This is a genomic window from Burkholderia sp. AU28863 (assembly GCF_002223195.1).
Classification (GTDB): domain Bacteria; phylum Pseudomonadota; class Gammaproteobacteria; order Burkholderiales; family Burkholderiaceae; genus Burkholderia; species Burkholderia sola.
In genome coordinates this window covers 857,829-973,171 of sequence record NZ_NKFE01000005.1, presented here as the reverse complement: position 1 = coordinate 973,171, position 115,343 = coordinate 857,829, and the positions used below count along the sequence as shown (strand labels likewise).

Below are 115,343 nucleotides of genomic sequence, written 5' to 3'. Positions count from 1 at the left end.
GACGACACGCGCACGGAGTGAGCGTGCGCCGGCCGCCATTCACCACGGCCAGAACATCGACGCGATCGACAACGCCAGCGCCGCGCACAGCGGCGAGTAATACAGCGTGTCCATCCGCGCGAAACGCGACCCGCGAATCCGCTTGAAGAAGCCGACGTAGCGGAAATCGCCGACGGCCCGCACCGCGAAGATCAATGCGAGCGCAACGACTGCGAACGCGACCGTGCATGGATGCGCATTGCGCCCGAGCCAGCCGGCACGCGCGGCGACCACGCATGCGCCGCCCAGCAGTGCCGCCGCGACAGCAAGCGTGCCGACGGCAGTCGGCCGCAACAGCGGTACGCCGTCCTGCTCCGGAATGGCCGCACGCTTGCCCAGCCGCCCGCCGAACGCCCAGTAGACGTGCACGAGCGCGATGGCGCAAAGCGCCGGCACGCTGAAATACGCACCTGTCATGTCGATCGATGTCCTCGTCTCGTTGTTTTGCCGAAAGGATCCGGCACGCGGCCCCGGCCCGCGTCACGCACGACGATACCGAAACCCGGCCACGCGCGCATTGCGACGTCCGGTCGCAACCGCTCGCCGCGCATGCTGCGTTGCAGTGCGGATGCGTCGTCGCGCAAGCCGGCTGCTTGACTTCCCTCCGCGCACCGCTACGCTGTTATTCCAGTACTGCGGTCGGCACGCCGCTGCACAACCGGCTGCCCGCACGACGACGATAACGAAGGCCATGGAGGCGACTCATGCTGATCGGTGTGCCGAAAGAGATCAAGAACCACGAATACCGCGTCGGCCTCACGCCGGCCGGCGCGCGCGAACTCACGCGGCACGGCCATCGCGTGCTCGTGCAGCGCGGCGCGGGCACGGCGATCGGCCTGCTCGACGACGACTACACGGCCGCGGGCGCGTCGCTCAGCGGCGGCGCGGATGAAATCTTCGCGCGCGCCGACATGATCATCAAGGTCAAGGAGCCGCAGCCGGCCGAATGCGCGATGCTACGGCGCGGCCAGATCCTCTACACGTATCTGCATCTCGCGCCCGATCCCGATCAGGCCGCCGCGCTCGTGAAATCCGGCGCGGTCTGCATCGCATACGAAACCGTGACGGGCCCCGGCGGCGGCCTGCCGTTGCTCGCACCGATGAGCGAAGTCGCCGGCCGCATGTCGATCCAGGTCGCGGCGACCCACCTCGAAAGCCCGCGCGGCGGCCGCGGCGTGCTGATGGCCGGCGTACCGGGCGTACCGGCCGCGCACGTCGTCGTGCTCGGCGCCGGCGTCGTGGGCACCGGCGCGCTGCAGATGGCGGTGGGCTTGGGCGCACGCGTCACCGTGCTCGACACCAACGTGAACCGGCTGCGCCAGCTCGATCTCGTGTTCGCCAACCGGATCGCGACCGTCTGCTCGAATGCGCATACGGTCGACGAAGCCGTGCGCGATGCCGACGTCGTGATCGGCGCCGTGCTCGTGCCGGGCGCATCGGCGCCGCGGCTCGTCACGCGCGACATGATCGCGACGATGCGCAAGGGGGCGGTCGTCGTCGACGTCGCGATCGACCAGGGCGGGTGCTTCGAGACCTCGCATGCGACCACGCACGCGGCGCCGACCTTCGTCGTCGACGGGGTGGTCCACTACTGTGTCGCGAACATGCCCGGGGCGGTCGCGCGCACGTCGACCTTTGCGCTGAACAACGCAACGCTCGGCCATGCGCTCGCGCTCGCCGACAAGGGCTGGAAACAGGCGATGCTCGACGATCCGCATCTGCGCGCGGGCCTGAACGTGTGCGACGGCCATATCACGTACGAAGCGGTCGCGCAGGCGCTCGGCCTGCCCTACGTCCCGGCGACCGGCGTACTCGGATGACCTTGCCGGCATGAGTCGAACGCGTCGCGGCCGGCCGCGACGCGTTCACGCACCCTTCGACCGGCTCCGCTTCGTGCCGCTGCCGCCCGTGCTGCCCGCACCGCCCGTCGTGCGCGCCAGCAGCGGCCGCGGTTGCGCGAGCGTGCGCGTGTTCAGCACGTCATGCCGCGTCAGCCGGCCGCGCCCGATCGACGGAATCTTCCCGGGATTGTCGCCGTTCGCGATCATCGTCGGGATGTCGCGGCCATAGACGGCGATCGTACGCACGCACGACGTCAGAGCGATGCGCGCGGGGTCGTCGCGTAGCGCCGCTCGTAGAGCGACTGGCAGTGCGTACAGCGTTCGGCGGTCGGGCGCGCCAGCAGGCGCGCGTAGCCGACCGAGCCGTCGCAGTCGATGCACTCGCCGTAACTGCCGTCGCGCATCCGCTGCTGCGCGCGGCCGACCGCGCGCAGTTCGGTCAGCTTCATGCCGATCAACGCATGGTCGACGTCGACGAAGAGGTCCGCGTTCGCCTCGTCGCCCTCGTCCGGCGCCGCGCCGGCAAGCTCCGCATAGGATTCCGACGCGCGCTGGTCTTCGCTCGCGCGGATCTCCGCACGCAGCGCCTGCTCGCTCTCGTTCAGCCGCTGCTTCAGCGTCTGCCGTTGTTGTGGGTCGAGCGACATGGCCGTCTCTCCTGTTCCGGGTTCCGCGCGAAACAAGAGCGGCGCGCGGTATCGCACCGGTGCGCGGCGCGCAGGCATGACCTGCGCCGTCGCATCCGGATGGGCGGCCGGACGCGCGAAACGCCGGACGCATTCGACGCAGGATAAACCCATTGAACACGCGTGTGTTGACCGGAATCAGCGTGCCGTTCACGCGGCGGCAGCGGTGCGGAAACTGGGGACGGACGCGCAATCCCGCCTTGCGGCGCGCGCGTCGAAGCGCGTTGGCACAACCGCAGCGCAGCAATTTCCCGCGCGGTCGCCTCGGTTCTTTCCGCGCCGGCGAACCGCCATCGCGCGGTCGATACGATCGCTCGCGCGGCGCCGCTTAAATCATTCGTAATCCTTAGAATGCGTTACGTCCGATGAAGCCGCGCACCACCGTCATCAGGATGATCTTGATGTCGAACCAGAAGCTCCAGTTCTGCATGTAGAACAGATCGAACTTCACGCGCGCCGCCATCGCCTCGACCTTGCGCGTTTCACCGCGATAGCCGTTCACCTGCGCCCATCCGGTGATGCCGGGCCGCACGCGGTAGCGATACATGTAGCAGTCGATCAGTTGCCGATACAAGTCGTCGTGTTCGATCGCGTGCGGACGCGGGCCGACCACCGACATCTGCCCGAACAGCACGTTGAAGAACTGCGGCAACTCGTCGAGCGACGTGCGCCGCAGGAACGCACCGACGCGCGTGATGCGCGAATCGTTGCGCGACGCCTGCCGCACGACGCCCGGCTGCGCGCGATGCACGCGCATCGTCCGGAACTTCAGGATATCGAATTCGCGGCCGTCGATGCCCTTGCGGCGCTGCCGGAACAATACGGGCCCCGGCGACGACAGCTTGACCGCGATCGCGAGCATCGTCAGCAGCGGCAGCAGTGGAATCAGCACGCCGAACGCGAACAGTCGGTCGAACGCGAACTTGGCCCACAGCTCCGGCGCGGAGCGCGGCGTGGTCGCGAGATTGATCGCCGGCATGCCGAGCACGTCGGTCGCGGAACGATCGACGACCGCCATCTGCCGCACGTCGGGCAACAGCCGCAACTCGACGAACTCGTCGCGCAACTCGCGCACGATGCGCTGGATCCGCCACTCGTGCGACATCGGCAGCGTGAGCCACACCTCGTCGATGTCGCCGCCGCGAATCCGGTCGCGCAACGCGTTCCAGTCGGCGATCACCGGTACGCCGCCGATACCGCCCGCGGCGGCCGGCGCATCGTCGTCGAATACGCATGCGGCCGCGAACGGGCCGTTCGGCGCGAGCTGCATCCGCTCGATCGCCACGCGCCCGTATGCCGTCGCGCCGACGATGGCAACGCGGCGCTGCCGCGCACGCGGGTCGCCGCGCGTCAGCGCGAGCGCCAGCAGCGCCGCGCGGCCGAGCAGCAGCGTCGCGTCGCCGGCCAGCACCGTGCGCGCGATCCAGCGGGTCGTCACCGTGCCGCCGCGATTCATGATCCACATCGTGCCCGCCACCGTCAGCACGCTCGCGCACACCACCGCCACCAGCGTGTGCGTCAGCACGTGCACGCCGCCCTGCACCACCACGCCGCCGCGCACGGTGCGCAGGTAGCGCGGCAGCAGCGCCACCGTCAGCACGCACAGCAGCGCGATCGCGCCGCGCTGCGCGTCGGACAGCGCATGCCAGCCGAGCCCCGATGCCGCCTGGGCGGCGAGCGCCCCGGCCAGCACGAGCACGACGTCGGCCGCCGCGATCGCGGCACGCCGGATCGCATTCGTTCCACCGGACATCGACTGCATCGTCACGCACCATGTGCGGGGAATCCGCGGTGCGTGTCCGGCATGCGCGGGCGAATCGTCGCCGGCCTCGCATGCTCGCGCGTGCCGAGCAACCGCCGATAGTCGGCGCGAATCAGGTTGTAGCATTCGCACGCGTGATGTTCGAGGCCGTCGCGGTCGAGCACCGTGATGCGGCCGCGGCGTTGCCGGATCAGCCCGGCTTCCTGCAGGTTCCCGGCCGCTTCCGTCACGCCCTCGCGCCGCACGCCGAGCATGTTCGCGATCGTCTGCTGGGTAACGGCCAGCTCGTCGCCGTCGATCCGGTCGTGCGCGAGCAGCAGCCAGCGGCTGAGCTGCTCGCTGACCGAGTGATGCCGGTTGCACAGCGCGCTGCGCGAGATCTGCGCCATCGTCGCCTGGCAGATATTGAGCAACAACCGATAGGTCTGCGCCGACCGCTCGAATTCGGCGCGCATCACGCAACTCGGCACGCGATAGGCCATTCCGCCGATGCGCACCTCGACCCGGCTCGACGCGGCGATACCGCCGACCAGCGTCCCCAGCCCGACCACGCCCTCGCGGCCGACCACCGCCACCTCGACCATCGCACCGTCCTCCATCAGGTGCTGCACCGACATCATCGCCGTCGTCGGAAAATGCAGATGACGCATCGGCTCGCCGACCCGGTCGAGCATCCCGGCCTTGATCCTGACCAGTTCGAGATGCGGGGCGATGGCGCGGATGCTGTCCTCCGGGAGGGCAGCAAGGATGGCGTTCGCCGAATAGCTCGAGTGAAGATGAAGCATGTCTGTATCCCTTTTATCGTCCGCGCCACCAGCGGCAGGCACGGAACTCGTTATCGCGATGCGCGCCCGGACATTGACAACGGTTGCGGCCCACAACCCTGAATCCGACTGATCATCGGCTTGTCAACGCCGAATTGAGTCGACTGCCCCGTTTCGACACGCCAGCCCGAATAAGCGATTTACGTGCCAATAGCCGCCCGTCCTTAATATATGAATCACATCCGATTTAGAGCCGCCGAATAACGGACCCAAAAACCAAAAAAACGTCTCATTTCCGGACACTCCCCCATGCGGCGGACACAGCACGCATTCGACTGATCAATTCCCGCGCGCTGGATCAGGACACGGCGTTACGGCCGCGATGCTTATCGTTCAAATACTTACAGCCGTTTTTCAATTGTTTCCGTGATGTGCGGCGCAGCATTTCCCGGCATCGCCGCACCGCACATGCCCGTTTCAAACTGTCTCAAATTTGAATCGGCACACTCATTCCAGGCTCTGTCCTCTACCGCACATATCGCCCGCAAGCCGTTGATATAAATGAAAAATATAGCGAGCCCCATTTATTTGTCAAATAATGTTCAATGTCTTCCCACTACTTCCGCGGTACGATTCGTCACGTTGTCCGATTGATTCCGGTCGACATAGAATGACAAGCAGGTTCACGATTCCATTTCCGGATAATTAATTCCACAGAAAGGAATCCTTAAATCGATATAACGTTTGCGCGCAGTCGGAATCGTCAAACTTTGTGAAATGGCAAAAGCCCGAATTGGCCGATTTCAATTGCGTGCTAGCCTTTTTCGCGAGTATCGTCATTCCGTTTTTTGATCAACAAAAGTCCGCACGGTCGTGCGATTTCCGTTCCGGGATTCGCTGCAACGACGCGCGACCGCCCACCTGCGAGGATGTGCCGTGACTCATCAGGCCACCGACGCCGTCGCTTATGCGAACGGCATGATCGAGCTTTCCCACAGCTTTGACGCCAACCGGTTTCTCGCGGCCATCGACCGCGACGAACTCGCCACCCTGACGCCCCACCTGCAACTCGTTCACCTGAAATCCGGGCAAGTGCTCTGCGAACCCGGCGAAATGCTCGCCGCGGTCTACCTGCCGGTCACGACCGCGATTTCGCTGCAGTACGTGTCGTCCGGCGGCATGACGCTGGAAGTCGCGGAGATCGGCAGCGAAAGCGTGGTCTGCGACGACGTGATCGGCGGCAGCGGCCGGATGCCCTGCCGCGCGGTCGCGTGCCGCGACGGCTTCGTCTACCGGCTCGACCGGCGCGTCTTCGCGACCGCGTTCGAGGCGTCGCCGGTGATCCGCCATCTCGTGTTCGTCTGTGTGCGGCTGCTGATGGCGCAAGTCGCACAGATCACGTTCTGCAGCCGTCATCACGTGCTCAAACATCAGTTATGCAGATGGTTCCTGCTCGCGTTCGACCGCACGCGCAGCATCGAGATCCAGGTGACGCACAGCATGCTCGCGCAAATGCTCGGCGTGCGACGCGAAACGGTCACGGACGCCGCAGGCGAAATCCAGAAACTCGGGTTGATCCGGCAATACCGCAGCTCGATCGAGCTCGCGGACCTCGACGGCCTCGAAAAAATGTCGTGCGGCTGCCGAGCGATCGTGCGCGACGAGATGAAGCGCATCCTGTCGGCCGACTCCGGCGTGCCGGCCGCGTCGCGCACGTGATCGGCTCACCGGACCGGGGCGGCGCTTCGGCGCCGCCCGCGTGCCGGGTCAGCCGTTTGTAGGGTGGCGAACAGAACGCCGTGTCTGCCGATGGTCTACTGATGCCGGACTGCCGGGGGATGTCAGCGCTTGTCGCGCGTCTGCCCGAGCGGACGACACCACGCACGCCGGAGCAGCACGTGAAAAACGAAATCAGAACCATCCTGAAGCACGTCGCCCACCTCGAAGCCGCGATCGACTCGATCGGCGACGGGGACGACCTCTACGAAGCGGGCCTCTCCTCGCTCGATACGATCCAGCTGATGCTCGCGATCGAAAAGCAGTTCAACATCGAGATTCCCGACGAGATGCTGAACCGCAACCTGTTCCGCAGCATCGACGCGCTCGCGGACACGATCGCCACGCTGCAACGCACCGAGCACTCCGCATGAGCGCGCTGCTTCCCGAACTCGCGTCCGACAGCGATTCGCATCGGCTCGACGAGGCCGCGCATGCCGTCGCGCAGATCGCCGCCCAGCATGCCGATGCGGTCGATCGCGACGCGCGCTGCCCCGTCGAGGCAATCGAGGCGATGCGCGCGCGCCGGCTGCTCGGCGCGATGGTGCCGGCCCATCTCGGCGGCGCTGGCGCGTCGCTGGAAGACATCGCGTCGGCCTGCTCGATCCTCGGCCAGGCGTGCGCATCGTCGGCGATGGTGTTCGCGATGCACCAGATCCAGGTGGCGTGCATCGTCGACCATGCCGCCGACCAGGGCTGGCACAAGCTGTTCCTGCAGCAGCTCGTGCGTCACCAGTGGCTGCTCGCGTCGGCCACGTCGGAAGACGGCGTCGGCGGCAACCTGCGCGCGAGCCAGTGCGCACTCGAAATCGACGGCGGCGGGTTCCGGCTGCACAAATCCGCACCGACGATCTCGTACGGCGACTACGCGGACGGCATTCTCGCCACCGCGCGACGCGATGCGGACGCGCCGGCTTCCGAGCAGGTGCTCGTCACGCTGCTGCGCGACGGCTATACGCTCACGCGCCGCGGCGAATGGGACACGCTCGGCATGCGCGGCACGTGCAGCAACGGCTTCGTGCTCGACGCACAGGGCGCCGCCGTGCAATGCCTGCCGGTGCCGTTCGCGAAAATCGCCGAGGAAACGATGGTGCCGGTCTCGCACATCCTGTGGGCCGCGGTGTGGATCGGCGTGGCCGGCGACGCGTTCCATCGCGCGCACCAGTTCTTCCGCGCGCAGGCGCGCCAGACCGACGGCGCACCGTCGCCCGCCGCGCGGCGCATCGCCGAATCGCTCGCGCTGCTGCAGGCGATGCAGGCGCGCGTCGACAACGTGCTGCGCCTCCACGCGAACGCGTCGGCTCGCTCGTGGTCGGCCGGCATGGCGTGGGCCGCCGAGATCAATACGCTGAAGACCTACGTGTCGGCGACCGCGCTCGAGGTCGCGCACCAGGCGATGATGATCTGCGGGATGGCCGGCTACAAGCAAGGCACGCCGTTCAGCATCGGCCGCCACATTCGCGACCTGCACGCGGCGCCGCTGATGATCAGCAACGACCGCATTGCCGCCAACACTGCGAGCCTGTTGCTCGCGCTGCGTCCCGCGACGCTGGAGAAACATACGTGAACGATCGCCTCGCCGTGCCCTCTGCCGCTCCCGCCCCCTCCGCTCCCGCCGACGCACCGCTCGACCGCGCGGGCGTCAATCCGCTGCGCGACGCGCTGATCGACGCGGGCCTGCTGGTCTCGACCGGCATCCAGGGCCTGTTCGGCCGCAGCGAACGATTCGAGCGCGTGGTCGAAGCGCTCGACGCGTTCGTCACGCGCCTCGGCGCCGACCAGCAGGCCGAAGTGCTGCGCTTCCCGCCGGCGATGAGCCGCACCGAGTTCGAGCGCAGCGAATACATGAAGAGCTTCCCGCAACTGGCGGGCAGCGTACATGCGTTCTGCGGCGACGAACGCCAGCATCAGCGCGTGCTGCAATGCCTCGATCGCGGCGACGACTGGACCGAAAACCAGAAGCCGACCTACGTCGTGATGACGCCGGCCGCGTGTTATCCCGTGTATCCCGTCGTCGCGCGCGCGGGCGCGCTGCCCGCGGACGGCCGGATCGTCGACGTGTTCTCGTACTGCTTTCGTCACGAACCGTCGCTCGACCCGACCCGCATGCAGTTGTTCCGGATGCGCGAGTACGTGCGGATCGGCACGCCCGAGCAGATCGTCTCGTTCCGCGAGACCTGGATCGAACGCGGCACGCGGATGATCGATGCGCTGCGCCTGCCGAATGCGATCGATCTCGCGAACGACCCGTTCTTCGGGCGCGGCGGCAAGATCGTCGCGAACAGCCAGCGCGAGCAGAACCTGAAGTTCGAGCTGCTGATTCCGATCGAGCACGACGACCGACAGACCGCGTGCCTGAGCTTCAACTACCACATGGACCACTTCGGGCTGCTGTGGGACATCCGCACCGCGACCGACGACGTCGCGCACACGGGCTGCGTCGGCTTCGGTCTCGAGCGGCTCACGCTCGCGCTGTTCCGCCACCACGGCTTCGACATCGACGCATGGCCGAGCGAGGTGCGCGACGTGCTGTGGGGCGCGCGATGAGGTTCGTTTCCCGCGACGGCGAAGACGCGTCGTTCGAAGGCGTGCGCCACCGCGCGCGTCACTACCGGCCGCACCCGCTGCACAGTCAGGAGATGGTCTGGAAGCAGACCAACTGCTACGTCGACATGTGGCTCGAGGTGCTCAGGTGGTGGGGGCTTAATCCGTATGCGGCGCTGCCGTTTACGATCGCGCTCGATTTCGAGGGCGACCAGTTCACGTTCTTCAAGTTTCCGCACGACGAACTGGAGCGGCTCTACGGAATCGTCGTGCAGGAGCATTCGATCTACGAGCCGCTCGACCAGCACATCGAGACGCAGGTCGCGCGTGGCCATCTGATGATCGTCGAGGTCGACGCGTGGTTCCTGCCCGATACGCGCGGCACCAGCTACCGCACGCAGCACACGAAGACGACGATCGGCATCGACGCGATCGACCGCGAGAAGCGCCAGATCGGCTACTTCCACAACAGCGGCTATTACGTCGCCGAGGATTTCGACTACAACGGGCTCATCGGCGGCAGCTCGCCGATGACGTTGCCGCCGTATGTCGAATGCGCGAAGCGACGCTTCGCGCCGCTCGACGAGCGCGCGTTGTGCGAAGCCTCGCTCGCCGCGTTGCAGCGCCACCTGCGGCGCCTGCCGGTCGTCGATCCGATCGCGGCGTTCCGCCGGCAGTTGCAGACCGACGCGCGGATCCTCGCGGAAGCACCGCTCGAACGCTTCCATGCGTATTCGTTCAATTCGGTGCGGCAGCTCGGCGCGAATTTCGAACTGTTCGGCCACTATGCGCGCTGGCTGCAGGCGAGCGGCTGCACCGGGCCGTTCGCCGAGATCCGCGCCGCGTGCGATCGCATCGCGTCCGAAGCGATGGTGCTCGAATTTCGGCTCGCGCGCGCGTGCGCGCGCGGCAAGGAAGAACGCGGCGATTCGACGCTCGAAGCGATCGAGGCCGCGTACGCCGACCTCGTCGCGTGCGCGCGGCAGATCGGCGCGCCGCTGCGGCACGTGACGCCCGTGCGCGCCGACACGGCGCTCGTGCCGGCCATGCGGTGACGCGCGCGCGCCCCCAGCCCGCGTGGTCGATGCTGGCGACGGCCGCGGGCGCCGCGCGGGCGCCGCGCGACCTTCCGGCCGACCATGACGGCTGGATCACGGCGCCGGTGCCCGGCACGGTCGCGCAGGCGCTCGCGCTGGCTGGCCGGCTCGACGAAGCCGCGTCGCTCGACGAGCGCGACCACTGGTACCGACTCGAGCTGCGCGGGCGCGGGCCGCGCATCTTGCGCTTTCACGGCCTCGCGACGCTCGCGCAGGCCTGGCTCGACGACACGCCGATCCTCCGCTCCGACAGCATGTTCGTCGCGCACGACGTGCCCGTGGCGCTCGACGGCACGCACCGGCTGACCGTCTGTTTCCGCGCGCTCGCGCCGCACCTGCGCGACGCGCGCGCGCCGCGCCGCGCGCGCTGGCGTACGCGGCTCGCCGAACCGGCCACGCTGCGCACGATCCGCACGTCGCTGTTCGGGCATATGCCCGGTTGGTTTCCGCCGTATGTGCCCACCGGCCCGTGGCGGCCCGTCGACGTGCTCGATCCGGCCGACGGGCCCGTTCTCACCGATTGCAAACTGCATGCGCGCGTCGAAGGCGACACGGGCTGGCTCGATGCGGAACTGACGTTCGCCGCGCCGCTGCCGGACATGTTCGCGGCGCGGCTGTCGTGCGGCGAACATCACGCGACGCTCGAACGGGCCGGCGCCGACCGACTGCGCACGAGCGTCGCGATACCGAACGTGCGCCGCTGGTGGCCCCATACGCACGGCGAACCGGCGCTCTACGAGATCGCGCTGCATATCGGCGATGCACGCCGGTCGCTGGGCTCGACGGGGTTTCGCACGATCGACGTCGACTCCTGCGCCGACGGCAAGGGTTTCGGACTGCGCATCAACGGCGTGCCTGTATTCGCGCGCGGCGCCTGCTGGAGCAGCGCCGCGCCGCTCGCGCTGCACGCGGACGACGCGACCTACGGCCGCCTGCTGGGGCTCGCGCGCGACGCCGGCTTCAACATGATCCGAGTCGGCGGCACGATGACCTACGAGGCCGACGCGTTCCACGCATGGTGCGACCGGCTCGGGCTGCTGGTCTGGCAGGACTTCGGTTTCGCGAACTTCGATTACGCGCTCGACGATCCCGCGTTCGCGGCCAACGTCGATCGCGAAGCGAGCCAGTTCCTCTCGCGTCACGGCGCTTCGCCGTCGCTTGCGGTGCTGTGCGGCGGCAGCGAGATCGCGCAGCAGGCCGCGATGTCGGGACTCGGGCCGAAGCAGCGCTTCCTCGAGCTGACGGCCGACCGGCTGGCCGGCCACGCGGCCGCGCACCGCCCCGATGTCCCGTACGTGCCCGACTCGCCCGACGGCGGCGTGCTGCCGTTCGTGCCGCGCGAACGCGTGTCGCACTACTACGGCGTCGGCGCGTACCTGCGCCCGCTCGACGACGCGCGCCGCGCGGACGTGCGCTTTGCGAGCGAATGCCTCGCGTTCGCGAACGTGCCGTGCGATGCGACGCTCGCGGAACTCGGCTGGCCGGGCGTGCACGAACCGCGCTGGAAGGCGGCCGTGCCACGCGACCCCGGCACGTCGTGGGACTTCGACGATATCCGCGACCATTACCTGCAGACGCTGTACGACGTCGCGCCCGACCGGCTGCGGCGCGAGGACCCGGCACGCTATGTCGAGCTGTCGCGTGCGGTGATCGCGGACGTGATGCGCGAAACGTTTTCCGAATGGCGGCGCACCGGTTCGCGTTGCGCGGGCGCGCTCGTGTGGCAGTTCCAGGACGTGATGCCGGGCGCCGGATGGGGCGTGATCGACGCCGTGCACCGGCCGAAATCGGCGTGGTATGCGCTGCGTCAGGTGCTGCAGCCGATCCAGGTGCTGCTCGTCGACGAAGGCTTGAACGGGCTCGACGTGCATGTGGTCAACGAGCGCCCGGCTCCGCTGTCGGCCGCGATCGAGCTGGTCGCGCTGCGCGACGGCCGCACGCCGGTCGCACGGGCCGGCTCCCCGGTGCGGATCGCCGCGCACGACACGGTACGGCTCGGCTCGGCCGAACTGCTCGGCCGCTTCTTCGACTGGACCTACGCGTACCGCTTCGGCCCCTGCGAACACGATACGGTCGTCGCGACGCTGCGCGCCGACGACGGCACGCTGCTGTCGCAGGCGTTCCATTTTCCGTCCCGCACGCATCCGGCCGTGCTGGCGCGTCGCGAGCCCGGAATCGAGGCATGCGTGTCGCGCACCGGCGCGACGTGGCACGTCGACATCGACACGCGACACGTCGTTCGCCACGTGCAGATCGACGCGCCGGGTTTCATGCCGAGCGACGACTGGTTCCATCTCGCGCCCGGCACGCCGGCGCGCATCGCGCTCATTCCATTGCGAACCGACGGGAAGCCCGCGGTGGAGGACGACAACGTGCCGCCCACGGTCGCAATCCGGGCCGTCAACGCCGCGCGCGCGGTGCGCGCCACGCAGGCCGGCTGACACGACGCTCGCGACCGGCGCGAGCGTCATGCTGCCGCGTATCAGTCGGACGAGCCCGTTCCGCGCGGTCGCTCGATGCCGTACGCCTCCATCCAGCGATACAGCGTCGCGCGCGACACGCCGAGCTCGCGCGCCGACGCGGCGACGCGCCCGCGCGTCCGCAATAACGCGGTTTCGATCGCCTCGCGTTCGATCGACTTGCGGATGTCGGCGACCGACGGCGACGCCGCATCGAGACAGTATTCGAGCTCGAGATCCTGCGCGGTGATCAGGCGCCCCTCCGTCATCACGACCGCACGGCGCACCCGATTGATCAGCTCGCGGACATTGCCCGGCCAGTCGTGCTTGTAGAGCGCCGTGATCGCATCCGTCGAAAACCCGCGCACGCGATGGCGCGCATCGCCGCGGAAGCGTTCGAGCATGTGGTGCGCGAGCAGTTCGATATCCTTGCCACGCGCGCGCAGCGGCGGCTGGTCGATGCGCATCACGCACAGCCGGTGGAACAGGTCGGCGCGGAAACGCCCTTCCTCCATCGCATCGCGCAGGTCGACGTGCGTCGCCGACACGATCCGGACATCGACCGGCACCGGATCGCTGCCGCCAAGACGATGGATCGAACGTTCCTGCAGAAACCGCAGCAGGCTCGCCTGGCTTTCATGCGGCAGGTCGCCGATTTCGTCGAGCAGCAGCGTGCCGCCGTTCGCGGCCTCGACGTAGCCGATCTTGCGCGCGTTCGCGCCGGTAAACGCGCCGCGCTCATAGCCGAACAGTTCGGATTGCAACAGATGCGGCGGAATCGCGCCGCAGTTGACCGCGACGAACGGGCCGTTGCGTCGCTCCGAATGACGGTGAATCGCGACGGCCGTGAGCTCCTTGCCGGTTCCCGTTTCGCCGAACACGAACACCGGTGCGTCGGTGCGCGCGAAACGCCGCACCGTATCGAACAGCCGCAACATCGCGCTGCAGGTGCCGACGATGCCCTTTTCCTCCGATTCGAGCTGTTCGCGATCACGCGCGAAGAGGCACTCCATGCCGTAGGCATGGCCGACCGTATCGGCGATCCGCTGGTGCGACGCCGGCAGCGTGACGTAGTCGAAGCAGTAGTCGCGCAGCAGCGCGCGCACGTTCGGCGAGGCCGTCTGGCCGACGTCCACGAGCGCTACCCAGACGACGTCGCGCATCGACGCGCAGGTCGACGCGATGCTGCCGATCGCATCGGCATGGCCGCCGCTCAGGTCGAGAATGCCGCAGGTAATTTCGCCCGATGTGTCGCGCAGTTCGTTCGCATGCGCGACGACCGTCACTTTCCAGTCGCGACGCGACAATTCCTTTCGCAGCATCACGGACGGCGACTGCGTCCAGTAAATCAGCGGACGCTGCCCGTTACCGCTCCCCGCGCCGGCGCTCTTATCGCGCGTTATTGGCATATTCATAACGAACCGTCACTCTCTGCACTCCGCGAACCGTTCGCGTGCGCTGCGGCCGGCGGCGCATGGCCGCCTTTCCGCGCTGCGTTTCCGCAGCTTTGGCGAAGATCGAAACTGCACACGGCGAAAACCCCCGGAGGTCGAGCCGGATGTCATCCGGCCTCGTTGTCATCAAACTCGAACGGAATGCGCGGCTGCGGGAGCCATGACATTCCGGCTTTGAAGCGATCCGCCGTCAGGCGGGGCACGCCGGCAAACGGAAATTCCTTCCGCATGTGCGTCGCGTCGTACACGACACTCGCGCCCGATGCTGAACCGGAGGGCCGCCAAACCGCGCCCGGATCGACCGCCCCATTTCATCCGCACCTGAATCTACACCCCGTTTCGAGATGACCTTGTTACCAAAAGATAATCCTGAATCAGTCGGTTACGCTGCCCGTGGTCCCGCGCTGCGCGCTTTTGACCACTGAGATTTGATTATCTCCGACCATTCCCGTCAATCAGTGGCAAATACTACTTTTCCGCAACATTGATACTAACGATTACCTGCGATTTTCACCGAAATCTCCCCAAAGTGCGTGGGACCGCGCGCGCGGCCCACATAATCGCGCTGGCCGGACGGCCGCCGCATCGCATTGCGCCGGCGCGCGGGCCGCCCGGCCGTTACACGTCGTAATCTCCGGCATCGCGCCGCGCAGCACCTTTTCGCGAGTTCCGGCCGACGGGCTCGGCCGGGCCTCGGACGCCCGCCCGTGTGCCGTGCGGTGCAACATGACGGCCCTGCCGGCGCGATCGCCCACCGCGCACGCGTTGGCCGGAGCAGACGCACCGGCAGATCACCACGGCGGTGCAGGCGCGCGGTCGGCCGGTCGCGAACGACCGCAATCGTCGGTCCCGCGTCCGGGTGACTTGTTTGCGCGCGATATCGGCCGGCCACGCTTCATTGCAGGCCGCCACGACGAAGCAATTATGAAAAGGCACCGGCCCCGACGGTGTGTGCTACCGCACATTGCGACGCTCCCGTAACGCGCACGTCGCGTCGTATCCCGCGCCGTGCATGCGAATCCGGAGCGTGAGTACGCTTTCGAACAGACTGCCGCACCATGCATCCGGATGATGAAGATCGCCGCGCCGCACGGAACGATCTCGTCCGTGCGGCGCGGCGTGCCGAAGGCATCACGCGAGGACAGCATCATGGAATGGCATTGTTGTGAATTCGAACATCTGAGCGCCGTCGATCTCTATGCAATCCTGCGCGCGCGCAACGCCGTGCTGGTCGTCGAGGATGCGCACACGCATCTCGACATCGACGGCAAGGACGCGGGCGCGTTGCACGTCTACGCGAGCGTGCGCAACGGCGACACCACGGAAGTCGCCGCGTACGCGCGCATCCTGCCCGGCGACGACATCGATCCGGACGTCGTGATCGACAAGGTGCTGACGAGCGAAAGCTGCCGCGACGACGACACGCTCGAACGCTTGATCGGGCGCGCGCTCACCGCCGCGCAGGCCGCGTGGCCGGACACCGCGGTGCGCACGCACGTCCCCGCGCCGCGTCAGGCGTTCTACAAACAGTTCGGATTCCGCAAGGCGTACGGCCCGTATCTCGAACAGGGTGCGCCGTTCGTCGGCCTGGTACGGTCGGCCGACCGTGCAGCCGGCGCACTGCGTCACCTGCTGTCGCGGGCTGTCTCGGTCTCGCGCAACGACGACACGCGCGCCGACGGCCGCGCGCGCACCCGACTACCCGTCGACACCGGAGCGAACCGATGACCCCCACCCTTCGCCCCGTTCCCGAACCCGATCTGCCGAGCATCCTGCCGGTGATTCTGGCCGGCGGCTCCGGCACGCGGCTGTGGCCGCTGTCGCGCGAGCAGTATCCGAAGCAACTGATCGAGCTGGTCTCGAACGAGTCGCCGCTGTCGGCGACGGCGCGGCGCCTGAACGGCATCGCGAACGCGTCGCTCGGCGACACGCTGCTGCTCGTCTGCGGCGAACAGCATCGCTTCATGAGCGCCGAGCAGGTGCACGGCCGCTCGGCGCCCGCCCGCATCCTGCTGGAGCCGGCCGCGCGCAACACCGCGCCCGCGCTGACGCTGGCCGCGCTCGACGCCAGCGCGCTCGCGGACGACCCCGTGCTCGCCGTGATGCCGGCCGATCACGTGATCGTCGATGTCGGCGCGTTCCAGGACGCGATCGCACGCGCGGCGCGCTATGCGCAGGAAGGCGCGATCGTCACGCTCGGCGTGCTGCCGCGCCGCGCGGAGACGGGCTACGGCTACATCCAGGTCGGCGAGCCGCGTTCGGGCCGCCACGGCAGCCAGGGCGGCTACGCGATCGGGCGTTTCGTCGAAAAACCCGATGCGGCGCTCGCCGAACGCTATCTGCAATCGGGCGATTACTGGTGGAACAGCGGGATCTTCGTCACGCGCGCATCGGTCTGGCTGAAGGCGATCGGCGCGCTCGCGCCGGACATCCACGCCGCCTGCGAGAACGCATGGCGCGCGGGCGTCGCCGACGATCCGTTCTTCCGGATCGATGCGGCGGCCTTCGACGCGTGCCCGTCGGATTCGATCGACTATGCGGTGATGGAGCGCCTCGCGCAACACGGCGAACTCGGCATCGAAGGCATCGTGGTGCCGCTCGCGGCCGGCTGGTCGGACGTCGGCACGTGGGATGCGATCTGGGAAATCATGCCGAAGGACGATCAGGGCAACGTCGCGCGCGGGCCGATCGTGTTCGAGGATACGCAGGACAGCCTCGTGCGCTCGGAAGGCCGCCTCATCGCGTGCGTCGGGATGAAGGACGTCGTCGTGATCGAGACGGCCGATGCGGTGCTGGTCGCGAACAGGCACGACGTGCAGCGCGTGAAGAACATCGTCGCGCGCCTGAAGACCGACCAGCGCCCGCAGGCGAGCGAGCACCGCAAGGTGCAACGGCCGTGGGGCCATTACGATTCGATCGATTTCGGCGAGCGCTTCCAGGTGAAGCGGATCGTCGTCGAACCCGGCAGGCAGCTGTCGCTGCAGATGCATTATCACCGTGCCGAGCACTGGATCGTCGTGCGCGGCACCGCGAAGGTCACGCGCGGCGCCGAGACCTTCCTGCTGTGCGAGAACGAATCGACGTATATCGCCGTCGGCGAAGTGCATCGACTCGAGAATCCCGGTCGGATTCCGCTGGAAATCATCGAGGTGCAATCGGGCAACTATCTCGGCGAGGACGATATCGTGCGGTTCGACGATCAGTATGGGCGGGCAGTCGTCGGGACGGCTCAGTCATCGACAAGGGCGGCTTCCGCGCAGCCCACGCCGGTCGTACCGCTCTCGGCCGGCGAACCGGGCTAACCGGACGAGCGTCGGGAGGAAGCGGCGGAACGCGATGCCGTTCGACCGGTGCATGCGAATCGCGCCGGCGCGTTGGCCGCGCACCGCATGCACGATCAATCGATGCCGCGTTGGGACCAGCGCACCCGTCTGACGGATTCGCGCACGCGCGGCAGGAGCGACGTATCGGCGCCGAGGGCGTCGGGCGCGCCCGGCCGGGACAGGCGCGCGCGCGCGCACGGAGCGCTTCTTGCTCGATTGTTCGCGGACGCGCTCGCGGCCGCGCCGGCTGCGCAATCCGGTTCAGGCCCGACCCGCACCGGCATGCCGCCGATTCCCGACAGCTGATTGTCCGCCAGCCGTACGTCCGACACGTTGCCCCACAACCGAATGCCATCGAATCGTGCATTCGAAACGCGATTGCCGATCACGGTCACCCGCGATACCGAACCGGACCACGTGCTGACCTCGATCGCCCCTTGCTGCGTGAGCGGACGCAAATCGGTCCGGCCTGTCGCGGTCTGGATATCGGCAATCACATTGCGCTCGACCCGGACGTCAGACGAGCCGACAGTGCGGTTGCTGTCTTCCTGCGCGACGAGAATCCCGGCGCTGACCTGCACGTTGCGCACGATGTTGTTTGAAATCGTAACGTTCGCGCCGCCGACGACGGTGATGCCGCGGCCCCACGGGTTGCCCTCCAGCGAGTTGCCGGTAATCATCACGTTGCGGGTCAGCACGCCTTCCGCCTGGTAGCTCACGACGGCGATCATGTCGTCGCCGGTTCCACGCACGACGTTGCCCTGTACCAGCACGTTGTGCGAGCCGTGCGTCATGTGAATGCCGTCCGCCAGCGTCGACAGCACCTCGTTGCCGACGATCGCGACATCCGCGCCGCCGAACACGAAAATGCCGGCCCCTGCGCCACCGTCGACGATGTTGTCGAGCACCTGCACGTCGCGCCCCGTGACCTCGATCTTCGTCGACTCCGGCGTCGTGAGACGCGTGGTGCCGGTTCCCGTGAGCCGGAACCCGACGAGCGTCGTACCGTCGCCGCGCAACTCGATCGTCTGATCGTTCGGCGCTGTCGCGATCAGCGTCGCGCCGAATCCCGACAGCACCACACGTGCCTGTCGCACGACGAGCGACCGGCTGACGACATACCGCCCCGGTGCGAATACGAGCCGTTGCCCCGGCCGCAGCGCGTCAAGCTCACGTTGCAGCGCGTCGCCCTGATCGGCCCCGGCGGGATCCGGACGCACGTACGCGTCCGGTACGGGCGCATCAAGTGCGGCCGGTTGGGTCGTGGAGGTCGCGGGCGCGGCGAGTTCCGGCCACGATAGCGCGCCCGCCATGCACATGCCGGCGACCACAATGCGCAACAGGCGTTGCAACTCATGCATATCGTATCGTTTCCCTGGCAAGTCTTCGTGCGCGCCGAACCGCATGCATTGAAGGCCGACTGCATGGCCGGTCCGCCAAGCCGACGAAAGCGGCGACGCTCCAACGTTGATTAGATCACGGGCTCCGAACGGCGTCGGTGCGTCATCAGACCAAGCGCCCCGGCACCGCATCGACGACGCGACATTCCACGCGCGCGCGAATTCCCGAACGGTAGGCTCGCGAACTGTGCGCAGCCGCGCGATCCGTATCATGACCCCGATCGTCCGCGCGCCGCCCGTCCCACTTCAGCACATGACCGACCTGACCATCGCAATCTGCAACTACAACCACGGCAAGTACCTGCGCGACGCGATCGACTCGGCACTCGCGCAGACCGCGCACGGCGTCCGCGTCCTGATCGTCGATGACGGGTCCACCGACGATTCGCGCGACATCATTCGCTCGTATGGCGAGCGCATTGCCGCGGTGTTCCAGGAGAATCGCGGTCAAGTTGCCGCGTACAACCGGGCGCTGGAACATGTCACGTCACGCTACGTCATCCTGCTCGACGCGGACGACCTGCTCTATGCCGACGCCGCGGCACGCGTGCTCGCCGCGTTCGCATCCGGCGATTTCGTGAAGGTCCATTTCCGGCTCGACGTGATCGCGCACGACGGCGCGCGAACCGGCGCGAGCGTACCGCAGTCGGTAGTCGATACGGATTGCGGTCGCCTGTTGCGCGCGGGCTGGCTGTACCCATCGCCGCCTGCATCGGGCAATGCGTATCAGGTCGCTGCGCTCAAACGCATCTTTCCGGTGCCCGTCACTGCCGACAATCTGCATGGCGCCGATTTCTACGCGATCTACGGCATCGCGCTGCTCGGTGCCGTCCACATGATCGATGCGACGCTCGGCGGCTATCGCATGCACCAGCAGTCGAACGCAAGCGCGTCCGACGGCCCGGCCCTCGCGCTCGCCAACTCGGAAGACGCGGCAACCGGTGCACTGAAGGCCGAACGCCGCTGGTCGATCCTGCGCACGCTCGCCGGCACGCGGTTGCGGGAAGCGCTGCCGATGGCCCCACTCGACTTCGCCATCGAGAAGGCACGCTTTGCGAGCACGCTGTATCGCGCGCCGCTGGCGCGGCGCTGGCGCTGGTTCCTGTGCGAATCGGGGCGCTACTGGCACACCGTGCTGCGCAACCCGTTCTGGCGCCCGGCCAAGAAGGCGGCGGTCACCGTGTTGTCGCTCGCGTGTTTGCTGCCATCGTCAACGCTGAGCAATCGCGCGATCCGCTATCTGTCCAATCCGCTCGCTCGCGTTCGCAAGTCGCCCGCCCCACGCGCCGGCGTGCGATGAATACCATCCGAGCGCGACCACGGCTGCCGATTCGCTTGTTCGGTTAGCCATCGCACCGAGTGCGTGCGGCATGCGCTCCACAATGGTCCTCACCAGTTGATGCATGCGTGGCGGTAGATATCGCAGTCGCGTGGCGTGTTTGCGCGACCATGCACGATGGACGGGAAGCAATGGCGGCGATGATCACGCATCAATCAATCAGGAATGCGTAATGCATCGAACGTCCGGTTTGCATGACCCGCCGACGGATTGACGATACGCCGCCCCCATCGTCGCACTGGGTAACGAACAGCGCGACCGAATCGACAGACCGAGAGATGACCCAAGAAAAGATCGTTCATATTGCCGAAGCATTCGGCGGCGGCGTGCTGTCGATGCTCACCTATCTCGCCAACCATGCCGCCGCGGCCGGCGTCGACGTGACGGTGCTGCACTCGATCCGGCCGGAAACGCCGACCGATTTCTCGACGCTGTTCCGGCCCGACGTGAAGCTGGTCTACGTCGACATGGTGCGCGAGGTCAACGTCCGGCAGGATCTGCAGAGCGTGCATGCCCTCGTCCGCAACCTGCGCGACTGCAAGCCGACCGCGATTCATCTGCACTCGTCGAAGGCCGGTGTGCTGGGACGCATCGCTGCCCGGATCGCCACCCCGAATGCAACGGTCCTCTACTCGCCGCACGGCCTGTCATTCCTGCGCTGCGACGTGTCGCCCATCAAGCAGTTCGCTTATCTGAGCTTCGAGCGCATCGCGGCGCGCATCGGCGGCACCATTGTCGCGTGCTCGGGCAGCGAGCTCGGCGAGATCAACGGAAAAGTCAGGCCGAGATCGGCGGTCCTGGTGGAAAACGGCGTGAACGTCGCGGAGATTCCGGCCCGCCGTACGCGCGACGACCACAAGATCGTGATCGGGATGAGCGGCCGCGCGTCGTTCCAGAAGAATCATGAAGCATTCGTGCGACTCGCCGACACGTTGCATGGCGCCGGCGTCGAGTTTCTGTGGATCGGCGGCAACGCGGCCGAGATCCCGGATTCCGCCGCGCGCGAGGCCGTCGCATGCAGCGGCTGGGTGACCCGCGAGCGAGCGCTGGCGTTGACGTCGGAACTCGACATCTATGTCCAGACCTCGCGCTGGGAAGGCATGCCGGTCGCGCTGATCGAAGCGCAGGTTGCCGGAATCCCGGCCGTGGTGACGAACGTCGTCGGCAATCGCGACGTGGTGATTCACGGTGTGACGGGCTATGTCGCGTCAACCCCCGACGAGATGGTCGAGTACGTGACCGCCCTCCGAGACGATCGGCAACTTCGCGAGCAGATGGGCCAGGCTGCGCGAAATCGCGCCATTCAACGATTTTCGATGAGCGCGATCTTCCGGCAATGGCATGCGCTTTACGGACTCGGCACCGACGAGCCGCGCGTCGACACGCGCGACTTCAAGCCGGTTGCAGCGGATCACGTCAAAGCCTGATTTCGATATCCCCTTATGGACATGATCTCGTTCAAGAAACCGAAGCCACTCGTATACAACGGCCGATTCACCACGCAGAAGACAACCGGGGTGCAACGCGTCGCACGCGAGCTGATCGCCGCACTGGTCAAGTTTCAGCCGCAGGATCCGGTAACCGTGCTGGTGCCTCCGCAACCGGGCATCGAGGTAAGCGGAGCGAAGACGGTCAAAGTCGGCTTTTACAAGGGCGTGGTCTGGGAGCAACTGGTCCTCCCGTTGTTCGCGCGCCGCGGCCGCATCGTCAATCTCAGCAATTCGGCATCCATTTTCATCGGCAACCAGATCATCTACATGCATGACGCGGCCGTGTTCGACACCCCCGCGCATTTCTCGCGCCCGTTTCGCGTGTGGTACCGGATCATGTTCTGGATCCTGGCGCGCACCTCCGTCTGCGTGCTGACCAACTCCTATTTCTCGCGGGATCGCCTCGCGCATCACTGCGGGGTTGCCGCGGAGAAGATCAGCGTCGTACCGCTCGGTGCGGATCATCTCGACACCCTGGAACCGGACACTAGCGTGCTCGACCAGCATGCGCTGACACCGAACCGGTTCGTGCTCGCGGTCAGCAGCATGAATCCCACCAAGAACTTCGGCCGGCTGATCGCGGCGTTCAGGCAGATCAACGATCCGTCGGTCGATCTCGTCATCGTCGGGATGCAGAACACCACCGTGTTCGGCCAACAGGACCTCATGCCGGCGGCGGAACCGAACATCAAGTACGTCGGCTATATCAGCGACGAACAATTGAAGGCGCTGTATCAGAACGCCGCATGCTTCCTGTATCCGTCGATCTACGAAGGCTTCGGCATACCGCCTCTCGAGGCGATGCGCTACGGCTGCCCGGTGGTGGTCGGCAAATCGGCGGCCCTGCCGGAAGTCTGTGCCGATGCGGCGCTGTACTGCGATCCGTACTCGCAAGACGACATCGCGCGGAAATTGCGGAGCCTGCTCGATTCCGACGCACTCAGGGCCGAACTCAAACGCAAGGGAAGCCTGCACGCGGAGAAGTATCGCTGGAGCCGAAGCGCCGAGATGATGAAAGCCATATTCGAGGGGCTGTAGGCCATTCGTCGGGCTGCACGACGACCCACTGTCGCCCACCGCACTGTCCTGCGCACGGGCCCGCCATACAGTGAACGACTGTCCGATTTCTCGGCGGTGCGGAACCTGACGGGCCGGCCGCCCCTTCATCATGACTGCTCGCGAAACCAGCCTCGATGTCGCCCGCGGCGCGGGAATCATTCTTGTCGTATACGGGCACGTGCTGCGCGGTGCCGTTTCCGCCGACCTTGTGCCGGCAGGCGCGGCCGACACGGCATTCGCGTGGAACGACTACGTGATCTACACGTTCCACATGCCGTTGTTCTTCTTCCTGTCCGGCCTGCACGTCTGCAGCTCGCTGCGCCGCGCGCCGCACGGTTTCTTGTGGTCGAAGATCAGGACGATCGTGTATCCGTACCTGTTGTGGTCGATTGCGCAGGGCGCCGTGCAGATTGCAATGGCGTCGCACGGCACCAATCATCCGTTCACGCTGGACGACCTGCTGGCGATCGGCTGGCGACCGTTCGCACAGTTCTGGTTCCTGTACGCGCTGATGCTCTGCATGCTCGGCATCCGGGCTTTCGCGGCGGCCGTGCCGGATGCGACGCGTTCGCCCATGCCATCGCGGGCGCGCGGCTGGCTCGCCGGATGCGCGGTGCTCGGGCTGGTGCTCGGCGCGGCGACGCGGTGGGGCATCCTGTCGATCACGCTGATGAACGCACCGTTCTTCGTGGCGGGCGTCCTTGCGTCTCAGGCATTGCCCGGCTGGCTCGCGCGCAACAGCGGGCCAACCGCATGCGCCGCCACGGCAACGGCCTTCGTCGCTGCGGTCGTATTCGCTCACGGCTTCGGTAGCGCGACGAGCATCTGGGCGCTTCCCGCTGCGTTCTCGGGCATCGCGCTGGCGCTGCAACTCGCGCATCGGTATGCGTCACAGCCGGCACGCGCGGCATGGCTGGCGGCGATCGGTTGCGCATCGATGCCGATCTACCTGACCCACATCTTCGCGATGGCGGCCGTACGGATCGTGCTGATACGCGCCGGCGTCACCGATCTCGCGGCACACCTCGTACTCGGCACGCTGGCCGGTGTCGCGATCCCGATCGCCGTCTATCTGGTCGCATTGCGGACAGGGGTCGCGCACATTGCCGGTTTCCCGTCGTGGCCAGGACGCGACACGGCGGCACGAACGCGCACCGCTTGAGCTTCAGGGTCATCCTGAGGCCGGCCTCCCTGTGCGTTGCTAGGCCGTTGCACTGCCGTCGCGCCCGTTCGTTTCCGAGGTGCGCGTCCCGCGCCCGGATGCGGTACGCGTGGCGGAAGGCGCAACGCTCGCCGGCCGCTTCCCGAACCAATGGAACACGATGATCGGCAGCACGATCGGCAGGAAATTGCGTCCGCTGAACAGATTTGGCGTACGCATGATTTCCATCAATGACACGTAGAGCACCGCGTGCGCGCAACACCAGAACCCGTTGCCGCTGCGCCAGCCCGCATAGCTTCGGCCAACGATCCAGCCCAGCACGGCCGCGTCGAGCAGCCCGAACCAGCCCCATTCATAGAAGTGGACGAAGATCCCGGACGGATTGTTGAATTCCGGGTCTGCGTAGCTGTTCAGAAACAGGTTGAAGCTGTCGCTTGAATCGAACCACGGCTGAAACGTCGCGCCGATCACCGGAAAGCGCATCAGCCAGTCGAACGTGAACATCGGATGGCCCTGACCCCAGCCGAGCACGGCAAGCATCCCCGCCCCATTGTTCAGCGACGTCGAATAGTACAGGCCGAGCCGTTCAAGCGCGAAATCGAAGATGTTGTCGTAGACATTGACGTAATAGGCTTCCCACGACCGGTTGTACTCGTTCGCGATAAACAGCGCGAACAACAGCGGGATCGCCGCGTACGGCCCGAGCGTCAGCAGCCGCGCATACCGGCCGTGCAGCCGGAACCGCACGACCATCAGCGCGAGCGGCATCACCATCTCGATCAACGCGAGGCGCTCGGCGAAGAGGAAGCTGCGCAGCAGCGTCAGCACCGCGAGCACGGCCATGTAGATCTTGTAGCGGTTCAGGCCTTTCGCCGGCGTCCGGAACACGTAGAAATAGAGCGCGACGAACGGCGACGTCGCCTGCGTAAACGAGCTCAACCCGGTGATGCGACCGATCTGCTGGAGCATGTCGTACGCGGTAGCCTGTCCGTGCAGGAACTCGAACAGCAGCGCCGGACGCGCGATGATCCCGCTCATCATCACGAGATTGCCGAACAGCGCGAGTGCAAACAGGACATCGAGCACGCGCGGCGGCACCTCGACGGGCGTTTCCGGCGGCCCGCGCCGCGTCCGCGCTTCGGTCGTCGCGAGCCACGCCGTCGCCGTCACCACCATCAGGAACAGCGCGCCGGCGAACGCGTAGTAGCCGTCGAAATAGATTCGCGCAATCGACTTCTGGTCGCCCAGCAGGCTGAGCGACAGCAATCCGTACAACGGTAGGATGAACATCAGCACGAGCCGGGCCGGATCTTCCCACCAGTAGCCCGTGTAACCACCCGCCGCACCGCGCACGCGCGCCATCCTGCGCAGCGTCGCCGGGTCTTGCCGAGGCCCGGCGGACCCAACCCCGCCCGCTCGCCGGTTCATGACGGGCGTTCCGCCCGTTGCCGCGACGCCATCATCCCCGTCAACCCGGACGTGGCCTGATGCGTGTTCGCGTCGTTGTAGCCGTAGTCGTACCGTCCCGGCGCGCCCTTGTAGTCGTTCAGGATCACGCCGCGCACGCCGATATGCGCGTGCTCGAGCCGCCGCGCGCTTTCGTCGAGTTCCGTCAACGTCGTCACGCCGCTCCGCGCGACGAGAAACACGGTGCCCGCCAGGCGCCCGAGCACCAGCGCATCGGCAACCGGGAGCAACGGCGGGCCGTCGAGCACGACCATGTCGTAGCGCGACGCGACCCGCTCGATCAGTTCGGCGAGCGCGGGCTGCAACAGCAGTTCGCCCGGATCGGGAACGACGTTGCCCATCGCGATGAAATCCAGGCCCGGTGCGACGCCGCGCTTGATTGCGTCGTCGAGCGTGTGGGTGCCCGCCACCACGTCGGACAGCCCGGGCGCGCGGCTATAGCGGAAACGGTCGTGCAGCGAGCCCTTGCGCAAGTCGGCATCGATCAGCAGGACGCGCCGTTTCGCGGCGCCAACGAGCGACGCGATGTTGGCCGCGACGAACGACTTGCCGACGCCCGTCGTCGGGCCGGAAATCAGCACGACGGGATTCGATGCGGCCGGCATCGACAGTTGCAGCGACGCCCGGAAATTGCGCAGGCTTTCGAGCGCCGCGTCCTGAGCCTCGGCCTGCGTCGCCAGCATGCGCTGGCCGCGACGGCGCACCTTCGACCGCAGTTCCGCTTGTGCCGCGACGGCGCTGTGCGGGACCGTCGCGAACACCGGCAAACCCGTCGCCCATTCGATTTCCTCCGCGTCGCCGATCGTGCCGACGACACGCTGCCGGGCGACCACGATCGCCGCGCCCGCCAGCAGGCCGATCATCAGCAAGCCGGCCACCGCGACCCCGCGATGCGGACCGATCGGTTGCTCGGCGACCTTCGCCGTATCGACGATCCGCACGGTGCCCGTCTTGCTGGCGCGCGCGAGGACCATCTGCTGGCGCGTATTGAGCAGGTTCGTGTACAGCGCGGTATCGACGGCCACGTCGCGCTGCAGTTGCAGCACGCCCTGCTCGACGGTCGGCAGTTGCTGGATCTGCTTGCGGGTCGTGTCGAGCGAGTGCTGCGCATCGGCGAGCTGCGCATCGACGGCCACGATGGCCGGATGCTTCGGCATGAAGCGCGTCAGCAGTTCCTCGCGCCGCTGCTGCAGCGTCTGGACACGCGTCTCGATGTCGACCGACTGTTGACGCAATGCCAGTGCCTCATCGCTCGTATTGACCGTCCCGTGCGAGGCACGGAATGCGTTGAAGCGGCTCTCCGCCGCTTCCAGCTGCGCCTTCAGTTGCGGCAGCTGGCCGTCCATGTATCGGATCAGCTTGTCGGCAGCCTCGGACTTGCGCTGCGTGTTCTGCGCCAGATACGCCTCCCCGATCGCGTTCAGCACACGGCTGTCGTGCACGGGATCGATGCCGTCGAGCGTCACGCCGATCATGTTCGACTGCTTGCCGCGCTCCGAGATCAGCGCGTTCTTCTGCAGCCACGTCGTCGCCTCTTCGTCGCTGTAGCGCGTCAGGTCGAAGCGTGCGCCGGGCTGGCCGGCCACGTCGCGCACGAACACGTCGATCGGCCCCTGCGGCGTCTCGATGTGCAGCGGCTGGCCGATGCGGCCCTGCCATACCGGTCCTTTCCGGCCGAAAAGGCCCGTGCGCTGCAGCGTGTACGCGCCGTCGTCGCCGACGGTCAGCGCGAAACGCTTGCCGAGCAGGCGCTTGGGCACGTCGAAGGTCGGCACGTCGATGCGCTCGGTGCCATACACATATCCCCCCGGCAGCGGCGACGACAGCCCGTCGGCCGCGTTCACGAAGCGCCAGCCGATCAGCGGCAGGTAATGCGGCCGTGCGTCGAGAGCGAGGTTCGTGCTCTGGATCGCGCGGTCGAGCACCGCACGGGATTTGAGCACCTCGATCTCGGTCGATGCATCGGTCTTCAGATCGAACACCGACGACGGATCGCCGGGCGGCGACGTCTGCTTCGAATCGGCCTGGCTTTGCTCGACCTGGAACAGGATGTCGGAGCGGTAAACGGGGGCCGCGAACAGCGCATACAGGCCGCCCGCGAGCGCACCCGCAAGCGCCGTGCAGACGATCAGTCGCCGGCCGCCATACAGCATGCTCCAGTAGCGGCGCACCGGATAGGACGGCCGCAGAATGCGCCCGCTGTGCGGGTCAGGCAGGGTCGAAGTGTTCATGCAGCATCAGTCCCGTATGGCGCGACGTACGGTCGCGGTCACGAAATTCGCCTCGGGCATCACGGCGAAATGGCTTTCGCCGTCAGCGCACCTTGCGCGGACGACGGAATCAGCAGGTTCACGACGCGGCTCCAGCGCACCAGCGATGACGCATCGACGAACACGACGTCGCGCCGCTCGAGCGGAAACTGGTCGGCGAGCGCGAACGACGCGGGCGAGCTGCCGTCGAGGTGGTACACCCGCGGGCGGTTGTCGGGGCCGCGGCGCACGACGAACACCTGGCGCGCGTCCGACGTGTACTGACTCACGCCCCCCGTGTCGCCGAGCGCTTCGCCGAGGCTCATCCGCCCGTCGGTCAACGTCAGCGTCGCGGGCCGCGATACCTCGCCGAGCACGAATACCTTCGCGTCGCTCGCCGCGCGCACGCGCACGAGATCGCCGTCGCGCAACAGGATGTTCGACGGATTCACGCCCGCGGCGATCAGTGCCGGCAGGCTCACGTTCACGGTCGTGTCGCCGCGCGTCACCGAAACCTGCGAGCGATCCGCCGTCGGCGTAAAACCGCCCGCGCGGTCGATCGCCTCGGGCAGCGTCATCGGCATGTCGTTGACGATCTGCAGACCCGGCGTGCGCACTTCGCCGTCGAGATAGACCCGCTTGCTGCGGTAGCTCTGCACGCGCAGCGCGAGCTGCGGCTTGCGCACGTATTCTCCGAGCCGCTTCGTCAGCAGCGCGCGCGCCTGTGCCTCGGTCAATCCCGCCACGTGCACGAGGCCGGCGTACGCAAACTGGACGTTGCCGGTCGCATCGACCGTATAGCCCGTCGCGACCGAGCTCGCGCCGACCCCGTCGCCGCCGCCGACCGTCTGCGTCGTCGGCAGGTTCAATTCGGGGTGGTCCCATACGATGATGCTCAGCACGTCGCCGGGTCCGATCGTGTACGGCGTCGGCTTGCCGAACAGTTGGCGGATCTCCGCGTCGACGTTGGCCGGCCGTCCCGCATGGTGCTGCGCGACGAATGCCGGCGTGATCTCGATCAGATCCTCGCTCGACACGTTCTGCACGCCGTCGAGGCCGCCCGAACCCGATGCGTCGGCGCTCACGCGCGCATTCGCGTCGCGCTCCGCCGGCGCGCGGTAAGTCATGCCGGGCGACAGCGCACATGCGCTCAGCGCGCATGCGGCCGCCACGATCGCCATGCGCGACAGCCACGGCGCGCGACGGGCGCCAGGCCGCGGCGTGCCGCGCGTCGATTCCGGTTGCGTGGTGATTGACATGGTGCTCTTCCAAACTGTGCGGTAACCCGCCGAACGCGGCGAATTCCGGCATTACGCTTGCCCAGCGCGGCTTGCATTGCAGCTTGCATGCCGCACCGGCCTCTTCACCGCACGTCACTCCGTACGATCCGTCATGAACTTCTCTTCATCGCTTGCGCCCTTCGTCTGCATCGTGTCGACCGGCTTCGTCTGTGCCGCCGGCGCCCAAACGCTGCCCGGCAGTCCTGCCGACACACCGCCCTTCGCGTCGTCGACGCTCGTTGCGCCGGTGCCGCCACAACGCTCGGCGCAAGCCGTCGGCCCGAGTGCGGCCGCCGAACCCGTTGCGACAGCGTCCGCGGCTGCATCCGGGGCGACAGCACCCGCGATCGCCGGTTCAGCCGCGAGCGCCGCCGTCCAGCCCGACACGCGGGCCCGCGTCACGTTGCGCCGGCCGCTCGTGCCGGCGCGGCCACATCGCGCGCAGGTCGCCAATGCACCCGCCGACGACGTATGGCGCAGCGACACGTTGTACGCATCGCCCTACGCGAAATCACCCTATGCGGAGCCGGGCGATCGGGACTGACCCATCCCGGCCGGTCATGCCGCGGCATGACCGTGCATGCATCGATAAGCGATTGGACACTACGGCGAACGGCGCGTCTGTGAGCGACCCCACCGAACGTCGATCTTCATACGAAGCGGGGATCGCGCCCCAAAGCGCCGACGCATGCGGCACGGCGCGCATCACGGCCTGCCGACCGACACGTTCGCGTACGATCCCGCAGCCGCTTCGCGCGCGACAGGATCGGCAACGTGCACGGCCGGCCTCGTCAAATCGCGACCGAGCGCCTGCAAGCACCGCTCGATCACGATGTCCGTGCCGACCGCGCCGTACACCGCGTGATCGACCTGCGGCTCGAGGTGCAGCCGTACGTGTCGCGAGCACCTGAACGCATGCTCGATCGCGCCGAAGTGGCGCCGGACATCGTCGATGCCGGGATCGAGCGCGCCATATACGAGCGTCGTGCGGACATTGCGTTGCGCAAGCACATGCATCACGCCGCGTGGGGTGCCGGCGCGCGGCTTCCAGCCGACGCGCGCGGCCGCCTCCTTCACCGGCACACTGACTCGCGCGATCGCATTAGCGGCGACGGCGCGCACGATCGGCCGCAAATCGCGCCGTTCGCGCACGAGGCGTTTCCACTTCTGCCAGTCGCGCACCGACAGCCAGTAGCCGCGCACCGAGTTGTTCCGCTGCTTCTGCACCGCATCGAGCGAGAGCCCGGCCGGCCACACGAAGCGCGCCAGGTTTATCGCGATCACGCCGCCGAGCGACGGCGTCTTCACGGCCGCATGCAATGCCGCATAGGCGCCGGAACAGATGCCGGCCGCGACCACGTCAGGATGCCCAAGCGCACGCAGCCAGTCGGCGGCGGCCGCCACGTCGTCGCTCGACTGCGCCGAATACACGACGCGCGACTGGTCGTCGAGCGCGGCCGCCCCGCTGTCGCCGACGCCGTTCACGTCGATCCGCAGCGTCGTGACGCCGGCGCGTGCAAGCGTCCGCGCGAGGCGCACGCTGAAGCGCCCTTCGCCGCTTCGTGGATTCGTCGACGTGTTCGCGATCACGAGCGCCGGAGCGGCGGGATTCGCCGGCCCCGTCTCGGCGGGACGGCACAGTACGCCGACCAAACGGTCCGGCCCGACCGCGACGACCTGCTCGGTCATGTCGGTCATGTCGAGCGCGGCGGCCGATTCGCCGTTCCATGGTGGATCATGCCGCCACATCGGGTCGACGCCCGCGGCCGTGCGCGGCACACGTTCGCCGATCCAGCGCGCGAGCGTGTCGATGGCTGCGAGCGGCAGGCGCGAGCGCGTACCGTCCAGCATCGTCGTCGGCCATTCGCGAAACGGATCGGCCGCCACGTTCACGCCCCGCGCGAGCAGCGCATCGCGCAACGCAGGTCCGTCCTGATCGGGTTGAATCAGCAGCATCGCATCAGGCAGCCTCGGGGCATCGCGCACGACGTCGCACAGATCGACCGCCTTCAGCGCAGCGACGAAATCGTCCGGAAAGCGGTGCCCGAGCACGTTCATGCAGGGCTCGTCACGATGTGCGATGCGAATCGCGGGCGACGTGACGTCGAGCCACTGGCGATGCACGAACGACATCTCGCGAAGGTAAGCGCGTCCGCGCACGACCGGCGCGAGCGCCACCAATGCGTCGACGCGCGGCGACGGGTGCCGGCCGTCCCCCGCGGCGGCCAGCATCGCGAACAGCGCGCCCGCACGAATTCCGACGAGCGTCAGCGACCCGACACCGACCTGGTCGCGCAGCAGATCGATCGCATCGTGAATGCTGCCGATGGTCGCGGCGTGCCGATCGACGTCACGGTCGTCGCCCGCGGAATCGCCGGTGCACGGATAGTTGAATCGCAACACCGTGACGCCGTCGCGGGCAAGGCGCTCGGCGATCGCCCGCATGAGCTTGTGCGTCCACGATGCCTCGTGCCCCAACGATTCGCACAGGATCACACCTTGTGTCGTCTGTCCTTCGTGCAGCCACCCCACGCAGCTGCCGAACGTAATCGGCTTCAATCGGTACTCCTCGGATCGGTATTTTTATCGGACGCGGACACGCGTTCGGGCCGCGCTACCGGAACGAGCGATCCACGCTCGTGCGGCTCGTCGATGAACGCGCGGCAGCGGCCCCCGCCGCGCCCCTGCGCGGCCCGCCCGGTTCCATGCGCTGCCCTGCTCCCCACGCCCACGGGAGGTGATGTTGCGTGCCCGAGGCATCGTCAGGCGGTTTGCACCGTGAACCAAAACAGTGCGATCGATTAAAGCACTCGGTTCGGGCGCCCTTCGGTGCGGCAGCTTACAAATAGATTCATCGCCGTCGCGAGACGACAACGCACCACGACGCGCGCCGTGCCGCGCTTCACGCCGCGCGCACGAACGGAATCCGCGAACGGTAGGCTCGCGAACATAGTCGTCCCGCGCGGCCCGTATCATGGCCGCCATACGATGTGATGTGGCCGTGCCCGGCGACGCCGGACGCGCCACCAACCCATGCAACCCGGGTCAGCGCCGACCGGATGCACGCGCACCGCGGCCCCATGCCGCCGCACTGCGACACTCACGGCGCCGACCGAGCGAATGTCAAACCTCAAGAAGAATTTCCTGCTGCTGCTGACGTTGCAGATTTCGATGTACGCAGTGCCGCTCCTGATCGCACCGCTGCTGACGCACGCCCTCGGGCCCGAAGGCTACGGGCAGCTCGCGTTCTCGCTCGCCGTCATTGCGTATCTCACCAACTGCACGAGCTACAGTTTCGACCTGACCGCCACGCCACGCATCGCGCTCGCGCGCGACAACCGTGCCGAACGCTCGCGCATCTTCTGGGCGACGCTATACGCGCAGATCGGCATCGCGGTGATCTGCTTCATCGTGCTCGTTGCGCTGACCTTTGCGGTCGAGCGCTTCGGTGAAGACCGCGACCTGCTGCTGATCGGGTTCGGGATGGTCGCCGGCGTGGCGTTCACACCGGGCTGGTATTTCCAGGGAATGGAAAAGCTGCGCGCGCTCAGCATGATCCTGTTCATCGGGCGCATCCTGAGCCTGCCGGCCATGTTCGCGCTCGTGCACAGCCCGGCGGACATCGACCGCGCGATGATCGTCAACGCAGCGGTACCGACGCTGTCCGCGATCGCACTGGCTGCCTATCTGTACTTCAACCGTGAAATCGACTTCGTGCGCGTCGGCGCGACCGACATCGCCGAATCGCTGAAAGGCGGCTGGCAGGTGTTTCTCGCGTCCACGTCGATCGCGTTCTATGCGTCGACCAACACCGTGCTGCTCGGCTTCGTATCGGGCAACGTCGCGGCGGGCTACTTCGCCGCCGGCGACAAGCTGATCCGCGCGGCGCTCAGCATGCTGCAACCGCTGAAGGCGGCCACCTATCCGCGCATCAGCTACCTGATGCGGCACGCGCGCAACGATGCGTTCTCGTTCCTGCGCAAGCTGTTCGTCATCCAGGTCGCGATGGTGCTCGGCATCTCGCTCGTGATCTTCTTCGGCGCGCCGCTGGCCGTGCGCATCCTGTATGGCCCTTCGTACGAACCTACGGTCCAGGTGCTGCGCTGGATGGCCTTCATTCCGTTCATGGCCGGCATGACCGACCTGTTCGGTGTGCAGACGATGCTGCCGCTCGGGATGAAGTCGGCATTCACGCGAATCCTGATGTCATCGGGCATTCTGAACATCGTGCTGGTACCCGTGCTCGCCAAGTATTTCGCCGAGCAAGGCGCCGCGGTCGCCGTGCTGACGGCCGAGGCCGTGGTCGCCGCGGCACTCGCAACCGTCGTCTACCGCGCCGGGATTCCGATGCCCGGTAGTCCCGTCGCTCGACGCAGCTAGCGCACCGTCGGTGCCGCCCGAGTTTCCCCACGGGGCGACTTGCATCCGGCGATGTCCCGTTCGATGCGGACGCAACAAACCGTGCCGCACGCTCGCGCACCCAGGTACTTCTTACTCCGCCACGCATGCCCGATCGGCAACGATGACTGCCTTTCCGCCTCGCCACGCGCCCCTACGAAATAAAGATCACACGGATCGGTAGAAACACCGATGCTGTAGTCAAACTACATTCATACCATTGGTCGCAGCAGAGAATCGCTACACCCGATTCGACAGTGCCGGGCGGTCCGCGTCGCCGCCCGCATTGACCGATCGAGCCCAACCGGCCGTAACGATTCCCCGCCTGGCTGGCATGCCGACGCGCAACCACCCTGCATCGTCAGCCGAATGCGTCCGGTGCGAATCCACCGGATGTACGCAGCTCCAGACATCATTCGAACAACCGGCAATACGATCATGGAGAGCAACATGCGGGACACACTCTGGCCGGCCGTCGTGCTGGCAGCGACCCTCTGCACCACCGCCTACGCCGGCGACGCCGATTTCAACGCGCAGGCCGACGCCACCGACACGTTCGCGTCGGCCGCCGCGCAACGGCGCGCCGACCTGCTCGTGCGCAAGATGACGCTCGACGAAAAACTTCAATTCATTCATTCGCAATACGAAATGTCGAAGGTTCCGGGCGGCGGCGCCGGCTACATCCAGGGCGTGCCGCGGCTCGGCATTCCCGATCTCAACATGGTCGATTCGGCAACCGGCTCCGGCAGCACGTCGCAAGCCAGCACGACGTTTCCGGCCACGATCGCGGTCGCCGCGAGCTGGGATCGGCGGCTGTCGTACGACTTCGGCAAGCAAGTCGCGATCCAGTTGCGCGCGCAAGGATTCGGCATGGGCCTCGCCGGCGGCACCAACCTCGCGCGCGAGCCGCGCGGCGGCCGCCTGTTCGAGTATCTCGGCGAGGATCCGCTGCTCGCCGGCGACCTGCTCGCCGAACGCACGCTCGCCACGCAGCGGCAGAAAGTCATCGCCACGATCAAGCACTACGCGGGCAACGAGCAGGAACACGGCCGGATGGGCGGCAATACGCAGATCGACGAGCGTACGCTGCGCGAGCTGTACCTGTTGCCATTCGAGATCGCCGCGAAGCGAGGGCGGCCCGGCAGCGTGATGTGCAGCTACAACCGCCTGAACGGCACCTATGCGTGCGAGAACCCTCACCTGCTGAACGACGTGCTGAAGAACGAGTGGGGCTTCCAGGGCCAGGTGCAGTCCGACTGGGGCGCCACGCACAGCACCGCCGCCGCGATCAACGCCGGGCTCGACGAGGAAGAAGACGTCGGGCCGAGCGTGTACCTGACGCCGGCGGCCGTCAAGCAGGCGATCGCGAACGGCTCGGTGTCGACCGCGCGCCTCGACGACATGGTGCGCCGCAAGCTCGCGGTGATGATCCGTGTCGGCGTGATGGACGATCCGGCCCAGGGCGGCGGCACGATCGATTTCGCGGCCGGCAACCGGTTCGCGCAGGCGGCCGCCGAGCAGTCGATCGTGTTGCTGAAGAACGACGGCAACCAGTTGCCGCTGGTCGCGTCGGCGCTGTCGCGTATTGCCGTGATCGGCGGCCATGCGGATGCGGCCGTGCTGTCCGGCGGCGGCTCGGGCAACACGCGCGATCCCGTATCGGGTTCGTTCGCCGGCTGCGGCGGCCTGACGTTCGGATCGTCGACCGGGTGCAGCTGGTGGCGCAATCCGTGGCTCAAGGTCGACGTGCCGATCGTCGCGGCGATCCGCGCGCTGGCGCCGGCCGCACAGGTGACGTATGCAGGCAACAGCGACCAGCAGTCGCCGTTCCGCGCGTACACGCAGCAGGAAATCGATCAGGCCGCAGCGCTCGCGGGCCGCTCGGATGTCGCGATCGTCGTGGTCGCGCAGCCGGCCGGCGAGGATTTCGGCGATCTGCAGAGCCTGAGCCTCGCGAACCCGTCGAACCAGGATGCGCTCGTCGAAGCCGTCGCGCGCGCGAATCCGCATACGATCGTCGTCGTCCAGAGCGGCAACCCGGTGCTGATGCCGTGGAAGGACAACGTGTCGGCCATCGTCGAGGCGTGGTATCCGGGCGAAGCCGGCGGCAAGGCGATCGCGAACGTGCTGTTCGGTGCGGTCAATCCGTCGGGCAAGCTGCCCGTGACTTTCCCGGCGCGCGATCAGGACTCGCCGACGTGGGGGCAAAACGGCACGTTCGACACCGACCCGGTGTACGCGGAAAAGCTGAACATGGGTTACCGCTGGTATGACGCACGCAACATCAAGCCGATGTTCGAGTTCGGCTACGGCCTGTCGTATACGCACTTCGCGTATTCGGGTCTGTCGGTGTCGGAGCAATGGGACGGCTCGCTGAGCGTCGCGTTTACCGTGCGCAACGACGGGCGCGTGGCCGGCGCGGAAACACCTCAGGTCTATCTCGGCGTGCCGTACAAGGACGAGCCGCCGAAGCGGCTGGTCGGCTGGGAAAAGATCCGGCTGAATCCTGGCGAGGCACGGCGCGTGCGCGTGACCGTGTCGCCGCGGATGCAGAGCGTGTGGGATACGGCGCGCAACGGCTGGCGCGTCGTCCCGGGCGGGACCGTGTATGTCGGCGCGTCGTCGCGCGATATCCGCTTGCAGGGCCACTGAGCAAGCGACGATGAAGCGACCGGGGGCGCCGCGCATCGCATGCGCGGCGCCCCTTCTGAACCACCACTGCGCCGAAGCGCCTTATCTGAACAGCAGCGCCAGCATCGTCGCAAGCGCCGCAATCGCGGCGATGCCGGCCACCACACCCGCCAGATGCGCGGCCACCACCACGCCGGCCGGCAATCGCGACACGATGCCGGCCATCACGCACCGCCCGCTTCCAGCGTGTCGAGCAGCGGCCTCGCCAGATGCAGGACCTGGTACACCGTACCTGCGCCGCCGTCGTCCGGCTCATGTTCCGTCACGAGCGCACGCGTCAGCCGCCAGCGCAGCGGATCGAGGCTGACGGCTGCCGCGACCACACCCTGCCGTGTCGCCGCTTCGCGATTGCGTTCGATCTCCCGCGCCAGGGCCGCATCGAGATCGGCATCCGCCGGAATCTCGATCGTTTCCAGACGCGCGAAGCGTCCCGTCGACGCACTGCCCTTGCGCGCGTCGAGCGCAACCCGGGTGTCGATCGGCGCACGGCCGAAACTGTCCGTCACGACCCGATAGCGGCCGTCCGTCACGAACCGCGCGAACGCCTGTTCGTTGCGCCACAGGTAAAACGACGCGTAGCCGTTTTCCGTAGCGCCGTGGCGGCCTGCCTCGCGCAGCAGGAATCCCTTGAACAGCAGGTCCGGCGTGTCGTCCCATAGGCGGCCGCGCTCGCGCACGCGCCGGCGGATGATGCCGAGGTCGTAGTCCGCCGGCAGGCGGTGCACGTAGTACGCGGTCAGCATGATCGGCTCCTGGAGAAAGAAACGGACGGCATGAACGCAGCGTAGAAGACCTTGATCCATTTGAAAATACGATGCCAGAATATTTCAATGATTCGATTTTTATATGAATGAGGATGCGATGAAAACGCTCGACATCGAGGCCGTGCAGGCCTTCGTGCTGACCGCCGACCTCAAGAGCTTCACGCGAGCCGCGGAAGCGCTGGACACCACGCAGTCCGCGGTGAGCCTGAAGATCAAGCGGCTGGAAGACGGGCTCGGCCGCCGCCTGCTGGAACGCACGCCGCGGCAGGTTCGCCTGTCGGCCGACGGCACCGCGTTCCTGGAGCCGGCGCGCGAACTGGTGGCCGCTCACCATGGCGCAATCAGCGCGTTCGGCACGCGCCAGCGACGGCTGGTGATCGGCGTCAGCCACCATGTCGTCGGCGCCGATCTCCCGATGCTGCTGCGGCGGATGAGCGAAGCCGAGCCGGCGCTGGTGCTGGAAATCCGCGTCGCCGCGTCGCGCGACGTGCTCGATGCGTTCGATCGCGGCCAGCTCGATGCAGCCGTCGCGCTGCAGCACGACAGCCGGCGGCTCGACGGCGAAACCATTCTGTCGGAGTCGTTCGGCTGGATGGCGGCGGCCGATTTCGAATACCATCCGCCGCAACCGCTGCGGCTCGCCACGCAGGCCGAACCGTGCAGCGTGCGCCGCATGGCGGTCGATGCGCTGGACGAAGCCGGTGTCGCGTGGACGGAGGTTTTTGTCGGCGGCGGCGTGGCGACGATCGGCGCGGCGGTATCCGCGGGCCTGGCCGTCGCGGCGCTCGGGCATCGCGTCGCGCCCGCCGGCACCGTCGACGTGGGGATGCGCTACGGGCTGCCGCCGCTGCCGACGCGCGACGTGGTGCTTTACTCGAGCCTGACCGATGCGCGCGCCCGGCAGGCGCTGCGTACGCTGGGCGCCGCGCTACGGTCGTCGGTCGGTGTGCGTTGATGTCGCGCGCGGCATCGCAATGCTTCGACGCGCGCCACGGTAAAATTCCGTCTTCGACCCGCGCTTATGCAGACGATATCCAATCGTCCACGGGCCCACGTCAAACGCATCGACCAGCCATCATCGCCTTGATTTCCCTACACTTTCCGCGTCGCGACGCATGAGTTACTCGCTCGCCACCTCTTACATCCGCGAACTCGAAATCCGCAAGAGCCGTTTCATCGCGTACGCGGTTCCGGTCGAGGACCGCGATGCCGCGATGCAGGTCCTGCAACGCCTGCGCGACGAGCATCCGGCGGCCACCCACGTGTGCTGGGCATTGCTGGCGGGCGGCCAGTCGGGTATGTCGGATGACGGCGAGCCGTCGGGAACCGCGGGCCGGCCGATCCTCGAAGTGCTGCGCCATCACGATCTCGACGGCGTGCTCGGCGCGGTCGTGCGTTACTACGGCGGCGTGAAGCTCGGTGCGGGCGGGCTGGTGCGTGCGTACACGGATGCGATCGCATCGGCGCTGCTCGATGCCGAGCGCGTCGAGCGCATTCGGCACACGCGGCTCGCGGTCGAGATCGGCTATCCGGAAGAGGCGCGCGTGCGCCGCTGGATTGAACAGGCCGGCTATGAACTGGTGGACAGCGCGTACGGGATGACGGTGAAGCTCGTGATCAAGCTGCCCGAAACCGCCGAAGCCGCGGCAAGAGCCGAACTGTTCGATCTGACGCAGGGGCGCTCCGGCTTCCCCGCATTGTAGGACGGACAGATTCCGGTGAAAAATCGCGGCCGCGACCGCGCCGCGCGCCTGATCCACGAGTAACGCGCGCCGCGTTGCGCAGCGCGCCTCGCGGCCGGTCCGGCCGACCCGAACCGCTCAATAAACGTCCGGCACGATCATGTTGTCCGGCACCGGCCGGCGAATGTAATCCTCGTGATGCTCGCGCTGCGGCAAGTCGATCGTCGGGCGCGGCACCTCGTGATACGGCACCTGGCCCAGCAGATGGTGAATACAGTTCAGCCGCGCGCGCTTCTTGTCGACGGCCTGCACGACCCACCACGGCGCCTCGGGAATATGCGTGCGCTGCAGCATCTCTTCCTTCGCGGCCGTATAAGCCTCCCAGCGGCGGCGGCTTTCGAGGTCCATCGGGCTCAGCTTCCACTGCTTCAGCGGATCCGCGATCCGGCTCTGGAAGCGCAGCTCCTGCTCGTGGTCGGTGATCGAGAACCAGTACTTGACGATCTGGATTCCGCTGCGCACGAGCATCTTCTCGAACTCGGGCACCGATCGGAAAAATTCCTCGTACTCGTCGTCGGTACAGAAATTCATCACGCGCTCGACGCCCGCGCGGTTGTACCAGCTGCGGTCGAACAGCACGATCTCGCCGCCGGCCGGCAGATGCGCGACATAGCGCTGGAAGTACCATTGCGTGCGCTCGCGGTTGTTCGGCGCCGGCAGCGCGGCAACCCGGCACACGCGCGGGTTCAGGCGCTGCGTGATGCGCTTGATCGCACCGCCCTTGCCGGCCGCGTCGCGCCCCTCGAAAATGACGACGAGCCGGTGTCCGGTATGTACGACCCAGTCCTGCAACTTCACGAGCTCGCCCTGCAGCCGGAACAGCTCGCGGAAATATTCCTTGCGCGCCTCACGGCGCTCGGGCGAGAACAGCAGGTCCTCGCCATCGTGGAAGCGACGGTCGTCGAGCTCCATCTCGAGCTCTTCGTCGTAGGCGTCGACGAGATCCTCCTCGAAACGGCGCTGGCGCGCTTCCATCGAGCTCGTATCGGTGCGGTTGTCGGTCTCGGTGCGGGTATCGTTGTCGCCCATGGGGCCTCCTTCCATCATTGACGCAACCAAACTCGTCCATTATCCCAGCGTCGCGCGTCAAATTCATGAAAACGGGCGGCCAAGCCGGTCAGCAGCGAAACGCGCGGGCCCGCGTCGGGCATGGCGGCTTCGGGGACATCCCCGAAGCCATTGCCGCATGGATCGCGCACTGCATCCGAACGACCGGCTGAAAAAAATCGGCAGCCGGGTCGCAACACCGGCTGCCGAACGGCGCGCGCGGCCGCTGTCGCCGACGCGCGCATCGCTTCACGGTCAACGTCAACGAATAATCCGCGTCACCCCCCGCCCGCGCGGATCGGCCATCGCTTCCGGCGTCTTGCCGTCGATCTTGATGACCTGGATGTCGCCGCTGAAATCCTGCCCCTTCAGCGTATAGCCGCGCGCCTCGATCTGCTTCGCGAGTTCGCCTTCGATCGGGTGGTACGGCTCCCAGAAGATCGTGTTCGGCGGCAGCAACTGGTGATGGAAACGCATCGCGCCGACCGCTTCCTTCAGCGGCATCTTGAAGTCGTAGATGTTGTTGATCACCTGGAAGATCGACGTGAAGATGCGCGAGCCGCCCGGCGTGCCGATCACCAGCGACACCTTGCCGTCCTTCGTCATGATCGTCGGCGACATCGACGACAGCGGGCGCTTCTTCGGTTCGATCGCGTTCGCGTCGCTGCCGACCACGCCGAACATGTTCGCGACGCCCGGCTTCGCGGAGAAGTCGTCCATCTCGTCGTTCAGCACGATGCCCGTGCCGTCGGCGATCACGCCCGAGCCGAAATAGCCGTTGATCGTGTACGTGTTCGACACCGCGTTGCCCCACTTGTCGACCACCGAGAAGTGCGTCGTTTCGGCCTTCTCCGGCATCGTCGTGCCGAGACCCGGCTGCACGCTCTTCGTGTCCGACGGCTCCTTCGGGTTGACCTCGGCCGCGCGCTTCGCGATGTACGCGTCGTCGGTCAGCTGCGCGATCGGCACCTTGTAGAAGTCGGGATCGCCGAGATACTGCGCCCGATCGGCGAACACGCGCTTCTCGATTTCCGCGACGAGGTGGATGTACTGCGGCGAGTTGAGCTTCACGCCCTCGAAGTCCTGCTTGAGGTCGGCCTTCATCTTCAGCAACTGCACGAGGCCGATGCCGCCGGAGCTCGGCGGCGGCGCGGTGATCACGTCATAGCCGTTCCACTTCGCCTGCACCGGCTGGCGCCACACCGCGCGGTACTGCGCGAGATCTTCGGTCGTGATCAGCCCGTTGCCGTCGCCGGTCTTCATCGACGCCGCGATCAGCTCGGCCGTCTTGCCCTTGTAGAAGCCTTCCGCGCCGCCGTTCGCGATGCGCGTCAGCACGTCGGCGAGATCGGGCTGCTTGAAGTTCGCGCCGGCCTTCAGCCCGGAAAAATACTTGTCGAAGTTGGTCTTGCCGCCGAACTCCTTCGAGGCGTCGACGCCGCGCTGCGCGAGCTGTTCGTCGACGACGAAGCCGTCGCGCGCGTAGTGGATCGCCGGCGCGAGCACCTGCTTCCATTTCAGCTTGCCGAAGCGCTTCTGCGCTTCCCACATGCCCGCGACCGTGCCCGGCACGCCGACCGCGCGCGGGCCGTACAGGCTCATGCCCTTGACGACGTTGCCGTCCTTGTCGAGGTACATGTCCTTCGTCGCGGCGAGCGGCGCACGCTCGCGGTAATCGATGAAGTACGGCTTGCCGTCCTTGTAGATCGTCATGAAGCCGCCGCCGCCGATGTTGCCGGCTTCCGGGTACGTGACGGCCAGCGTGAACGCGATCGCGACGGCCGCGTCGATCGCGTTGCCGCCTTCCTTGAAGATCCGCTCCGCGGCATCCGCGCTGTACTTGTCGGCGACCGCCACCGCCGAGCTCGTCAGGACCGCGGGCTGCGGCCCTTTCGCGTAGGCGGGCGCGTTCGGCAGGAAACCGATGCCGGCCACCGTCGCCAGCACGGCGGCGGTTGATTTGAAGCGATTCAGCGTAGTCATTGCATGTCCCCCATGTGGATCTCCTTCAGGCACGACAAGCGCCTGATCCGTGGATGGCCGCTGGCGCGCCGACGGCCATATGCCGGCTTCGTAGTATAGGGGGACAAAAAGGGTCGAACAGGCGGCCCGCGACGAAAGCGTGCCGCTTGTGTGCGGCCGGTCACGTTGCGGCGCCGCGACGCGCACGTGGAGCGTTCGACGCCACCTGCGGCGCGCGCCGTCGCGCAGTGCACAAAACCGAAAGTTGCGAACCGCACAGCATGCTACGCACAGCTCGCAAAAAAATCTGCCAACGTCCCGCGCGCGGCACAGGCCGATCTGCGAAGATAGCGCCCCGCTTGCGCGTCGCATCGTCGTTTCGTGCACGCGCCGCTTCACGTTTCTTCGTCTCGCTCCCTATGGCATCACACAATGCGCATCACGCGTCCGGCTTCGCGGCCGGCGTCGCCGCCGCCGTCCTCGTCGCGCAAACCGGCGCAACCGGCCCGTGGCACTCGGGCATGCTCGCCGCGTTCGCGGCGGGCGTCGCGGGCGGCACCGCGCCCGACTGGCTCGAAGTCGCCTGGTGGAGCCGCAAGCGCCGCCTGTGGATCACGCATCGCACGCTTACGCACTGGGGTATCGGCTGGGTCGCGCTGCTCGCGCTCGGCTGGCACGGGCTCATTCATCATCCGCATCCGCTGTGGGCTGCGCCGCTGTTCGGTTTCGCCTGCGGCGGCGTGATGCACCTGCTCGCCGACTGGCCCAATCCGCTCGGCGTACCGTGGATCTGGCGGCGCCATTCGCTCAACCTGTGGAACAGCGGGCATTGCGACCTGATCGTGGTGGCCGCCGCCTGGGGCGGCACGCTGTGGCTCGCGCAGTCGCTGTGGTCGCGTGCGGCGCTGGTCGAACACTGGCTCGGCTGGCTGCATCGCGTCTAGCGGCTCGCCCCCAGTTGCAATTCGACACAATTCAGCGCGCGCTCGGCGTGCCGGCGGGCACGCAACTTTCCGTCCATTGAAAGCGCGGTGCGGGCCCCCATCTGCATGGAAATCGCCGGCACGCATGCCCGGCACGCGCATGCGACGTCTGGCACACTGACGATTCGATTCGCGTGCGACGCGTCCGCACGCTCGCACCCCGCTCGCACCCTATTTCAACGTTCCGATGGACGTCACAGCTACCCGCCCTGCCGCCCGTGCGCTCGACGTGTTCCACCCGGCCGTCGCCGCGTGGTTCCGGCGCACGTTCGCCGCGCCGACCGGCGCGCAGGCGCTCGCGTGGCCGCACATCAAGGCCGGCCGCTCCACGCTCGTCGCCGCGCCGACCGGCTCCGGCAAGACGCTCACCGCGTTCCTGTGCGCGCTCGACGATCTCGTGCGCGATGCGCTCGCGCACGACGGCACGCTGCCCGACGCGACGCTGGTCGTCTACGTGTCGCCGCTGAAGGCGCTGTCGAACGACATCCACGTGAACCTCGACGCGCCGCTCGCCGGCATCGCGGAATCGCTCGCGCAACTCGGCCTGCCGGTGCCCGCGATCCGCACCGCGGTACGCACCGGCGACACGACGCAGGCCGAACGCGCTGCGCTGCGCAAACGCGCGCCGCACATCCTCGTCACCACACCCGAATCGCTGTACGTGCTGCTGTCGTCCACGTCGGGGCGGCAGATGCTGTCGAACGTGCGCTCGGTCATCGTCGACGAAATCCATGCGCTTGCATCGTCCAAGCGCGGCAGCCATCTCGCGCTGTCGCTCGAACGCCTCGACGCGCTGGTCGGCCGTGCGCTGCCGCGCATCGGGCTGTCGGCCACGCAAAAGCCGATCGACGCGGTCGCGCGCTTCCTCGTCGGCGGGCCGGCCGACGCGCCGCGCGACTGCGCGATCGTCGATACCGGCCACACGCGCGAGCGCGATCTCGCGCTGGAACTGCCGAACGTGCCGCTCGAACCGGTGATGGCGACCGACGTGTGGGAACAGGTGTACGACCGCATCGCCGGGCTCGCGGCCGCGCATCGCACGACGCTGGTGTTCGTCAACACGCGCCGCACCGCCGAGCGCATGGCGCGTCATCTCGCCGACCGGCTCGGCAAGGATGCAATCGCCGCGCATCACGGCAGTCTCGCGAAGGAGCACCGCTTCGACGCCGAGCAGCGCCTGAAGCGCGGTGAACTGAAGCTGCTCGTCGCGACCGCGTCGCTCGAACTCGGCATCGACATCGGCGACGTCGATCTCGTCTGCCAGGTCGGTTCACCGCGCGGCATCGCGCCGTTCCTGCAACGCGTCGGCCGCTCGGGGCATCATGTCGGCGGCGTGCCGAAGGGGCGGCTCTTTCCGCTGTCGCGCGACGAACTGGTCGAATGCGCGGCGCTGCTCGACTGCGTGCAGCGCGGCGAACTCGACGCGCTGCGGATTCCCGAAGCGCCGCTCGACGTGCTCGCGCAGCAGATCGTCGCCGAAGTCGCGTGCACGGAATGGCAGGAAGACGCGCTGTATGCGAGCTTCACGCGCGCCGCGCCGTACGCGCGGCTGACGCGTGAACGCTTCGACGAAGTGATGAAAATGCTCGCCGAAGGGTTCACGAGCCGTCGCGGCGTGCGCGGCGCGTACCTGCACCGCGACGTGGTCGGCGGCACCGTGCGCGGCCGCCGCAACGCGATGATGACCGCGACCACTTCCGGCGGCACGATCCCCGACATGGCCGACTACGCGGTGCTGCTCGAACCGCAGGGCATCCAGGTCGGCACCATCAACGAGGATTTCGCGATCGAGAGCCTCGCCGGCGACGTGTTCCAGCTCGGCAACCAGTCGTACCGGATCATTCGCGTGGAAACGGGCCGCGTGCGCGTCGAGGATGCGCACGGGCAATCGCCGAGCATTCCGTTCTGGCTCGGCGAGGGGCTTGGGCGCAGCGACGAACTGTCGGCGGCGGTCGGCCGGTTGCGTGCGCGGCTCGACGCGCTGTTTGCGGAAGGCGACCGGCAGGCCGGCACCGCCGGACGCAAGCGCACCGGCGGCAACGCCGCGAGCAATGCGCAAGCCTCAACCGCAATCGCGCTCGCCCCCACCGAAAGTCGCCTCGCGCCCGCGTTGCGCTGGCTCGTCGACGATCTGCACCTGTCGCCCGATGCCGCGCGCCAGATCGCCGACTACCTCGCGCGCACGCGCGCCGCGCTCGGCGCGTTGCCGACGCAGGACACGCTCGTGATGGAGCGTTTCTTCGACGAATCGGGCGGCACGCAGCTCGTGATCCATTCGCCGTTCGGCAGCCGGATCAACCGCGCCTGGGGGCTCGCGCTGCGCAAACGCTTCTGCCGCAACTTCAACTTCGAATTGCAGGCCGCCGCGACGGACGATGCGATCATCCTGTCGCTGTCGCTCGCGCACAGCTTCGCGCTCGACGAAGTGTGGCGCTACCTGCGTTCGGCCAGCGCCGAGCACGTGCTGATCCAGGCGCTGCTCGATGCGCCGATGTTCGGCGTGCGCTGGCGCTGGAACGCGACCACCGCGCTCGCGCTGCCGCGCTTCACCGGCGGCAGGCGCACCGCGCCGCAATTGCAGCGGATGAAGAGCGACGATCTGCTCGCGACGGTGTTCCCCGATCAGGCCGCGTGCCTCGAGAACATCGTCGGCGAACGCGAGATTCCGCATCATCCGCTCGTCGACCAGACGCTCGACGACTGCCTGCACGACGCGATGGACACCGACGGCTGGCTCGCGCTGCTGCGCCGGATCGAAAGCGGCGCGATCGAGCTCGTCGCGCGCGACTTGCCCGCGCCGTCGCCGCTCGCGGCCGAGATCCTGAGCGCGAAGCCCTACGCGTTCCTCGACGACGCGCCGCTGGAAGAGCGCCGCACGCAGGCCGTGCAGTCGCGCCGCTGGAGCGATCCCGAATCGGCCGACGATCTCGGTGCACTCGACGCCGACGCGATCGGCGCGGTGCGCGACGAAGCGTGGCCGCTCGTGCGCGACGCCGACGAAATGCACGATGCACTGCTCACGCTCGCGTGCGTCGCCGACAGCGAGGCGCATACCCACGCGGGCTGGCCCGAACGACTCGCGGAACTCGCGGAACGCCGCCGCGCGACGAAGCTCGCGACGCCGGGTGGCGCCGCGCTGTGGGTGCCGGTCGAACGGCTCGTCTGCGTGCGTGCGCTGCATCCGGACGCCCGCGCGACACCGGCGCTCAAGGTGCCGGCCGCGTGCGCGCAGCCGTGGGAAGCCGACGCGGCGCTCGTCGACGTGATCCGCGCGCGGCTCACCGGCTTCGGGCCGCTGACGCTCGATGCGATCGCCACGCCGCTCGGCCTGCCGCCCGCGCCGGTGGCGACGGCGCTCGCGGCGCTGGAGCGCGAAGGCTACGTGATGCGCGGCCGCTTCACGCCGGGCGCGACGACCGACGAATGGTGCGAACGCCATCTGCTCGCGCGCATTCATCGCTATACGGTGAAGCGGCTGCGCCGCGAGATCGAGCCGGTCGAGCGCGCCGATTTCATGCGCTTCCTGTTCCACTGGCAGCACCTGACACCCGACACGCGCGGCACCGGCCGCGACGCGCTGGCAGCCGTGGTCGAACAGCTCGAAGGCTACGAGGCCGCGGCAAGCGCGTGGGAAGACGCGCTGCTACCCGCGCGGCTCACCGACTACACGGCGGGCGGCCTCGACGAGCTGTGCCGCTCGGGCAAGCTGGTGTGGACCCGCATCGGCGCGCCGGCGCGCGCGGCCGGCACGCCCGTGAAGACGACGCCGATCGTGCTGCTGCCCCGCCGCCATCTTTCCGCGTGGCAGGCGCTGCGCGATCCCGACGCGCAACCGGCGCTGTCCGCACGCGCCACGCAAGTGCGCGACGCGCTCGCCGCGCACGGCGCGATGTTCTTCGATGCGCTGCTCGACGATCTGCACATGCTGCCCGTCGAACTCGAACAGGCCCTCGGCGAACTCGTGTCGGCCGGCCTCGTGAATGCGGACAGCTACGCGGGCCTGCGCGCGCTGCTGAAGCCGGCCGTCAAGCGCAGCGCGACCTATGCGCCACGCACGCGCCGCGGCGGCGCGCTGATCGGCGGGATGGACGACGCGGGCCGCTGGGCGCTCGTGCAGCGTCAGGCACGACCGGACGACGACGCGCCCGCGCCGAAACGCAGCCTCGCCACGACCGATCCCGACGCGCTCGAACATATCGTGTGGACGCTGCTGCGCCGCTATGGCGTCGTGTTCTGGCGGTTGCTCGAACGCGAAGCCGACTGGCTGCCCAGTTGGCGCGAACTCGTGCGCGTGCTGCAGCGCCTCGAAGCACGCGGCGAGATTCGCGGCGGTCGCTTCGTCGCCGGGCTCGCGGGCGAGCAGTTCGCGCTGCCCGAGGCCATCCCGATCCTGCGCGAACTGCGACGGCAGCCGGGCGACGGACAATACATATGCGTGACGGGCGCCGATCCGCTGAATCTCGCCGGCACGCTATTGCCGGGCGACAAGGTGCCGGCGCTGGCGGGCAATCGCGTGCTGTTCCGCGACGGCGTGCCCGTCGCCTCGCTGGTATCGGGTACGTTCCACTACGCGCCCGACCTGTCGCCCGCCGCGCGCGAGGACGCGCGCCTGCGGCTCGCACGATCCTGCTGACATCGGCTGACACGCATGCGGCACGAGACTACTGATCGCCGGGCCGCGCGGATGCCATCGTTCGGGTAGCATCGAACGATCGATCGCGCGGGCTTTCGCGCGTCATCCACACAAAACAAGACTCCCGGAGACTGCCGCTCATGCCTTCGCATGCCGATTCGCCCGCTGCTCATCATGCGGGTTCGCTGACCATTTTCCAGGGCGCCGCGCTCTATATCGGCGCGGTGCTCGGCACCGGCGTGATCGCGCTACCCGCACTCGCCGCCGAAGTCGCGGGGCCGGCCTCGCTGCTCGCATGGGCAGCGCTCGTCGTGCTGTCCGGGCCGCTCGCGGCCACCTTCGCCGCACTCGGCGCCCGCTATCCCGATGCGGGCGGCGTATCGACCTACGCGCGGCGCGCATTCGGCCCGAAGGCCGCGGCCATCGTCGGCTGGTGCTTCTATTTCGCGGTGCCGGCCGGCGCACCGGCGGCCGCGATGTTCGGCGGCGCATACGTCGCGGCCGTCACGGGCGGCGGGCACACGACGGTCATCATCACGGCCGCCGCACTGATCGCGACCGTGTCGGCCGCGAACGCGTTCGGCGTCACCGTGTCGGGCCGCGTGCAACTGGTGTTGTCGGCGCTGCTCGTCGCGCTGCTGCTTGTCGCGGTGCTTGCGTCCGCGCCGCATGCGCGCACCGTGAACCTGCATCCGTTCGCCCCGCATGGCTGGCTCGCGGTCGGCCAGGCCGCCGCGCTGCTCGTATGGAGCTTCGCCGGCTGGGAAGCGATCACCCATCTCGCCGCCGAATTCCGCCGGCCCGCGCATGACATGCCGCGCTCGGCCGGGATCGCCGTCGTGGTCGTCGGGTTCCTGTATCTGTCGGTCGCCGCCGCGAGCGTGACGGTGCTCGGGCCTTCCGCGGGCGCATCGGGCGCGCCGCTCGCCGAACTGATCGCGGGCGGCATCGGCGGCCATGCGCAGGTGCTGGCGGCCGCCGCCGCGCTGCTGCTCACACTCGGCACGATGAACGCGTATTTCGCGGGTGCGGCCAAGCTCGGCGCGGCACTCGGACGCGACGGCGCGCTGCCTGCGTGGCTCGCGCAAGGCAGCCAGGTCGGCGGCGTGCCGCGCCGCAGCCTCGGCGTGATCGCCGTGCTCGCGGCCGTCGCACTGGCCGCCACGGCGCTGTCGGACGTCGGACCGAAGCCGCTCGTGCTCGTGACGTCCGGATGTTTCGTGATGGTGTACGGGCTCGGCGCGGCGGCCGCGCTGAAGCTGCTGCCGCGTGGCGGCATCGCGTATCGCTGCGCGTGGATTTCGCTGATTGCGGTCGCCGGACTGTTCATGACGACCGGCTGGTATTTCCTGTTCCCGCTGCTGCTTGCGGGCGGCGCGCTGCTTTATCTGCGGATGGCCGGCCCGCGCAAATGACCCAACATGCGCCCGCGGGCCGACGCCGGCCCGCTCGCCGCGCCCGGCGCGCGAACCATCACGTCGAGCCGGCCATGCGCCGTTCGTTCGCGCCGGTCAGGCCGGCACCAGCTCGAAGCTGAGCCGTTTGCCGAGCGCGGCGGCCGCGCTCGCGAGCGTCGCCAGCGTGAGGCTCGTGTCGGTTTCGTCGAGCAGACGGTTGAGCGCGGCGCGGCTGGTTTTCATCCGCGCGGCCATCGCCGTTTTCGTGATGTGCTGCGCCTTCATTTCCTGCCCGATCTGCCACGCGATCACGCGCTTGATCGCGGTGGCGGTGGCTGCTTCGAGATTGCCGTCCGCTTCGAGGAAGGCGTCGAAATCGCTGCCGATATGCGGATTGTTCGTGGTCGTCATGTCGTACTCCAGGTGCATGGCGTTGCCGGCTGCCCGACCGTCGAAGACGGTGCGTCCCGGCGCAACCGGGGAATTCAGATGGCGTGCGTCAGCGCTTTCAGGCGCGCGACGGTGACGTCGAGATCGTCCGACGGCGTGGCCCGCGACTGCTTGAAGAAGCCGTGCAGCAGCACCATCGTGTCGCCGACGACCGTGAACATCACGCGAGCGCTTCGCCCCGGCACCGCCACGCGGATCTCCCACAGATCCTTCGCCATCTTGCGGACCAGCGGCATGCCGAGCGGCCAGCCGAGTTGAACGGTCTTGATCTCTTCGCCGATCGCCCTTCGCTCCCCTCGCCCGAGCGCGTTGAGCCATTCGCGCACCGGCTCGTTACCGCGGGCCGTCCGGAAGAACCGCACGCCGAGCGTGACCTGAATCTGCTGTCTCGCCATCGTCTTGTCGCCCATCGTATCAAAAACGGTACGATATGCCAAGCACCCCGATGACGGCTACTGGCCGGATGGCCAATCCTGCGGCAAGAAAGGGAAAGGAGATCGAGTCCGGCGCACTGCCAGGCCCGGTGGATCAACGCTTGCCGCGACCGGGCGTGCGCGCCGCGCGTGGCGCCCGGTGCGGGCGCGCATCGCCGAACCGCGACCGTGCGATGTCGCGCACCGCGTCGATCAGCGTCCGAGCGACCGGCGACGGTTGCGCATCGGTACGCAGCACGAGCCCGACCGGCTCGTCGGTGCCCGCCGACGGCAGCGGCAGGCGCGCCAGCGCGCCGGCCGACAGATCGTATTCGGCCGCATAGAGCGGCACGAACCAGACCGCGTCGTTCTCGAGCGCAAGCGCGCGCGCGACCGATACCGACAGCACCTCGATGAACGAATCCAGTGGCGGTGCGCCGCACGCGCCGAGCAGTTGCTCGGCGGACTGGCGGATCAGCGTGCCGAACGGCGGCAGCACGACCGGATAGCGCGCCAGCTCGGCGGCCGGCGCCACGCTCGCGAGGAGCGGATGCCCGGCGCGCACGACCGCGACGAGCGGCTCGTTGTACAACTGCTCGAACGCGAGCCCGATCATCCGCTCCGGCTCCGACAGCCGCCCGATCGCGCATTCGATCGCGCCGGATTTCAGACGCTCGAGCAACTCGGCGTTCGCGGCCGTCGCGATCCGCACGACGATGCGCGGCCAGCGTGCGGTCAGCGCCTTCATCAAGGCCGGCGCGAGCGAGGCCGCGACGGTCGGAAGCATGCCGATTTCCAGCGTCGCGGCGGCGGCCCCGCCCTCGCGCGCCAGCAGCCCGACGCCCTGCCGCAGCGCCAGCACGCACGCATTCGCGTGAGGCATGAACAGCTGCGCTTCGCGGGTCGGCTGCGCGCCGTGCCGGCCGCGCTCGAACAGCTTCACGCCGAGAATCGCCTCCAGCTCGGCGATCGTCTTCGACACGGCCGGTTGCGTGATCGACAGGCTTTCCGCCGCCTTCTGCACGCCGCCCAGCTGCGCGACCGCGAGAAAGCACTGCAGGTGCCGGAATTTGACGCGGCCGTCGGCGATACGGTTATTCATAACGAGAGGTTATGCGCAGGACGATGAATCGCCATTTTGCATAACTTTCCGGAAAGGCCCAAGCGTTCGGGACGACGTCATGCATGGCGCCGCAGCGCGTGGAATCCGGTCGGCTCCCAGATCCGCTTCGCGATCAGCAGGGCCGTGCCGTGCTTCTGCCCCAGCGGCGCGGACGACGACTCCGCGTGCAGCGCCGCCGCCTTGCTGCTGAGCCGCCGCAGTTCCTGTTCGAGCTCCGCGGCGGCCGCGTCCGTCAGCATTCCTTGCAGGAACGTCATCGTCTCGCCCGGGCCGTCGAAGCGGCTGCCGAGAAAATCGTCGAGCACGTGCGCATGGAAGTAACGGCGAATCGGCCCGCCCGGCAGCCAGTCGAAATCGCGCGCGACGCGCACGCGAATCCGGTCGCCGGGCAGCAGCGCGATCACGTTCATCCGGTCGAGCATCAGCAGATATTTCACGCACTCGGCCTGCGTGAGCCGATAGGCCGACACGATGTCCTGCACGGTCCAGTAGTTGATCGCGCAGACAGCGACCAGCAGCAGCTTCTCGTCCGACACCAGCAACGCCTCCTGCTGCTCGGTCAGCACGCGCAAGCGCGGTGCGGATGCCGACGCTTCCTGCACGAGTTCGGCGAGCGTATAGCCGAGCAGCTGCGCGATCTCCGCGACGCGCTCCAGCGTGAAGCGGCCGCTCGCGAACAGCCGCTTCACGCTCGTCTCGGACACGTCGAGCGCACGCGCGACGTCCCGGTAAGTCATTCCCTGCGCCTTCAGCTGGCGCTTCAGCGTTTCGATCAGTTGGGCGGTCTCGGTCATATTGGTATCAAAAAATGATGCTCGAAGTCGGATATTAGGCTACTTGCGCATCCACATCAGCACTTTTGGTTACTTGTCTGCATAATCCGCTCCGTCCTGTCACGCAACGACGGAGCCGAAATGACCACCCGAATCGACACTGCCTTCCGCGAACCGCACCACGCCGCCCCGCGCGATGCACGCGACACCGCTCGCACGATGCCGCTCGCGACCGTGCGCACGCTGGCCGCCAGCGCACATGTCGGCGATCTGGTGTTCATCCGCGTACCGGCCGGGACACCGGATGCCGCGGCTGACGCGGCCGACACCTGGGCCAATCGCTTCGGCATCGTCGTCGATACGTCAGGCGAAGAACCGCTGATCGCCGAGTCCACCGCGTTCGCGTGGACGAAACTCACGCCGCTGTCGCGCTTCATCGCCCGCGCCGACGACGGACGCATCGCACTGGCGCGCCGCCTCGCGGCAGCGTCGGCCGACGCGCAGCGTCACATCCATGCGCTGGCCGAACAGCGAATCGATGCGCTGCTCGGCAGTCGCTTGAACCCGCGGGTGCGGCGCGGCTTCTGCGCGCAGTACGTGACCGACGTGCTCGGTGCCGGCCTCGCGTCGACACCGTCGACCCTGCTGCGCAGCGGCACGTTGGCGCTCGAATTCGACGGGATCGTGTTCGATTCTCGTCATCCATGACGACGGGCACGCTCGGGGAGACCGGATAACAACGAGAACGAAAGACAAAAACAGCGACGGGCTGGCTGGAGGGCCGTGCACGGGGTCGTCACCGACGACGCGAAGCCCGATCGCTTTTTCCGCCGGACAGGTTTCCTGTCCGGCGGAATTTTCATGGTGGGCACCACCATAACGAACGGTTATGCGATTCGCGAAAAAAGGTCATTTTGCATAACTTTCCGGATTAGCTAAAGTCGTGCCGTCCACTTCGCGAAAAACTGACAGGAGACGCCCGATGGATTCCCCCACGATCCTCACGCCGCGCGACTGGCCGTCGCATCCGGCCTATGTTCACCCCGAGTACCGTTCGTCCGTGAAGCGCGGCCCGACCCGCCCGCTGATCCCGCTGAAGGAGAAACTGCGCGACCAGTACGCGCCCGTCTATGGCGCGGAGGATCTCGGCGCGCTCGACCACGACCTGACGAAGAACGCCGTGAAGAACGGCGAGCCGCTCGGCGAGCGGATGATCGTCACCGGCCGCGTGCTCGACGAAGGCGGCAAGCCCGTGCGCAACACGCTCGTCGAGGTGTGGCAGGCCAACGCGGCCGGCCGCTACGTGCACAAGGTCGACCAGCACGACGCGCCGCTCGACCCGAACTTCCTCGGCGCGGGCCGGTGCCTGACCGACGACGAAGGCCGCTACCGCTTCCTGACGATCAAGCCCGGTGCGTATCCGTGGGGCAACCATCCGAACGCGTGGCGCCCGAATCACATCCACTTCTCGCTGTTCGGCGATTATTTCGGCTCGCGTCTCGTCACGCAGATGTACTTCCCCGGCGATCCACTGCTCGCGTACGACCCGATCTTCCAGGGCACGCCCGAGGCCGCGCGCGATCGCCTGATCTCGCGCTTCTCGATGGACATCACCGAAGAAGGCTATGCGCTCGGCTACGAATTCGACATCGTGCTGCGCGGCCGCGACGCCACCCCGATGGAGCGCTGAACCATGACGACGCTGAAGCAAACCCCTTCGCAGACGGTCGGCCCGTACTTCGCGTACGGCCTGTGCCCGCAGCAATACGACTACGACCTGAAAAGCCTGTTCACGCCGACGATCGCCGCCGCGCACGCCGAAGGCGAGCACGTGCTGCTGGTCGGGCAGGTATTCGACGGCGACGGCAACGTCGTGGGCGACGCGGTGCTCGAATTCACGCAGGTGGACGGCGCGGGCCGCTATCCCGCGTCGCGCGACGACATCGCGACATCCGGCTTCACGGGTTTCGCGCGGGTCGGCACGGGCACCGATCCGCAGCAGCGCTTCGTCGTCGAGACGGTGAAGCCGGGCCGCGTCGCCGCCGACGAGGCGCCGCACATCAACGTGACCGTGATGATGCGCGGGATCCTCACCCATGCGTTCACGCGTGTGTACTTCGACGATGAAGCCGCCGCGAACGCGGCCGACCCCGTGCTGAACGCGGTGCCGGCCGAGCGCCGCGCGACGCTCGTCGCGAAACGCGACGCGCAGCCGGGGCGGCCGGTCGTCTACCGCTTCGACATCCGCATGCAGGGGCCGGAAGAAACCGTGTTCTTCGACGTTTGACGCGTACGCCGGCGCTCGCCGGCTTCGCCTGCAACCGCACCGCCGCGTGGCGCGATACCGACGGGCATCGCGCCACGCGGCGTTTTTGGGGCGCTGCGTCGTCCGCATTCGATGGTGCGCCGCATCGTAACCGGCGGCGCTACGGATGCACGTCCTTATCGGCTTCCCGCCCCGATATCGAATGCGCAATCGCAACGCATGCTGCGACAGCACATGAATCGTGGGGTCAACACGATATCGTTTGCGCGTCATGCAGCGTATTCTTTGCTATCCGCAACGAGCCGGCAGGATTGAATCGGACGAAGCAACAATCATATGAACGATGCGCGACGCTGCCCGACAGGGCGGTCGCGCATTTTTTCAGACAGAGTGCCTTTGAACGCGTCTGGCCGAAGTTGGCGGACGCGTATTTTTTGGCACGGCGACCCACGCCTGGGCGCGACCTGCGCCGGATCCCGGCGCCTAGCGACGAATCTCCAGATAGCGGCTCGGCGTGTCGCCCAGAATGCGGCGAAACGCCGACGTGAACGCACTCGCGCTCGCGTAGCCGAGATCGAGCGCGACGCGCGTCACCGGCTGCCCATCGGTCAGACGGGCAATCGCCGCCAACATGCACACCTGCTGGCGCCAGGCGGCAAAACTCACGCCCGTCTGCGCGCGAAACTGCCGCGTGAACGTGCGCCGGCTCACGCCCGCGTCGGCCGCGACTCGATCGAGATCGGCCGCGATCGACGGCGCCGCGAACAGGTGGCGGCACACCTTCGCCAGCCGAGCGTCGGCCGGCAGCGGCGCATGCAGCGACAGGCGCGGCATCGTCGCGATTTCGGCCACCAGCAGATCCATCAGCTTGCCCGCGCGGCCGTCGACGTCGTACATCGCCGGCAGGTCGATCGCATCGTCGATCAACTGCCGCAGCAGCGGCGACACGCCATGCACGCCGCATTGGGTCGGCAGGCCGGCCGTCTGAGAGGCGTCGGCGGACACGAACACGTTGAGCATCGTGACCGGCCCGGTCATCGTCATTTCGTGCCGCACGCCGGCCGGTACCCAGCACGCGCGCTGCGGCGGCACCAGCCAGCGGCCGTGCGGCGTCGACACGCTGATCGTGCCGCGCGACGCGAACGCGAATTGCCCGCGCACGTGTGCGTGATCCGGAAACGTCGTGCCCGCCGCAAAGTCGTTGGCGGTCACGACCACGCTCCGGGGAATGTGTTCGTAGGGATCTAGCAGCGTATTTCTCACGGCCCGAATTCCATCATCAATGACCCGATATCGAAGGCGGGTCGCCTTCGAACGATCTACGATCCGCTCCACCGTTGCGCGACCTCGCGGCCGCAACCCCCGCCGGCCCGACCGGCCGGATGGCAACCTCATCGGAGCGAACATGCCGAATACGTTTCATCGCGTGGGGGACGGCCCCCACCCTGTTCTCGTTCTGCACGGCTGGTTCGGCGACGCCCGCGCGTTCGAACCGCTCGAAGCGTGGCTGTCGCGCGAGCGCTTCAGCTATGTATTCATGGACTACCGGGGTTACGGCCGTATGCGCGACGCCCGCGGCCGCTACACGATCGACGAGATCGCCGCCGACACGCTCGCACTCGCCGACGCGCTCGGCTTCCCGACCTTCAGTCTCGTCGGCCATTCGATGGGCGGCATGGCGATCGAGAAAATCGCCGCCATCGCCCCCGACCGCGTTCGCGCGCTGGTGCCGATCGCGCCGGTACCGTGCGGCGGCCTGCCGTTCGACGCCGCGCGACGCGCGCTATTCGAGCGGGCCGCCGACCACCTCGCCGATCGCAGGACCATCATCGACCGCAGCACCGGCAACCGGCTGCCCGCCGCCTGGATCGAGTGGAAAGCCGCGTATTCGGCCGCCTGTTCGTCGGCGCGGGCATTCGGTGCGTACTTCCGCGCGTGGGCCGATACGGATTTCAGCGAAGAGATCGCGGGCATCCATCCGGTAAAGGTACTGATCGGCGAGCACGACCCGGCATTCGACGCGGCGCTGATGGCTCGCACCTACCTGCGGCGCTACCCGCTCGCCAGCGTCGACGTGCTGCGCAATGCCGGCCATTATCCGATGAACGAAACGCCGCTCGCGCTGGTCGCGGCGATGGAAGCATTCCTGTTCGCCGCGACGGCCCGCCCCGTCGCGATCGGCTGACCGGCCGCGCGCCGGCGGCATGGTCGCGGCACCCATTACCGCAGCATGAACGACATTGCCGACAGGCTGTTCAGCGTGCGCACCACATGCTCGACCGACGGCCCGTCGAAGCGCAGCGTCACCGCATCGACGCGCTCGAGCGACGGCAGCACGCAGAACAGGTCGGCGAGCGCGACCGTCTGCACGCGCAGCGTGCAAGCGGCCGGCGCGGGCCGATGCGTGCCGGCGCGCACGCCGGACGACAGCGCACGCGCGACCGTTTCCCGCGCGGCGGCCGCGATCCGCGCGCACGACGCCGACGGCGTGAGCGTCTCGCCGCTCGATGCGCCGCCGGCCGTCTTGACCGTCTCGAAACGCGCGTCCGGAAACAGCGGCTGCGTTTCCTCGGCGAATACGTCGTCGCCGGTCGCGAGCGCGACATGCGCGCCGTATTCCCGCGCTAGCGCGCCGTACAGTCCGGCTTCGCCGAGCTCGACGCCGTTCAGCCACACCTGCGTGAACGCAAAGCTGTTGATCGTGTGCGCGAGCACGCCGCGCGCCTGCGATTTCGCGTGATAGCCGATCATGAACACGAGATCGGGCTGCTGTTCGACGCCCGTCATCATCCCGAGCGTGCGCGGCTTGCCGAGCACGACGCGCGCCCGCGCATCGAGCCCGTCGGGCAGCAGGTTGCGAAAGCCGCCGTGCGAATCGTTGACCCAGACGGCTTGCGCGCCGCCCGCGAACGCGCCTTCGATCGCCGCGTTCGCCTCGGCGGTCATCCAGCGGCGCGCGCGCTCGTATTCCGGATTGCCGGCGCGCGTCTGCTCGATCGCGAATACGCCGGCGACACCCTCGATGTCGGTCGAGATCAGGATCTTCATGACAGGGTCGAACGTCCTTCGTTGTACTCGTTGAACCACCGGTCGAGATCGGGCACCGCGTCGCGCAGCGATTGCCGCACGTGGCCGTCGCGCCCGGCGACCGTTACCGCTTGCAGCAACGCGTCGGCGATCGCGTGCTCGACGCTTTCGGCCGCGGCCATGAACAGCGGATCGAGCGCCGCATCGGCCACGAGGGCCGGCAGCGCGATCGTCGATGCGTCGTGCGCGATCGTGTAGGCGGTCGAGAACGCGAGCGCGATGTCGCCGCTGCCATGCCCGTACACGGAACCGGTGCGGGCCAGCCCGGCCGCCGCGCGGCGCGCGAGCCGCGACAGCTGCCGCGCGTCGAGCGGCGCATCGGTCGCCAGCAACAGGATGATCGAGCCCTGCTCGGGCGGCGCCGCGTGCGCGGCTTCGGCCGCGCGCCGTTGCGCGACGACGCGGCCGAGCGGCACACCGCCGAGCGTCAGCATCGGCAGCCGGCCGAAATTCGCGAGCACGAGCGCGCCGACCGTATAGGGCCGGCCGGCCGCGACGGCCACGCGCGACGCGGAACCGATCCCGCCTTTCAGGTCGAAGCACGACATCCCGCGCCCGGCGCCCACCGCGCCGCGTGCGACGTCGCGCGACACCGCGCGGCACGCGTCGTCGTAATGCGCGGCGGTAACCGCGAACGCCTGGATGTCGTTCAGGTAACCGTCGTTGCACTCGAACACGAGCGGATTGACGGTCGACCAGTCGCGGCCGATCCGCGGATTCGCGGCGATCGCGGCGCGGATCTGCGCGTGGGCGACCGCACCGACGCCGAACGTGTTGGTCAGCGCGACCGGCGTCTCGAGCGTGCCGAGTTCGTCGACCTGCACGAGCCCGACACTCTTGCCGAAACCGTTGATCACGGCCGCCCCCGCCGGCACCTTGCTGCGGTACACGTCGCCCGGATGCGGCTTCACGACGGTCACGCCCGTCTGCACGTTGCCGGCATCGAGCGTGCAATGGCCGACCGTCACGCCCGGCACGTCGGCGATCGTGCCGCGCGGCCCGGCCGGCAGCGTCGCGCTCCACATCGGCACCGCCCGCATCAACGGCGCTCCAGCTTCGGGTCAAGCGCGTCGCGCAGCCCGTCGCCGAGCAGGTTGAACGCGAGCACGGTCAGGAAGATCGCGAGGCTCGGGAACACCGCGATGTGCGGCGCCGTCACCATGTCCGCGCGCGCCTCGTTGAGCATCGCGCCCCACTCCGGCGTCGGCGGCTGCGCGCCGAGCCCGAGGAACGACAGGCTCGCGGCGGTAATGATCGACGTGCCGATCCGCATCGTGAAGTAGACGACCACCGACGACACGGTGCCCGGCAGGATGTGCCGCATGATGATCGTCCAGTCGGACGCGCCGATGCTGCGCGCGGCCTCCACATAGGTCATGTGCTTGAGCATCAGCGTGTTGCCGCGCACGAGCCGCGCGAACGCCGGGATGCTGAAGATCGCGACCGCGCAGATCACATTGACCATCCCGTTGCCGAGGATCGCCACCACGCCGATCGCGAGCAGGATGCCCGGGAACGCGAACAGCACGTCGGCGACGCGCATCGTGATGCGGTCCCACCAGCCTTCGTAATAGCCGGCGAGCAGCCCGAACAACGTGCCGATCACCGCGCCGAGCGCCACCGAGAAGAAGCCGGCCGCGAGCGAGATGCGCGTGCCCGCGACGATCCGGCTGAAGATGTCGCGGCCGAGCGAATCGACGCCGAACCAGTGCACGGCCGACGGCCCTGCATTCAGCGCGTCGTAGTCGAAATAGTTTTCCGGATCGAACGGCACGATGTGCGGGCCGACGAACGCGAGCACGACGAGCGCCAGCACGAAGCCGCCCGCGACGAGCGCGATGGTCTGCTTGCGGAACTTGCGCCAGAATTCGCGCCACGGCGTGCGGATCGCGGTCGTTGCGGCCGGTGCCGCGGGCTGGACAGTCGCGTTCATGCTGGCCTCACTTGAACCGGATGGTCGGGTTGATGACCGCGTACAGCACGTCGACGGTCAGGTTGATCAGGATGAATTCGAGCGAGAACAGCAGGACGATCGCCTGGATCACCGGGTAGTCGCGCATCGTCACCGCGTCGACCAGCAGGCGCCCGAGCCCCGGCCAGTTGAACACGGCCTCGACGACGATCGAGCCGCCGAGCAGGAAGCCGAACTGCAGCCCCATCATCGTGACGACCGGGATCATCGCGTTGCGCAGGCAGTGCTTGAGCACGACCATCGGTTCGTGCACGCCCTTCGCGCGCGCGGTGCGCACGAAGTCCTCGTTCAGCACCTCGACGAACGACGCGCGCGTGAAGCGCGCCATCACCGCCGCGACCGCGGCGCCGAGCGTCAGCGACGGCAGCACGTAGCTCTTCCACGTGCCGTCCGGCACGACCGGCAGCCAGCCGAGCTTCACCGAGAAGATCTCCATCAGCAGCATGCCGAGCGCGAAGGCCGGAAACGAGATGCCCGACACCGCGAGCGTCATGCCGAGCCGGTCGGGCCAGCGATTGCGCCAGACCGCCGACGCAATGCCGATCGCCATGCCGAACAGCGTCGACCACCCCATGCTGACGAGCGTCAACAGCAGTGTCGGCATGAAGCGCTCGCCGATCTCGGTCGACACCGGCCGCTTGCTGCGCGTCGACACGCCGAAATCGCCGTGCGCGATCTTCGCGAAGAAGCGTGCGAACTGCGCGGGCAGCGGCCGGTCGAGCCCGAGATCGGCGCGCACGAGCGCGACGGTCGCCTCGTCGGCTTCGGGGCCGGCCGCGAGCCGCGCCGGGTCGCCCGGCAACAGGTGCACGAACAGGAACACCAGCACCGCGACGATCGCGAGCGTGGGCAGCAGGCCGAACAGGCGTTTGACGAGGAAATTCAGCATGGGACACCGATCGAATCAGCGCACCGGCGGCTCGTGCCGCCGGCGCTGCGTGGCGGGCAAACCGCCGTCATTTCAGCGAGATCTCGTCGAAGTTGAACGAGCCGTCCGGCATCACGTACGCGCCCTGCAGCCGCTTGCTGCGCGCATACACGATCTTCTCCTGCACGAGGAAGATCCACGGCGCGTCGGCCCAGATCTGCTTCTGCGCATCGGCGTACAGCTCGGCCTTCTGCGTGCGGTCGACCGTCTCCAGCGCCTTCGTCAGGTCGCCGTCCACCGTGTCGTTCTTGTAGTACGCGGTGTTGACCAGCTTCGGTGGCGCCGACGCGCCGGCCAGCAGCGGCGTGATCGCCCAGTTCGCTTCGCCGGTCGACGACGACCAGCCGATGTAGTACATCCGCACCGGCGCCTTCGCCGGATCCGGCGCGCTCTCGACCTTCGCGACGCGTTCGCCGGCCTCCAGCGCCTGCACCTGCACCTTCACGCCGACCTGCGCGAGCTGCTGCTGCACGAACTGGATCGCCTTCTGCGACGTCGAGTTGTTATACGCGGACCACAGCGTCGTCTCGAAACCGTTCGGATAGCCGGCTTCCTTCAGCAGCGAGCGTGCCTTCGCCGGGTCGTACGGCCAGGGCCCGAGCTTCGTCGCGTAATCGACGCCCTGCGGCACCACGCCGGTCGACGGCGTCGCGAAACCGGAGAACGCGACCTTCGCGAGCGCTTCCTTGTTCACCGCGTAGTTCAGCGCCTGGCGCACCTTCGGGTTGTCGAACGGCTTTTGCAGCATGTTCAGCGACACGTAGCGCTGCACGATCGACGGCCGTTCGACCACGTCGACCTTCGGGTTGCTCTTCAGGTCGGCCGCCTGTTCGAACGGAATGCGGAACGCAAAATCGGCTTCGCCCGTCTTCATCAGCGCCGCGCGCGTGTTGTTGTCGACCACCGGCTTCCAGTCGATCGCGTCGATCTTCGGATAGCCCTTCTTCCAGTAGCCGGCGAACTTCTTCACCTTCAGGTCGTCGGTCTGCTTCCACTCGACGAACTCGAACGGCCCGGTGCCGACCGGATGCAGCGCGATGTCGCGGCCCCACTTCTTCAGCGCGGCCGGCGAGATCATCACGGCCGACGGGTGCGCGAGCGTGTTGATGAACGCCGAGAACGGCTCGCGCAGCGTGACCTTCACCGTGGTCGGATCGACGGCCTCGGTCTTCTCGATCACGCGGAACATGTTGTAGCGCTTCAGGTGGTTCGCGGGATCGGTCACGCGGTCGAAGTTCGCCTTCACGGCCGCCGCGTTGAAATCGGTGCCGTCGTGGAACTTCACGCCCGAGCGCAGCTTGATCGTGTACGTCTTCGCATCGGGGCTGGCTTCATAGCCGGTCGCGAGCACGTTGACGAGCTTCATGTCCTTGTCGAAGCCGAACAGCCCCTGGTAGAACGACTTGACGACGGCCTGCGACACCGTGTCGTTCGCGTCGTACGGGTCCATCGTCGTGAAGGTCGAATCCACCGCCATCACCGCGGTCTGCTGCGCGAACGCGGGCAGCGCGGCCGACAGCGCGAACGCGCCGGCGAGCGCGACGAAGCATGCGCGCGGACGAAACATCGGAAACGGATGCTGCTTGTTCATTTTGCTGGGCTCCTATCGGTGAATCGGTGACGCCTCACGGGCGTTTCGGTTTCGACTGCCTGCTGGTTCGTGCGGCGTCATCGCGACGCACGACTCCACGACTCAATACGCGCCGCCGACGCGATGCGTCGCGACATAATGATCGGGGCCGACCGCGACGAGCGGCGCGACGACCGGCTCGTCGCCGACCGCGCGGATCGGGCTCGGAATCTCGTCCGCCGCGAGCTGGCGCGGCGCATGCCGGCGCGCGGGGTCGGCCACCGGCACCGCGCTCATCAGCTTCTTCGTGTACGGATGCTGCGGCGCCTCGAACACCGCGCGGCGCGGGCCGATCTCGACGATCTGGCCGAGATACATCACCGCGACGCGATGGCTGACGCGCTCGACCACCGCCATGTCGTGCGAGATGAACAGATACGCGACGCCGAGCTCGCGCTGCAGGTCGAGCATCAGGTTGACGATCTGCGCCTGCACCGACACGTCGAGCGCCGACACCGACTCGTCGGCGATCACGACCTTCGGATTCAGCGCGAGCGCACGCGCGATCGCGATCCGCTGGCGCTGGCCGCCCGAGAATTCGTGCGGATAGCGGCGCGCGGCCTCCGGCGGCAGGCCAACCTTGTCGAGCAGCCAGTCGACGCGCGCCTGCGCGTCGCTGCCGCTCGCGACGCCATGCACGAGCAGCGGCTCCATGATCGAAAAGCCGACGGTCAGGCGCGGGTTCAGCGACGCGAACGGGTCCTGGAAGATGAACTGGATGTTACGGCGCAGCGCCTGCAGGTCCGGGCCCTTCAGCGCGCTGATGTCGCGGCCGTCGAATTCGATCGAGCCGCTTTGCGATTCGACGAGGCGCAGCAGCGAACGGCCGGTGGTCGACTTGCCGCAGCCCGATTCGCCGACGAGCGCGAGCGTCTCGCCCGCGCGCAGCTCGAAGCTCACGCGCTCGACCGCATGCACGTATTGCGACACGCGGCCGAACACGCCGCTCTTCACCGGAAAGCGCGTGACGAGATCGCGCACGCGCAGGATCGGCGGCGCGGCGTGATCGACAGGCGGCTGCGCGTCGTTCGCGGCGGACGCCGTCGTCGCGGCCGTGGCCGCCGCGTTCGTGCCGTCCACCTTCAACAGCGGGAATTTCTCGGGTGCGTCGGTGCCCTGCATCGAGCCGAGCCGCGGCACGGCCGCGAGCAGCGCCCGCGTATAGCGATGCGCGGGCGTCGCGAAGATGCGGTCCGACTCGCCCTCCTCGACCTTCTCGCCGCGATACATCACGAGCACGCGGTCGGCCACTTCGGCCACCACGCCCATGTCGTGCGTGATGAAGATCACGCCCATGTTCATTTCGTCCTGCAGCCCGCGCACCAGTTGCAGGATCTGCGCCTGGATCGTCACGTCGAGCGCGGTCGTCGGCTCGTCGGCGATCAGCAGCGCGGGCCGGCACGACAATGCCATCGCGATCATCACGCGTTGCCGCATCCCGCCCGAGAGCTGGTGCGGATAGCGCGCGAACACGCGGCGCGCTTCCGGGATGCGCACGAGATCGAGCAGCCGCAGCGCTTCCGCGCGTGCTTCGGCCGCGCTCTTCGACTGGTGCAGCGCGATCGCCTCGCTGATCTGGTCGCCGACCGTAAACACCGGGTTCAGCGACGTCATCGGCTCCTGGAAGATCATCGCGATGTCCGCGCCGCGGATGCCGCGCATCGTCGCGGCGCTCGCCTGCGCGAGATCGACCAGCGCGCCGCCACGTCGCCGGAACGCAATGCGGCCGCTCGTGATCTCGCCGCCGCCGTGCTCGACGAGCCGCATCAGCGCGAGCGACGTGACCGACTTGCCCGAGCCCGATTCGCCGACGATCGCGAGCGTCTCGCCGCGATCGACGTGAAACGACACGTTGCGCACCGCGTCGAACGTCGCGCTTTCGCGGCGGAACGTGACCGACAGGTCGTCGACGGCCACCACGCGCTGCTCGGGCAACGTCAAGGGCGACGGGTTACGGCTCGAAGTCATGACATATCTCCTCGTGCGATCCGCAATCAGGCCGCATCGTCGCGGTAGATGCCGACGACCGGCGCTTCACCGACGCGCGCGTAGCCGCGGTACATCCCTTCTGTGTTGAACGGCATCGCGACGTTGCCCTGTGCGTCGACCGCGATGATCCCGCCGCGGCCCGCGAGGCGCGGCAGCTTGTTCATCACGACATCGTGCGCGGCGTCCGCGAGCGACGCGCCGCGATACGCGATCTGCGCCGCCACGTCATGCGCGGTCGCGAGCCGGATGAACATCTCGCCGGTGCCCGTCGCGGAGACGGCGCAGGTCGCGTCGTCCGCATAGCAGCCGGCGCCGATGATCGGCGAATCGCCGACGCGGCCCGGCTGCTTGTTCGTGATGCCGCCCGTCGACGTCGCCGCCGCGATGTGGCCGTTCAGGTCGCGCGCGACCGCACCGACCGTGCCGTGCTTGCGGTCCGGATCGAGCGGCTCGGCGGATTGGGCGGCGCCGCCGAACGCGAAGCTGGCCGCATCGTGGTCGAGCATCATGCCGGCCGCCGCGCGCGCCTTGACCCACTGCGCATGCCGCGTTTCGGTGTCGAAGTAGCCGGGTTCGGCGAGTTCGAGCCCTTGGGCGGCGGCGAACGCATCGGCGCCCGCGCCGGCGAACAGCACGTGCTCGCTCGCCTCCATCACGCGCCGCGCGGCGAGCACCGGATTGCGCACGCGCGTCGCGCAGCAGATCGCGCCGGCGCCGAGCGTCGCGCCGTCCATGACCGCCGCGTCGAGTTCGTGCTTGCCTTCGGCCGTATAGACGGCGCCGCGCCCGGCGTTGAACAGCGGACAGTCCTCGAGCATGCGCACCGCGACGGTCACCGCGTCGAGCGCGCTGCCGCCGTCGGCCAGCACCTGTTGCGCGGCCTGCAGGATCGCGGTGAGCTCGGCGCGGTACCGACGTTCGGTGTCGGTATCCATCGCTTCGCGCAGGATCGTGCCTGCGCCGCCGTGAATCGCGACGATCGCGGGTGAAGTCATGATTTTTTCGGACGGGGGGAAGAAGGGTTGGCGGCCGGCAGCGCCGCTTGCGGCTGCACGAGCCACGGCAGCAGGAATTCGGTCATCTCGGCGGCGGATTTCGCGGACCGGTGCGTGCGCAGCGCGACTGCATCGATCAGCGCCTCGATCATCGTGAGCACGGCCGCTTCCGACGTGGCCGCGAAACGCCGCTCGGCCTTCACGTACAGGTTCAGCGACGCGACCGGTGCAAGCGGCGATTGCGGACCGTCGGAAATGCCGAGCACGCGTGCGCCGCGCGCCGCCGCACGACGCGCCAGCTCGATCGTGTCCTTCACGTAGCGCGGAAACGCGAGCGCGATCACGAGATCGCGCGAATCGGCCGTGTACAGGCGTCGCGCCGCATGCGAAGGCCCGCCGAGCAGCGCGAGCGACTGCACGCTGTCGTGGCAGACGGACAGGCCATGCTCGATCAGCCCGGCAAGGAATGCGCTCGACCCGGCACCGAGAATCAGCACGCGTCGCGCGCCGACGATCGCCTCGACCGCCGCCTCGACATCGGCCGCGTCCAGTTGCGCGCGCGTGTTCTCGATGTTGGCGACAGCCTGGTCGAATACCGCATCGATCCAGACCGCGCCGCGTACGCCGGATTCCTGCTCCTGCGCGGAACGCAGCCGCTCGACCGGCCCGAGCGTGGCCTCGAAGCCGCGCACGAGCGCCGCGCGCATCGCCGGATAGCCGTCGAAACCGAGCGCCTTCGCGAAGCGGTTCGCGGTCGCGATCGACGCATTCACGGCCTGCGCGAGTTCGTCGATCCGCATCGTCGCCGCGCGAAACGGGTTCGCGAGCACGAATTCGCCCATGCGCCGGTGAATTGGCGTCATCAACGGCATCGCCGACGCGATCCGCTCGGCGATCGCGAGTTCGTCGTGACTGACATCAGGCGGAACGAGAGGCGTCATGCGAAGGGTTGTTGCAAGGTTCGATGAAAATGAATTTACACAATCTACCGCCAGAAAAGAAATAAATTTTCATCCGCGTTGTCCCGCCCCATCCGGCGCCTGTCGACCGGGCGGACGGGGCATTCGGCCCCACCGCACGGGCCTGCGACGGGCGACCGCCCTGCGCCGCCGCGCGCGGCCGTCATCCGCTCATCGGGAAAACCCCGAGTACGTTCGTTCGAATGCAGATTCACGTTGACCGGATTCGCATTCGAACATAGGATGTTCGAAAATGATCAGTCGTCAGATAACATTGCAGCTCAACGACGACGAAATGTTCGCTCGAACACCGTGATTTCGCGATAAACCGGCAAATCGGGCGCGCATCAAGATCGGACATCGTACGAACGAAAACGAAACAAGCCATCCCGACGGATGGCCTCATGGACAGGGCAGGCGCCGCGCGCCGCCCTCCCTGACAGGAGACAGCAGTGAAGACAGTCAAGGCGTTGCGCTGGTGGATCATCGTGCTGGTGTGTCTCGGCACGATCCTCAACTACCTCGCACGGAATTCCCTCGCGGTGCTCGCGCCCGAACTCAAGCAGGTGTTCGCGATCTCGACGCAGCAGTACTCGTACATCGTCGGCGCGTTCCAGATCGGCTACACGATCATGCAGCCGGTGTGCGGATTCATCGTCGACCTGATCGGGCTGCGGCTCGGCTTCGCGCTGTTCGCGATGCTGTGGTCGGTGGTCGGCGTCGCGCACGGCTTCGCGTCGGGGTGGCTCTCGCTCGGCATCCTGCGCGGCTTTCTGGGCCTGTTCGAGGCCGCCGCGATTCCGTCCGGAATGAAGGCCGTCGCCGAATGGTTTCCCGATCGCGAGAAATCCGTCGCGGTCGGCTACTTCAACGCGGGCACGTCGCTCGGCGCCGCGATCGCGCCGCCGCTCGTCGTGTTCATCTCGATGCGGTTCGGTTGGCAGGCCGCGTTCATGGTCACCGGCGCGCTCGGCTTCCTGTGGGCGGCGCTCTGGTACACGCAGTACCGGTCCCCGGCCGACCATCCGCGCCTCACGCCGCAGGAACGCACGCTGATCCGCGACGGCCAGGCGACGATGCCGCCCGTGTCGAAGCGCCGCATCCGCGACGTCGTCACCGCGCGGCGCTTCTGGGCGATCGCGCTGCCGCGCTTTTTCGCGGAACCCGCGTGGCAGACCTTCAGCTTCTGGATTCCGCTGTACCTTGCGACCGAGCGCCACATGCCGCTCACGCAGATCGCGGTATTCGCGTGGATGCCGTTTCTCGCGGCCGACCTTGGCGGCATCGCGGGCGGCTACCTGTCGCCGTACCTCGCGAATCGCTTCAAGCTGCCGCTCGTGTGGTCGCGCGTCGCCGGCGTCGCGCTCGGCGCAGTGCTGATGCTCGGGCCGGCGATGATCGGGCTCGTGTCGTCGCCGTACATGGCGATTGCGCTGTTCTGCGTCGGCGGCTTCGCGCACCAGATGATCTCCGCGCTCGTCAACACGCTGTCGGCCGACGTGTTCGATCCCGAGGAAGTCGGCACCGCGAGCGGCTTCGCCGGGATGGCCGCGTGGATCGGCGGCCTCGGCTTCTCGCTGCTGGTCGGTGCGCTCGCCGACAAGATCGGCTATGCGCCGCTGTTCGCGTGCCTCGGCCTGTTCGACATCATCGGCGTCACGCTGCTCGCGCTGCTGATCCGCGGGCAGTCGAAGCAGGAACGCCTGCTCGCGCAGCACGCCTGACCTCCGTTTTCACCAGGAATCGCATTCATGACTTCGCTCCTTCATCCGCCCGTGTTCCGCGTCGCCAGCCACCACGCGAACCGCGTGCTGCTCGCGTCCGATACGGGCGCCACCGTCGAAATCTTCGTGCTCGAGGACGACATCGTGCGAGTGCGCGTGCTGCCCGACGCGACGGCGCGCACCCCGCGCACGTGGACGATCGCACCCGGTCTCGACGACGTGCCGCTCGACGGGCGCGACCGCCTCGACCTGAGCGGCTTCGCACTGCCGCACTACGACTTCGTCGAAGACGACGACGGCGTGCGGATCGAAACCGCGCAGATCCGGCTCACGGTGCGCCGACGAGGCGGCCATTGCACGTGGTCGATGCGCGACGCGAACGGCGCATGGCGCGTCGCGCTCGCCGACCGCGCGACGCAGGCATACAACTTCGGCTGGTGGGACGATCGCGCATATCACTACGTCGCTCGCGAACGCGGCGACAAGGTGTTCGGCCTCGGCGAACGCGCGGGCGAACTCGACCGCACGGGCGCACGCTTCGAGATGCGCAACATCGACGCGATGGGTTACAGCGCGAAAAGCACGGACCCGCTGTACAAGCACATTCCGTTCTACATCACGTGGTCGCCCGATACGTGCCAGGGCTTCGGGCTGTTCTACGACACGCTGTCCGACTGCTCGTTCGACATGGGCCGCGAGCTCGACAACTACCACGGGCCCTATCGCTATTTCGTCGCCGAGCACGGCGATCTCGACTACTACTTCATCGCGTCGCCCGCTACGCCGCTCGCGGCCGCGCGACGCTTCACGTGGTTGACCGGGCGCCCCGCACGCACGCCGAAATGGGGGCTCGGCTATTCGGGCTCGACGATGAGCTACACCGATGCGCCGGACGCGCAGCAGCAGATGAACCAGTTCCTCGAGCAGTGCGACGCGCACGACATCCTGTGCGATTCGTTCCACCTGTCGTCGGGCTATACGTCGATCGGCGCGAAGCGCTACGTGTTCAACTGGAACCGCGACAAGTTTCCCGACGCGAAGGGTTTCGTGCAGCACTATCGCGACCACGGCATCCGCCTGTGCGCGAACATCAAGCCCTGCCTGCTGCGCGACCATCCGGCCTTCGACGACGCCGCGCAGCGCGGGCTGCTGATCCGTTCCGCGTCGGGCGAGCCCGCATGGGTGCAGTTCTGGGACGAAGTCGGCGCGTACGTCGACTTCACGCAGCCGGACGCCTATCGCTGGTGGCAGGAGCAGGTCACGTCGGCGCTGCTGGAATACGGAATCGAATCGACCTGGAACGACAACAACGAATACGAGATCTGGTCGCCCGACGCGATCGCGCACGGCTTCGGCCAGCCGTTTCCGGCGCGCGAAGCGAAGGTGCTGCAGACGATGCTGATGATGCGCGCGTCGCGCGACGCGCAGCGCGCGCATGCGCCCGCGCGGCGGCCGTTCCTCGTGTCGCGCTCCGGCGGCGCCGGGATGCAGCGCTACGTGCAGACGTGGTCGGGCGACAACTACACGTCGTGGGAGACGCTGCGCTACAACCTGAAAATGGGCCTCGGGCTCGCGCTGTCGGGCGTGTCGAACATCGGCCACGACATCGGCGGCTTCTCCGGCCCCGCGCCGTCGCCGGAATTGCTGCTGCGCTGGGTGCAGTTCGGCATCTTCATGCCGCGCTTCAGCATTCATTCGTGGAACGACGACGGCACCGTCAACGAACCGTGGATGTACCCGGAGATCACCGCGCAGATCGCGGCGCTGATCAAGCAGCGCTACCGGCTGCTGCCCTACCTCTATCACCTGCTGTGGCTGTCGACGACGCGCTACGAGCCCGTGCTGCGGCCGACCCTCGCCGACTTCCCCGGCGATGCGCGCTGCTACGACATCTGCGACGACATGATGCTCGGCGACGCGCTGCTGGTTGCACCGGTCGTCGATCCCGGCCGGACCGAACGCACGGTGTACCTGCCGTCCGGCGCACGCTGGACGTGCTGCGCGAGCGCGCAGTCGTTCGACGGCGGTGCAAGCGTGACGCTGCCCGCGCCGCTCGACACGCCGGTGATGCTGCTGCGCGAAGGTCGCGTGCTGCCGTTGAACGTCGCCGAACAGCATTTCGGCATGCGCACCGACACGCGCGGCTTCCTCGTCGCACCGCGCATCGAGGACGGCGTCGCGTACGGCGAATGCGTCGAGGACGACGGCGAGACGGAAGCGTGGCGCGACGGCGAGTACGGACTGTGGCGCATCGAGACCGGCCGCGAGGCGTCGGGCGAGCTCGGCGTATCGGTCCGCTGGGACGGCCGCCCGGCGCGCCCGGCCGACCGCGTCGAGATCCTGCTGCCCGTGTCGCTGCAAGGCCCGGTTGCCGTGCGCGGCGCGCGCGTCGAGCAGGATGCGCGGGACGGCGCGTGGCGCCGCCTCGTCGTCGCGTTCGACCACTGAACCAACCCGATCAGGCGGGCCGTTCGCGCGGCCCGCCGCCCGCCACGGAGGAGGCATTCGACCTCCCGCCCCGTTGAAAATATGAAGAGACCCGGAGATCGACAATGAAAGCACCTGTCAACCGTTATGCAATCCTGATTTTATCGGCCGCATCGCTCGGCGCGACCGCCGCCCATGCGCAGAGCAGCGTCACGCTGTACGGCGTCGTCGACGATTCGCTCGCGTACGTGAACAACCAGCAAGGGCACTCGAACATCTACCTGCGCGACGGCAACCTGTATGCGTCGAAGTTCGGGCTGCGCGGCGACGAGGATCTCGGCGGCGGCACGCACGCGATCTTCGATCTGCAGGCCGGCTTCAACCTGAATACGGGTGCGCAGGCCGCCGCCGGCACGATGTTCAATCGCCAAGCCTTCGTCGGTCTGCGCAACGCGAGCTACGGCACGGTGACGGCCGGCCGCCAGTACACGCCCTACTTCCTGTTCGTCGGCCCGTACGCGTCGAGCAGCTGGCTGACGGGCGCCACCGGCGCACATCCGGGCGACATCGACGGCCTCGACACGACGATTCGCGTGAACAATTCGGTTACCTATACGTCGCCGACCTTCGCCGGCCTGACCGCGAGCGCAATGTACGCATTCGGCGGCATCGCGGGCGCGACCGGCAAGGGCAACACGTTCAGCGCCGCGCTGCGCTACGCGAACGGGCCGATCGGGATCGCGGCCGGCTATCTGCGGATCAACAGCTCGGGCTCTTCCGCGGGCTTCCTGAATCCGGCCACCGCGTCGTCGGGCAGCTTCGCGGTGTCCGTGCTGAACCAGGGCTACCTGACCGCGAAGGCCGTCGAGCAGGTCGCGGCGGCCGGCAACTACACGCTCGGCGACCTGACGATGGGGCTCAACTATTCGAACGTGAAGTATCTGCCCGGCAACGGCTCGGCCTTCACCGACACGGCCGTGTTCAACACCTACGGCGCGCTCGCCGCGTACCGCTTCACGCCGACGTTCTCGGTGGCCGGCGCATTCGCGTACACGCTCGCATCGAAGGCGAACGGCGTCGCGAACGCGGCCCGCTATCAGCAGTACTCGCTGAAGGAGTCGTACAGCCTGTCGAAACGCACGACGCTCTACGCGCTGCAGGCCTACACGCATTCGAGCGGGCGGACGCTCGGCGCGCAAGGCGCCGGCCACATCGTCGACGCGGCGCCGATCGTCGGCGATTCGCAGCAGCTCACGCCGTCGACGACGCACGGCCAGTTCGTCGGCATGGCCGGGATCGCAGTCACGTTCTGAACCCTCTGGCGGCGCCTTTCGTGCGCCGTCTTCTACCCGGACGATGCGCATGCCGTACGCGCCGTCCGGGTGTCCGATATGCGTTCGCCGCCGCGTTTCCCCGCCTCGCCCGCTCGCCGCACGCACCGCGCGGGTTTTCTCGCTCGCCGCGATACCTTACAATCCGTCAGGCTTACCCTTCTGCATGCCCTCTTCTTGCAGTCCTGACACCGCGGTACACTCGACGCACGCCGTATCAGGGTCCGACGCGTACCATGCGCCGGGCGGCGTCGCGCTTCGTTGCGCCCACAACTGGATGCCCGCCATGCCGGATTCCCGTCCCTCGCCTCGCACGACATTCAAGCCGCAGGTCGTTCTGCCCGCGCTCGTCGTCATCGGCGCGCTGCTCGTCGTGTGCGCACTGCGCCCGAGCGAAGCCGGCGCGCTGTTCTCCGCCGGCCAGCAATGGGTCATCGCACGTTTCGACTGGTTCTACGTGCTCGCCGTCACCGGCTTCCTCGTGTTTCTCGTGCTGATCGCCGCCAGCGACTTCGGCAATATCCGGCTCGGCCCCGACGATGCCGAACCCGAATTCAGCTTCGTGTCGTGGACGGCCATGCTGTTCGCGGCCGGCATGGGCATCGGCCTGATGTACTTCGGCGTCGGCGAGCCGATGCAGCATTTCCTGAAGCCGCCGACCGTCGACCCCGGCACGCCCGCCGCCGCGCGCGAAGCGATGTTGATGACGTTCTTCCACTGGGGCTTCCATGCGTGGGCGATCTACGGGCTGATGGGGCTCGTGCTCGCGTACTTCGGCTTTCGCTACAACCTGCCGCTCACGCTGCGCTCCGGGCTCTATCCGGTGCTGCGCGAGCGCATCAACGGATGGGTCGGCCATACCGTCGATGCGTTCGCGCTGGTCGGCACGGTCGCCGGGATCGCGACGACGCTCGGCTACGGCGTGATGCAGCTGAGCGCGGGCCTGCAGACGGTCGCCGGCTGGGACACGGGCAGCAACCTGTTCCGCATCGGGCTCGTCGCGGTAGTCGTGATCCTCGCGGGCGTGTCGGCCGCGACCGGCCTCGACAAAGGCGTGCGCCGGCTGTCCGAGCTGAACCTGCTGCTCGCGTTCCTGCTGCTTGCGTTCGTGGTGGTCGCGGGCCCGACGGCGTTCCTGCTGCGCGCGCTCGGCGACAACATCGGCCAATACCTGTCGAGCCTCGTCGACCTGTCGTTCCGCACGTACGCGTACGCGCCGCCGCGCGAGGAAGGCTGGTTCGGCGGCTGGACGATCCTCTACTGGGCGTGGTGGGTGTCGTGGTCGCCGTTCGTCGGCATGTTCATCGCGCGCATCTCGCGCGGCCGCACGATCCGACAGTTCGTGATCGGCGTGCTGCTCGTGCCGACCGCGTTCAATCTCGTCTGGATGACCGTGTTCGGCAACAGCGCGATCTGGCTCGACACGCACGGCGCGGCCGGCGCGCTCGCGCAGACGGCGACCAACGTCGATGCGCTGCTGTTCCGCTTCTTCGATTTCCTGCCGTTGCCGCAACTGCTGTCGATCGTCGCGATCGTGCTGATCGCGGTGTTCTTCGTCACGTCCGCTGATTCGGGCGCGTTCGTGATCGACCAGATCGCGACGCGCGGCAACGCGCATTCGCCGGTGTGGCAGCGGCTGTTCTGGGCCGCGCTGCTCGGCGTGACGGCCGCGGTGCTGCTCGTCGCGGGCGGGCTCGGCGCGCTGCAGGCGATGACGCTGATCGCCGCGCTGCCGGTCGCCATCATCATGCTCGCGCTCTGTTACGGGCTGTGGCGCGGGCTCGCGGCCGACCGCGCACACTATTCGCAGGACGTTGCGCCTGCAACGAGCTTCTGGACCGGCCAGCACTGGCGCCATCGCCTGACGCACATCCTGCGGCAGACGACCGAGGCCGAGGCGCGCCAGTTCGTCGCGGAAACGGTCGAACCGGCGCTGCGCAAGGTCGCCGACGAATTGCGCGCGAGCGGCGTCGATGCGCACGTGCAGCGCGATAGCGACGATGCGGTGCGGCTCACCGTGCCGACCGCCGAACATCGCGATTTCGTATACGGCGTGCGCGTCACCGCGAAATCCGCGGCCGCGTTCCTCGTGCGCGAGGCAGCCGAACCGGATGCATCGCGTGCGCACGTCCATGGCATCGTCACGTTCTTCGAGGACGGCCGGCTCGGCTACGACGTCGAATACCTGCGCGGCGACGAGGTGATCGCCGACGTGCTGCGCCAGTACGAACGCTACGTGTCGCTCGCGGCAGACAAGCGCACGCACCTGCTGAGCCGTGCACCCGGACACGCGACGGAGGCCGAATGAGCGGGCTGCCGCACAGCCGCGCGGCCGACGTCATCGCGCTCGGCACGCTCGCGGTGCTCTACCTCGGCGGCGCCGGCATCGCGCTGTGGCGAATCCGCGCCGCGGCGCCGCTCGGCAAGGCCTACTGGATCGTCTGCGCGGCGCTGCTCGCCGGCGGCGCCGTCGCGATGGGCGGCAACCTGTCGCCGGTGCCGAACAGCGGCGCAATGCCGCCCAGTTTCGCGCTCGGCGCCGAGGCCGTCCTGCTCGGGCTTGCGCTGGTCGCCGGTGGCTGCGCGTGGCTGATGCTGCGCGCGCGCAAACGCTGACGCACGCGGGTCGCGCGGCCCCACTTCGCCACGCGGGCACGGCCGCCTGCCGGGCGAACGGGCGGCCACGCGTTCCTCATCCGCTGCTTTCACGCTACATGTCATGCGGACGGCGCGCGCGCCGTCACGAGCCAGCACGCCGCCTCGAAGCGTACCTCGGCGCCATGCACGTACCGCTCGAACGCCGCGCGCATCGTGTCCACCACACGCCGCCGCGTCGCCTCGTCCGTCTCCAGCAACGCAAGGCCGACCGGGCCCAGCCGGGCAATATAGTCGCCCAGCGCGGACGCCGGCAGCACGCACGTCCGATCGACCGGCTCGATCGCAACGTCGGCCCAGCCGCTGTCCGACAGCACCGACGCGACCCGCTGCCGGTCGCCGAACGCGAACTGCCCGGGCGCGCCCGGCTGCCGCGCACGCAAGTTCGGCAGCAACGGCGCGGCCGCCCGCTCGGCCGTCGTCATGAACGGGTTGTCGGCCGCGCCGCGCCACGCGACGAACCGCATCCGTGCGCCCGGTCGCGCCGCCTGCCGCAGGTTCGCGAACGCGCGCACCGGATCGTCGAAGAACATCACGCCGAGGCGCGACACGATCAGGTCGACGCTCGCCGGCTCGAATGCGTGCGTCTGCCCGTCCGCGCACACGAACCGGGCGCGCAGGCCGCTGCGTTCGGCACGCGCCCGGGCGGCGTCGATCATCCGCGCCGAAATGTCGATGCCCGTGCACTGCGCGTTCGCGCCGAGCCGCCGCGCGATCGCGAGCGTGACCGCGCCCGTGCCGCAGCCCACATCGAGCACGCTGCTGGCGGACGACGCTGCCACGGCGTCCGCCAGCAGCGTTTCGAACGGCTCGAACATCCGGTCCATCGTCGCCTGCGCATCGACCCATGCGCGCCCCGACGGACCGTTCCATAACGCGGATTGCGCTTCGTTGGGCCGGTTGGCTTCCATCGTCGATCCCCTTTCGTTTCATTGATCACGAACCGGACTGTGCTGCTTCAAGCCGGCTTGAAGTCAAGGCCGGTCGGCATGCGCGCCGTCACGCCCCGTTTTCACATTTCTTACATTCGCGCTGCGTATCGTTGACGACTTTCCTACGGTGCCTGCCCCTCCCATGCGACGATTCCTCACGCGCGGCCTGCTCGTGCGCTGCGCTCCCCTTGCTGCCCTCGCCGCGCTGTCCGCGTGCTCGAATCACATCGATACGCCGGACGATCCGGCCAGCGCGTCGGCCAACGTCCAGGCCGCATGGGTCGAGATCGGCGATGCGAACCAGGCGATCGCGCGCGTGATCACGAACTATGCGCCCGCGTCGGCCGGCGATCCGCTGTGCCCGCAACTGAACGTCGACGGCAAGGTATCGCGCATGGCACTGCGCGCAGCCGCCGCGACCGTCGCCCAACGGCCGACCGCCAGCGACCCGGCCGATTCGAAACCGTCGAGCTTCCCGGTGTCCGTCTGCGAAACCACGCTGCCGGCCGGCGCGCAGGCGGCGAGCGTCGCGGGCCGCACGCTGCCGCTGCCGAAAGCGCAGCCGCAGCGCATCGCGATCATCGCCGACACGGGCTGCCGGATGAAGAAGGCCGACAATGCATGGCAGGCGTGCAACGATGCCGCGGTCTGGCCGCTCGGCACGATCGCGGCCAGCGTCGCGAAGCTGTCGCCCGATCTCGTGCTGCACGTCGGCGACTACCACTATCGCGAGAACGCGTGCCCGCCGGACATCGCCGGCTGCAAGGACAGCCCGTGGGGCTACGGCTGGGATACGTGGCAGGCCGACCTGTTCCGCCCGGCCGCGGCGTTGCTCGCGAAGGCGCCGTGGGTCGTCGTGCGCGGCAATCACGAGGAATGCGCGCGTGCGGGCCAGGGCTGGTTCCGCTTTCTCGACCCGCGCCCGTATTCGGCCGCACGCTCGTGCGACGATCCGGCCAACGACAACACCGCGAACTATTCGGAACCCTATGCGGTGTCGCTCGGCGCCGGCTCGCAGGTGATCGTGTTCGACACGGCGAAGGTCGGCCGCACGCCGCTGAAGACGACCGACGCGCAGTTCGGCATCTACCAGAAGCAGTTCCAGACGGTCGCGGCGCTCGCGTCGAAGGCCGGCATGACGACGACGATCTTCACGAACCATCATCCGATCCTTGCGTTCGCGCCGATCGCCGGCAGCACGCCCGCGCCGGGCAACCTCGCGCTGCAGTCGGTGATGTCGAGCCTCAACGCGCAGGCGTACTACCCGCCGGGCGTGCACGTCGCGCTGCACGGCCACGTGCACGATTTCCAGGCGATCAACTTCTCGTCCGGGCACCCGGCGACGATCGTGTCCGGCAACGGCGGCGACAACCTCGACGTCGCGCTGCCCGACCCGTTCCCGGCCGGCCTGACGCCCGCGCCGGGCGCGGTGATCGAACGGCTGTCGCACAACAACAGCTTTGGTTTCCTGATCATGGAGCGCAACGCCGCGCCGGCGACGGGCTGGATGTTCCATGCGTATTCGGCGGCCGGCAAGCTGCTGGCGTCATGCAATCAGTCGGGCAGGACGCTCGCCTGCGACAAGACGGGGTTCATCGCGCCGTGACGGAAGAAGTTCAATGTGACGGCCGCGGCGAGCGTGGCCGGCGGACGCTGCAGCGCGTAGTCGCGGTCGTACTCGCCGGCCTGGCATTCGCGGCTCACGCCGCGCCGGCCGAAACGGTCCTGCTTCCCGGTGCGCCGCCGTCGCGGGTCGTCGACACGATCGGCAACGGCACGCCGCAGGTAACGGGCAAGATCGACGCGGCCGCCGCGCGCTTCGCGCCGGACCCGACGCTCGTCGCGCTCGGCCGCCGGATCTTCTTCGACCCGCGGCTGTCCGAGCCGCGCGGCATGTCGTGCGCGGGCTGTCACGATCCGGGCCGCGCGTTCGCGCCGACGCTGTCGGCCGCGTCGCTCGCGGGGCCCGGCGTGCCGGAGGGCAGCCGGCCCGGACGCTTCAGCCAGCGCAACGCGCCGTCGCTGCTGTATGTGCGCTACGTGCCGCGCCGCCACTTCTACCAGGACGACGATGCGCCCGCGCCGTCGCCGTTCGGCGGCCTGTTCAGCGACGGCCGCGCGGATACGCTCGCCGAGCAGATCCGCGGGCCGCTGTTCGATCCGAACGAGATGAACAACCGGTCGCCGGCCGCGTTGCTGCGCAAGGTCGATGCGACCGAACTCGCGCCCGCTCTCGCCGCGCGCTTCGGCGCGCCGGTGCGGCGCGATCCCGAGCAACTGGTGCGCGCGCTGGGCACGGCCGTCGAAGCCTATCTGCAGAGCGACGAGATGGCGCCGTTCACGTCGCGCTTCGACGCGTTCCTGCGCACGCGCAAGCCGCTCGCGCCGGCCGAGATGCGCGGCCTCGCGCTGTTCCGGAATCCGGACAAGGGCAATTGCATGACCTGCCATACGCTGTCGGACACGTCGAGCCGCCCGGAGCGCTCGCTGTTCACCGATTTCGGCTACGACGCGATCGCGGTGCCGCGCAACCGCGCGCTGCCGGCGAACCGCGATCCGCGCCATTTCGACAACGGGCTGTGCGACACCGCGCGCCGGCTGCGCTGGCCCGAGCCGACGCAATGGTGCGGCTACCTGCGCACGCCGGGGCTGCGCAACGTCGCGGTCAAGCAGACGTTCATGCACAACGGCGTGTTCACGACGCTGCGCGACGCGGTCGCGTTCTACAACACGCGCTCGACCGATCCCGGCTTCTGGTATCACGGCGCCAAGACCTTCGACGACGTGCCGGCCGCCTATCGCGGCAACATCAACGTCAATTCGACGCCGATGAACCGCCGGCCCGGCACGCCGCCCGCGCTGACCGACGCGGAAATCGACGACATCGTCGCGTTCCTCGGCACGCTGACCGATGCGCGCTATACCGGCCGGGCCGCGCCGGCCGCCCCTGCGGCCCCTGCGGCCCCTGCGGCCCCGGCGGCCCGCGTCGCGCGCACTGCCGCGCCGGCGCGCTGACCCTGGCCGAACGGCCAGCCGACGCGCCCCTGCTTGCGGTTCGCGCAAACACTGGTTATATTTACAGTACTGTATTTATGAACAGTGAGGTGCGCGATGGAACATCTGGTCCGTATCGTCAACGACACCGATCGCCAAGTACTGGCGTGGCTGCGTGCCCAGGTCGGCGATGCCCGCGTCGAGCGCGCGGCGCGTCAGCTCGGGCATACGCGCAAGCCCTTTCCGTCCGCCGTGTGCCGGTATCTGGGCATGAGCGCGCCGGCCACGCTGCGCCCGGCCGCCCAGCCGCGCGCGGCACGCGATTTCTCGGTCGGCGATCGTTACCTGTCGCTGATTCGCCAGCACCTGGCCACGCATTCGGTCGGCCGATGAAATGGCGGCGGCTTGCCGCTTCGGTGCCGCGTCCGGCCGGAGCACTCGCGTATTCGCAAGCCCGGCCGGCCGCCGCCGTCGCGCTTACGCGGCCGCCATGGCTTCCCGTACGAGGCGGCCGAGTGTGTCGAACGCCGCCTCGTGCGCCGCATCGAATACGCGCGTGCAGGCGAGCCGGATATAGCCGTCGAAACGGTCCGAATTCGAGAAGATCGAACCGGGTGCGATCTTGACTCCGTGCGCCAGCGCGGCGTCGAACAGCGCATCGGAGCGCACGCCTTCCGGCAACGCGATCCACAGCAGCATCCCGCCCAGCGGCTGGTTCATCCGCGTGCCGGCCGGGAAATGACGCGCAATCGCGTCGATCGTCACGTCGCGCTGCACACGCAACTGTTCGCGGAACCGGTGCAGGTGCCGATCGAACGCGCCCGAGCCCACGAATTCAGCCGCAACGGCCTGCAACAGCGCGGCGTTGTGCCGGCTGTGCGCGAATTTCAGCATCCTCACGCGCGCATGCCAGCGGCCCGCACTCATCCAGCCGAGCCGCATCCCGGGAGCCAGTACCTTGTTGAACGACGGGCAGTAGATCACCGTGCCGTCGCGATCCCATGCCTTGACCGGCCTGACGGCCTGCGGCGCCTCGACGAGCTCGCGATAAGGCTCGTCCTCGATCACGGCCACACCGTGGTACGAACACAGCGCGACGAGCTCGGCCTTGCGCTCGTCGGGCATCACGCAGCCGAGCGGGTTTTGCAGGTTCGGCACGACGACCACGGCCCGGATGTCCGGATAGGCAACCAGCGCCACTTCGAGCGCCTCGATCGACAGGCCGGTCGTCGGGCTTGCCGGGATTTCGAGCGCCTTCAGGCCGAGGCTTTCGAGCAACTGGATCAGGCCGAAGAAGGCCGGCGATTCGATCGCGATCGTGTCGCCGGGCCGTGCGACCGCACGCAACGCGAGATTCACCGCATCGACGCCGCCGCTCGTCGACATCACGTCGTCCGGCGTCAGCGTCACGCCGTAGGACAACGCGCGTTTGGCCATCGTCTGCCGGAATTCGGGCGAACCGCCGACGGGCCCCGCGTCGGTCAGCAATGTGGGCTTGCGCCGCAGCAGCCGGATCGCCAGCGCCTGCAGGCGCTCGGTCGGATACAGCGCGGCGTGCGCGGATGCGCCGCCGAGATTCAACGCATCGGTCGCCGCGTTCGCACGGTCGATCGCGCGCGATACGCGTTCGTGCAGCCCCGCGAACGGCGGCTCGACGCTCAGCGGCGGCACGTCGCTTTCCGGCAGCGTGTCGAGCACGGCCGCCGTGCGGCGGCGCACGAAGTAACCCGAACGCGGCTTCGCGTCGCACCAGCCCGCATCCTCGAGCCGCCGAAACGCCTGGATCGCGGTCGACAGGCTGACGCCGTGCTGCGCCATGCACGCGCGAACGGACGGCATCCGGTCGCCGGGCGACAGCGTGCCGGCCGCGATGATGCGGCGGTAATGTTCGGCGAGCCGTTCGTAAAGCGGCTCGCCGTCCATCGGCAAAGGCGTGCGGGATGCGTCGGCGAAAATCGTCATGCGAACCATCGTGCCCGCGGCCGCCACCGCACGCCAGATACAGATCCGGGAAAAACCCACCGATACAGCAGCCCGAAATCGTCGCCTGCACCGCAACAGATTCCCGTCCCCTGAATCTGTCGTGCGCACGTCCGTTTCCCTAACCTGATTGCACGCTGTCGCCTCGTCGTCACGAGGCCGCGCAACCGGAGCAACCGGGAAAAGGGAATCGCCATGCGGACGCAACACCTCCGGCTCGACGCCGGGCAAAGCCACTTTGCGTGGTTCGACAAGGGCAGCCAGTTGATCGTGCTGGACGGCGCGCTGGCGGTCACGCTGCGCCACGCCGGGCTCGACTGGCTGCCCGATGTACCGCAATACATTCGCCGCGAACTCGACGAAGGCGAATGCCTGACGCTCGAAACCGCCGGTCACGTCGCGCTGTCGGCTCGCGGCAGCCGCGTGGTCAGCACGACGATCGTGGAACCGTCAGGTCGAAGCGGCATGCTCTCGGTGTGCCGCGGCATCCTGCGCCGGCTGTCCGGGCGAGTGCGCGGCGGCCGCCACGTGAGCGAGCATGTCTGACATCACGACTTGCCCGCCGCGGGAAACACAGGGAGGTCACCGCATCATCGCGGTGATCGATGAACGTGTGATGTTCCGAGCGGCCGCGTCCAGCGAGCGTGCCGCCGCCTCACCGCCCGTTCCGCCGACGCTCGATCCACTCGAACAGCGCCATCCCGGCCAGCATCGCGACGACGAACCCGATTCCCTTGGCCGACCCGAAGCCGATCGACACGATCGCGGGGCCCGGACAGAACCCGGCAATCCCCCAGCCGATGCCGAACACCGCACTTCCGGCGACGAGGCGAACGGTAATCGTCCGGGCGGCCGGCAACTGCATCGGCAAGCCGAGCCACGATCGTGTCCGGCGCTTCGCCCACGCGAACGCGAACACCGCGACACCGATCGCGCCCGCCATCACGAACGCGAGCGACGGATTCCAGCGGCCTGCGAGATCGAGGAAACCGAGCACCTTCTGCGGATTGGCCATGCCCGACACGATGAGGCCGACGCCGAACAGCAGCCCCGCCAGAAACGCGAATCCTGCCTGCATGTCAGCCTCCCGGCACGTGCAGCCGCACGAAGACGGTCGCGAAGCCGGCAACCATGAAGGTCGCCGTCGCGACCACCGAACGCAGCGCCCCGCGCGATATCCCGCACACACCGTGACCGCTCGTGCAGCCGCCCGCGTACCGCGTGCCGATCCCGACCAGCAGCCCGGCCGCCAGCAATTCAGGCCAACTGGCGGCGACCTGCGGCGTCAGGCTGCTCCCGACGAAACGCATCGCGACGGGCGCGGCGATCAGCCCGGCGACGAACGCGGCGCGCCAACCGCGCTCTGCGCCGCCCGCCGTCATCAGGCCGCCGACGATCCCGCTGATACCGGCAATCCGGCCGTTGAACACGACGAGCCACGCCGCCGCGAGCCCGATCAGCACGCCGCCGGCCAGCGACGGCCACGGCGTGAAATGAAGTGCATCAACCTGCATCGCGCGCCTCCTTCGCGGTCGCCCCGCAAAACTGCTCGTACAGCACGCCCATCATCGCGACCACGGCCGGACTGTCGAGCGAATAGCGGATCGTCTTGCCTTCGCGGCGCGTACGAACCAGCGCGTTGTCCCGCAATACACCAAGCTGCTGCGACAGCGTCGGTTGATGGATGTCCAGGCGCGCCTCGAGATCGCTCACGCAGCGCTCACCCTGCGACAGTTCGCACAGCAGCAGCAGCCGGTCGGGATTCGACATCACCTTGAGGAGCGCGCACGCCGATTCGGCGGCGGCGCGCATCTGATCGGGCCCTGGCAACCCGGCGGGAAGATCGTCGTTCATCGGAGCGGGAATACGATTAAAGAATCAATATTATATAAATTTATATATTGTTGTGTCCCGCTGATTGCAGGATCGGCAATCCGGCCGCCGTTCCGTCTGTCAGACCTGCTTGCCAGCCGTCCCGTCGGCAGCCACCGCGCGTACCGCGCAGGCGCGAACCACGCCGAGCGCCAGCACGGCGACCGCCGCGATCACACATGGCGCGGCAACGACGGCGAAGGCGGTCGACAGCATTGCGTCACCCGCCATCGATCCAAAGTGAAGCTGAAGTAAAAGACACGGCCCGGCCTGAACCGGGCCGCTTCACCGCGACGCTTCACGCGTCACGCGCGGTCGCAGGACTCCGTGCCGTCGAGCATCAGCGTGCCGACCCGCGCGGGCACGAGCGGCGTGCGCGGCGCCGGCGGCGTCCAGCCGAACAGCGCCTGCGCGGCCGCGCCGCACACGCGGCCCTGGCACGCACCCATCCCGCAGCGCGACTGCAGTTTGGCGGCCGTCCAGCCCGGTTCCCGCGCGACCGCATCGAACCGCACGTCTTCGCAACGACACAGCAGCGTGTCGGGTCGTGCGAGCCGGCGGATCGGCTCCCGGATCGCGAAGCGCTCGCGCACGGCATCCGCGAAAGCCTGCCAGTGCGCGCGCCGTGCGATCAGCGCGGCCAGATGTGCGGTCTGGCCGGTCGCCGCGTAGCCGGCGATCTCGCCTTCGGCCATCGCCAGCTCGCTGCCACCGACGCCCGTGCACTCGCCCGCCGCGAAACATCCGTCGCGGCTCGTGCGCTGGTGCGCGTCGACCGCCACCGCGCCATGCTCGATCCGGCATCCGAGATGGCTCGGCAGCACGGTATTCGGCACGAGGCCGAAGCCGCACGCGAGCCGGTCGCAGTCGACGTCGAATTCGCGATCGCCCTGGCGAATTCGCACGCGTTCGAGCCGCTGGTCGCCGAATGCCTCGACGACGTACGCATCGGGCCGATACGCGACCGTGACGAGCTTCGCGGCCTGCGCGAGCTTCGACGGCCAGCGCCGCAGCCCCGCGCCGAAGCCGGCCACGTCGCCCCATGCGGCCTGTTCGAGCACGTGCGACACGCGCGCGCCAGCCTGCCGGGCCGTCGCCGCGCTCGCCAGCAGCAGCGGCCCACTGCCCGCGATCACCGTGCGCTGCCCGCGCACGTCGAGCCCGTACTTGATCAGCGCCTGCAAGCCGCCCGCGCCGGTCACGCCCGGCAGGGTCCAGCCCGGAAACGGCAGCAGCAGCTCGCGGGCGCCGCAGCAGAGAATCAGCGTCCGGAAATCGAGCAGCAGCCCGCGTTCGTCGTCTTCGAGCAGGAGCATGCCCGGCTGCGTTTCGGCGACGATGCGCGTCCCCGCAAGATGCGTGACGTTCGGCTGCCGCAGCACCGCGAGGCGTTCGGCGGCGGCCGGCGTCGGTGCGGCCGCTGCCGGCTGCCGCCAGATCTGCCCGCCCGCCCGCGGGTTGTCGTCGACGATCGCAACGGTCGCGCCGCTTCGCGCGGCGGCCCGCGCGGCCGACAGCCCGGCCGGGCCCGCGCCGACGATCGCGACGTCGACGCTCAATCGTTGCTGTTTCATCGCGTGCGCCCCACCTGCATGCCGTCGCGGCACAACGTCTGGCACGCGAGCCGGCGCCGGCCGTCGATCGTCATCCGGCATTCCTGGCAGATGCCCATCCCGCAAAACGGTGCTCGCGCCGCGCCCGTGCACGACACACGCGTCGTGTCGTCGCCGCTCGCCGCGACGGCGGCCGCGACGGTCGCACCGTCGGCCACCGTCAGCGCGCGGCCGTCCAGATGAATGATCATGCCAGCCTCCGCCGGGCCGTCCCAAGGAGGTTGACCGCCCCCGCGGGGGGCGCCTTGCGCGGGACCGGAGTCAGCGCTGAAGCGCCAACTCCGGTCGACAGCGAACAAAGTGAGCGTGGGGGTCGTTTCATGTCAGCGCTCCGGTGACGAGGGACGCGCTCAGGAAGCGTCCCGGCAAATACGGTTCGATATCGATGGACGGCCGCTCGCCGGCCATCAGCGCGGCGACGAGCCGCGCGCTGCCCGGCGCGGTCGTCACGCCGAGCCCTTCGTGCCCGACCGCGAGCCACACGCCCGGCCGCGCCGGGTGCTCGCCGAGCAGCGGCAGGCCGTCGGGGCTCGCTGAGCGGAAGCCGGTCCATGCGCGGATGCCGTTCAGGTCGGCCAGATCCGGCAGATAGCCGACCGCGCGGCGCAGCATGCGCGCGAGCACCGGCGGCTCGACCTGCGCGTCTTCGGTGTCGAACTGGCGCGACGAGCCGATCAGCAGTTGGCCGGTCGGGCGCGGCTGCACGTTGAACGCGACCGACGTGCCGTCGCTTGCGTGCGCGCTCGCCGCATAGCCGAGTTCGACGAGCTGGTGCGACACGTGGCCCGGATAGCGGTCGGTAATCAGCAGATGGCCCTTTTTCGGGCGCAGCGGCAGTTCGGGCAGCAGCGTGCGCGCCGCGACGCCGTTCGCGACGATCACACGCTCCGCGCGCAGCACGTCACCGCTCGCGAGCGTCACGCTGGGGCCGTCGATCGCGACGGCCCGCTCGCGGCGCAACGTGATGCGCGGCGCGCGCTGCAGCAGCCAGTTCGCGGTGACGGGCGCATAGAGGATCGCATCGCCCGGAATCTTCAGCGCGCCGCCGAGGCCCGCGCGCAGCATCGGCTCCAGTTGCGCGAGCGCCGCCGCGTCGATCAGCTCGCCGGCCACGCCGTGGGCGGCGAGCGTCGCCTGCTTCGCGCGTGCGAGATCCATCTCGTGCGCATCGGCCGCGAGCCACAGCGTGCCGCAGTTGCGGTATGCGCAGCCGTCGGGCATCTCGCCGCTCAACGCGCGCCACAGTTCGATCGAGTAATGGCTCAGCGCGAGTTCGGCCGCATTGTCGTCCATCGCGACGAGGTGCCCCATGCCCGCGCCGGTCGCGCCGCCGCTCGCGTCGTCGACGACGAGCACGCGCAGCCCGCGCTGCGCGAGTTCGTGCGCGCACGCCGCGCCGACGATGCCGGCGCCGATCACGACGACGTCGGTCTTCGTTTCGCTCACGACCCGATGCCCCAGCCGAACGGATCGTCTTCGTCGATCAGCAGCGTCGCTTCCGCGCTCAGGTGCGCGCTGCCGCGAATCGTCGGCACGATGCCGCCGTCGGCCAGCTCGTAGCTCGCGTGGAACACGCTGCCGATCACGCTCGCCTGCCGCCACACGGCGCCCGGCGCGAGCTTGCCATCGGCCGCGAGGCACGCGAGCTTCGCGCTCGTACCGGTGCCGCACGGCGACCGATCGTACGCGAGGCCCGGGCACAGCACGAAGCTGCGGCTGTCATGCGCGGGATCGTCGGCGAACAGCTCGATGTGATCGATCTCGCCGCCGTTCGCGCCGGTGACGCCCGCGCGTTCGAGCCCTTCGCGCACGGCCGACGCGTACGCGGTGAGCGCCGCGACGTTGTCGCCGGCGACGCGCTGCCCGTGGTCGCTGATCAGGAAGAACCAGTTCCCGCCCCACGCGACGTCGCCCTTCACGGGGCCGTATCCCGGCACGTCGAGCGCGATGCCGTGTGCGTGGCGATACGCGGGCACGTTGCGCACGCTGACCGACAGGTCGTCGTGCAGTGTCGCCTCGACGGTGCCGACCGGCGTCTCGATCCGGTGCACGCCGGGCGCGATGCGTCCCATGTGATGCAGCGTGCGCACGACGCCGATCGTGCCGTGCCCGCACATCCCGAGATAGCCGCTATTGTTGAAGAAGATCACGCCGGCCGCCGCGTCGGCCGACACCGGGTCGCACAGCAGCGCACCGACCAGCACGTCGCTGCCGCGCGGCTCGAGGATGCACGCGGTGCGATAACGGTCGTGCTCGCGCGCGAGCACGTCGCGGCGCTCGGCCATCGTGCCGTTGCCGAGCGACGGAAAGCCGGACACGACGAGCCGAGTGGGTTCGCCGCCCGTGTGCGAATCGATGATCTGGATGCGCTTCATCATGAGCCGTCCGAAGTGGGGAAAGGAGCATAGCTTCCTCCGTCGCGCGTTCGTCCGCTTGTGGCTTTTCGATGAGGACGACGACGAAATCGGCATAGTGCGACGCACCCTTCCCGCCCCTGCCGGCCGCTGTGCCGATTTCGTCATTTTGCTCCGCGATACGACTCAAGCGTGATGGGCGTTTGCGCGGCGATACTGGTTGCCACACCGACACACCCGTCGGCCGACCGATACGAACGTAGGAGATTTCAGTGAGCCGCAAAGCCATTCAGTGGACCGGGGTTTTCCCGGCCGTCAGCACCCAGTTCAAGCCGGACTTTTCCCTCGACATCGACGCCACGCACCGTGTGGTCAAGAACCTGGTGAACGACGGCGTGTCGGGCCTCGTGGTCTGCGGCACGGTCGGCGAAAACACGTCGCTGTCGACGAGCGAGAAGCTTCAGGTGATCGAGGCCGCACGCGATGCGGCCGGCGGCAAGATTCCGGTGATCGCCGGCATCGCCGAATTCACGACCGAATTCGCGCGCAATACGGTGCGCGAAGCGCAGCGCGTCGGCGTCGACGGCGTGATGGTGATGCCGGCGCTCGTCTACTCGGCGAAGCCGCACGAAACCGCCGCGCACTTCCGCGCGGTCGCAACGAGCACCGACCTGCCGGTGATGGTCTACAACAATCCGCCGATCTACAAGAACGACGTGACGCCCGACGTGCTGATCGCGCTGCAGGATTGCGAGAACATCGTCTGCTTCAAGGATTCGTCGGGCGATACGCGCCGCTTCATCGATCTGCGCAACGCGGTCGGCGATCGCTTCGTGCTGTTCGCGGGCCTCGACGACGTCGTGGTCGAGAGCATCGCGGTCGGCGCCGAAGGCTGGGTGTCGGGCATGTCGAACGCGTTTCCGAAGGAAGGCGAGACGCTGTTCCGCCTCGCGATGCAAAAGCGCTTCGACGAAGCGCTCGCGCTGTATCGCTGGTTCATGCCGCTGCTGCACCTCGACGCACGCCCGGATCTCGTGCAGTGCATCAAGCTGTGCGAAGAACTGGTCGGCCGCGGCAGCGCGGTCACGCGTCCGCCGCGCCTCGCGCTGCAAGGCGACACGCTCGCTGAAGTGAAGGCCATCGTCGCGAAGGCGCTCGACACGCGCCCGGCGCTGCCCGACGTCGGCCTCTGATCGACGCCCTGCGGCGGCGCGCGGGTTTGCCCTGTGCGTCGCCGTCCGCGGTCCGGCATGGTCCGCGGGCCCGCTCGCCCCGGCGCCACCCCACGCCGCGCGTGAACGGGCCGCGGCCCGCCCCGGTCGTTCGAACCGGGCGACGCCGGCCGGCAGGCGTGCGCGCTGCTCCGTCGGAGCGCGCGCCACGCGCGCCTGTACCGACATTCCCCCAGGAGACACGCCCATGCCAGGCCAAGGCAATGCACACCCGTCTGTCCCGCTTTCCCGTTCCGCGCGCCCCGGCGCGGGTCACGGCAAGTTCAAGAAACAGCTGTCGCTGACCGATCTCACGTTCATCGGTCTCGGCGCCATTTTCGGTTCGGGGTGGCTGTTCGCCGCGAGTCACGTATCGACGATCGCGGGCCCGGCCGGAATCTTCTCGTGGCTGCTCGGCGGCTTCGCGGTGCTGCTGCTCGGCATCGTCTACTGCGAACTCGGCGCCGCGCTGCCGCGCGCGGGCGGCGTGGTGCGCTACCCGGTGTTCTCGCACGGCCCGCTGCTCGGCTACCTGATGGGCTTCATCACGCTGATCGCGTTCTCGAGCCTGATCGCGATCGAAGTCGTCGCCGCGCGCCAGTATGCGGCCGCGTGGTTTCCGGGCCTGACAGTCGAAGGATCGAGCGACCCGACCACCCTCGGCTGGCTCGTGCAGGCCGCGCTGCTCGGCTTCTTCTTTTACCTGAACTATTCGAGCGTGAAGACATTCGCGAAGGCGAACAACATCATCAGCGTCTTCAAGTTCATCGTGCCGCTCGCGGTGATCGGCGTGCTGTTCACGTTCTTCAAGCCCGCTAACCTGACCGTGCACGGCTTCGCACCGTTCGGCATGCCGGGCATCGAGATGGCCGTGTCGGCCGGCGGCATCATCTTCGCGTATCTCGGGCTCACGCCGATCGTGTCGGTCGCGAGCGAGGTGCGCAATCCGCAGCGCACGATCCCGATCGCGCTGATCCTGTCGATCCTGCTGTCGACGCTGATCTACGTGCTGCTGCAGCTCGCGTTCATCGGCAGCATTCCCACCGACATGCTCGCCGCCGGCTGGCACGACGTGAGCAAGGCGTTCTCGCTGCCGTATCGCGACATCGCGCTCGCGCTCGGCGTCGGCTGGCTCGCGGTGATGGTCGTCGCCGACGCGATGATCTCGCCGAGCGGCTGCGGCAACATCTACATGAACGCGACGCCGCGCGTGGTCTACGGCTGGGCGAAGACGGGCACGTTCTTCAAGGTGTTCACCCGCGTCGACGAAGCGTCGGGCATCCCGCGCGCGGGCCTGTGGCTCACGTTCGGCCTCGCGATCTTCTGGACGCTGCCGTTCCCGTCCTGGGAAGCGCTGATCAACATCGTGTCGGCCGCGCTGGTGTTGAGCTATGCGGTCGCGCCGGTGTCGGTCGCCGCGCTGCGCCGCACGGCGCCCGACCTGCCGCGGCCGTTCCGCGCCAGCGCGTTCGGCCTCACCGGCCCCGCGTCGTTCGTGATCGCCGCGCTGATCGTCTACTGGTCGGGCTGGAGCACGGTGTCCTGGCTGCTCGGGCTGCAGATCGCGATGTTCGCCATCTATCTCGCGTGCCGCCGCTGGGTGCCAACCACGCACCTGAGTCTCGCCGAGCAGGTGCGCTCGTCCGCGTGGCTGATCGCATTCTATGCGGCGATGATCGTGCTGTCGTATCTCGGCGGCTTCGGCGGCACGGGCCGGCTCGCGCATCCGTACGACACGGTCGTCGTCGCGGCCGTCGCGCTCGTCATCTACTACTGGGGCGCGCACACCGGCGTGCGCGCCGACAAGCTGCAACTCGACGACGACGAGGACTGACGCGCCCTCCCCCTTTCCCCTTCCATCGGCCGGGCACATCACGCCCGGCCCTGCTTTTTTCCGAGGAAAACCATGCAACTCACAGGTCAGCTCCTGATCGGCCAGTCGGCCGTCGCCGGACAGAACGGCACCCTCCATGCGCTCGCCGCCGCAACAGGCGAACCGCTCGAACCGGCGTTCGGCGGTGCGAGCCTGCACGACCTGGAAACGGCGTGCGCACTCGCCGACGACGCGTTCGATACGTATCGCGAAACGTCGCTCGAAGCACGCGCCGCGTTCCTCGATGCGATCGGCCGCCACGTCATGGCGCTCGGCGACGAGCTGATCGAGCGCTGCGTCGTCGAAACGGGGCTGCCGCGTGCGCGCATCGAAGGCGAACGCGGCCGCACGGTCGGGCAGCTCGCGCTGTTCGCATCGCTGGTGCGGGACGGCGGTTTTCTCGACGCGCGGATCGACCCGGCACGCCCGGAGCGCAAGCCGCTGCCACGCGTCGACCTGCGCCTGCGCAACGTCGCGCTCGGCCCCGTCGCCGTGTTCGGCGCGTCGAACTTCCCGCTCGCGTTCTCGGTGGCCGGCGGCGACACGGCGTCGGCGCTGGCGGCCGGCTGCCCGGTGATCGTCAAGGCGCATTCCGCGCATCCGGGCACGTCGGAACTCGTCGGCCGCGCGATCCAGCAGGCCGTGCGCGAATGCGGGATGCCGGCCGGCGTGTTCTCGCTGCTGTTCGACGCATCGCGCGAGATCGGCCAGGCGCTCGTCGCCGATCCGCGCATCAAGGCCGTCGGCTTCACCGGCTCGCGTCGCGGCGGCGTGGCGCTGATGCATATCGCGGCCGCGCGAGCCGAGCCGATCCCCGTCTATGCGGAAATGAGCTCGATCAATCCCGTGCTGCTGTGTCCCGCCGCGCTCAGTGCGCGTCACGACGCCATCGCATCGCAGTTCGTCGCGTCGCTTACGCTGGGCGCCGGCCAGTTCTGCACGAATCCGGGCCTCGTGCTCGCGGTCGACGGCCCCGCGCTGCGCGCCTTCGAAGCCGCGTCGGCCGATGCCGTGCGCGCCGTGGCCGCGCAGACGATGCTGACACCGGCCATCCACGCGAGCTATGCGCAAGGCGTCGCGGCGCTGCGCGCTCACTCAGCCGTCGAACTGCTGGCCGAAGGCGTCGAAGGCGGCCGCCATCAGGCCCGCGCGGCGCTGTTCGCGGCCTCCGCCGACGCGTTCATCGCCCACCCCGAACTGCGCGACGAAGTGTTCGGCCCCGCGTCGCTGGTCGTGCGCTGCCCGGACGCCGACACGCTGCATCGCGTGCTGAAATCGCTCGAAGGCCAGTTGACGGTCGCCGCGCATCTCGCCGACGGCGACGCCGCGCTGTTCGCCGCGCTGCGCCCGACGCTCGAACGCAAGGCAGGCCGCATTCTCGTCAACGGCTTCGGCACGGGTGTCGAGGTCGGCCACGCGATGGTGCACGGCGGCCCGTTCCCGGCGACGTCCGACACGCGTACGACGTCGGTCGGCGCGCGCGCGATCGAGCGCTTCCTGCGCCCCGTGTCGTACCAGGACGTGCCGGACGCGCTGCTGCCGGACGCGCTCCGCAACAGCAATCCGCTGCACGTGCCGCGACGCATCGACGGCGTGCCCGCCCCATGCGAGGTGAACCATGTCTGAGCGCACCGCCGAAGTCGTGCTGTCGCTCGACGAAGTCCACGCGCTCGCGCTGCGCGTGCTGACGCACAACGGGATGTCCGACGCGCATGCGCGCGCCATCGCCAACGTGATCACGCAGGGCCAGCGCGACGAATGCCATTCACACGGCGTGTACCGGCTGCTCGTGTGCGTGCGCTCGCTGAAGAAAGGCAAGGTCGATCCGCAGGCCGTGCCGACGTTGCGCAAGCTGTCGTCGTCGATCGTCGCGGTCGACGCGCATCGCGGCTTCTCGCTGCTGAGCTTCGAAACCGGGCTGCCCGTGCTGGTCGAGATGGCGAAGCAGCACGGCATCGCCGCGATGGCGATCAACCACTGCTATCACTTCTCCGCGCTGTGGCCCGAGGTCGAGGCGATCGCGGCCGAAGGGCTGGTCGGCATCGCGATGAACCCGAGCCATAGCTGGGTCGCGCCGGAAGGCGGCCGCGAGCCCGTGTTCGGCACCAACCCGATCGCGTTCGCATGGCCGCGCCCGGGCGGCGAGCCGTTCGTGTTCGATTTCGCGACGAGCGCGATCGCGCGCGGCGACATCGAACTGCACGCGAAACAGGGCAAGGCGATTCCGCCGCACTGGGCGATCGACGCCGACGGCCAGCCGACCACCGACCCGAAGGCCGCGCTGCAAGGCGCGATGCGCACGTTCGGCGGCCACAAGGGTTCGGCGCTCGCGGCGATGGTCGAGCTGCTCGGCGGCGCGCTGATCGGCGACATGACGAGCCGGGAATCGATGGACTTCGACGAAGGCGTCGGCGCGACACCGTGCCACGGCGAACTCGTGATCGCGTTCGATCCGAAGGTGTTTCTCGGCGACGATCTCGACGCGGGACTCGCGCGCGGCGAGCGGATGTTCGAATCGATCGTCGCGCAGGGCGCGCGGCTGCCGTCGCAACGGCGCTTCGACGCCCGCGCGCGCAGCATCGCGAATGGGGTGCGGATTCCGAAGGCGCTGTACGACGAGATCCTGACGCTGCTCGACTGACGCGCGATCGAGCGGCGCGGCTTCATCGTCGGCGGAACGGGCGATGGAGCCGCCGCCCGGTTGCGCCGGCGATGGCCTGCGTCGGGCTTCGTGCTTGCTCGGTCTGGTGGGGCTCGCGCACGCGGCGCACCCGGCCGCTGTCCGCCGCACCGCCCGCGCCGGCCGGCGCCGCCCGCCCGGCGGCTGTGGGATAATCGCGAAGTTTGCCCAGGGCGCAGCTCAAGAGGTTGTTCGCACGGGCGCGAGAGAGGCCTTTATTCCCCGAGCCTCCACCCTTTTCCCGCGATATTTCTTCAGCCATCACCATGCCCACTTACCGTTCCAAAACCTCCACCGCCGGCCGCAACATGGCAGGTGCGCGCTCGCTGTGGCGCGCCACCGGCATGAAAGACGACGATTTCTCGAAACCGATCATCGCGGTCGTCAACTCGTTCACGCAATTCGTCCCCGGGCACGTTCACCTGAAGGATCTCGGCCAGCTCGTCGCGCGCGAGATCGAAGCCGCGGGCGGCGTCGCGAAGGAATTCAACACGATCGCGGTCGACGACGGCATCGCGATGGGCCACGACGGCATGCTCTATTCGCTGCCGAGCCGCGACATCATCGCCGATTCGGTCGAATACATGGTGAACGCGCACTGCGCGGACGCGATGGTGTGCATCTCGAACTGCGACAAGATCACGCCGGGGATGCTGATGGCCGCGATGCGCCTGAACATTCCGGTGATCTTCGTGTCGGGCGGCCCGATGGAAGCCGGCAAGACGCGCCTCGCGAACCCTGTCACCAAGTCCATCGAACTGAAGAAGCTCGACCTGGTCGACGCGATGGTGATCGCGGCCGACCAGTCGTATTCGGACGCCGACGTCGCCGAAGTCGAGCGCTCGGCGTGCCCGACCTGCGGTTCGTGCTCGGGCATGTTCACCGCGAACTCGATGAACTGTCTGACCGAAGCGCTCGGCCTGTCGCTGCCCGGCAACGGCACGGTGGTCGCCACGCACGCCGACCGCGAACAACTGTTCAAGCGCGCCGGCCGCCGCATCGTCGAATTGACGCGCCAGCACTACGAGCAGGACGACGAACGCGTGCTGCCGCGCGCGGTCGGCTTCAAGGCGTTCGAGAACGCGATGACGCTCGACATCGCGATGGGCGGCTCGACCAACACGATCCTGCACCTGCTGGCGATTGCGCGTGAAGCCGGCATCGACTTCACGATGAAGGACATCGACCGCCTGTCGCGCATCGTGCCGCAGCTGTGCAAGGTCGCGCCGAACACGAACAAGTACCACATCGAGGACGTGCACCGCGCGGGCGGCATCATGGCGATCCTCGGCGAACTGGACCGCGCCGGCAAGCTGCACACCGACGTGCCGACCGTGCACGCGCCGACGCTGAAGGATGCGCTCGACCAGTGGGACATCGTCCGCACGCAGGACGAAGCGGTCCGCACGTTCTACCTGGCCGGCCCGGCCGGGATCCCGACGCAGGTCGCGTTCAGCCAGAACACGCGCTGGCCGAGCCTCGACCTCGACCGCGCCGAAGGCTGCATCCGCTCGTACGAGCATGCGTTCTCGAAGGAAGGCGGCCTCGCCGTGCTGACGGGCAACATCGCGCTCGACGGCTGCGTGGTGAAGACGGCCGGCGTCGACGAAAGCATCCTCGTGTTCGAAGGCTCGGCGCACGTCACCGAATCGCAGGACGAAGCGGTCGAGAACATCCTGAACGACAAGGTCAAGGCCGGCGACGTGGTGATCGTGCGCTACGAAGGCCCGAAGGGCGGCCCCGGCATGCAGGAAATGCTCTACCCGACCAGCTACATCAAGTCGAAGGGGCTCGGCAAGGCGTGCGCACTGCTGACGGACGGCCGTTTCTCGGGCGGTACGTCGGGTCTGTCGATCGGCCACTGCTCGCCCGAAGCGGCAGCGGGCGGCGCAATCGGCCTGGTGCGCGACGGCGACCGGATCCGCATCGACATTCCGAACCGCACGATCGACGTGCTCGTGTCGGACGAGGAACTGGCGCGCCGCCGCGAGGAGCAGAACGCAAAGGGCTGGAAGCCCGCGCAGCCGCGTCCGCGCAAGGTGTCCGCGGCGCTGAAGGCATACGCGAAGCTGGTCATGTCGGCCGACAAGGGTGCGGTGCGCGACCTGTCGCTGCTGGACGACTGACGCAGCGGGCTGCGGGCGACCGGTAGCACGTTACCTCGCCCGCTTGCCTGATCTCAAGGCCGCTCTCCGGAGCGGCTTTTTTTCGTCCGGGGCGCGGCGCACCCGCGGCACCGGCGCGATCAGTGCCGGCGTTCGTCGGGGCCGCCACCACCGCCGCCGTGGTGACCGCCACCGTTTCCGCCGCCCTGCGGCTGCGCATAACCGCCGCCGCCCTGCCGCACCGGCGGCGGCATCGTGCGGGCCTCGCCGCCCGGGGCGGGCGGCGGCCGCAGCACGGCCGGCGGAGGGCCGGCCGGACGCGCATTGCCCGCTCCGCCCGGCATCGGCGTTGGCGCCGGACTGCCCGGACGCGCATTACCCGCCCCACCCGGCATCGGCGTTGGCGCGGCCGGCGCCGGCATCCGGTTCGCACCGTTCCAGCCGCCGCGCGTCGCCGACGGCCGCGTGTCATGCACGGGCGGCGGGCCGCCCGGCGCGACCTGCATCGGCGCGCCCGGTTGCGGACGCCCTTGCGCCGGCGGCATGCCGCCCGGGCCGAGCCTCGGCTCCGCCCGATGCGCCCAGCGGTCGCGGTCCGGATACCACGGGCGGTGCCGGTAATAGCGATCCCAGTACGCGCCGATCGCGAATCCGGTCACCGGCACGCCGATGATCGCGCCGTACTCGAGCAACGGCACGTAGCTGCCTTGATACGGATAGTCGAGCAACTGCGCATCGATCCAGCCGCGCACGCCCGGCAGCGCGACGTCGCACCACGTGTAGTCGCCCAGGCAGCCGAATACGCCCAGCGCGGTGCCGGGCGGAATCTGCGCGACCACCGGGTAATCGGGCGCCGGCCCCGCATACAGCTCGGCCGGCGAATTCGTGTAAGCGCTGCTCTGCGCATCGGCGACGCCCGGTGCGGCCGCGAGGCCGGCCAGGACGATGCACAGACTTCGGACAATCGTGTTCCTCATGATGCTCTCCCGCGCCGTCGCGCGCCGGTCAGTGCCGATGGCCGCCCCCCCAGTGACCGCCACCCCCGTGACCGCCACCCCAATGCCCGCCGCCCCACGGACGATGCCAGTACCCGCCGCGCCCGCCCCAGTATCCGCCGCCCCAGCGGCCCCAGAAGCCGATCGTCACGGGCGGCCCGTACCAGCCGGAGTAGTACGCCGGGTAGTAATACGGATACGGCGGCGGCACATAGGCCGGGGCGACATACACGGGCACCGCCGTGCCGGCGTCGACCTGCGCCTGCCGTACGGTCGATGCGGCCGGACCGGACGCAGTCGGTGCGGCCGCGATCTCGCGCTGCGTCACCGTGGCGGACACCGGCGCGTAATAAGGTGCATAACCGTACGGGCTCGTGTAGTAGCAGCCGCCAAGCGTCAGTGCAGCCAGCGCGAAGACGGCGGGCCTCGCGGCGGGAATCGGGTTCATCTCGTACTCCGGCAGAATCCGCGCGTCGCCGCCGGGCGCGCGCCTGACTCTAGCTTACGTCCCCTGCGGATTTCCGCGCGTATGATCGGTTACTTTTTGTTTCCTGCACCCTGCGGCCGGCCGGGCACGCCGCGTGCTGGCCCGTCCGCGGCGCCGGCGTTGAAGTTGGCGCAAATGCCCTCAACTTGAACGATGTCGGGCTGACCGGCGCGGACGGGCGTCCGCGACCCACCGGCAACCGCAAACCGGCGGGCTTCGGCCCGCCCTGACAGGAACGCGGCTCGCGCCGCCATCGACATGACTACGCCACGCCCCACTCCCCGGGCGGACACCCCGCTCGATCCGATCATCCAGCTGCTGGCCCTTGCCGGCGAACAGGGTTATCTGACGCACGCCGACCTCGTCGACGCGCTGCCGCCCGAAAGCGACAGCCCCGACGCGCTCGAGGTCGTGCGCGCCGCGCTGGCCGACATCGGCATCGCGGTACTCGACGAGCCGGCCGTGCCTGCACCGTTCGCTGGCGCGGCGCCGGTCGAGGTCGATCGCGACGCGCTCGACGAAGGCCGGGCCATGCTCGGCGACCTCGCGCGCGGCACGAGCGCGTCGACCGATCCGCTCGCGCTGTACATGCGGCGCATGCACGCGGTGCCGCTGCTCACGCGCGAAGGCGAAATAGTGCTCGCCCGCGAGATCGAGACGGGCCGCCATCAGATATTGCATGCGATTGCCGGCTATCCGCCCGCGGTCGACGCGCTGCTCGAGCGCCATCGCGCGACGGGTGCAGCCGGATCGCCCGATGAAGAGGATCGCGAAACGTCCGCGCCCGCCCGCTACGACGCGCTGCACGCAGCGGTGTCGGCGTTGCGCGACGCATTGCATGCGCATGGCAGCCGCTCGGCCGAATACCGCGACGCGCGCAACCAAGTGGCGACCCTGCTCGGTTCGCTCGCGTGGGTCGCGCCGGCCGTCGACGACGCAAGTCGTGCCGTGCGCGCACTCGCCACCGCCCGCGATGATTCGTCGGCGACCGACGCCGCGTGCTTCGACGCGGTCGCGCGGCGCGCCCTTGCAGCCGCGCTGAGCGACGGCCAGCAGAAGGTGCGCGACGCGACGCGTGCGATGCTCGAGGCGAACCTGCGGCTCGTCCTGTCGATCGCGCGCAAGTACCTGAATCGCGGCGTCGACCTGTCCGACCTCGTGCAGGACGGTTGCCTCGGCCTGATGCGCGCGATCGAGAAATTCGAATACCGGCGCGGGTTCAAGTTCTCGACCTATGCGACCTGGTGGATCCGCCAGGCGATCGCGCGCGCGGTCGCGGATCGTTCGCGCACGATCCGCGTGCCGGTGCACGTCGGCGACCAGTACCAGCGCGTGCAGCGGCATGCGCTCCGCTTTCGCCAACGTACCGGCCGGCGGGCCACGCCGGCCGAGCTCGCGGCCGAAACCGGCCTCGACGAAGGCAAGCTGCGCGCGGTGCTCGCGCTTCCCGCCGAGCCGGTTTCGCTCGACACGCCGCTGCCCGACGCGGACACCGGCCTCGTGGAGCTGATCGAGGATCAGGCGTCGGCCAGCCCGTTCGAGCAACTGGCCGACACGCGCATGCGCGACTGCGTACGGGCGCTGCTGCGTTCGGTCACGCCGACCGAGGCCGACGTGCTGCGCCGGCGGTTCGGCCTCGGCGGCACCGAGCCCGACACCTACGACGCGATCGCGCAGGATGCGGGGATGTCGCGTGAGCGCGTGCGGCAGATCGAGAAACGCGCGCTCGCCGCACTGCGTACGGCCGCCGAGGCCGAGAACGCGCAGTCGTTTCTCGACGCGTAACCGCATCGCGCGCAGCGCACGGTCGGGCCGCGTTCCGGCCCGACCGTGCGCTGCGCGCCTGTGTTACGTTTGCCATTGACGCGCATCAAGTTTTCTTCATCGCGCGTCGCGACAATGGTTGACAGCCGACCGGCGCGTCGTGCGCCGCGTCCATTCCGTTTGTGCTTTCCGGGTCCCTTGCCATGCAGTCGACCGTCAGCCAGACGTACGAGGAAAACCGGACTGTCGCGGCCTGCCTGCGCGAGGCCGCGCAGTGGCTCGTCGACCAGGGCGCGAACCCGTATCGGGTCGCCGCGTACCGCTCGGCGGCCGATACGGTCGACGCGCTCGACCGTGACATTCGCAGCGTGTTCGACACCGGCGGCGTCGAGGCGCTCGGCGCGCTGCCCGACATCGGCGCGGGCGTCGCGCAGGCGATCGCCGAGCTGCTGGTGACGGGGCGCTGGCGCCAGCTCGACCGCCTGCGCGGCGACGCGGAACGCGCGTCGGCCTTCGAAGCGGTGCCGGGCATCGGCCACGCGCTCGCGCTGCGCATTCACGATGCGCTGCATATCGACACACTGGAGGAGCTCGAACGCGCGGCCCGCAACGGCCAGCTCGAAACGATCGCGGGCGTCGGCCCGCGGCGCGCGGTCGGCATCCGCGCCGCGCTCGACGACGTGCTGAGCCGCCGCCGGCGCTGGCAAGGCCACATGCGACACGCCGGCCCCGGCACGGAGCCGCCCGTCGAACTGCTGCTTTACATCGATCGCCAGTACCGCAACAAGGCAGCCGCCGGCGTGCTGCCGACGCTCGCGCACCGGCGCCTGAACGCGGACGGTTACGTGCCGCCGCCCGTGATGCACATGACCAAGGGCGGCTGGCATTTCACGGTGCTGAGCCAGCATGCCGCCATGCGCACGCCGGAAGCCGGGCGCCCGACCGACTGGGTGTCGCTCTATTTCTACGATGCCGTGCAGTGCGAGCACCAGCGCACCGTGTTTACCGGGACGTACGGCGCGCTCGCCGGCAAGCGGATCGTGCGAGGGCGCGAGATGGAATGCCGCGTGTATTACGCGGGGTGATGCAGGCGTCGGCGGTCTCGCCGACGTCGAAGGCGATACGGGCCGTATCGCCTTTTCGCGATTCGGCACGTCGAACCGGTCACGTCGCCACGTAGCCGCCCTCCTGCCGCACCGCTCCGAACCGCTACCGCACCGCCCGCTTCATGCGGATTCGCCGCCTACGCAGCTTCCGCCTTCGCGCGGCGCGCCGGATGACGATGCGCGGCAATACGCAGCAGCTTCTGGAACGACGGGCATTCGAGATGGTTCGCGGCCGGGCACACGGCCGCATGCCGCAACGCGTCGCGCACCGCGCCGAGACGGCGGATCGTGCGATCGAGCTCGTCGGCCTTGCCGTCGAGCTTCGCGCGATCGATCGCGGGCCGCCCCTCCGCGCCGACCATCGCGAGGATGTCGTCGAGCGAGAACCCGGCCTCCCGCCCGAGCGCGATCAGCGCCAGGCGCTCCAGCACCGATTCGTCGTATTGCCGCCGCAGCCCGTGCCGGCCGATCGGAACGATCAGCCCCTTTTCCTCGTAGTAGCGCAGCGTCGACGCGGGCAACCCCGTGCGCCGCGCGACGTCCGCAATGTCCAGTCGGCTCATGCTTGACCTCAAGTGAACTTGAAGTTGCAAGATAATCGCCCGACTCCACGAAGACAAGCCCGGACCGTCATGAAACCGTTGAAACCGCGTCGTATTCCGCTGTGGGGCCCGCGAGCATGGCCGCACCGCTCTTCGTGATGCAGCCGGCGTTCGGTTTCTGCATCGCGGCGTCGCGCACGCCGCAGCCGGACGTCGCGCGCCGGCGCAGCCTCGTCACGCATCTGTCGTACGGCGTAGGGCTCTACCTTGCGGCGTACACGCTCGCGGCGCCGGCCGGTTGACCAGCGCGCCGGCGTACCCTCAACCTCCCCTGCAACACCCGTTCACCGTCCTTCTACACGCGGCCGAGCCTGACCACGCAGTCTCATTGCCCCGTGCGCCCGACCGGGCGCCCGCGTCACTCGCCGCCGCAATCGATCAGGTTGCGGCGCACGCGCCCGAGCAGCCGCACCAGCGTATCGCGCTCGTCGGGCGTGAAGCCGCGCAGCCCGTCGTCGGCGACGGTATCGCCCACTTCCAGCATCTGCGGAAAGATCTCGCGCGACTTGTCGGTCAGCCGGATCACGAACGCACGGCGGTCGTCGTCGTTCGCGATGCGTTCGATCCAGCCATAGCCTTCCATCCGGTCGAGCAGCCGCGTGAGCGAGATCGGCGTGATCTCGAGCCATTCGGCGAGCCGGGCCTGGTTCATCTCGCCCTTCCACGTCAGGTACGCGAGCACGCGGCTTTGCGCCCGCGTCAGCCCGATGCGCTTCGCGCGCCGGTCGAACAGGCGACCGTTCAGGCGGGCCACGTCGGCGATCAGGTAACCGATCCGGTTCTCGTAGGTCTTGTCCATGCGGCGATTATAGGGTCAAGCCGGAACCGGCCCACGACCCGCCATTCAGAGATAAGCGGATATATAATAAGCCTGCTTATAATTTGCGTCGTGCCAGATCGCAGACCACGCCCGACCGCCCCACGGAGACACGCGCTTGAACCCCGCCGCCGACGCCCCCGCCTCGCCCGCACTGAACCGGCCGATGCTGACCCTGTCGATCATGCTCGCCACGTTGATCCAGACCCTCGACAGCACGATCGCGAACGTCGCGCTGCCGCACATGCAGGGCACGCTGTCCGCGTCGCAGGACGAGATCACGTGGGTGCTGACCTCCTACATCGTCGCCGCGGCGATCGCGACGCCGCTCACCGGCTGGCTGTCCGATCGGCTGAGCGTAAAGCGGCTGCTGATCGTGTCGATCGCGGGCTTCACGGTGGCGTCGGCGCTGTGCGGGCTGTCGGAGACGCTCGTGCAGATCGTCGGCGCGCGATTGCTGCAAGGCGTGTTCGGCGCCGCGCTGGTGCCGCTGTCGCAGTCGATCCTGCTCGACATCAACCCGCGCGAGAAACAGGGCCAGGCGATGGCGATCTGGGGGATGGGCGTGATGGTCGGCCCGATCCTCGGCCCGACGCTCGGCGGCTGGCTCACCGACAGCTACAACTGGCGCTGGGTGTTCTTCATCAACGTGCCGATCGGCGCGTTCGCGCTCGCCGGCGTGATGACCTTCCTGCCAGGGCGCCCGCCGCGTCCGCACGTGAAATTCGACGCATTCGGCTTCGCGACGCTCGCGCTCGCGATCGGCGCATTCCAGGCGATGCTCGACCGCGGCGAACAGCTCGACTGGTTCGGCTCATACGAGATCCGCATCGAGGCGCTCGTCGCGGCGCTCGGCTTCGCGTTCTTCCTCGTGCATACGACGACCGTCGGCAAGGCGTCGTTCTTCAAGTCGGAACTGCTGCGCGACCCGAATTTCGCGACCGGCACGTTGTTCATCTTCGTGGTCGGCGCGGTGCTGTACGCGACCCGCGCGCTGCTGCCGCCGATGCTGCAGAACCTGATGGGCTACCCGGTCGCGACGACGGGCCTCGTCACCGCGCCGAGCGGCGCCGGCACGATGATCGCGATGCTGTTCGTCGGACGATTGTTGAAATACGTGGACGCGCGAACGTTGCTGTTCGCCGGGCTGGCGATTTCCGCGCTCGCGCTGTGGCAGATGATGCAGTACACGATCGTGCTGTCCGAGGCGGACATCGTGTGGCCCGGCGTGATCCAGGGCTTCGGCCTCGGGCTCGTGTTCGTGCCGCTGAGCGCGCTGTCGTTCTCGACACTGCCGCCCGAGCTGCGCGCGGACGGCACGGCCACCTACAGCCTGATGCGCAACATCGGCAGCAGTATCGGCATCTCGATCGTGCAGACGCTGATGACGCGCAATACGCAGGTCGCGCATGCCGACCTCGCGACCCACATCACGCCGTTCAACCCCGCCGTGCAGGCGCTGGCCGGCAGCCGCGTCGACATCGCGCTGCTCGACCGCACGATCAACCAGCAGGCGACGATGATCGCGTACCTGAACGACTTCAAGCTGATGTTCGTCGCGACGCTGCTGATGGTCCCGCTGTTGCTGCTGATCCGCCCGCCGCAGAAAGCGGCGAGCGTCGACGTCGCGCATGCGGCGATGGACTGACGATGCGAAGGAGAGGCGAAGGACGTGCGCACGACGCACGCCCGTCGCGGGCCGATACGTCAGGCCTTCATCGAGCCGGTGCGCACGTAGCGCTCGTGCCACGACAGCGCCTCGGCGAGCAGATGCGGCGTGTGCTTGCCGAAGCTGTCGCGCGACGCGCGCTCGAAGTAGTCCTCGAGCATGGGCCGGTAGTCCGGGTGCGCGCAGGTCGCGATGATCTTGCGCGCGCGCTGCTTCGGCGACAGGCCGCGCAGGTCGGCCAGCCCCTGTTCGGTGACGACGACCGCGACGTCGTGCTCGGTATGGTCGACGTGGCTCGCCATCGGCACGATCCGCGAGATCGCGCCGCCCTTCGCGGTACTCGCCGACATGAAGCACGACAGGTAGCCGTTGCGCGCGAAATCGCCCGAGCCGCCGATGCCGTTCTGGATCTTCGTGCCCATCACGTGCGTCGAGTTCACGTTGCCGTAGATGTCGGCCTCGATCATCCCGTTCATCGCGATGCAGCCGAGGCGGCGCACGAGTTCCGGATGGTTGCTGATCTCCTGCGGGCGCAGCACGATCTTCTCGCGGAACGTCGCGATCTCGTCGGCGAAACGCTGCACGGCGGCCGGGCTCAGCGACAGCGCGGTGGCCGACGCGAAGCTCAGCGTGCCGTCGTCGAGCAGGTCGAGCATGCCGTCCTGGATCACCTCGGTGTAGGCCGTCAGGTTCGAGAAACCGGCCGAGCTGAGTTCCGCCAGCACCGCGTTCGTGATGTTGCCGACGCCCGACTGCAGCGGCAGCAGGTTTTCCGGCAGGCGGCCGCGCTTCACTTCGTGGCGCAGGAAGTCGATCAGCTGCAGCGCGATCTGCTTGGACGTGGCATCCGGCGCGGAGAATGCATTGCTGCGATCGGGCGCGTCGGTCTCGACGATCGCGACGATCTTGTCGGCCGGGCAACGCAGGTACGGCTCGCCGATCCGGTCGTCGCTCTTCGTCAGCGGAATCGGCTTGCGGTGCGGCGGCAGCGCGGTGCCGTAATAGATGTCGTGCATCCCGTCGAGGCCGAGCGGCTGGCGCGCATTCACTTCGAGGATCACGTGCTTCGCGCGCTCGAGCCAGGTCTTGTTGTTGCCGATCGACGCGGACGGAATCAGCAGCCCGTCCTCGCGGATGCCCGCGACTTCGACGATCGCGACGTCGAGATCGCCGTATAGCCCGAACCACGCGTATTGCGCGACGTGGCTCAGGTGGACGTCCTGGTAATCGACTTCGCCGCCGTTGATCTTGTCGCGCAGCGTGGGGTCGGACTGGTACGGCAGCCGCATCGAGATGCCGTTGGTGCGGGCGAGCGCACCGTCGAGCTCCGGTGCGGTCGACGCGCCCGTCAGCACGTTGATCCGGAAGTCCTCGCCGCGCGCGTGCGCCGCGTCGATGTGGGCGGCCAGCGCGGCCGGCACGGCCTTCGGATAGCCCGACCCGGTGAAGCCGCTCATGGCGACGGTCATGCCGGGGCGGATCAGCGCGGCGGCTTCGTCGGCGGTGCGGACGAGCGAACGCAGGGCGGGAGCGAGGATGCGTGATGAAGACATGGCTGGTTATCTGACGCTTTGGTCTGTCGTTGACGTCGCGGGGGGTGTCTCCTGAGCGACGCGAAGCCCTTGGGGCCGCGAGGGGCGGCCCGGCACCACGGGCACGGTCGGAGTATCGCAGAGGCCATCGCCGCGAAATGTCCGCTGGATGCAAAAGATCCTTGCCGGATTTGCCGGGTATCGAACGATCGTTCTGTGACAGGCGATCCGCCCGCACCGGATGCCGACGAAAGGTGTGCGAAAGCATCGGGCGAATCGCCGGTTCGCGATCGCCTGCCGTCGCGCGCCAATCGACCGGTTTGCATCGACCTTGACGACGTTCGGTTCGGTAATCGCCGCTACCCATCCGGCGCGGCCGATTGTCGCCCGATGCGGCTGTCCCGGCGCTGATGGAAATCAAGGTCGCATGGGCTGCGCGACCCCGGCCGGGCGGCGCGCGAAAAACACCGCCGAGCCGGCCTGCGAGGCCCGTCCGGCCTTGACAGCCGCGTGACGCGAACCACACTGGAAGGCGGGTCCGGCCGCCCGGTCGGCCACCTCGTTCGCGGTTGCGCTTTTGAACCGGCCGATGCCCGCAAGACGCGGTAACACTCCCGCATGTCAGGACATTGATCGAATAAAAAGCAACAAATTACAATTCCGTATATATTTCGCCGATGGACCAAAGAAAAACCGTCAAACGCCCCGAGCCGCCCCCACCACGCACCTGGGATGCGCGGCTCGCGCGCTCGCTTGTCCGGCCGCTCGTCGATACGCCGATCACGCCGAATCACCTTACCACCCTTCGTCTGCTGATCGGCCTCGCCGGCGCCTGGTGCCTCGCGCACGGCGGCTTCGGCTGGAGCAATGCAGGCGCGTTCCTGATCGTGCTGTCGAACTTCGTCGACCACACCGACGGCGAACTCGCGCGCATCAGCGGCAAGTCCAGTAAGATCGGTCATTTTTACGACCTCGCGGCCGATGCGCTCGTCACGGTCGCGCTGTTCGTCAGCATGGGCGTCGGCATCGTCGCCCAGGGCGGCCAGATGGCCGCGTCGCCGGTGCTGCTCGGCGCGGTCGCCGGCGCGGCCGTCGCGCTGATCTTCTTCCTGCGCATGCGGATCGAATCGATCGCCGGCAAGGCCGGCACCAAGCAGGCATTCGCCGGCGGCTTCGAGACCGAGGACGTGCTGTACCTGCTGCCGATCGTGACGCTCGTCGACGGCGTCGAGCCGTTCCTGCTCGCGGCGTCGATCGGCGCCCCGCTGTTCGCCGCCTGGGTCGTGATCGACTGGTGGCGCATCGTGCGGCGCGGCAACCTCCCGCAGAACCCGGCCGCGCAGAACCCAACCGAAATCCAGGCTTCCAAATGACTCCTAGCACGCGCGACGATTCCGTGCTGAGCCCGGCACGCCCCGCGCCCGTGCGCGCAGCCGCGGCCGATCCCGATCGCACCGTGGCCGACCGCGTCGGCCAGCTCGACCTCGACCGCCTGCGCGGCGACTACACGCGCCAGGGCTCGTTCCTCTACCTCGACACCTTCCTGCCGGCCGACGCGCACGCGAAGCTCGCGAACGCGGCCCGCGCGATGCAGGCCGGCCTGAACCGCAATTACCTGCCCGGCCACAAGCAGGGCGGCAGCGTGAGCCGTCATACGATCGACGAGCAGGCGCCGTACATCGCCGAGCTGTATCGCTCGAAGGCGCTGATCGGCTTCCTCGAGAAAATCACGGGCGACAAGCTGATGCTGTCGCCGGACGACGATCCGCACGCGTACGCGCTGTATTACTACACGAAGCCCGGCGACCACATCGGCTGGCACTACGACACGTCGTACTACGACGGCCGCCGCTACACGCTGCTGATCGGCGTGATCGACGAATCGTCGTGCCGGCTCGACTACGAACTGCATACGCGCAACCCGGACGTCGCCGACGAACCGGGCTCCGTGCAGATCGCCGACGGCGGCATCGTGCTGTTCGATGGCGACAAGCTGCGTCACCGCATCACGCCGCTCGGCCAGAACGAGATGCGCGTGTCGCTCACGTTCGAATACGTGACGAACCCCGGCATGCGGCCGTGGAAGCGCTTCATCTCGAACATGAAGGACGCGATCGCGTATTTCGGTTTCCGCCAGGTGTTCAAGCAACTGGCCACGCGGCGCGCGAGCGGGTCATGACACGCGCGGGCCTCATCCTGCTGTCCCTCGGGACCGCACTCTTCATCGCACTGCTGGCCTGGCAGGGCGTCGGCGCCGTGGCGTCCACGTTCCTCGCGGCCGGCTGGGGCCTCGCGCTCGTCGCGGCGTTCCACGTCGTGCCGCTCGCGATCGACGCGGTCGCGATCTCCGTGATGTTCCGCCGCGGGCAGCCCGGTGCCGAACTCGGCAACGCGCTGCGCGCGCGCTGGGTCGGCGAATCGGTGAACAGCCTGCTGCCCGCCGGGCAGATCGGCGGCCCCGTGCTGATGGTGCGCCACCTCGCGCAGCGCGGCACGCGGATGGCCGACGCGGCCGCCGCCGTGACCGTCGGCACGACGATGCAGGCGCTCGCGCAGATGGCGTTCGCGCTGATCGGCATCGCCGCGTTCAGCCTGTATGCGACGCACGAATCGGTCGCGTATCTGCGCACGCCCGCGCTGATCGCCACCGGCGTGCTCGGCGCCCTCGCCGTCGCGTTCTACGCGGCGCAGCGGCGCGGGCTGTTCGGCCGCGGCCTGCGCCTCGCGTCGAAGCTGCTCGGCCCGCGCGACTGGTCGTCGCTGGCCACGCGCGCCGACGCGATCGACGGCGCGGTCGGCGCGCTGTATCGCGATCGCGCGAAAGTCGCGAAGACCTTCGCACTCAGCCTCGTCGGCTGGATCGTCGGCACCGCGGAAGTGTGGCTCGCACTGCACTTCCTCGGGCACCCGGTCAGCTGGCTCGACGCGCTGCTGCTCGAAAGCGTCGGCCAGGCGATTCGCGGGGCGGCCTTCGCGATCCCGGGCTCGCTCGGCGCGCAGGAAGGCGGCTATCTGCTGCTCGCGCCGCTGGTCGGCCTGCCGCCCGACGCGGCGCTCGCGCTGTCGCTCGCGAAGCGCGCGCGCGAACTCGCGCTCGGCCTGCCCGGCCTGCTCTATCTGCATTTCAGTGAAAGAAACTGGCAGCGGCGCCGTGCGCCGCAGCCGCTCGCCGACTGATCGTTCAGATCGCCGGCTTTTTGGTTGGAGAACCCATGCGAGCCATCATTCTTGCGGCAGGCCTCGGCTTGCGCCTGCAACAACCGCCCGAGGCGCAGTTCCCGAAGTGCCTGCTGCGCTTCGACGACGTGTCGCTGCTCGAGCGCCATCTGCGCGTGCTCGACGCCGCGGGCGTCGATGACATCGTGCTCGGGCTCGGCTTCCAGCACGAGAAGGTCGAGCAGGAACTGAAGCGCCTCGGCCGCACCGCAGAGATCGTGATCAACGACCGCTACGACCTCGGCAGCGTGCTGACCGTGCATACCGTCGCCGATGCGATGACGCGCGGCGGCGACGTGCTGCTGATGGACGCGGACGTGCTGTACGACGAGAACATCCTGCACGCGCTGGTGGCCGATGCCGACAAGGCCGTCGACCGCCTGCTGATCGACCGCGACTTCGAGGCCGGCGACGAACCCGTCAAGCTGTGCCTGAAGAACGGCGTGCCGGTCGAGCTGCGCAAGCAGCTCGCGGTCGACCTCGACTACGACACGATCGGCGAATCGGTCGGCTTCTTCCGCTTCACCGAAGGCACCGCGCGCCGCCTCGCGGCGATCGTCGCGGGCTATGTCGACAGCGGCCGCGCGAACATGCCGCACGAGGAAGCCGTGCGCGACCTGCTGCTCGAAGGCGGCCATTCGTTCGACGTCGCCGACGTCACCGGCTCGCCGTGGATCGAGATCGACTTTCCGAACGACGTCGCACGCGCGACGCAAGACATCCTTCCCCTGATTCAACGCACCACCGCCGGAGCCGCACGATGAACGCACGCGAACCCAACTTCACCGAATCGCGCAGCGCGCGCCTGCGCCGCATGCTCGTCAGCAGCGATCTCGAATTCCTGATGGAAGCACACAACGGCCTGTCCGCGCGGATCGTCCGCGAAGCCGGCTTCAAGGGCATCTGGGCGTCGGGCCTCGCGATCTCCGCGCAGTTCGGCGTGCGCGACAACAACGAAGCGAGCTGGACCCAGGTCGTCGACGTGCTCGAGTTCATGGCCGACGCGAGCGACCTGCCGATCCTGCTCGACGGCGACACCGGCTACGGCAACTTCAACAACGTGCGCCGCCTCGTGAAGAAGCTCGAACAGCGCGGCATCGCGGGCGTGTGCATCGAGGACAAGCAGTTTCCGAAGACGAACAGCTTCATCGGCGGCGAGCGCCAGCCGCTCGCGGAAATCGACGAGTTCTGCGGCAAGATCAAGGCCGGCAAGGATTCGCAGACCGATCCCGACTTCTCGATCGTCGCGCGCGTCGAGGCGCTGATCGCGGGCTGGGGGATGGACGAGGCGCTGCGCCGCGCGAACGCGTATGCGGAAGCCGGCGCCGACGCGATCCTGATCCACAGCAAGCTGTCGCGCCCCGACGAGATCCTGCAGTTCGCGCGCGAATGGAGCGGCAAGGCGCCGCTCGTGATCGTGCCGACCAAGTACTACAGCACGCCGACCGACGTGTTCCGCCAGGCCGGCATCAGCACCGTGATCTGGGCGAATCACCTGATCCGCGCGTCGGCATCCGCGATGCAGGCGACCGCGCGCGAGATCCACGAAAGCGAAACGCTGATCAACGTCGAGGACCGCGTTGCATCGGTCAACGAGATCTTCCGCCTGCAGGACGCCGACGAGTACTCGGCCGCCGAGCGTATCTACCTGTCGTCGTCGTCGCGCGCGTCGAATGCCGCGATCGTGCTCGCCGCGAGCCGCGGCAAGGGCCTCGAAGCCGTGACCGAAGACAAACCGAAGGTCATGCTGCCGGTCGCCGGCAAGCCGCTGCTGCGCTGGCTCGTCGACGGGTTCAAGACGCACGGCGTGAACGACATCACCGTGGTTGGCGGCTATCGCGCCGATGCGATCGATACGTCGGGCATCAAGCTCGTCGTCAACGAGCGCCACGCGCAGACCGGCGAGCTCGCGTCGCTCGCATGCGCGGCCGAACGCCTGACCGGCGACACCGTGATCTCGTACGGCGACCTGCTGTTCCGCAGCTACATCGTGCGCGACCTCGCGGAGAGCGAGGCCGAGTTCAGCGTGGTGGTCGATTCGTCGCTCACCGAGACCAATCAGAGCGTGCGCGACTTCGCCCTCTGCTCGGCGGCCGACGATCGCGGCCTGTTCGGCCAGAAGACCTATCTGCAACGCGTGTCGAGCGACGTCGCGGCGGGCACGCCGCACGGCCGCTGGATCGGTCTCCTGAACGTGCGCGGCGCCGGCGTCGACCGCCTGAAAGCGACGCTCGCGACGCTGCAGGCACGCCCTGATTTCGACACGCTCGACATCCCGTCGCTGCTGAACGAGCTGATCGCCGCCGGCGAGAAGATCGAGGTGCAGTACGTGCACGGCCACTGGCGCGGCGTCAACGACCTGGAAGACTTCCGTCGCGCGGGCGACTTCGCGCACGGCCAGACGCCGCTGTCCGAACCGGGCGCCGGCAACGGGGGCGCACAATGATCGAAGCGGCCCAGTTCGTCGAGGCCGCACGTGAACGCGGCTTCGACTGGTACGCGGGCGTGCCCTGCTCGTACCTGACGCCGTTCATCAATTACGTGCTGCAGGACCCGACGTTGCACTACGTGTCGGCCGCGAACGAAGGCGACGCGGTCGCGCTGATCGCGGGCGCGACGCTCGGCGGCAAGCGCGGGATCGCGATGATGCAGAACTCGGGGCTCGGCAACGCGGTGAGCCCGCTCACGTCGCTCACCTGGACGTTCCGCCTGCCGCAGTTGCTGATCGTCACGTGGCGCGGCCAGCCGGGCGTGGCCGACGAGCCGCAGCACGCGCTGATGGGCCCGATCACGCCGGCGATGCTCGACACGATGGAGATCCCGTGGGAGACGTTCCCGACCGACCCCGAACAGGTCGGCCCGGCGCTCGACCGCGCGATCGCGCACATGGATGCGACGGGCCGCCCGTACGCGCTCGTGATGCAGAAAGGCAGCGTCGCGCCGTATGAACTGAAGGCGAACCCGGCCGCGAAGCCGCGGGCGCACGTCGCCGCGCAATCGTCGCCGCGCGCCGCGTCGGCCGACGCGTGGCCGACCCGTCACGACGCACTGCAGCGCGTGATCGCGCATACGCCGGTCGATTCGACCGTCGTGCTCGCATCGACCGGTTTCTGCGGCCGCGAACTCTACGCGCTCGACGATCGCCCGAACCAGCTTTACATGGTCGGTTCGATGGGCTGCGTGACGCCGCTCGCGCTCGGCCTCGCGCTTGCGCGCCCCGACCTGCGCGTGGTGGCCGTCGACGGCGACGGCGCCGCGCTGATGCGCATGGGCGTGTTCGCGACGCTCGGCACCTATGGCCCGGCCAACCTCACGCACGTGCTGCTCGACAACGGCGCACACGAATCGACGGGCGGCCAGGCGACGGTGTCGCAGCATGTGTCGTTCGCGGGTGTCGCGGCCGCCTGCGGTTACGCGTCGGCGGTCGAAGGCGATACGCTCGACGTGCTCGATGCGACGCTCGCCTCGACCAGCGACGGTGCGCAGTTCGTTCGCTTGGCGATCCGCACGGGCGTGCCCGACGGCCTGCCCCGCCCGACCGTCACGCCGGTCGAAGTCAAGACCCGTCTGATGCGGCACATCGGCGCCGAGCAGACCGAAGCCCACGTTGAAGGAGCCCATTGATGCTGCTGCTGAACCCCGGCCCGGTCACGCTCACCGAGCGCGTGCGCCGCAGCCTGCTGCAACCCGATCTGTGCCATCGCGAAGGCGAATTCTTCGACCTGCAGGATGAAGCGCGCGCGCGCCTCGTCGCCGCGTACGAGCTCGATCCGGCCGAATGGGCCGCCGTGCTGATGACGGGTTCTGGCACGGCCGCCGTCGAGAGCATGATCGCAGCGCTCGTGCCGCAGGACGGCAAGCTGCTCGTGATCGAGAACGGCGTGTACGGCGAGCGGATCACGCAGATCGCCACGCAGTACGGCATCGCCCATGACGTGCTCAAGCATGAGTGGATGCAGGCGCCTGATCTCGCGCAGATCGCCGCGAAGCTCGATGCGGGTGGGTACTCGCATGTCGCCGTGATTCATCATGAAACGACGACGGGCCGGCTGAACGATCTCGATGCGATCGCCGAAGTCTGTCGTGCGCGCGGCGTGAAGATGCTTGTCGATGGCGTCAGCAGCTTCGGCGCGGAAGCGATCGATTTTGCAGGCGGCGTCATCGATGCGGTTGCCGCGACCGCGAACAAGTGCCTGCACGGCGTGCCGGGCGCGGCGTTCGTGATCGTGCGCCGCAGCGCGCTCGTGAAGGCCGCGAGCCGGACTTACTACCTCGATCTCGGGCGGCTTGCGAAGCTGCAAGATCAGCGGAATACGCCGTTTACGCCGTCGGTGCATGCGTATTACGCGCTTGTCGAGGCGCTGCGTGAGTTCGATGAGGCCGGCGGCTGGCGCGCGCGGCATGCGCATTACAAGGCGCTTGCCGATCAGGCGCAGGCCGGGCTTGCGGCGCGCGGGATGCCGCTGGTGCTGCCGGAAGGTGCGTCGTCGGTCGTGCTGCGTGCGTATCGGCTGCCGCAGGGTGTGACGTACGAAGCACTGCACGACGGGCTGAAGGCACGTGGCTTCGTGATTTATGCGGGGCAAGGCGGGCTGTCGAAGGAACTGTTCCGGATCTCGACGATGGGCGCGATTCAGGCGGCCGATGTCGAGCGGTTGCTGGAAGGGTTTACGGCGCTGACGCGGTAAGCGTTGTCCGTAACTTCGTCGACGAAAGGCCCGCAAGGGCCTTTTTTGTTGTCATTTGCACATTCTTGGGGTGTGGAACACGTTGTCGGCATTCGGCCAGAAGCGGTCGTTGGAAATTAGTCGAAAATAGCGTTCTTCCGTGCTATAAATTCATATACGGAAATATCATGTCTATTTAACGTAAGTTCATCGAAGGGGCGCGTGCTGATGGTTGAAATTGACCGACTTTCAGAAGATGAGGTGCTTGCCGTCCGCAGAAGAATGGCATTGCTTCAAATTGCAGCCCGAGATGCTTTCGGGAGAACGGATCCATTAGACATGGGAAAACTCGGGTCTGCAGTATACCGCCAGTATACGTCCGCGGGTGGAGTGTATAAATATCAAACCATTGAAGCGGTTTCGGCGAACTTGTTCTATGGCGTCGCCATGGGCCATGCATTTGAAAATGGGAACAAGCGCACTGCGCTCCTGTCAATGCTCTCACTTTTTGAGAAGAATCGATTTTACCTAATCAATACGAACGAGGATGATTTATACGAACTGGCGCGATCTGTCGCAGCACACGAAATCCCCTTGCTGGACGGCGTAGATAGATCTCCCGACTCCGAAACTCAAGCCATCACTGCCTGGTTGAAGCCAAGGCTGAGGGCGAAGAAATTTGGCGACGTAGCGATGCCGTATAAAGATCTAAAGGCACAGTTAGAGCAATTGGGCTGCACATTTGATAGACCCGATCGCAACTACGTAAAAATCCATCGCGAGAAATGGATGATAAAGACAGGCTATCCCCGTGCAAATTTCGAAGTTGCAGTTGGGGAGGTAAAGAAAATCCGCCGGACCTTGCGTCTTGATGAGGCGCAAGGTGTTGACTCCGCGGTCTTCTACGATCTTGAGCAATCGGTTGATCACTTCGTCAATGAGTATCGCGACTTAATGCGGCGCTTAGCAGATTTGTAAATCTACTATGGCGTAACAAACGCTTGCGGCCGACCGTCAAAAAGCTGCGCTTTTCCCGTCGGCTGAGTGTTACGTTCCTGAATATCAGCTTTGCCGAACCACCAGCGTCTGCATAGGGGCGGAAGTCGCCCGTTGCAGAGCAGCGGCCGGCGGAATTCAGCCAGCAAGCGGGTAGACCTCGCCTTCATCGCCCCGGATGACGGCAGAAAGCGCCACGGCCAGTTGCATAGCCGCCGCCATCGTTGGATCGACCGCGGATAGATTCCGAGGCGCGTTGAAACTTGCACGGCCCTGATTCCAGCTAAAGGACTTGATCCATTCGCCATCGACAAGGACCGCGACATCGCCAGGTCTGCCCGGAATCGAAATCCTTTCGCCCGTCACTGGATTCACCGACGTGACCGGGCGCTCGTCTTCTTTTAAGGAGGCTTGCCCGAGGATAGCGGCCCGCCATTCATCTAGCGAGATGGACGGATCACGTTCGATGTGCAGTCGATAAGCCATGGCAGAAACCGAAACGGTAGGGGGGCGATTACGCTAACACGAATGACGGCTTAGGAGAAAACCGGGTGGTCGCAAGGGGGCACGAAGATGTCGTCGAGCGGCGCGGGGCGGCATCGGGCGGCATCCGGCCAAAAGCGGACATTGGCCTTGTCAGTTTATAGGCCCGCGACATCCCCAATAATGGTCTATTGTCATTAATTAATATTTTTGGTAAATTTAAAATGAGAGCGCGCCCCTCCCGAATTTATTCTCTTCACAAAAACAATCAATAAGGTGCAATTATGCTTCCCTCTAATATCAACGATGACGAAATCGAGAAAAGAATTTTAGATTTCCGATTCCAGGCGGAAAACGGGATCAGCGACGAAACGTGCATAAATGCGGTCACTTCAATTTTTGGAAGCGCATTCTCCTTTGCGACAGAAATGAGATCGTACGAGGAAGGACGGACTTTTTATCGTGTCCGGGCGCTTCCACCAGACGATACTAGCATTCCACTCAAGACAATCCGAAGAATTGAAGACGCATGGGAGCCGCCCAAACAATTCGTTAGTGTACAAAGCCGCCTCAACAAAATTGGACAAAGTATTTTGTATTGCTGTCCAGATGACTTTGAGCTGGCAATAGATGAGGCTAGAGCGAGAAGTAGTAAGCATATCGCGGCTATCGTATATAAATACTTTCGTCCGATAAATGTCGCAGTGCTTGGTGACTACGACAACTCATCACTTCCTAAAGATGAACGATCGAGATTATTTTATTCATTTTTAAATGATGAGTTCTCAAGGCTAGTCCCGAAAGGAAGCGAAGGGCGATACTCCATAACTCGCGCAATCGCTGACACATATTTCAACTATCCAGAACAGGACGCTTGGTGCTACCGCTCCGTCCAATCTCCGGAAAAATTCAATGTGGCATTCTTGCCGGGGAAATCAAAAAGCAGCCTTAATCCGATCGGAATAATGATCTGCGAAATTGGGGCATCATCCAAGAATTCTCTTAAGGTTAAATTAGTAGTTGATTTCGATGAGCAATCTGGAGAGGCTCGTTATCATGCGATTGGTTCAAAAGAGCAGATGAGGATGTTTCCAGAAATTGTACAGGAATAAATTTTTATAAACTTCTAGACAATTGCGCTTTGCTCTTTTAAGTGCCGTTTGCTCGATGGGGTGACCATCTCTACCCCATCGCGACAAATGAATAATTCACGAGGGAGAATATTTACGTGATCGTCTATTATGAAAGACTGCTATGGGTCGGGCAGAGTCGGCCGCCTGTTCTCACCCATCGGCTGGTTCATGCAAAACGCATGAATCGGTGATCGGCCAGGAACAAGCACTTGAGATCCACATCCTTAATGCCTGTTGACGAGCTATCAAACTATTTTCTGCTCAATGGTGCACTGCGGTATATATTTCAGTAAAATCCTCCGAAATACAATTCTCGTTTTTATAAAAAATTATGTTTGAAAAAGGTTTTTTGATAAATCCCGTGAATGACTTCGCCTGGTCTCTGCCGACAGAAAAATGCAATGACCGAGAACTAGACTGGACGATCAAGAATTTATCGGCAAATTTTCAGAAACTTTACGGTTGCACGATAAATTTATTGCAAGTTCAAAATTTCTATTTAAACAACAAGAGTCAGAATTATATGGATCTTGCGACACTTTGCACAAATTCTGTCGAATATTTTTTTCTGAAAATTAATACAATATTTGAAATATGTTATCAGATATACGTTAAACTTTGTGATCCCAAGAAAATAGCAAAACAGTCCAAACACGAACATCTTGAGATAGAGTTCGATAACTACCGTCGCATCACAGGTCGCGAGATTGCATTTGACTGGTACGAACCAATCAACGCAGTAAGAAATAGAATTGCGCATGGTGGCTTCAGTATAAAAAGCTTCCTCTATGAGGATTTTTTGCTTTTTCAAGTTTACAATCGTGACTTGGATGAACAAATACTCGACAATTTTGGATATCTAGTCCACGACAAACCTCTTGTATACGTAGATCTCTACACTACCTTTTATACAACAAAGACTCATCAATACATACGGGAATTTCTTGAATTCGTGATCAATAGATTGACCAGTGGTGAATCAGCGAACCAAGATCTCAGTATTCTTGAGCGTCAGCAAAAAAATTCGGGGAGAGTTTTGTACTACGGATACGAAAAAATATTTATTTCGACAGCGGAACAACTCGGAAAAAGATATTTTCGTAATTGATTTCAAGGAACCGCACGAACGACGTGAAGAAAATTTATTATCTTGAATAATCAATTTTTGCACCCGGTGCGGACATTCTGGGTTTCAAAGTGATTGTCCGTTTCGGGTCGGTAAGCGACTCTCACGCATATCAATGAAAACAACATCTCCGATCACGACAATGAGAATCCTTCGCTTCGCCCCGCTGCTGGCGCTCGCCGCCGCCCCCATGGTTCACGCCGCCGACAGCCAGTCTTGCGACGACGAAACCGTCACCGCCGTCGCCCGCTGGGCTGGCATCGCGAGCGCACGCATCGCCACGCGCGACGCGGACCGGCTCGTCGTTGCGTCGGCGTGCAAGGCCATGCCGAATGCACCGGAAACGACGATCGCGGCCGTCGCGTTTGATTCGCTGCCGAAGAGCAAGAACCCGGACGAAAGCAAAAAGCTGCAGGTCGTCGCACTCGTCGAGGGCGGCAAGGTCGTGGCAGCGGATCGGTCGGTAGTCGAAGAGGATGCCGTGACGGAGATCGGCGAGAACAGCTATCGGATCGACACGGCGCCCTACCGGTTGTCACCCGACGTGCGGGCGTTCGGCGTCGTGTTTACCAGCAGCGCACGCGGGCCGAGTTGCCCAGATGCCAACGCCGGTGAAGAGTTGACGCTGTGGGTGCGCGAAGGCGGCCGTATCCGCCCGGTGTTCGGTACGAATCTATACGGCTGGGTCAGCGTCGAAGGCGACGCCTGCGGCCCGGGTTCAGGCGATGCGCGCAGCGAAGAGACCCGCATGACGATCGCCGTCGAGAAAACGTCGAGCCATGGCTTCGCCGATCTATCGATCACGGCGCACATCACGAAGACGCAGCGCAAGAACGGTGCTTACTCGGATACGGGCAAGCGCACGGCGCGCACGATCGTCCACTACGACGGCAAGTCCTATGGAATCGACATGTTCCGGAACTTCTGGTATTCGCCGGCCGCGAAGAAACGCTTCAAGTAAGGCCAGGGCGAATCGCCACTCCGCCCGCCTACTCCGCCACTTTCGGCCCGATCGCTTCGGTCGGCGCCGGCATCCGCAACGCGTCGTCCCGCACGCGTCGCGCCTCGCGCGCCGTATAGCGATCCTTCAGCCGCAGGAACGGTTTCTCGACGAGGAAATAGCTGGCGGTCGCGGCCATCAATGCCCACACGATACCGAGCGGGAACCCATGCGGCACAGGCAATCGCGGGTTCGCAAAAGGCTGCTGCCACAGATAGAGGCTGAACGAAATCGTACCGACGAACACGACCGGCCTGGCGCGCAACCAGCGCGCGCACCAGAACTCGCCGCGGAAATTCAGCACGACGATCACGATCGCGATCAGCGCGGCTTCGAGCGTCACGCCATACGTCGCATTCCAGAAGCCGCCGAGCCGGTGCTCGGCGAGCGGCATGCCGAGCAGCACGACGAAGACGAGCGCCGTCACGATGCGCGCCTCGTTCCGCCACGAAGCGATCCACGCTTCGAGACGTTCGCGGTTGAGCGACGCATAGCAGCCGATCAGGATCGGATCGATACCCGTGTGCAGCATCATCCCGAGTTGTCCGCGCAGCGCGGGCGCGAGGAAATACGTGGTCGCACGCACCAGCGGCACGATCAGGATCA

Annotated in this window: 99 protein-coding genes and 2 pseudogenes (2 of these 101 cut by a window edge); 55 read left to right on the top strand and 46 right to left on the bottom strand. The window is 67.5% G+C overall.

Annotated features, from left to right (window positions below; genetic code table 11):
- Window positions 1-21, top strand: a pseudogene (locus CFB81_RS20865) (RNA 2'-phosphotransferase) (it extends 565 nt beyond the left edge of the window).
- An 18-nt stretch (window positions 22-39) separates the two neighbouring features.
- Here CFB81_RS20865 and CFB81_RS20860 read toward each other — a convergent pair.
- A complete protein-coding gene (locus tag CFB81_RS20860; protein WP_089436362.1) occupies window positions 40-456 on the bottom strand; it encodes a DUF3995 domain-containing protein in 417 nt (138 codons plus the stop codon).
- Between the two features lie 287 nt (window positions 457-743).
- On the opposite strand from CFB81_RS20860, the gene ald reads away from it, so the two are divergent.
- Window positions 744-1,859 carry an alanine dehydrogenase gene (gene ald, locus CFB81_RS20855; RefSeq protein WP_089436361.1) on the top strand — a complete coding sequence of 372 codons (1,116 nt, stop codon included), beginning with the start codon at window positions 744-746 and terminating at the stop codon, window positions 1,857-1,859.
- A gap of 45 nt (window positions 1,860-1,904) precedes the next feature.
- Here ald and CFB81_RS20850 read toward each other — a convergent pair whose 3' ends face one another.
- The 4 genes from CFB81_RS20850 to CFB81_RS20835 all read right to left on the bottom strand — a co-directional run bounded on the left by CFB81_RS20850 (window position 1,905) and on the right by CFB81_RS20835 (window position 5,113).
- On the bottom strand, window positions 1,905-2,126 hold the full coding sequence (locus CFB81_RS20850; protein WP_089436360.1) for a hypothetical protein: 222 nt from the start codon (window positions 2,124-2,126) through the stop codon (window positions 1,905-1,907).
- An 8-nt stretch (window positions 2,127-2,134) separates the two neighbouring features.
- A complete protein-coding gene (locus CFB81_RS20845; protein WP_089436359.1) occupies window positions 2,135-2,527 on the bottom strand; it encodes a TraR/DksA family transcriptional regulator in 393 nt (130 codons plus the stop codon).
- A 385-nt stretch (window positions 2,528-2,912) separates the two neighbouring features.
- Window positions 2,913-4,319, bottom strand: coding sequence for an undecaprenyl-phosphate glucose phosphotransferase (locus CFB81_RS20840; protein ID WP_089437090.1), 1,407 nt, complete (start codon window positions 4,317-4,319; stop codon window positions 2,913-2,915).
- Window positions 4,320-4,330: 11 nt separating this feature from the next.
- On the bottom strand, window positions 4,331-5,113 hold the full coding sequence (locus tag CFB81_RS20835) for a Crp/Fnr family transcriptional regulator (protein WP_069616396.1): 783 nt from the start codon (window positions 5,111-5,113) through the stop codon (window positions 4,331-4,333).
- A 915-nt stretch (window positions 5,114-6,028) separates the two neighbouring features.
- Between CFB81_RS20835 and CFB81_RS20830 the strand changes: the two genes are divergently transcribed.
- The 6 genes from CFB81_RS20830 (at window position 6,029) to CFB81_RS20805 (ending at window position 12,950) form a co-directional block, all read left to right on the top strand.
- Window positions 6,029-6,811: a Crp/Fnr family transcriptional regulator gene (locus CFB81_RS20830; RefSeq protein WP_176730121.1), complete on the top strand. Its 783-nt coding sequence runs from the start codon at window positions 6,029-6,031 to the stop codon at window positions 6,809-6,811.
- Between the two features lie 179 nt (window positions 6,812-6,990).
- Window positions 6,991-7,242 carry an acyl carrier protein gene (locus CFB81_RS20825; RefSeq protein WP_006490451.1) on the top strand — a complete coding sequence of 84 codons (252 nt, stop codon included), beginning with the start codon at window positions 6,991-6,993 and terminating at the stop codon, window positions 7,240-7,242.
- Window positions 7,239-8,435, top strand: coding sequence for an acyl-CoA dehydrogenase family protein (locus CFB81_RS20820; RefSeq protein WP_089436358.1), 1,197 nt, complete (start codon window positions 7,239-7,241; stop codon window positions 8,433-8,435). Before CFB81_RS20825 ends, CFB81_RS20820 begins: the two co-directional genes overlap by 4 nt.
- Window positions 8,432-9,415 (top strand): amino acid--[acyl-carrier-protein] ligase, encoded by a 984-nt coding sequence (locus tag CFB81_RS20815; protein ID WP_069616394.1) that lies wholly within the window; start codon window positions 8,432-8,434, stop codon window positions 9,413-9,415. The genes CFB81_RS20820 and CFB81_RS20815 overlap by 4 nt, the downstream gene beginning before the upstream one ends.
- A complete protein-coding gene (locus tag CFB81_RS20810; protein ID WP_089437089.1) occupies window positions 9,412-10,467 on the top strand; it encodes a DUF1839 family protein in 1,056 nt (351 codons plus the stop codon). Before CFB81_RS20815 ends, CFB81_RS20810 begins: the two co-directional genes overlap by 4 nt.
- 29 nt (window positions 10,468-10,496) lie before the next feature.
- Window positions 10,497-12,950 carry a glycoside hydrolase family 2 protein gene (locus CFB81_RS20805; RefSeq protein WP_256976288.1) on the top strand — a complete coding sequence of 818 codons (2,454 nt, stop codon included), beginning with the start codon at window positions 10,497-10,499 and terminating at the stop codon, window positions 12,948-12,950.
- 41 nt (window positions 12,951-12,991) lie between these two features.
- On the opposite strand, the gene CFB81_RS20800 is transcribed toward CFB81_RS20805, so the two are convergent.
- Both CFB81_RS20800 and CFB81_RS36640 read right to left on the bottom strand, forming a co-directional pair.
- Window positions 12,992-14,383, bottom strand: coding sequence for a sigma-54 dependent transcriptional regulator (locus CFB81_RS20800; RefSeq protein ID WP_069616393.1), 1,392 nt, complete (start codon window positions 14,381-14,383; stop codon window positions 12,992-12,994).
- Window positions 14,384-14,529: 146 nt separating this feature from the next.
- Window positions 14,530-14,652, bottom strand: coding sequence for a hypothetical protein (locus tag CFB81_RS36640; protein WP_256976287.1), 123 nt, complete (start codon window positions 14,650-14,652; stop codon window positions 14,530-14,532).
- Window positions 14,653-15,571: 919 nt separating this feature from the next.
- Between CFB81_RS36640 and CFB81_RS20790 the strand changes: the two genes are divergently transcribed.
- Both CFB81_RS20790 and CFB81_RS20785 read left to right on the top strand, forming a co-directional pair.
- Complete coding sequence (locus CFB81_RS20790) at window positions 15,572-16,150, top strand: drug:proton antiporter (protein ID WP_069616587.1); 579 nt, start codon at window positions 15,572-15,574, stop codon at window positions 16,148-16,150.
- On the top strand, window positions 16,147-17,724 hold the full coding sequence (locus tag CFB81_RS20785; RefSeq protein ID WP_089436357.1) for a mannose-1-phosphate guanylyltransferase/mannose-6-phosphate isomerase: 1,578 nt from the start codon (window positions 16,147-16,149) through the stop codon (window positions 17,722-17,724). Before CFB81_RS20790 ends, CFB81_RS20785 begins: the two co-directional genes overlap by 4 nt.
- Window positions 17,725-17,819: 95 nt before the next feature.
- Here the strand turns inward: CFB81_RS20785 and CFB81_RS20780 are convergent, their stop codons facing one another.
- Window positions 17,820-19,106, bottom strand: a complete 1,287-nt coding sequence (locus tag CFB81_RS20780; protein ID WP_089437086.1) for a right-handed parallel beta-helix repeat-containing protein — start codon at window positions 19,104-19,106, stop codon at window positions 17,820-17,822.
- 292 nt (window positions 19,107-19,398) lie between these two features.
- On the opposite strand from CFB81_RS20780, the gene CFB81_RS20775 reads away from it, so the two are divergent.
- From CFB81_RS20775 to CFB81_RS20760, 4 genes are all read left to right on the top strand, one after another.
- Window positions 19,399-20,445: a glycosyltransferase family 2 protein gene (locus CFB81_RS20775; protein ID WP_069616586.1), complete on the top strand. Its 1,047-nt coding sequence runs from the start codon at window positions 19,399-19,401 to the stop codon at window positions 20,443-20,445.
- A gap of 317 nt (window positions 20,446-20,762) precedes the next feature.
- The gene (locus CFB81_RS20770) at window positions 20,763-21,911 is read left to right on the top strand and encodes a glycosyltransferase (protein WP_069616390.1); all 1,149 of its coding nucleotides are present in this window, start codon (window positions 20,763-20,765) and stop codon (window positions 21,909-21,911) included.
- A gap of 21 nt (window positions 21,912-21,932) precedes the next feature.
- Entirely contained in the window at window positions 21,933-23,012 is a 1,080-nt protein-coding gene (locus CFB81_RS20765) for a glycosyltransferase family 1 protein (RefSeq protein ID WP_089437085.1), read from the top strand.
- A 130-nt stretch (window positions 23,013-23,142) separates the two neighbouring features.
- On the top strand, window positions 23,143-24,195 hold the full coding sequence (locus tag CFB81_RS20760) for an acyltransferase family protein (RefSeq protein WP_089436356.1): 1,053 nt from the start codon (window positions 23,143-23,145) through the stop codon (window positions 24,193-24,195).
- 39 nt (window positions 24,196-24,234) lie between these two features.
- Here CFB81_RS20760 and CFB81_RS20755 read toward each other — a convergent pair whose 3' ends face one another.
- From CFB81_RS20755 to CFB81_RS20745, 3 genes are read right to left on the bottom strand one after another with little or no spacing between them, the layout of a single operon-like run.
- Window positions 24,235-25,623: an oligosaccharide repeat unit polymerase gene (locus CFB81_RS20755; protein ID WP_089436355.1), complete on the bottom strand. Its 1,389-nt coding sequence runs from the start codon at window positions 25,621-25,623 to the stop codon at window positions 24,235-24,237.
- Window positions 25,620-27,893: a polysaccharide biosynthesis tyrosine autokinase gene (locus CFB81_RS20750; protein ID WP_089436354.1), complete on the bottom strand. Its 2,274-nt coding sequence runs from the start codon at window positions 27,891-27,893 to the stop codon at window positions 25,620-25,622. Before CFB81_RS20750 ends, CFB81_RS20755 begins: the two co-directional genes overlap by 4 nt.
- Window positions 27,894-27,952: 59 nt before the next feature.
- Complete coding sequence (locus tag CFB81_RS20745) at window positions 27,953-29,170, bottom strand: polysaccharide biosynthesis/export family protein (protein ID WP_069616386.1); 1,218 nt, start codon at window positions 29,168-29,170, stop codon at window positions 27,953-27,955.
- Between the two features lie 76 nt (window positions 29,171-29,246).
- Here CFB81_RS20745 and CFB81_RS20740 point away from each other — a divergent pair, with 76 nt between their 5' ends.
- The gene (locus CFB81_RS20740) at window positions 29,247-29,735 is read left to right on the top strand and encodes a hypothetical protein (protein ID WP_249190216.1); all 489 of its coding nucleotides are present in this window, start codon (window positions 29,247-29,249) and stop codon (window positions 29,733-29,735) included.
- A 161-nt stretch (window positions 29,736-29,896) separates the two neighbouring features.
- On the opposite strand, the gene CFB81_RS20735 is transcribed toward CFB81_RS20740, so the two are convergent.
- On the bottom strand, window positions 29,897-31,750 hold the full coding sequence (locus tag CFB81_RS20735; protein WP_089436353.1) for a serine aminopeptidase domain-containing protein: 1,854 nt from the start codon (window positions 31,748-31,750) through the stop codon (window positions 29,897-29,899).
- 561 nt (window positions 31,751-32,311) lie between these two features.
- Here CFB81_RS20735 and CFB81_RS20730 point away from each other — a divergent pair.
- Both CFB81_RS20730 and CFB81_RS20725 read left to right on the top strand, forming a co-directional pair.
- Window positions 32,312-33,571, top strand: a complete 1,260-nt coding sequence (locus tag CFB81_RS20730; protein WP_089436352.1) for an oligosaccharide flippase family protein — start codon at window positions 32,312-32,314, stop codon at window positions 33,569-33,571.
- Window positions 33,572-34,039: 468 nt separating this feature from the next.
- Window positions 34,040-36,241, top strand: coding sequence for a glycoside hydrolase family 3 C-terminal domain-containing protein (locus CFB81_RS20725; RefSeq protein ID WP_089437084.1), 2,202 nt, complete (start codon window positions 34,040-34,042; stop codon window positions 36,239-36,241).
- A gap of 81 nt (window positions 36,242-36,322) precedes the next feature.
- Here CFB81_RS20725 and CFB81_RS36635 read toward each other — a convergent pair whose 3' ends face one another.
- Together CFB81_RS36635 and CFB81_RS20720 are read right to left on the bottom strand one after the other, a co-directional pair.
- Window positions 36,323-36,445: a hypothetical protein gene (locus CFB81_RS36635; RefSeq protein WP_256121801.1), complete on the bottom strand. Its 123-nt coding sequence runs from the start codon at window positions 36,443-36,445 to the stop codon at window positions 36,323-36,325.
- The gene (locus CFB81_RS20720) at window positions 36,445-37,023 is read right to left on the bottom strand and encodes a DUF4865 family protein (protein ID WP_179236018.1); all 579 of its coding nucleotides are present in this window, start codon (window positions 37,021-37,023) and stop codon (window positions 36,445-36,447) included. The genes CFB81_RS36635 and CFB81_RS20720 overlap by 1 nt, the downstream gene beginning before the upstream one ends.
- A gap of 118 nt (window positions 37,024-37,141) precedes the next feature.
- On the opposite strand from CFB81_RS20720, the gene CFB81_RS20715 reads away from it, so the two are divergent.
- Together CFB81_RS20715 and CFB81_RS20710 are read left to right on the top strand one after the other, a co-directional pair.
- Window positions 37,142-37,999 (top strand): LysR family transcriptional regulator, encoded by an 858-nt coding sequence (locus CFB81_RS20715; protein WP_089437083.1) that lies wholly within the window; start codon window positions 37,142-37,144, stop codon window positions 37,997-37,999.
- A 160-nt stretch (window positions 38,000-38,159) separates the two neighbouring features.
- The gene (locus CFB81_RS20710) at window positions 38,160-38,747 is read left to right on the top strand and encodes a YigZ family protein (RefSeq protein ID WP_069616381.1); all 588 of its coding nucleotides are present in this window, start codon (window positions 38,160-38,162) and stop codon (window positions 38,745-38,747) included.
- 117 nt (window positions 38,748-38,864) lie between these two features.
- Here CFB81_RS20710 and ppk2 read toward each other — a convergent pair whose 3' ends face one another.
- Window positions 38,865-39,815 carry a polyphosphate kinase 2 gene (gene ppk2, locus CFB81_RS20705; protein ID WP_069616380.1) on the bottom strand — a complete coding sequence of 317 codons (951 nt, stop codon included), beginning with the start codon at window positions 39,813-39,815 and terminating at the stop codon, window positions 38,865-38,867.
- A 279-nt stretch (window positions 39,816-40,094) separates the two neighbouring features.
- Window positions 40,095-41,816, bottom strand: coding sequence for a gamma-glutamyltransferase (gene ggt, locus CFB81_RS20700; protein ID WP_089436350.1), 1,722 nt, complete (start codon window positions 41,814-41,816; stop codon window positions 40,095-40,097).
- 398 nt (window positions 41,817-42,214) lie between these two features.
- Between ggt and CFB81_RS20695 the strand changes: the two genes are divergently transcribed.
- The 3 genes from CFB81_RS20695 (at window position 42,215) to CFB81_RS20685 (ending at window position 48,826) form a co-directional block, all read left to right on the top strand.
- The gene (locus CFB81_RS20695; RefSeq protein ID WP_069616378.1) at window positions 42,215-42,739 is read left to right on the top strand and encodes a metal-dependent hydrolase; all 525 of its coding nucleotides are present in this window, start codon (window positions 42,215-42,217) and stop codon (window positions 42,737-42,739) included.
- 226 nt (window positions 42,740-42,965) lie between these two features.
- Window positions 42,966-47,411, top strand: a complete 4,446-nt coding sequence (locus CFB81_RS20690) for a DEAD/DEAH box helicase (RefSeq protein WP_089436349.1) — start codon at window positions 42,966-42,968, stop codon at window positions 47,409-47,411.
- Window positions 47,412-47,551: 140 nt separating this feature from the next.
- Window positions 47,552-48,826 (top strand): APC family permease, encoded by a 1,275-nt coding sequence (locus CFB81_RS20685; RefSeq protein WP_089436348.1) that lies wholly within the window; start codon window positions 47,552-47,554, stop codon window positions 48,824-48,826.
- A gap of 96 nt (window positions 48,827-48,922) precedes the next feature.
- Here CFB81_RS20685 and CFB81_RS20680 read toward each other — a convergent pair whose 3' ends face one another.
- From CFB81_RS20680 to CFB81_RS20665, 4 genes are all read right to left on the bottom strand, one after another.
- Window positions 48,923-49,219: an XRE family transcriptional regulator gene (locus CFB81_RS20680; protein WP_012338300.1), complete on the bottom strand. Its 297-nt coding sequence runs from the start codon at window positions 49,217-49,219 to the stop codon at window positions 48,923-48,925.
- Window positions 49,220-49,293: 74 nt separating this feature from the next.
- A complete protein-coding gene (locus tag CFB81_RS20675; RefSeq protein WP_089437082.1) occupies window positions 49,294-49,653 on the bottom strand; it encodes a type II toxin-antitoxin system RelE/ParE family toxin in 360 nt (119 codons plus the stop codon).
- Between the two features lie 133 nt (window positions 49,654-49,786).
- A complete protein-coding gene (gene pcaQ / locus CFB81_RS20670) occupies window positions 49,787-50,773 on the bottom strand; it encodes a pca operon transcription factor PcaQ (RefSeq protein WP_089436347.1) in 987 nt (328 codons plus the stop codon).
- Window positions 50,774-50,850: 77 nt separating this feature from the next.
- Entirely contained in the window at window positions 50,851-51,588 is a 738-nt protein-coding gene (locus CFB81_RS20665; protein WP_069616374.1) for a helix-turn-helix domain-containing protein, read from the bottom strand.
- A 120-nt stretch (window positions 51,589-51,708) separates the two neighbouring features.
- On the opposite strand from CFB81_RS20665, the gene CFB81_RS20660 reads away from it, so the two are divergent.
- The 3 genes from CFB81_RS20660 to pcaG all read left to right on the top strand — a co-directional run bounded on the left by CFB81_RS20660 (window position 51,709) and on the right by pcaG (window position 53,854).
- Window positions 51,709-52,275, top strand: a complete 567-nt coding sequence (locus CFB81_RS20660; RefSeq protein ID WP_089436346.1) for a YiiX/YebB-like N1pC/P60 family cysteine hydrolase — start codon at window positions 51,709-51,711, stop codon at window positions 52,273-52,275.
- A gap of 274 nt (window positions 52,276-52,549) precedes the next feature.
- Window positions 52,550-53,257, top strand: a complete 708-nt coding sequence (gene pcaH, locus CFB81_RS20655; RefSeq protein WP_031396817.1) for a protocatechuate 3,4-dioxygenase subunit beta — start codon at window positions 52,550-52,552, stop codon at window positions 53,255-53,257.
- A 3-nt stretch (window positions 53,258-53,260) separates the two neighbouring features.
- Window positions 53,261-53,854: a protocatechuate 3,4-dioxygenase subunit alpha gene (pcaG, locus tag CFB81_RS20650; RefSeq protein ID WP_069616371.1), complete on the top strand. Its 594-nt coding sequence runs from the start codon at window positions 53,261-53,263 to the stop codon at window positions 53,852-53,854.
- A 462-nt stretch (window positions 53,855-54,316) separates the two neighbouring features.
- Here the strand turns inward: pcaG and CFB81_RS20645 are convergent, their stop codons facing one another.
- Complete coding sequence (locus CFB81_RS20645; protein ID WP_069616369.1) at window positions 54,317-55,096, bottom strand: helix-turn-helix domain-containing protein; 780 nt, start codon at window positions 55,094-55,096, stop codon at window positions 54,317-54,319.
- Window positions 55,097-55,238: 142 nt separating this feature from the next.
- Here CFB81_RS20645 and CFB81_RS20640 point away from each other — a divergent pair, with 142 nt between their 5' ends.
- Window positions 55,239-56,018 carry an alpha/beta fold hydrolase gene (locus CFB81_RS20640; protein ID WP_089436345.1) on the top strand — a complete coding sequence of 260 codons (780 nt, stop codon included), beginning with the start codon at window positions 55,239-55,241 and terminating at the stop codon, window positions 56,016-56,018.
- Window positions 56,019-56,053: 35 nt separating this feature from the next.
- On the opposite strand, the gene CFB81_RS20635 is transcribed toward CFB81_RS20640, so the two are convergent.
- The 8 genes from CFB81_RS20635 to CFB81_RS20600 all read right to left on the bottom strand — a co-directional run bounded on the left by CFB81_RS20635 (window position 56,054) and on the right by CFB81_RS20600 (window position 65,375).
- Window positions 56,054-56,881, bottom strand: a complete 828-nt coding sequence (locus tag CFB81_RS20635) for a M55 family metallopeptidase (RefSeq protein WP_069616367.1) — start codon at window positions 56,879-56,881, stop codon at window positions 56,054-56,056.
- Window positions 56,878-57,960, bottom strand: a complete 1,083-nt coding sequence (locus CFB81_RS20630; RefSeq protein WP_089436344.1) for a P1 family peptidase — start codon at window positions 57,958-57,960, stop codon at window positions 56,878-56,880. The genes CFB81_RS20635 and CFB81_RS20630 overlap by 4 nt, the downstream gene beginning before the upstream one ends.
- Complete coding sequence (gene gsiD, locus CFB81_RS20625) at window positions 57,960-58,853, bottom strand: glutathione ABC transporter permease GsiD (protein ID WP_069616365.1); 894 nt, start codon at window positions 58,851-58,853, stop codon at window positions 57,960-57,962. The genes CFB81_RS20630 and gsiD overlap by 1 nt, the downstream gene beginning before the upstream one ends.
- 7 nt (window positions 58,854-58,860) lie before the next feature.
- On the bottom strand, window positions 58,861-59,781 hold the full coding sequence (gsiC, locus tag CFB81_RS20620) for a glutathione ABC transporter permease GsiC (protein WP_069616364.1): 921 nt from the start codon (window positions 59,779-59,781) through the stop codon (window positions 58,861-58,863).
- A 67-nt stretch (window positions 59,782-59,848) separates the two neighbouring features.
- Window positions 59,849-61,411 (bottom strand): glutathione ABC transporter substrate-binding protein GsiB, encoded by a 1,563-nt coding sequence (gene gsiB, locus CFB81_RS20615; protein WP_069616363.1) that lies wholly within the window; start codon window positions 61,409-61,411, stop codon window positions 59,849-59,851.
- 102 nt (window positions 61,412-61,513) lie between these two features.
- Window positions 61,514-63,418 carry a dipeptide ABC transporter ATP-binding protein gene (locus tag CFB81_RS20610; RefSeq protein ID WP_069616362.1) on the bottom strand — a complete coding sequence of 635 codons (1,905 nt, stop codon included), beginning with the start codon at window positions 63,416-63,418 and terminating at the stop codon, window positions 61,514-61,516.
- A gap of 26 nt (window positions 63,419-63,444) precedes the next feature.
- Window positions 63,445-64,434: an isoaspartyl peptidase/L-asparaginase family protein gene (locus CFB81_RS20605; RefSeq protein WP_069616361.1), complete on the bottom strand. Its 990-nt coding sequence runs from the start codon at window positions 64,432-64,434 to the stop codon at window positions 63,445-63,447.
- On the bottom strand, window positions 64,431-65,375 hold the full coding sequence (locus CFB81_RS20600) for a MurR/RpiR family transcriptional regulator (RefSeq protein ID WP_069616360.1): 945 nt from the start codon (window positions 65,373-65,375) through the stop codon (window positions 64,431-64,433). Before CFB81_RS20600 ends, CFB81_RS20605 begins: the two co-directional genes overlap by 4 nt.
- A 470-nt stretch (window positions 65,376-65,845) precedes the next feature.
- Between CFB81_RS20600 and CFB81_RS20595 the strand changes: the two genes are divergently transcribed.
- The 5 genes from CFB81_RS20595 (at window position 65,846) to CFB81_RS20575 (ending at window position 73,491) form a co-directional block, all read left to right on the top strand.
- Window positions 65,846-67,117: an MFS transporter gene (locus CFB81_RS20595; RefSeq protein WP_069616359.1), complete on the top strand. Its 1,272-nt coding sequence runs from the start codon at window positions 65,846-65,848 to the stop codon at window positions 67,115-67,117.
- Between the two features lie 27 nt (window positions 67,118-67,144).
- Window positions 67,145-69,565 (top strand): glycoside hydrolase family 31 protein, encoded by a 2,421-nt coding sequence (locus CFB81_RS20590; protein WP_089436343.1) that lies wholly within the window; start codon window positions 67,145-67,147, stop codon window positions 69,563-69,565.
- Between the two features lie 104 nt (window positions 69,566-69,669).
- Window positions 69,670-70,857: a porin gene (locus tag CFB81_RS20585; protein ID WP_089436342.1), complete on the top strand. Its 1,188-nt coding sequence runs from the start codon at window positions 69,670-69,672 to the stop codon at window positions 70,855-70,857.
- A 304-nt stretch (window positions 70,858-71,161) separates the two neighbouring features.
- Window positions 71,162-73,183 carry a BCCT family transporter gene (locus tag CFB81_RS20580; RefSeq protein ID WP_089436341.1) on the top strand — a complete coding sequence of 674 codons (2,022 nt, stop codon included), beginning with the start codon at window positions 71,162-71,164 and terminating at the stop codon, window positions 73,181-73,183.
- Entirely contained in the window at window positions 73,180-73,491 is a 312-nt protein-coding gene (locus CFB81_RS20575; protein ID WP_089436340.1) for a hypothetical protein, read from the top strand. The genes CFB81_RS20580 and CFB81_RS20575 overlap by 4 nt, the downstream gene beginning before the upstream one ends.
- 101 nt (window positions 73,492-73,592) lie before the next feature.
- Here CFB81_RS20575 and CFB81_RS20570 read toward each other — a convergent pair whose 3' ends face one another.
- The gene (locus CFB81_RS20570) at window positions 73,593-74,441 is read right to left on the bottom strand and encodes a class I SAM-dependent methyltransferase (RefSeq protein WP_089436339.1); all 849 of its coding nucleotides are present in this window, start codon (window positions 74,439-74,441) and stop codon (window positions 73,593-73,595) included.
- A 163-nt stretch (window positions 74,442-74,604) separates the two neighbouring features.
- Between CFB81_RS20570 and CFB81_RS20565 the strand changes: the two genes are divergently transcribed.
- From CFB81_RS20565 to CFB81_RS20555, 3 genes are all read left to right on the top strand, one after another.
- Window positions 74,605-76,068, top strand: a complete 1,464-nt coding sequence (locus CFB81_RS20565) for a metallophosphoesterase (RefSeq protein ID WP_089436338.1) — start codon at window positions 74,605-74,607, stop codon at window positions 76,066-76,068.
- A complete protein-coding gene (locus CFB81_RS20560) occupies window positions 76,011-77,477 on the top strand; it encodes a cytochrome-c peroxidase (protein WP_373452652.1) in 1,467 nt (488 codons plus the stop codon). Before CFB81_RS20565 ends, CFB81_RS20560 begins: the two co-directional genes overlap by 58 nt.
- 96 nt (window positions 77,478-77,573) lie before the next feature.
- Window positions 77,574-77,849: a hypothetical protein gene (locus CFB81_RS20555; protein ID WP_089436336.1), complete on the top strand. Its 276-nt coding sequence runs from the start codon at window positions 77,574-77,576 to the stop codon at window positions 77,847-77,849.
- 84 nt (window positions 77,850-77,933) lie between these two features.
- Here CFB81_RS20555 and CFB81_RS20550 read toward each other — a convergent pair whose 3' ends face one another.
- Window positions 77,934-79,427 carry a PLP-dependent aminotransferase family protein gene (locus CFB81_RS20550; RefSeq protein ID WP_089437081.1) on the bottom strand — a complete coding sequence of 498 codons (1,494 nt, stop codon included), beginning with the start codon at window positions 79,425-79,427 and terminating at the stop codon, window positions 77,934-77,936.
- Window positions 79,428-79,631: 204 nt separating this feature from the next.
- On the opposite strand from CFB81_RS20550, the gene CFB81_RS20545 reads away from it, so the two are divergent.
- Window positions 79,632-79,982 (top strand): hypothetical protein, encoded by a 351-nt coding sequence (locus CFB81_RS20545; RefSeq protein ID WP_089436335.1) that lies wholly within the window; start codon window positions 79,632-79,634, stop codon window positions 79,980-79,982.
- A gap of 109 nt (window positions 79,983-80,091) precedes the next feature.
- On the opposite strand, the gene CFB81_RS20540 is transcribed toward CFB81_RS20545, so the two are convergent.
- From CFB81_RS20540 to CFB81_RS20510, 8 genes are all read right to left on the bottom strand, one after another.
- On the bottom strand, window positions 80,092-80,514 hold the full coding sequence (locus CFB81_RS20540; protein WP_089436334.1) for a DUF6691 family protein: 423 nt from the start codon (window positions 80,512-80,514) through the stop codon (window positions 80,092-80,094).
- Between the two features lies 1 nt (window position 80,515).
- A complete protein-coding gene (locus tag CFB81_RS20535; RefSeq protein WP_089436333.1) occupies window positions 80,516-80,950 on the bottom strand; it encodes a YeeE/YedE family protein in 435 nt (144 codons plus the stop codon).
- A complete protein-coding gene (locus CFB81_RS20530; protein ID WP_069616347.1) occupies window positions 80,940-81,290 on the bottom strand; it encodes a metalloregulator ArsR/SmtB family transcription factor in 351 nt (116 codons plus the stop codon). The genes CFB81_RS20535 and CFB81_RS20530 overlap by 11 nt, the downstream gene beginning before the upstream one ends.
- 99 nt (window positions 81,291-81,389) lie before the next feature.
- Entirely contained in the window at window positions 81,390-81,524 is a 135-nt protein-coding gene (locus CFB81_RS35645; RefSeq protein WP_256976284.1) for a hypothetical protein, read from the bottom strand.
- An 89-nt stretch (window positions 81,525-81,613) separates the two neighbouring features.
- Window positions 81,614-82,882 carry an FAD/NAD(P)-binding oxidoreductase gene (locus CFB81_RS20525; protein ID WP_089436332.1) on the bottom strand — a complete coding sequence of 423 codons (1,269 nt, stop codon included), beginning with the start codon at window positions 82,880-82,882 and terminating at the stop codon, window positions 81,614-81,616.
- Window positions 82,879-83,112 carry a 2Fe-2S iron-sulfur cluster-binding protein gene (locus CFB81_RS20520; RefSeq protein WP_089436331.1) on the bottom strand — a complete coding sequence of 78 codons (234 nt, stop codon included), beginning with the start codon at window positions 83,110-83,112 and terminating at the stop codon, window positions 82,879-82,881. The genes CFB81_RS20525 and CFB81_RS20520 overlap by 4 nt, the downstream gene beginning before the upstream one ends.
- 127 nt (window positions 83,113-83,239) lie before the next feature.
- On the bottom strand, window positions 83,240-84,367 hold the full coding sequence (locus tag CFB81_RS20515; protein WP_069616345.1) for an FAD-binding oxidoreductase: 1,128 nt from the start codon (window positions 84,365-84,367) through the stop codon (window positions 83,240-83,242).
- Window positions 84,364-85,296 (bottom strand): 4-hydroxyproline epimerase, encoded by a 933-nt coding sequence (locus CFB81_RS20510; protein ID WP_089437080.1) that lies wholly within the window; start codon window positions 85,294-85,296, stop codon window positions 84,364-84,366. The genes CFB81_RS20515 and CFB81_RS20510 overlap by 4 nt, the downstream gene beginning before the upstream one ends.
- A gap of 251 nt (window positions 85,297-85,547) precedes the next feature.
- Between CFB81_RS20510 and CFB81_RS20500 the strand changes: the two genes are divergently transcribed.
- From CFB81_RS20500 to ilvD, 5 genes are all read left to right on the top strand, one after another.
- The gene (locus CFB81_RS20500; RefSeq protein WP_089436329.1) at window positions 85,548-86,468 is read left to right on the top strand and encodes a dihydrodipicolinate synthase family protein; all 921 of its coding nucleotides are present in this window, start codon (window positions 85,548-85,550) and stop codon (window positions 86,466-86,468) included.
- A gap of 226 nt (window positions 86,469-86,694) precedes the next feature.
- Window positions 86,695-88,320: an APC family permease gene (locus CFB81_RS20490; protein WP_089436328.1), complete on the top strand. Its 1,626-nt coding sequence runs from the start codon at window positions 86,695-86,697 to the stop codon at window positions 88,318-88,320.
- Between the two features lie 72 nt (window positions 88,321-88,392).
- Window positions 88,393-89,985, top strand: coding sequence for an aldehyde dehydrogenase (NADP(+)) (locus CFB81_RS20485; protein WP_089436327.1), 1,593 nt, complete (start codon window positions 88,393-88,395; stop codon window positions 89,983-89,985).
- Entirely contained in the window at window positions 89,978-91,000 is a 1,023-nt protein-coding gene (locus CFB81_RS20480; protein ID WP_089436326.1) for an Ldh family oxidoreductase, read from the top strand. The genes CFB81_RS20485 and CFB81_RS20480 overlap by 8 nt, the downstream gene beginning before the upstream one ends.
- Window positions 91,001-91,305: 305 nt before the next feature.
- Complete coding sequence (ilvD, locus tag CFB81_RS20475; RefSeq protein WP_089436325.1) at window positions 91,306-93,165, top strand: dihydroxy-acid dehydratase; 1,860 nt, start codon at window positions 91,306-91,308, stop codon at window positions 93,163-93,165.
- A gap of 119 nt (window positions 93,166-93,284) precedes the next feature.
- Here ilvD and CFB81_RS20470 read toward each other — a convergent pair whose 3' ends face one another.
- On the bottom strand, window positions 93,285-94,121 hold the full coding sequence (locus tag CFB81_RS20470; RefSeq protein ID WP_089436324.1) for an SH3 domain-containing protein: 837 nt from the start codon (window positions 94,119-94,121) through the stop codon (window positions 93,285-93,287).
- Between the two features lie 28 nt (window positions 94,122-94,149).
- Window positions 94,150-94,587: a hypothetical protein gene (locus CFB81_RS20465; RefSeq protein WP_089436323.1), complete on the bottom strand. Its 438-nt coding sequence runs from the start codon at window positions 94,585-94,587 to the stop codon at window positions 94,150-94,152.
- A 297-nt stretch (window positions 94,588-94,884) separates the two neighbouring features.
- Here CFB81_RS20465 and CFB81_RS20460 point away from each other — a divergent pair, with 297 nt between their 5' ends.
- Both CFB81_RS20460 and CFB81_RS20455 read left to right on the top strand, forming a co-directional pair.
- Window positions 94,885-96,411, top strand: a complete 1,527-nt coding sequence (locus tag CFB81_RS20460; RefSeq protein ID WP_089436322.1) for a sigma-70 family RNA polymerase sigma factor — start codon at window positions 94,885-94,887, stop codon at window positions 96,409-96,411.
- A gap of 182 nt (window positions 96,412-96,593) precedes the next feature.
- On the top strand, window positions 96,594-97,475 hold the full coding sequence (locus CFB81_RS20455; protein ID WP_089436321.1) for a helix-hairpin-helix domain-containing protein: 882 nt from the start codon (window positions 96,594-96,596) through the stop codon (window positions 97,473-97,475).
- A 158-nt stretch (window positions 97,476-97,633) separates the two neighbouring features.
- Here the strand turns inward: CFB81_RS20455 and CFB81_RS20450 are convergent, their stop codons facing one another.
- Window positions 97,634-98,059, bottom strand: coding sequence for a helix-turn-helix domain-containing protein (locus tag CFB81_RS20450; protein WP_089436320.1), 426 nt, complete (start codon window positions 98,057-98,059; stop codon window positions 97,634-97,636).
- 104 nt (window positions 98,060-98,163) lie between these two features.
- On the opposite strand from CFB81_RS20450, the pseudogene CFB81_RS20445 reads away from it, so the two are divergent.
- Window positions 98,164-98,340, top strand: a pseudogene (locus CFB81_RS20445) (DUF2938 family protein); the annotation flags it as partial.
- A 116-nt stretch (window positions 98,341-98,456) separates the two neighbouring features.
- On the opposite strand, the gene CFB81_RS20440 reads toward CFB81_RS20445, so the two are convergent.
- Window positions 98,457-98,897, bottom strand: coding sequence for a MarR family winged helix-turn-helix transcriptional regulator (locus CFB81_RS20440; protein WP_069621794.1), 441 nt, complete (start codon window positions 98,895-98,897; stop codon window positions 98,457-98,459).
- Between the two features lie 136 nt (window positions 98,898-99,033).
- Here CFB81_RS20440 and CFB81_RS20435 point away from each other — a divergent pair, with 136 nt between their 5' ends.
- Window positions 99,034-100,563 (top strand): DHA2 family efflux MFS transporter permease subunit, encoded by a 1,530-nt coding sequence (locus CFB81_RS20435; RefSeq protein WP_089436319.1) that lies wholly within the window; start codon window positions 99,034-99,036, stop codon window positions 100,561-100,563.
- A 59-nt stretch (window positions 100,564-100,622) separates the two neighbouring features.
- On the opposite strand, the gene CFB81_RS20430 is transcribed toward CFB81_RS20435, so the two are convergent.
- Window positions 100,623-102,137, bottom strand: a complete 1,515-nt coding sequence (locus tag CFB81_RS20430) for an acetyl-CoA hydrolase/transferase family protein (RefSeq protein WP_069618289.1) — start codon at window positions 102,135-102,137, stop codon at window positions 100,623-100,625.
- A gap of 656 nt (window positions 102,138-102,793) precedes the next feature.
- On the opposite strand from CFB81_RS20430, the gene CFB81_RS20420 reads away from it, so the two are divergent.
- The 8 genes from CFB81_RS20420 (at window position 102,794) to CFB81_RS20385 (ending at window position 110,977) form a co-directional block, all read left to right on the top strand.
- Window positions 102,794-103,489, top strand: coding sequence for a CDP-alcohol phosphatidyltransferase family protein (locus CFB81_RS20420; RefSeq protein WP_069618290.1), 696 nt, complete (start codon window positions 102,794-102,796; stop codon window positions 103,487-103,489).
- Window positions 103,486-104,295, top strand: a complete 810-nt coding sequence (locus CFB81_RS20415) for a 2OG-Fe(II) oxygenase (protein WP_089436318.1) — start codon at window positions 103,486-103,488, stop codon at window positions 104,293-104,295. Before CFB81_RS20420 ends, CFB81_RS20415 begins: the two co-directional genes overlap by 4 nt.
- Window positions 104,292-105,293 carry a TIGR00374 family protein gene (locus CFB81_RS20410; protein ID WP_069618292.1) on the top strand — a complete coding sequence of 334 codons (1,002 nt, stop codon included), beginning with the start codon at window positions 104,292-104,294 and terminating at the stop codon, window positions 105,291-105,293. The genes CFB81_RS20415 and CFB81_RS20410 overlap by 4 nt, the downstream gene beginning before the upstream one ends.
- A gap of 35 nt (window positions 105,294-105,328) precedes the next feature.
- Window positions 105,329-106,096: an NTP transferase domain-containing protein gene (locus CFB81_RS20405; protein ID WP_069618293.1), complete on the top strand. Its 768-nt coding sequence runs from the start codon at window positions 105,329-105,331 to the stop codon at window positions 106,094-106,096.
- Window positions 106,093-107,778: a phosphoenolpyruvate mutase gene (gene aepX / locus CFB81_RS20400; RefSeq protein ID WP_089436317.1), complete on the top strand. Its 1,686-nt coding sequence runs from the start codon at window positions 106,093-106,095 to the stop codon at window positions 107,776-107,778. Before CFB81_RS20405 ends, aepX begins: the two co-directional genes overlap by 4 nt.
- Window positions 107,775-108,956, top strand: a complete 1,182-nt coding sequence (gene aepY, locus CFB81_RS20395; RefSeq protein ID WP_089436316.1) for a phosphonopyruvate decarboxylase — start codon at window positions 107,775-107,777, stop codon at window positions 108,954-108,956. The genes aepX and aepY overlap by 4 nt, the downstream gene beginning before the upstream one ends.
- Window positions 108,956-110,020: a 2-aminoethylphosphonate aminotransferase gene (locus CFB81_RS20390; RefSeq protein WP_089436315.1), complete on the top strand. Its 1,065-nt coding sequence runs from the start codon at window positions 108,956-108,958 to the stop codon at window positions 110,018-110,020. The genes aepY and CFB81_RS20390 overlap by 1 nt, the downstream gene beginning before the upstream one ends.
- Before the next feature lie 207 nt (window positions 110,021-110,227).
- A complete protein-coding gene (locus tag CFB81_RS20385) occupies window positions 110,228-110,977 on the top strand; it encodes a type II toxin-antitoxin system death-on-curing family toxin (RefSeq protein ID WP_089436314.1) in 750 nt (249 codons plus the stop codon).
- A gap of 156 nt (window positions 110,978-111,133) precedes the next feature.
- On the opposite strand, the gene CFB81_RS35640 is transcribed toward CFB81_RS20385, so the two are convergent.
- Complete coding sequence (locus CFB81_RS35640) at window positions 111,134-111,481, bottom strand: hypothetical protein (protein ID WP_089436313.1); 348 nt, start codon at window positions 111,479-111,481, stop codon at window positions 111,134-111,136.
- Window positions 111,482-111,762: 281 nt separating this feature from the next.
- On the opposite strand from CFB81_RS35640, the gene CFB81_RS20380 reads away from it, so the two are divergent.
- The 3 genes from CFB81_RS20380 (at window position 111,763) to CFB81_RS20375 (ending at window position 114,698) form a co-directional block, all read left to right on the top strand.
- Complete coding sequence (locus tag CFB81_RS20380) at window positions 111,763-112,590, top strand: RES family NAD+ phosphorylase (protein ID WP_089436312.1); 828 nt, start codon at window positions 111,763-111,765, stop codon at window positions 112,588-112,590.
- A gap of 382 nt (window positions 112,591-112,972) precedes the next feature.
- Window positions 112,973-113,719: a hypothetical protein gene (locus tag CFB81_RS35635; protein ID WP_143328618.1), complete on the top strand. Its 747-nt coding sequence runs from the start codon at window positions 112,973-112,975 to the stop codon at window positions 113,717-113,719.
- A gap of 160 nt (window positions 113,720-113,879) precedes the next feature.
- On the top strand, window positions 113,880-114,698 hold the full coding sequence (locus CFB81_RS20375; protein ID WP_089436311.1) for a multidrug ABC transporter ATPase: 819 nt from the start codon (window positions 113,880-113,882) through the stop codon (window positions 114,696-114,698).
- A gap of 28 nt (window positions 114,699-114,726) precedes the next feature.
- On the opposite strand, the gene CFB81_RS20370 is transcribed toward CFB81_RS20375, so the two are convergent.
- A protein-coding gene (locus CFB81_RS20370; protein WP_089436310.1) for an acyltransferase crosses the window boundary here: on the bottom strand, window positions 114,727-115,343 show its 3' portion. Its footprint extends 535 nt past the window's final position; only the last 617 of its 1,152 coding nucleotides appear in the window; its start codon lies beyond the right edge, outside the window; its stop codon occupies window positions 114,727-114,729.

Coding starts and splice junctions, on each gene's coding strand:
- CFB81_RS20860 (WP_089436362.1), bottom strand. CDS start 456: ATGACAGGTGCGTATTTCAGCGTGCCGGCGCTTTGCGCCATCGCGCTC.
- ald (WP_089436361.1), top strand. CDS start 744: ATGCTGATCGGTGTGCCGAAAGAGATCAAGAACCACGAATACCGCGTC.
- CFB81_RS20845 (WP_089436359.1), bottom strand. CDS start 2,527: ATGTCGCTCGACCCACAACAACGGCAGACGCTGAAGCAGCGGCTGAAC.
- CFB81_RS20840 (WP_089437090.1), bottom strand. CDS start 4,319: ATGTCCGGTGGAACGAATGCGATCCGGCGTGCCGCGATCGCGGCGGCC.
- CFB81_RS20835 (WP_069616396.1), bottom strand. CDS start 5,113: ATGCTTCATCTTCACTCGAGCTATTCGGCGAACGCCATCCTTGCTGCC.
- CFB81_RS20820 (WP_089436358.1), top strand. CDS start 7,239: ATGAGCGCGCTGCTTCCCGAACTCGCGTCCGACAGCGATTCGCATCGG.
- CFB81_RS20810 (WP_089437089.1), top strand. CDS start 9,412: ATGAGGTTCGTTTCCCGCGACGGCGAAGACGCGTCGTTCGAAGGCGTG.
- CFB81_RS20805 (WP_256976288.1), top strand. CDS start 10,497: ATGCTGGCGACGGCCGCGGGCGCCGCGCGGGCGCCGCGCGACCTTCCG.
- CFB81_RS20800 (WP_069616393.1), bottom strand. CDS start 14,383: ATGAATATGCCAATAACGCGCGATAAGAGCGCCGGCGCGGGGAGCGGT.
- CFB81_RS36640 (WP_256976287.1), bottom strand. CDS start 14,652: ATGCGGAAGGAATTTCCGTTTGCCGGCGTGCCCCGCCTGACGGCGGAT.
- CFB81_RS20790 (WP_069616587.1), top strand. CDS start 15,572: ATGGAATGGCATTGTTGTGAATTCGAACATCTGAGCGCCGTCGATCTC.
- CFB81_RS20785 (WP_089436357.1), top strand. CDS start 16,147: ATGACCCCCACCCTTCGCCCCGTTCCCGAACCCGATCTGCCGAGCATC.
- CFB81_RS20780 (WP_089437086.1), bottom strand. CDS start 19,106: ATGCATGAGTTGCAACGCCTGTTGCGCATTGTGGTCGCCGGCATGTGC.
- CFB81_RS20775 (WP_069616586.1), top strand. CDS start 19,399: ATGACCGACCTGACCATCGCAATCTGCAACTACAACCACGGCAAGTAC.
- CFB81_RS20770 (WP_069616390.1), top strand. CDS start 20,763: ATGACCCAAGAAAAGATCGTTCATATTGCCGAAGCATTCGGCGGCGGC.
- CFB81_RS20765 (WP_089437085.1), top strand. CDS start 21,933: ATGATCTCGTTCAAGAAACCGAAGCCACTCGTATACAACGGCCGATTC.
- CFB81_RS20760 (WP_089436356.1), top strand. CDS start 23,143: ATGACTGCTCGCGAAACCAGCCTCGATGTCGCCCGCGGCGCGGGAATC.
- CFB81_RS20755 (WP_089436355.1), bottom strand. CDS start 25,623: ATGAACCGGCGAGCGGGCGGGGTTGGGTCCGCCGGGCCTCGGCAAGAC.
- CFB81_RS20750 (WP_089436354.1), bottom strand. CDS start 27,893: ATGAACACTTCGACCCTGCCTGACCCGCACAGCGGGCGCATTCTGCGG.
- CFB81_RS20745 (WP_069616386.1), bottom strand. CDS start 29,170: ATGTCAATCACCACGCAACCGGAATCGACGCGCGGCACGCCGCGGCCT.
- CFB81_RS20730 (WP_089436352.1), top strand. CDS start 32,312: ATGTCAAACCTCAAGAAGAATTTCCTGCTGCTGCTGACGTTGCAGATT.
- CFB81_RS20725 (WP_089437084.1), top strand. CDS start 34,040: ATGCGGGACACACTCTGGCCGGCCGTCGTGCTGGCAGCGACCCTCTGC.
- CFB81_RS36635 (WP_256121801.1), bottom strand. CDS start 36,445: ATGGCCGGCATCGTGTCGCGATTGCCGGCCGGCGTGGTGGTGGCCGCG.
- CFB81_RS20720 (WP_179236018.1), bottom strand. CDS start 37,023: ATGCTGACCGCGTACTACGTGCACCGCCTGCCGGCGGACTACGACCTC.
- CFB81_RS20715 (WP_089437083.1), top strand. CDS start 37,142: ATGAAAACGCTCGACATCGAGGCCGTGCAGGCCTTCGTGCTGACCGCC.
- CFB81_RS20710 (WP_069616381.1), top strand. CDS start 38,160: ATGAGTTACTCGCTCGCCACCTCTTACATCCGCGAACTCGAAATCCGC.
- ppk2 (WP_069616380.1), bottom strand. CDS start 39,815: ATGGGCGACAACGATACCCGCACCGAGACCGACAACCGCACCGATACG.
- ggt (WP_089436350.1), bottom strand. CDS start 41,816: ATGACTACGCTGAATCGCTTCAAATCAACCGCCGCCGTGCTGGCGACG.
- CFB81_RS20695 (WP_069616378.1), top strand. CDS start 42,215: ATGGCATCACACAATGCGCATCACGCGTCCGGCTTCGCGGCCGGCGTC.
- CFB81_RS20690 (WP_089436349.1), top strand. CDS start 42,966: ATGGACGTCACAGCTACCCGCCCTGCCGCCCGTGCGCTCGACGTGTTC.
- CFB81_RS20685 (WP_089436348.1), top strand. CDS start 47,552: ATGCCTTCGCATGCCGATTCGCCCGCTGCTCATCATGCGGGTTCGCTG.
- CFB81_RS20680 (WP_012338300.1), bottom strand. CDS start 49,219: ATGACGACCACGAACAATCCGCATATCGGCAGCGATTTCGACGCCTTC.
- CFB81_RS20675 (WP_089437082.1), bottom strand. CDS start 49,653: ATGGCGAGACAGCAGATTCAGGTCACGCTCGGCGTGCGGTTCTTCCGG.
- pcaQ (WP_089436347.1), bottom strand. CDS start 50,773: ATGAATAACCGTATCGCCGACGGCCGCGTCAAATTCCGGCACCTGCAG.
- CFB81_RS20665 (WP_069616374.1), bottom strand. CDS start 51,588: ATGACCGAGACCGCCCAACTGATCGAAACGCTGAAGCGCCAGCTGAAG.
- CFB81_RS20660 (WP_089436346.1), top strand. CDS start 51,709: ATGACCACCCGAATCGACACTGCCTTCCGCGAACCGCACCACGCCGCC.
- pcaH (WP_031396817.1), top strand. CDS start 52,550: ATGGATTCCCCCACGATCCTCACGCCGCGCGACTGGCCGTCGCATCCG.
- pcaG (WP_069616371.1), top strand. CDS start 53,261: ATGACGACGCTGAAGCAAACCCCTTCGCAGACGGTCGGCCCGTACTTC.
- CFB81_RS20640 (WP_089436345.1), top strand. CDS start 55,239: ATGCCGAATACGTTTCATCGCGTGGGGGACGGCCCCCACCCTGTTCTC.
- CFB81_RS20635 (WP_069616367.1), bottom strand. CDS start 56,881: ATGAAGATCCTGATCTCGACCGACATCGAGGGTGTCGCCGGCGTATTC.
- CFB81_RS20630 (WP_089436344.1), bottom strand. CDS start 57,960: ATGCGGGCGGTGCCGATGTGGAGCGCGACGCTGCCGGCCGGGCCGCGC.
- gsiD (WP_069616365.1), bottom strand. CDS start 58,853: ATGAACGCGACTGTCCAGCCCGCGGCACCGGCCGCAACGACCGCGATC.
- gsiC (WP_069616364.1), bottom strand. CDS start 59,781: ATGCTGAATTTCCTCGTCAAACGCCTGTTCGGCCTGCTGCCCACGCTC.
- gsiB (WP_069616363.1), bottom strand. CDS start 61,411: ATGAACAAGCAGCATCCGTTTCCGATGTTTCGTCCGCGCGCATGCTTC.
- CFB81_RS20610 (WP_069616362.1), bottom strand. CDS start 63,418: ATGACTTCGAGCCGTAACCCGTCGCCCTTGACGTTGCCCGAGCAGCGC.
- CFB81_RS20605 (WP_069616361.1), bottom strand. CDS start 64,434: ATGACTTCACCCGCGATCGTCGCGATTCACGGCGGCGCAGGCACGATC.
- CFB81_RS20600 (WP_069616360.1), bottom strand. CDS start 65,375: ATGACGCCTCTCGTTCCGCCTGATGTCAGTCACGACGAACTCGCGATC.
- CFB81_RS20590 (WP_089436343.1), top strand. CDS start 67,145: ATGACTTCGCTCCTTCATCCGCCCGTGTTCCGCGTCGCCAGCCACCAC.
- CFB81_RS20585 (WP_089436342.1), top strand. CDS start 69,670: ATGAAAGCACCTGTCAACCGTTATGCAATCCTGATTTTATCGGCCGCA.
- CFB81_RS20580 (WP_089436341.1), top strand. CDS start 71,162: ATGCCGGATTCCCGTCCCTCGCCTCGCACGACATTCAAGCCGCAGGTC.
- CFB81_RS20575 (WP_089436340.1), top strand. CDS start 73,180: ATGAGCGGGCTGCCGCACAGCCGCGCGGCCGACGTCATCGCGCTCGGC.
- CFB81_RS20570 (WP_089436339.1), bottom strand. CDS start 74,441: ATGGAAGCCAACCGGCCCAACGAAGCGCAATCCGCGTTATGGAACGGT.
- CFB81_RS20565 (WP_089436338.1), top strand. CDS start 74,605: ATGCGACGATTCCTCACGCGCGGCCTGCTCGTGCGCTGCGCTCCCCTT.
- CFB81_RS20560 (WP_373452652.1), top strand. CDS start 76,011: ATGCAATCAGTCGGGCAGGACGCTCGCCTGCGACAAGACGGGGTTCAT.
- CFB81_RS20555 (WP_089436336.1), top strand. CDS start 77,574: ATGGAACATCTGGTCCGTATCGTCAACGACACCGATCGCCAAGTACTG.
- CFB81_RS20550 (WP_089437081.1), bottom strand. CDS start 79,427: ATGGTTCGCATGACGATTTTCGCCGACGCATCCCGCACGCCTTTGCCG.
- CFB81_RS20545 (WP_089436335.1), top strand. CDS start 79,632: ATGCGGACGCAACACCTCCGGCTCGACGCCGGGCAAAGCCACTTTGCG.
- CFB81_RS20540 (WP_089436334.1), bottom strand. CDS start 80,514: ATGCAGGCAGGATTCGCGTTTCTGGCGGGGCTGCTGTTCGGCGTCGGC.
- CFB81_RS20535 (WP_089436333.1), bottom strand. CDS start 80,950: ATGCAGGTTGATGCACTTCATTTCACGCCGTGGCCGTCGCTGGCCGGC.
- CFB81_RS20530 (WP_069616347.1), bottom strand. CDS start 81,290: ATGAACGACGATCTTCCCGCCGGGTTGCCAGGGCCCGATCAGATGCGC.
- CFB81_RS35645 (WP_256976284.1), bottom strand. CDS start 81,524: ATGCTGTCGACCGCCTTCGCCGTCGTTGCCGCGCCATGTGTGATCGCG.
- CFB81_RS20525 (WP_089436332.1), bottom strand. CDS start 82,882: ATGAAACAGCAACGATTGAGCGTCGACGTCGCGATCGTCGGCGCGGGC.
- CFB81_RS20520 (WP_089436331.1), bottom strand. CDS start 83,112: ATGATCATTCATCTGGACGGCCGCGCGCTGACGGTGGCCGACGGTGCG.
- CFB81_RS20510 (WP_089437080.1), bottom strand. CDS start 85,296: ATGAAGCGCATCCAGATCATCGATTCGCACACGGGCGGCGAACCCACT.
- CFB81_RS20490 (WP_089436328.1), top strand. CDS start 86,695: ATGCCAGGCCAAGGCAATGCACACCCGTCTGTCCCGCTTTCCCGTTCC.
- CFB81_RS20485 (WP_089436327.1), top strand. CDS start 88,393: ATGCAACTCACAGGTCAGCTCCTGATCGGCCAGTCGGCCGTCGCCGGA.
- CFB81_RS20480 (WP_089436326.1), top strand. CDS start 89,978: ATGTCTGAGCGCACCGCCGAAGTCGTGCTGTCGCTCGACGAAGTCCAC.
- ilvD (WP_089436325.1), top strand. CDS start 91,306: ATGCCCACTTACCGTTCCAAAACCTCCACCGCCGGCCGCAACATGGCA.
- CFB81_RS20470 (WP_089436324.1), bottom strand. CDS start 94,121: ATGAGGAACACGATTGTCCGAAGTCTGTGCATCGTCCTGGCCGGCCTC.
- CFB81_RS20465 (WP_089436323.1), bottom strand. CDS start 94,587: ATGAACCCGATTCCCGCCGCGAGGCCCGCCGTCTTCGCGCTGGCTGCA.
- CFB81_RS20460 (WP_089436322.1), top strand. CDS start 94,885: ATGACTACGCCACGCCCCACTCCCCGGGCGGACACCCCGCTCGATCCG.
- CFB81_RS20455 (WP_089436321.1), top strand. CDS start 96,594: ATGCAGTCGACCGTCAGCCAGACGTACGAGGAAAACCGGACTGTCGCG.
- CFB81_RS20450 (WP_089436320.1), bottom strand. CDS start 98,059: ATGAGCCGACTGGACATTGCGGACGTCGCGCGGCGCACGGGGTTGCCC.
- CFB81_RS20440 (WP_069621794.1), bottom strand. CDS start 98,897: ATGGACAAGACCTACGAGAACCGGATCGGTTACCTGATCGCCGACGTG.
- CFB81_RS20430 (WP_069618289.1), bottom strand. CDS start 102,137: ATGTCTTCATCACGCATCCTCGCTCCCGCCCTGCGTTCGCTCGTCCGC.
- CFB81_RS20420 (WP_069618290.1), top strand. CDS start 102,794: ATGGACCAAAGAAAAACCGTCAAACGCCCCGAGCCGCCCCCACCACGC.
- CFB81_RS20415 (WP_089436318.1), top strand. CDS start 103,486: ATGACTCCTAGCACGCGCGACGATTCCGTGCTGAGCCCGGCACGCCCC.
- CFB81_RS20410 (WP_069618292.1), top strand. CDS start 104,292: ATGACACGCGCGGGCCTCATCCTGCTGTCCCTCGGGACCGCACTCTTC.
- CFB81_RS20405 (WP_069618293.1), top strand. CDS start 105,329: ATGCGAGCCATCATTCTTGCGGCAGGCCTCGGCTTGCGCCTGCAACAA.
- aepX (WP_089436317.1), top strand. CDS start 106,093: ATGAACGCACGCGAACCCAACTTCACCGAATCGCGCAGCGCGCGCCTG.
- aepY (WP_089436316.1), top strand. CDS start 107,775: ATGATCGAAGCGGCCCAGTTCGTCGAGGCCGCACGTGAACGCGGCTTC.
- CFB81_RS20390 (WP_089436315.1), top strand. CDS start 108,956: ATGCTGCTGCTGAACCCCGGCCCGGTCACGCTCACCGAGCGCGTGCGC.
- CFB81_RS20385 (WP_089436314.1), top strand. CDS start 110,228: ATGGTTGAAATTGACCGACTTTCAGAAGATGAGGTGCTTGCCGTCCGC.
- CFB81_RS35640 (WP_089436313.1), bottom strand. CDS start 111,481: ATGGCTTATCGACTGCACATCGAACGTGATCCGTCCATCTCGCTAGAT.
- CFB81_RS20380 (WP_089436312.1), top strand. CDS start 111,763: ATGCTTCCCTCTAATATCAACGATGACGAAATCGAGAAAAGAATTTTA.
- CFB81_RS20375 (WP_089436311.1), top strand. CDS start 113,880: ATGAGAATCCTTCGCTTCGCCCCGCTGCTGGCGCTCGCCGCCGCCCCC.